The sequence below is a fragment of the Martinezella paranaensis genome, assembly GCF_014200235.1.
Classification (GTDB): domain Bacteria; phylum Pseudomonadota; class Alphaproteobacteria; order Rhizobiales; family Rhizobiaceae; genus Rhizobium; species Rhizobium paranaense.
On record NZ_JACHBI010000006.1, the window covers coordinates 112,630 to 227,972 of the forward strand.

99 protein-coding genes (1 of these 99 running past the window's edge) are annotated in these 115,343 nt (G+C 59.3%); 59 read left to right on the forward strand and 40 right to left on the reverse strand.

Features of this window, described 5'->3' with window-relative positions; genetic code table 11:
* Positions 1-127 precede the first annotated feature (127 nt).
* Positions 128-478 carry a hypothetical protein gene (locus GGD50_RS16400; RefSeq protein ID WP_183938412.1) on the forward strand — a complete coding sequence of 117 codons (351 nt, stop codon included), beginning with the start codon at positions 128-130 and terminating at the stop codon, positions 476-478.
* 55 nt (positions 479-533) lie between these two features.
* On the opposite strand, the gene GGD50_RS16405 is transcribed toward GGD50_RS16400, so the two are convergent.
* Positions 534-1,040, reverse strand: coding sequence for a hypothetical protein (locus GGD50_RS16405; RefSeq protein ID WP_183938413.1), 507 nt, complete (start codon positions 1,038-1,040; stop codon positions 534-536).
* 360 nt (positions 1,041-1,400) lie between these two features.
* On the opposite strand from GGD50_RS16405, the gene GGD50_RS16410 reads away from it, so the two are divergent.
* Complete coding sequence (locus tag GGD50_RS16410) at positions 1,401-2,960, forward strand: B12-binding domain-containing radical SAM protein (RefSeq protein WP_183938414.1); 1,560 nt, start codon at positions 1,401-1,403, stop codon at positions 2,958-2,960.
* 61 nt (positions 2,961-3,021) lie between these two features.
* Here the strand turns inward: GGD50_RS16410 and GGD50_RS16415 are convergent, their stop codons facing one another.
* On the reverse strand, positions 3,022-4,062 hold the full coding sequence (locus tag GGD50_RS16415; RefSeq protein WP_183938415.1) for a LacI family DNA-binding transcriptional regulator: 1,041 nt from the start codon (positions 4,060-4,062) through the stop codon (positions 3,022-3,024).
* A 151-nt stretch (positions 4,063-4,213) separates the two neighbouring features.
* On the opposite strand from GGD50_RS16415, the gene GGD50_RS16420 reads away from it, so the two are divergent.
* The 11 genes from GGD50_RS16420 to GGD50_RS16470 all read left to right on the forward strand — a co-directional run bounded on the left by GGD50_RS16420 (position 4,214) and on the right by GGD50_RS16470 (position 15,789).
* Positions 4,214-5,188 carry a sugar ABC transporter substrate-binding protein gene (locus GGD50_RS16420; RefSeq protein WP_183938416.1) on the forward strand — a complete coding sequence of 325 codons (975 nt, stop codon included), beginning with the start codon at positions 4,214-4,216 and terminating at the stop codon, positions 5,186-5,188.
* A 118-nt stretch (positions 5,189-5,306) separates the two neighbouring features.
* A complete protein-coding gene (locus GGD50_RS16425; protein ID WP_183938417.1) occupies positions 5,307-6,353 on the forward strand; it encodes an ABC transporter permease in 1,047 nt (348 codons plus the stop codon).
* Positions 6,354-6,363: 10 nt separating this feature from the next.
* Positions 6,364-7,368, forward strand: a complete 1,005-nt coding sequence (locus GGD50_RS16430; protein ID WP_183938418.1) for an ABC transporter permease — start codon at positions 6,364-6,366, stop codon at positions 7,366-7,368.
* 3 nt (positions 7,369-7,371) lie between these two features.
* A complete protein-coding gene (locus GGD50_RS16435; RefSeq protein WP_183938419.1) occupies positions 7,372-8,178 on the forward strand; it encodes an ATP-binding cassette domain-containing protein in 807 nt (268 codons plus the stop codon).
* A gap of 96 nt (positions 8,179-8,274) precedes the next feature.
* Positions 8,275-9,180 (forward strand): sugar phosphate isomerase/epimerase family protein, encoded by a 906-nt coding sequence (locus GGD50_RS16440; RefSeq protein ID WP_183938420.1) that lies wholly within the window; start codon positions 8,275-8,277, stop codon positions 9,178-9,180.
* Entirely contained in the window at positions 9,177-10,202 is a 1,026-nt protein-coding gene (locus GGD50_RS16445) for a Gfo/Idh/MocA family oxidoreductase (RefSeq protein ID WP_183938421.1), read from the forward strand. Before GGD50_RS16440 ends, GGD50_RS16445 begins: the two co-directional genes overlap by 4 nt.
* 30 nt (positions 10,203-10,232) lie before the next feature.
* Positions 10,233-11,405 carry a Gfo/Idh/MocA family protein gene (locus GGD50_RS16450; protein ID WP_183938422.1) on the forward strand — a complete coding sequence of 391 codons (1,173 nt, stop codon included), beginning with the start codon at positions 10,233-10,235 and terminating at the stop codon, positions 11,403-11,405.
* Between the two features lie 81 nt (positions 11,406-11,486).
* Positions 11,487-12,428 (forward strand): sugar phosphate isomerase/epimerase family protein, encoded by a 942-nt coding sequence (locus GGD50_RS16455; RefSeq protein ID WP_183938423.1) that lies wholly within the window; start codon positions 11,487-11,489, stop codon positions 12,426-12,428.
* Positions 12,425-12,718 (forward strand): putative quinol monooxygenase, encoded by a 294-nt coding sequence (locus tag GGD50_RS16460; protein ID WP_183938424.1) that lies wholly within the window; start codon positions 12,425-12,427, stop codon positions 12,716-12,718. The genes GGD50_RS16455 and GGD50_RS16460 overlap by 4 nt, the downstream gene beginning before the upstream one ends.
* Complete coding sequence (locus GGD50_RS16465) at positions 12,719-13,648, forward strand: TIM barrel protein (protein WP_183938425.1); 930 nt, start codon at positions 12,719-12,721, stop codon at positions 13,646-13,648.
* Positions 13,649-13,827: 179 nt separating this feature from the next.
* Positions 13,828-15,789, forward strand: a complete 1,962-nt coding sequence (locus tag GGD50_RS16470; protein ID WP_183938426.1) for an elongation factor G — start codon at positions 13,828-13,830, stop codon at positions 15,787-15,789.
* 537 nt (positions 15,790-16,326) lie between these two features.
* Here GGD50_RS16470 and GGD50_RS16475 read toward each other — a convergent pair.
* Positions 16,327-17,220 (reverse strand): LysR family transcriptional regulator, encoded by an 894-nt coding sequence (locus tag GGD50_RS16475; RefSeq protein ID WP_183938427.1) that lies wholly within the window; start codon positions 17,218-17,220, stop codon positions 16,327-16,329.
* 105 nt (positions 17,221-17,325) lie between these two features.
* Here GGD50_RS16475 and hglS point away from each other — a divergent pair, with 105 nt between their 5' ends.
* Genes hglS through GGD50_RS16500 form a run of 5 tightly spaced genes read left to right on the forward strand, consistent with a single transcriptional unit; the run spans position 17,326 to position 24,273 of the window.
* Complete coding sequence (gene hglS, locus GGD50_RS16480; RefSeq protein WP_183938428.1) at positions 17,326-18,726, forward strand: 2-oxoadipate dioxygenase/decarboxylase HglS; 1,401 nt, start codon at positions 17,326-17,328, stop codon at positions 18,724-18,726.
* Between the two features lie 10 nt (positions 18,727-18,736).
* Positions 18,737-20,155, forward strand: coding sequence for an FAD-binding oxidoreductase (locus GGD50_RS16485; RefSeq protein ID WP_183938429.1), 1,419 nt, complete (start codon positions 18,737-18,739; stop codon positions 20,153-20,155).
* A gap of 49 nt (positions 20,156-20,204) precedes the next feature.
* Entirely contained in the window at positions 20,205-21,725 is a 1,521-nt protein-coding gene (gene amaB / locus GGD50_RS16490) for an L-piperidine-6-carboxylate dehydrogenase (RefSeq protein WP_183938430.1), read from the forward strand.
* A gap of 17 nt (positions 21,726-21,742) precedes the next feature.
* On the forward strand, positions 21,743-22,981 hold the full coding sequence (locus GGD50_RS16495; RefSeq protein ID WP_183938431.1) for a pyridoxal phosphate-dependent aminotransferase: 1,239 nt from the start codon (positions 21,743-21,745) through the stop codon (positions 22,979-22,981).
* 17 nt (positions 22,982-22,998) lie between these two features.
* Positions 22,999-24,273 carry an NAD(P)/FAD-dependent oxidoreductase gene (locus GGD50_RS16500; RefSeq protein ID WP_183938432.1) on the forward strand — a complete coding sequence of 425 codons (1,275 nt, stop codon included), beginning with the start codon at positions 22,999-23,001 and terminating at the stop codon, positions 24,271-24,273.
* 29 nt (positions 24,274-24,302) lie between these two features.
* On the opposite strand, the gene GGD50_RS16505 is transcribed toward GGD50_RS16500, so the two are convergent.
* The gene (locus GGD50_RS16505; RefSeq protein WP_183938433.1) at positions 24,303-24,548 is read right to left on the reverse strand and encodes a hypothetical protein; all 246 of its coding nucleotides are present in this window, start codon (positions 24,546-24,548) and stop codon (positions 24,303-24,305) included.
* Between the two features lie 464 nt (positions 24,549-25,012).
* The gene (locus tag GGD50_RS16510) at positions 25,013-25,294 is read right to left on the reverse strand and encodes a hypothetical protein (protein WP_183938434.1); all 282 of its coding nucleotides are present in this window, start codon (positions 25,292-25,294) and stop codon (positions 25,013-25,015) included.
* A 177-nt stretch (positions 25,295-25,471) separates the two neighbouring features.
* Between GGD50_RS16510 and GGD50_RS16515 the strand changes: the two genes are divergently transcribed.
* Positions 25,472-25,942: a MarR family winged helix-turn-helix transcriptional regulator gene (locus GGD50_RS16515; RefSeq protein ID WP_183938435.1), complete on the forward strand. Its 471-nt coding sequence runs from the start codon at positions 25,472-25,474 to the stop codon at positions 25,940-25,942.
* On the opposite strand, the gene GGD50_RS16520 is transcribed toward GGD50_RS16515, so the two are convergent.
* From GGD50_RS16520 to GGD50_RS33355, 4 genes are read right to left on the reverse strand one after another with little or no spacing between them, the layout of a single operon-like run.
* On the reverse strand, positions 25,908-26,390 hold the full coding sequence (locus GGD50_RS16520; RefSeq protein ID WP_183938436.1) for a response regulator: 483 nt from the start codon (positions 26,388-26,390) through the stop codon (positions 25,908-25,910). The two genes, GGD50_RS16515 and GGD50_RS16520, sit on opposite strands and share 35 nt — an antisense overlap.
* Positions 26,381-28,726 carry an ATP-binding protein gene (locus GGD50_RS16525; RefSeq protein ID WP_183938437.1) on the reverse strand — a complete coding sequence of 782 codons (2,346 nt, stop codon included), beginning with the start codon at positions 28,724-28,726 and terminating at the stop codon, positions 26,381-26,383. The genes GGD50_RS16520 and GGD50_RS16525 overlap by 10 nt, the downstream gene beginning before the upstream one ends.
* Positions 28,723-29,376: a response regulator gene (locus GGD50_RS16530; protein WP_183938438.1), complete on the reverse strand. Its 654-nt coding sequence runs from the start codon at positions 29,374-29,376 to the stop codon at positions 28,723-28,725. Before GGD50_RS16530 ends, GGD50_RS16525 begins: the two co-directional genes overlap by 4 nt.
* Positions 29,373-30,506 (reverse strand): ATP-binding protein, encoded by a 1,134-nt coding sequence (locus tag GGD50_RS33355; protein WP_183938439.1) that lies wholly within the window; start codon positions 30,504-30,506, stop codon positions 29,373-29,375. Before GGD50_RS33355 ends, GGD50_RS16530 begins: the two co-directional genes overlap by 4 nt.
* Before the next feature lie 224 nt (positions 30,507-30,730).
* On the opposite strand from GGD50_RS33355, the gene GGD50_RS16540 reads away from it, so the two are divergent.
* A complete protein-coding gene (locus GGD50_RS16540) occupies positions 30,731-31,144 on the forward strand; it encodes an SgcJ/EcaC family oxidoreductase (RefSeq protein ID WP_425503984.1) in 414 nt (137 codons plus the stop codon).
* A 51-nt stretch (positions 31,145-31,195) separates the two neighbouring features.
* On the opposite strand, the gene greA is transcribed toward GGD50_RS16540, so the two are convergent.
* A complete protein-coding gene (greA, locus tag GGD50_RS16545; protein WP_183938441.1) occupies positions 31,196-31,678 on the reverse strand; it encodes a transcription elongation factor GreA in 483 nt (160 codons plus the stop codon).
* A 369-nt stretch (positions 31,679-32,047) separates the two neighbouring features.
* On the opposite strand from greA, the gene GGD50_RS16550 reads away from it, so the two are divergent.
* The 4 genes from GGD50_RS16550 to GGD50_RS16565 are packed head-to-tail and all read left to right on the forward strand — an operon-like array spanning position 32,048 to position 36,102.
* Entirely contained in the window at positions 32,048-33,394 is a 1,347-nt protein-coding gene (locus tag GGD50_RS16550; RefSeq protein ID WP_183938442.1) for an LLM class flavin-dependent oxidoreductase, read from the forward strand.
* Between the two features lie 25 nt (positions 33,395-33,419).
* Positions 33,420-34,265, forward strand: a complete 846-nt coding sequence (locus GGD50_RS16555; protein ID WP_183938443.1) for an ABC transporter permease — start codon at positions 33,420-33,422, stop codon at positions 34,263-34,265.
* Between the two features lie 50 nt (positions 34,266-34,315).
* Entirely contained in the window at positions 34,316-35,320 is a 1,005-nt protein-coding gene (locus tag GGD50_RS16560; protein WP_183938444.1) for an ABC transporter substrate-binding protein, read from the forward strand.
* An 11-nt stretch (positions 35,321-35,331) separates the two neighbouring features.
* Positions 35,332-36,102 (forward strand): ABC transporter ATP-binding protein, encoded by a 771-nt coding sequence (locus GGD50_RS16565; RefSeq protein ID WP_183938445.1) that lies wholly within the window; start codon positions 35,332-35,334, stop codon positions 36,100-36,102.
* A gap of 93 nt (positions 36,103-36,195) precedes the next feature.
* On the opposite strand, the gene GGD50_RS16570 is transcribed toward GGD50_RS16565, so the two are convergent.
* The 6 genes from GGD50_RS16570 to GGD50_RS16595 all read right to left on the reverse strand — a co-directional run bounded on the left by GGD50_RS16570 (position 36,196) and on the right by GGD50_RS16595 (position 42,301).
* Complete coding sequence (locus tag GGD50_RS16570) at positions 36,196-36,474, reverse strand: type II toxin-antitoxin system ParD family antitoxin (RefSeq protein ID WP_183938446.1); 279 nt, start codon at positions 36,472-36,474, stop codon at positions 36,196-36,198.
* 621 nt (positions 36,475-37,095) lie between these two features.
* Entirely contained in the window at positions 37,096-37,491 is a 396-nt protein-coding gene (locus tag GGD50_RS16575; protein WP_183938447.1) for a DUF805 domain-containing protein, read from the reverse strand.
* 819 nt (positions 37,492-38,310) lie between these two features.
* Entirely contained in the window at positions 38,311-39,942 is a 1,632-nt protein-coding gene (locus GGD50_RS16580) for an MFS transporter (protein WP_183938448.1), read from the reverse strand.
* A 145-nt stretch (positions 39,943-40,087) separates the two neighbouring features.
* Complete coding sequence (locus GGD50_RS16585; RefSeq protein ID WP_183938449.1) at positions 40,088-40,294, reverse strand: hypothetical protein; 207 nt, start codon at positions 40,292-40,294, stop codon at positions 40,088-40,090.
* A gap of 346 nt (positions 40,295-40,640) precedes the next feature.
* Positions 40,641-41,354, reverse strand: coding sequence for an acyl-homoserine-lactone synthase (locus GGD50_RS16590; protein WP_246451245.1), 714 nt, complete (start codon positions 41,352-41,354; stop codon positions 40,641-40,643).
* A 203-nt stretch (positions 41,355-41,557) separates the two neighbouring features.
* Positions 41,558-42,301 carry an autoinducer binding domain-containing protein gene (locus GGD50_RS16595; protein WP_183938450.1) on the reverse strand — a complete coding sequence of 248 codons (744 nt, stop codon included), beginning with the start codon at positions 42,299-42,301 and terminating at the stop codon, positions 41,558-41,560.
* A 749-nt stretch (positions 42,302-43,050) separates the two neighbouring features.
* Here GGD50_RS16595 and GGD50_RS16600 point away from each other — a divergent pair.
* From GGD50_RS16600 to GGD50_RS16650, 11 genes are all read left to right on the forward strand, one after another.
* On the forward strand, positions 43,051-43,488 hold the full coding sequence (locus GGD50_RS16600; RefSeq protein ID WP_183938451.1) for a lipocalin-like domain-containing protein: 438 nt from the start codon (positions 43,051-43,053) through the stop codon (positions 43,486-43,488).
* Positions 43,489-43,538: 50 nt separating this feature from the next.
* Entirely contained in the window at positions 43,539-44,990 is a 1,452-nt protein-coding gene (locus tag GGD50_RS16605; protein WP_183938452.1) for a glycoside hydrolase family 15 protein, read from the forward strand.
* On the forward strand, positions 44,987-45,454 hold the full coding sequence (locus GGD50_RS16610) for a hypothetical protein (protein WP_183938453.1): 468 nt from the start codon (positions 44,987-44,989) through the stop codon (positions 45,452-45,454). The genes GGD50_RS16605 and GGD50_RS16610 overlap by 4 nt, the downstream gene beginning before the upstream one ends.
* On the forward strand, positions 45,432-47,189 hold the full coding sequence (locus GGD50_RS16615) for a GMC family oxidoreductase (protein WP_183938454.1): 1,758 nt from the start codon (positions 45,432-45,434) through the stop codon (positions 47,187-47,189). The genes GGD50_RS16610 and GGD50_RS16615 overlap by 23 nt, the downstream gene beginning before the upstream one ends.
* A gap of 180 nt (positions 47,190-47,369) precedes the next feature.
* On the forward strand, positions 47,370-49,226 hold the full coding sequence (locus GGD50_RS16620; RefSeq protein WP_183938455.1) for a GMC oxidoreductase: 1,857 nt from the start codon (positions 47,370-47,372) through the stop codon (positions 49,224-49,226).
* A 43-nt stretch (positions 49,227-49,269) separates the two neighbouring features.
* Entirely contained in the window at positions 49,270-50,376 is a 1,107-nt protein-coding gene (locus GGD50_RS16625; protein ID WP_183938456.1) for a ferritin-like domain-containing protein, read from the forward strand.
* A complete protein-coding gene (locus GGD50_RS16630; RefSeq protein ID WP_183938457.1) occupies positions 50,373-50,915 on the forward strand; it encodes a hypothetical protein in 543 nt (180 codons plus the stop codon). Before GGD50_RS16625 ends, GGD50_RS16630 begins: the two co-directional genes overlap by 4 nt.
* A complete protein-coding gene (iolE, locus tag GGD50_RS16635; protein ID WP_183938458.1) occupies positions 50,912-51,850 on the forward strand; it encodes a myo-inosose-2 dehydratase in 939 nt (312 codons plus the stop codon). The genes GGD50_RS16630 and iolE overlap by 4 nt, the downstream gene beginning before the upstream one ends.
* A gap of 5 nt (positions 51,851-51,855) precedes the next feature.
* A complete protein-coding gene (locus tag GGD50_RS16640) occupies positions 51,856-52,872 on the forward strand; it encodes a sugar phosphate isomerase/epimerase family protein (protein ID WP_183938637.1) in 1,017 nt (338 codons plus the stop codon).
* A 16-nt stretch (positions 52,873-52,888) separates the two neighbouring features.
* Positions 52,889-53,818, forward strand: a complete 930-nt coding sequence (locus GGD50_RS16645; RefSeq protein WP_183938459.1) for a heme-binding protein — start codon at positions 52,889-52,891, stop codon at positions 53,816-53,818.
* Between the two features lie 112 nt (positions 53,819-53,930).
* Complete coding sequence (locus GGD50_RS16650) at positions 53,931-55,037, forward strand: helix-turn-helix domain-containing protein (protein WP_246451247.1); 1,107 nt, start codon at positions 53,931-53,933, stop codon at positions 55,035-55,037.
* Between the two features lie 48 nt (positions 55,038-55,085).
* On the opposite strand, the gene GGD50_RS16655 is transcribed toward GGD50_RS16650, so the two are convergent.
* The 3 genes from GGD50_RS16655 to GGD50_RS16665 are packed head-to-tail and all read right to left on the reverse strand — an operon-like array spanning position 55,086 to position 57,903.
* Positions 55,086-55,847, reverse strand: a complete 762-nt coding sequence (locus GGD50_RS16655; protein WP_183938460.1) for an ABC transporter ATP-binding protein — start codon at positions 55,845-55,847, stop codon at positions 55,086-55,088.
* Positions 55,844-56,884, reverse strand: a complete 1,041-nt coding sequence (locus GGD50_RS16660) for an iron chelate uptake ABC transporter family permease subunit (RefSeq protein ID WP_183938461.1) — start codon at positions 56,882-56,884, stop codon at positions 55,844-55,846. Before GGD50_RS16660 ends, GGD50_RS16655 begins: the two co-directional genes overlap by 4 nt.
* Positions 56,881-57,903: an ABC transporter substrate-binding protein gene (locus GGD50_RS16665; RefSeq protein WP_183938462.1), complete on the reverse strand. Its 1,023-nt coding sequence runs from the start codon at positions 57,901-57,903 to the stop codon at positions 56,881-56,883. Before GGD50_RS16665 ends, GGD50_RS16660 begins: the two co-directional genes overlap by 4 nt.
* A 248-nt stretch (positions 57,904-58,151) precedes the next feature.
* Between GGD50_RS16665 and GGD50_RS16670 the strand changes: the two genes are divergently transcribed.
* The 7 genes from GGD50_RS16670 to GGD50_RS16700 all read left to right on the forward strand — a co-directional run bounded on the left by GGD50_RS16670 (position 58,152) and on the right by GGD50_RS16700 (position 70,379).
* Positions 58,152-60,713: a patatin-like phospholipase family protein gene (locus tag GGD50_RS16670; RefSeq protein ID WP_210318875.1), complete on the forward strand. Its 2,562-nt coding sequence runs from the start codon at positions 58,152-58,154 to the stop codon at positions 60,711-60,713.
* 383 nt (positions 60,714-61,096) lie between these two features.
* Positions 61,097-62,815 (forward strand): thiamine pyrophosphate-binding protein, encoded by a 1,719-nt coding sequence (locus GGD50_RS16675; RefSeq protein WP_183938464.1) that lies wholly within the window; start codon positions 61,097-61,099, stop codon positions 62,813-62,815.
* 166 nt (positions 62,816-62,981) lie between these two features.
* Positions 62,982-65,828: a peroxidase family protein gene (locus tag GGD50_RS16680; protein ID WP_246451250.1), complete on the forward strand. Its 2,847-nt coding sequence runs from the start codon at positions 62,982-62,984 to the stop codon at positions 65,826-65,828.
* Positions 65,825-67,246: a hypothetical protein gene (locus tag GGD50_RS16685; protein WP_246451252.1), complete on the forward strand. Its 1,422-nt coding sequence runs from the start codon at positions 65,825-65,827 to the stop codon at positions 67,244-67,246. The genes GGD50_RS16680 and GGD50_RS16685 overlap by 4 nt, the downstream gene beginning before the upstream one ends.
* A 128-nt stretch (positions 67,247-67,374) precedes the next feature.
* Positions 67,375-67,797 carry a hypothetical protein gene (locus GGD50_RS16690; protein ID WP_183938466.1) on the forward strand — a complete coding sequence of 141 codons (423 nt, stop codon included), beginning with the start codon at positions 67,375-67,377 and terminating at the stop codon, positions 67,795-67,797.
* A 129-nt stretch (positions 67,798-67,926) separates the two neighbouring features.
* The gene (locus GGD50_RS16695) at positions 67,927-69,942 is read left to right on the forward strand and encodes an SUMF1/EgtB/PvdO family nonheme iron enzyme (RefSeq protein ID WP_183938640.1); all 2,016 of its coding nucleotides are present in this window, start codon (positions 67,927-67,929) and stop codon (positions 69,940-69,942) included.
* A gap of 62 nt (positions 69,943-70,004) precedes the next feature.
* Positions 70,005-70,379, forward strand: coding sequence for a Pepco domain-containing protein (locus GGD50_RS16700; protein ID WP_210318876.1), 375 nt, complete (start codon positions 70,005-70,007; stop codon positions 70,377-70,379).
* A 57-nt stretch (positions 70,380-70,436) separates the two neighbouring features.
* Here the strand turns inward: GGD50_RS16700 and GGD50_RS16705 are convergent, their stop codons facing one another.
* On the reverse strand, positions 70,437-72,020 hold the full coding sequence (locus tag GGD50_RS16705; protein WP_183938467.1) for a Na+/H+ antiporter: 1,584 nt from the start codon (positions 72,018-72,020) through the stop codon (positions 70,437-70,439).
* Positions 72,021-72,268: 248 nt separating this feature from the next.
* Here GGD50_RS16705 and GGD50_RS16710 point away from each other — a divergent pair, with 248 nt between their 5' ends.
* From GGD50_RS16710 to GGD50_RS16755, 10 genes are all read left to right on the forward strand, one after another.
* Complete coding sequence (locus tag GGD50_RS16710) at positions 72,269-72,514, forward strand: hypothetical protein (protein ID WP_183938468.1); 246 nt, start codon at positions 72,269-72,271, stop codon at positions 72,512-72,514.
* Between the two features lie 147 nt (positions 72,515-72,661).
* Positions 72,662-73,417, forward strand: a complete 756-nt coding sequence (locus tag GGD50_RS16715) for a transporter substrate-binding domain-containing protein (RefSeq protein WP_183938469.1) — start codon at positions 72,662-72,664, stop codon at positions 73,415-73,417.
* Between the two features lie 27 nt (positions 73,418-73,444).
* Positions 73,445-74,791 carry a GGDEF domain-containing protein gene (locus GGD50_RS16720; RefSeq protein WP_183938470.1) on the forward strand — a complete coding sequence of 449 codons (1,347 nt, stop codon included), beginning with the start codon at positions 73,445-73,447 and terminating at the stop codon, positions 74,789-74,791.
* Between the two features lie 117 nt (positions 74,792-74,908).
* On the forward strand, positions 74,909-75,394 hold the full coding sequence (locus GGD50_RS16725; RefSeq protein WP_183938471.1) for a hypothetical protein: 486 nt from the start codon (positions 74,909-74,911) through the stop codon (positions 75,392-75,394).
* Positions 75,395-75,487: 93 nt separating this feature from the next.
* Positions 75,488-76,312, forward strand: a complete 825-nt coding sequence (locus tag GGD50_RS16730) for a class I fructose-bisphosphate aldolase (protein WP_183938472.1) — start codon at positions 75,488-75,490, stop codon at positions 76,310-76,312.
* 22 nt (positions 76,313-76,334) lie between these two features.
* A complete protein-coding gene (locus GGD50_RS16735; RefSeq protein WP_183938473.1) occupies positions 76,335-77,489 on the forward strand; it encodes a Gfo/Idh/MocA family protein in 1,155 nt (384 codons plus the stop codon).
* Positions 77,489-78,160, forward strand: a complete 672-nt coding sequence (locus tag GGD50_RS16740) for a D-lyxose/D-mannose family sugar isomerase (RefSeq protein WP_183938474.1) — start codon at positions 77,489-77,491, stop codon at positions 78,158-78,160. Before GGD50_RS16735 ends, GGD50_RS16740 begins: the two co-directional genes overlap by 1 nt.
* A complete protein-coding gene (locus tag GGD50_RS16745; RefSeq protein WP_183938475.1) occupies positions 78,160-79,209 on the forward strand; it encodes a carbohydrate kinase family protein in 1,050 nt (349 codons plus the stop codon). Before GGD50_RS16740 ends, GGD50_RS16745 begins: the two co-directional genes overlap by 1 nt.
* Positions 79,206-79,994 (forward strand): L-iditol 2-dehydrogenase, encoded by a 789-nt coding sequence (locus GGD50_RS16750; protein ID WP_183938476.1) that lies wholly within the window; start codon positions 79,206-79,208, stop codon positions 79,992-79,994. The genes GGD50_RS16745 and GGD50_RS16750 overlap by 4 nt, the downstream gene beginning before the upstream one ends.
* A gap of 59 nt (positions 79,995-80,053) precedes the next feature.
* Positions 80,054-81,064 carry a zinc-dependent alcohol dehydrogenase family protein gene (locus tag GGD50_RS16755; protein WP_183938477.1) on the forward strand — a complete coding sequence of 337 codons (1,011 nt, stop codon included), beginning with the start codon at positions 80,054-80,056 and terminating at the stop codon, positions 81,062-81,064.
* A 30-nt stretch (positions 81,065-81,094) separates the two neighbouring features.
* Here GGD50_RS16755 and GGD50_RS16760 read toward each other — a convergent pair whose 3' ends face one another.
* Positions 81,095-82,114 carry a substrate-binding domain-containing protein gene (locus tag GGD50_RS16760; protein ID WP_183938478.1) on the reverse strand — a complete coding sequence of 340 codons (1,020 nt, stop codon included), beginning with the start codon at positions 82,112-82,114 and terminating at the stop codon, positions 81,095-81,097.
* 157 nt (positions 82,115-82,271) lie between these two features.
* The gene (locus tag GGD50_RS16765) at positions 82,272-83,159 is read right to left on the reverse strand and encodes an MBL fold metallo-hydrolase (protein WP_183938479.1); all 888 of its coding nucleotides are present in this window, start codon (positions 83,157-83,159) and stop codon (positions 82,272-82,274) included.
* Between the two features lie 256 nt (positions 83,160-83,415).
* Here GGD50_RS16765 and GGD50_RS16770 point away from each other — a divergent pair, with 256 nt between their 5' ends.
* The gene (locus GGD50_RS16770; protein WP_183938480.1) at positions 83,416-84,699 is read left to right on the forward strand and encodes a cystathionine gamma-synthase family protein; all 1,284 of its coding nucleotides are present in this window, start codon (positions 83,416-83,418) and stop codon (positions 84,697-84,699) included.
* Positions 84,700-84,837: 138 nt separating this feature from the next.
* Here GGD50_RS16770 and GGD50_RS16775 read toward each other — a convergent pair whose 3' ends face one another.
* From GGD50_RS16775 to GGD50_RS16815, 9 genes are all read right to left on the reverse strand, one after another.
* Positions 84,838-85,107, reverse strand: a complete 270-nt coding sequence (locus GGD50_RS16775; RefSeq protein WP_183938481.1) for a GCG_CRPN prefix-to-repeats domain-containing protein — start codon at positions 85,105-85,107, stop codon at positions 84,838-84,840.
* Between the two features lie 154 nt (positions 85,108-85,261).
* Positions 85,262-85,750, reverse strand: coding sequence for a VOC family protein (locus tag GGD50_RS16780; RefSeq protein WP_183938482.1), 489 nt, complete (start codon positions 85,748-85,750; stop codon positions 85,262-85,264).
* 171 nt (positions 85,751-85,921) lie between these two features.
* Positions 85,922-87,775 carry an ABC transporter ATP-binding protein gene (locus GGD50_RS16785; RefSeq protein WP_183938483.1) on the reverse strand — a complete coding sequence of 618 codons (1,854 nt, stop codon included), beginning with the start codon at positions 87,773-87,775 and terminating at the stop codon, positions 85,922-85,924.
* A gap of 265 nt (positions 87,776-88,040) precedes the next feature.
* Positions 88,041-89,693, reverse strand: a complete 1,653-nt coding sequence (locus GGD50_RS16790; protein ID WP_183938484.1) for a GMC oxidoreductase — start codon at positions 89,691-89,693, stop codon at positions 88,041-88,043.
* Between the two features lie 30 nt (positions 89,694-89,723).
* Positions 89,724-90,806, reverse strand: coding sequence for an ABC transporter ATP-binding protein (locus GGD50_RS16795; protein WP_183938485.1), 1,083 nt, complete (start codon positions 90,804-90,806; stop codon positions 89,724-89,726).
* 4 nt (positions 90,807-90,810) lie between these two features.
* Complete coding sequence (locus GGD50_RS16800) at positions 90,811-91,698, reverse strand: carbohydrate ABC transporter permease (RefSeq protein ID WP_183938486.1); 888 nt, start codon at positions 91,696-91,698, stop codon at positions 90,811-90,813.
* A complete protein-coding gene (locus GGD50_RS16805; RefSeq protein ID WP_183938487.1) occupies positions 91,698-92,585 on the reverse strand; it encodes a carbohydrate ABC transporter permease in 888 nt (295 codons plus the stop codon). The genes GGD50_RS16800 and GGD50_RS16805 overlap by 1 nt, the downstream gene beginning before the upstream one ends.
* Before the next feature lie 72 nt (positions 92,586-92,657).
* Positions 92,658-93,893: an ABC transporter substrate-binding protein gene (locus GGD50_RS16810; RefSeq protein WP_183938488.1), complete on the reverse strand. Its 1,236-nt coding sequence runs from the start codon at positions 93,891-93,893 to the stop codon at positions 92,658-92,660.
* Between the two features lie 58 nt (positions 93,894-93,951).
* Positions 93,952-94,905 carry a sugar phosphate isomerase/epimerase family protein gene (locus GGD50_RS16815; protein ID WP_183938489.1) on the reverse strand — a complete coding sequence of 318 codons (954 nt, stop codon included), beginning with the start codon at positions 94,903-94,905 and terminating at the stop codon, positions 93,952-93,954.
* Positions 94,906-95,126: 221 nt separating this feature from the next.
* Between GGD50_RS16815 and GGD50_RS16820 the strand changes: the two genes are divergently transcribed.
* Together GGD50_RS16820 and GGD50_RS16825 are read left to right on the forward strand one after the other, a co-directional pair.
* The gene (locus GGD50_RS16820) at positions 95,127-96,191 is read left to right on the forward strand and encodes a LacI family DNA-binding transcriptional regulator (protein WP_183938490.1); all 1,065 of its coding nucleotides are present in this window, start codon (positions 95,127-95,129) and stop codon (positions 96,189-96,191) included.
* 99 nt (positions 96,192-96,290) lie between these two features.
* Positions 96,291-97,268, forward strand: coding sequence for a L,D-transpeptidase family protein (locus GGD50_RS16825; RefSeq protein WP_183938642.1), 978 nt, complete (start codon positions 96,291-96,293; stop codon positions 97,266-97,268).
* Positions 97,269-97,303: 35 nt separating this feature from the next.
* On the opposite strand, the gene GGD50_RS16830 is transcribed toward GGD50_RS16825, so the two are convergent.
* The 4 genes from GGD50_RS16830 to GGD50_RS16845 form a co-directional block, all read right to left on the reverse strand.
* Positions 97,304-98,308: an adenylate/guanylate cyclase domain-containing protein gene (locus tag GGD50_RS16830; protein WP_246451255.1), complete on the reverse strand. Its 1,005-nt coding sequence runs from the start codon at positions 98,306-98,308 to the stop codon at positions 97,304-97,306.
* Between the two features lie 222 nt (positions 98,309-98,530).
* Positions 98,531-101,590, reverse strand: coding sequence for an efflux RND transporter permease subunit (locus GGD50_RS16835; RefSeq protein ID WP_183938491.1), 3,060 nt, complete (start codon positions 101,588-101,590; stop codon positions 98,531-98,533).
* Positions 101,587-102,672 carry an efflux RND transporter periplasmic adaptor subunit gene (locus GGD50_RS16840; RefSeq protein ID WP_183938492.1) on the reverse strand — a complete coding sequence of 362 codons (1,086 nt, stop codon included), beginning with the start codon at positions 102,670-102,672 and terminating at the stop codon, positions 101,587-101,589. The genes GGD50_RS16835 and GGD50_RS16840 overlap by 4 nt, the downstream gene beginning before the upstream one ends.
* Positions 102,669-103,745 (reverse strand): efflux RND transporter periplasmic adaptor subunit, encoded by a 1,077-nt coding sequence (locus GGD50_RS16845; RefSeq protein WP_183938493.1) that lies wholly within the window; start codon positions 103,743-103,745, stop codon positions 102,669-102,671. Before GGD50_RS16845 ends, GGD50_RS16840 begins: the two co-directional genes overlap by 4 nt.
* 131 nt (positions 103,746-103,876) lie before the next feature.
* On the opposite strand from GGD50_RS16845, the gene GGD50_RS16850 reads away from it, so the two are divergent.
* Positions 103,877-104,506: a TetR/AcrR family transcriptional regulator gene (locus GGD50_RS16850; protein ID WP_183938494.1), complete on the forward strand. Its 630-nt coding sequence runs from the start codon at positions 103,877-103,879 to the stop codon at positions 104,504-104,506.
* 38 nt (positions 104,507-104,544) lie between these two features.
* Here the strand turns inward: GGD50_RS16850 and GGD50_RS16855 are convergent, their stop codons facing one another.
* Positions 104,545-104,964, reverse strand: a complete 420-nt coding sequence (locus tag GGD50_RS16855) for an RrF2 family transcriptional regulator (RefSeq protein ID WP_183938495.1) — start codon at positions 104,962-104,964, stop codon at positions 104,545-104,547.
* A 278-nt stretch (positions 104,965-105,242) separates the two neighbouring features.
* On the opposite strand from GGD50_RS16855, the gene hmpA reads away from it, so the two are divergent.
* On the forward strand, positions 105,243-106,454 hold the full coding sequence (hmpA, locus tag GGD50_RS16860; RefSeq protein WP_183938496.1) for an NO-inducible flavohemoprotein: 1,212 nt from the start codon (positions 105,243-105,245) through the stop codon (positions 106,452-106,454).
* A gap of 64 nt (positions 106,455-106,518) precedes the next feature.
* Here the strand turns inward: hmpA and GGD50_RS16865 are convergent, their stop codons facing one another.
* The 4 genes from GGD50_RS16865 to GGD50_RS16880 all read right to left on the reverse strand — a co-directional run bounded on the left by GGD50_RS16865 (position 106,519) and on the right by GGD50_RS16880 (position 113,312).
* Positions 106,519-108,513, reverse strand: a complete 1,995-nt coding sequence (locus tag GGD50_RS16865) for a glycosyltransferase (RefSeq protein ID WP_183938497.1) — start codon at positions 108,511-108,513, stop codon at positions 106,519-106,521.
* On the reverse strand, positions 108,495-109,727 hold the full coding sequence (locus GGD50_RS16870; protein WP_183938498.1) for an HlyD family secretion protein: 1,233 nt from the start codon (positions 109,725-109,727) through the stop codon (positions 108,495-108,497). Before GGD50_RS16870 ends, GGD50_RS16865 begins: the two co-directional genes overlap by 19 nt.
* A 456-nt stretch (positions 109,728-110,183) precedes the next feature.
* A complete protein-coding gene (locus tag GGD50_RS16875; protein ID WP_183938499.1) occupies positions 110,184-112,115 on the reverse strand; it encodes a methyl-accepting chemotaxis protein in 1,932 nt (643 codons plus the stop codon).
* 411 nt (positions 112,116-112,526) lie between these two features.
* Positions 112,527-113,312 carry an IclR family transcriptional regulator gene (locus GGD50_RS16880; protein WP_183938500.1) on the reverse strand — a complete coding sequence of 262 codons (786 nt, stop codon included), beginning with the start codon at positions 113,310-113,312 and terminating at the stop codon, positions 112,527-112,529.
* A gap of 224 nt (positions 113,313-113,536) precedes the next feature.
* Between GGD50_RS16880 and GGD50_RS16885 the strand changes: the two genes are divergently transcribed.
* Both GGD50_RS16885 and GGD50_RS16890 read left to right on the forward strand, forming a co-directional pair.
* On the forward strand, positions 113,537-114,607 hold the full coding sequence (locus GGD50_RS16885; protein WP_183938501.1) for an ABC transporter substrate-binding protein: 1,071 nt from the start codon (positions 113,537-113,539) through the stop codon (positions 114,605-114,607).
* A gap of 21 nt (positions 114,608-114,628) precedes the next feature.
* On the forward strand, positions 114,629-115,343 hold the 5' end (the start) of the coding sequence (locus GGD50_RS16890) for a sugar ABC transporter ATP-binding protein (protein WP_183938502.1). Its footprint extends 794 nt past the window's final position; the window shows 715 of its 1,509 coding nt (coding positions 1-715); its start codon is at positions 114,629-114,631; its stop codon lies off the right edge, out of view.

Genomic DNA, 115,343 nt, shown 5'->3' on the forward strand with positions numbered 1-115,343 from the left:
GCGAGGGTGCTTGGCTGAGCATATTTCGACGAGCTAGAGCAATTCCACGATAAGTGCGTGAGCCGCTTTCCGTCTGGGGTTGCGTAAAAACAATAAGATAGAGCATTTGACGGGATAACGAAACGACATGGCGCCGGAAACGGACGATCAAGAGAAAATCGATTCGACCTTTCGCAACGGATCGTTGACGGCCGTCGGAATCCTTGTCGGTTTCTCGCTGAGCTTCATCAATCGCTGGGTTTCCGGTCCGAACGACTGGAGTCGCATCGACATCCTGCCGATGACGGTCATGGTGATCGGCATTGCCGTGCAGGTGAAAGTCTTCGCCGATTTGCTGGCAAGGGATTCGCTGCTGGTGGTCAAATATGACCGCGCGCGCCGTCTCTTTATGATCGGGGTGATCATCGTGGCGGTCGGCATCGCAATCGCTCTCGTCAACGATGTTCTTGGCATCAGCAGTCAGAAAATGCTTGGCTAGACTGCTTGCTGGCGGGCTGAAAACATGTCTTTTCACGCCAGATCCGGCTGCCGCGCTACAGCCGGCGAAGCGCGATCTCGCTTGTTATGATCGATTTGCCGGTGCCCGGATCGCGGTCGATCGTTCGCAGATTGAGGCTATTGCCGCCGACTTCCTGTATCGTCATATTCGCCGTGCGGTCGCCATTGACCTCTTTTGCCCAGCGGACGGCAAGATCAATGGTATTGCCCTGGCGTTTTCCGGACAATCCAGAACGTCCCCCTGACGGGCCGACATAGACGCCGCTATAGCGCGCGCCATTCACCTTGAGATCGGCAGAGATCGCGCGGCTCACGACGAGCATGCCCCGGCAATTGCCGCGCATGGAGAGGGAAGGCCCGGTCGCCGTCAAAGCAAAGGTACATGCAACGTTGATCGGTGACGTTCCGATCCGACGGATGACGGTTCCTTTGCCAGTCCATTTTCCCTGCAGGGATTGCAGGAAATTGCTCTCGTCTGCGGCGGCCAAAGTTGGCAAAAGGCCGATTGACGTAATCAGGAGGACACGAGCGAAGCACGACATGAGAGAACCCCCGAAAGACGAATTTCCCCGAACGCCTATATGTCCGTATAGTTCCTTGCATTTTGGACGCAGATACCGGTCGTTATCGACAATGGCCCGGAAAGACGCAGCGGGCAAGTTGTACTACTCTTTCGGTTCCCAGCCGTGGTAAATTGAAATTGCCTCGGCAATGCGGTCACTACTTTTTACAGCTTCCTCTAATTTAATTTTGAGCTCATTTACGGCTGCTAATACTGCGCTCCGCGGTGCGGAGCGTGGTGCCGTTCCGTTTGGGGTAGGGCGACCAAGTACCAAGGCAAACGAAAAAAGCCTTAGCAGAATACCGAACTAGGTCTTCCAAGTCATGGAGCGGTGGGTTCAATGGCTCATATCATCATCATCAATCCGCGTTTCGAAACCTCCTATTGGGGCATGGAACACGCGCTTCCGTTGTTTGACGTAAAAGCGAACCTTCCGGTCGCCTGCCTGCCTCTGCTGGCGGCGCTCACGCCTGCCGAACACACCGTTACGCTTGTGGATGAGAATGTCGAGCCGATCGACTACGATCTCTGCGCGCAGGCCGATATCGTCGCGCTCACGGGCATGATCGTCCAACGGTTTCGGATGAAGGAAATCTTGACCGAACTTAAGCGGCGCAATTGTTTTGTGGTCGTCGGCGGACCGTGGGTTACCGTCAAGGAGGACTATTTCGACGGGCTTGTCGACGTCACGTTCATCGGTGAGGCCGAGGAGACCTGGCCGAAATTCCTGCTCGAATGGGCAGAGGGCCGTCATGTCAGGCGCTACGAGCAATCCGACAAGACGGACATGAGCAAGGTGCCGATCCCACGTTTTGATCTGTTGAAAATGGATGAATACGCGCTCGGCAGTCTCCAGTTCTCGCGGGGCTGCCCGTTCACATGCGACTTCTGCGATATCATCGTCGTGTTCGGGCGAAAGCCACGGATCAAGACCAGCGCACAGATCGTCGCCGAGATGGAGGCATTGCTGTCAGCCGGAATGGATACGGCATTTATCGTCGACGACAATCTCATCGGCAACAAGAAGGCGATCAAGGAAGTGCTGCGCGACGTCGTGGCCTGGCAGGAGCGTAATCATTACCCGATGACCTTCCTCACCGAAGCCTCGATCGATCTGGCCGACGATGACGAGCTGATGCAGCTCATGGTCGACGCTAATATCCGTATTGTCTTCATCGGCATCGAGACGCCGAACGAAGCAGCGTTGCGCGAAACCAAGAAGCTCCAGAATCTCAGAAAAGGCGGGACGATGCTGGAGAAGATCCACACCATCCAGCAGACCGGGATGGAAGTGTGGTGCGGCATGATCTTGGGTTTCGACAGCGACGACACGACGATCTTCGACGCCCAACGCGTCTTCATCAAGGATGCGCGGATCGTCAACGCCATGATCGGCATGCTGGCCGCCATTCCGAAGACACCGCTTTATACGCGCCTTGAGAAGGAAGGACGGCTGGACCACGACGATCCTCCGGCCTTCGGCACCAACGTCATTCCCCTTAATCTCAGCCGGGAAACCCTGCGCGACGGCTATCTTTCCGTGCTGAGCGATCTTCATCAGCCCGCCGCCTATTTCGACAGGCTCGACGCGCTCTATCTCGATGCCCGTATTCAGCCGGAGCGGACGCGCCTGCGCCATCTGCGCCGCCATCCTCTCCGCCTGATTGCCTTAAATCTGACGTGGGCGTTCGAGGCCGCGGGTATTTTCACAAGACTGATGCGTCGGGTTCAGGATCCGGAGTTGCGAAATATCTATCGCCAGCGCTTCTGGAAACTGCTGTTGCGCCGTCGTTCTCCGGTGATCCTGCAGATCTATGCCATCAAATGTGCCATGCATTATCACGCGCACAAAATGGTCCAGCAGATGCGATCCGGCGGCGACATCGTCAATTCCTTCTGATTGGTACCCGACGGGGTAGGGGAGGGCAGCCGATAGCGGGTTTGCGCCCGCTGGCGTGTCATTACGTCCAAACACTTTCGGGTGTCAGGATATCGAACGGGACGATGCGTTGTTCGATGGATGCCGTGTCCTTGTATTCCACACGGCGCAGCATCACTTCGATCAATTCCTGCGGCATCTTATCGAGCGGATGGCATATCGACGCGGTTATCAATCCCTCGTTCAGCCCCTTTCGCGTCTCAGGTCCGATGTCGCGGGAGATGACGTGAATATTCTGCCGCCGCTCCGGAGGCAATTCACGCAGCGCGCGCAGAACCCCGGAAATGCCGCCTCCGTTCACAAAGAGGCCCCTCAACTCGCTTTCCTCCTCGACGAGTTTGTGAACGATCTCATAGGCGTTCTGCGGCTCCTCATAGGTCAGAAGAGAGTCGCTGATGATGAGTTCCGGCGCATGTTCGCGCATGTAAGCGCGGAAGCTCGCATCCGAAATGTCCTGGCACTGGTAGCGGTTGGTGCCGATCAACGGAAATACCTTTCCGGGCTGGCGAGCGGTCTTATTGATGAACCAGGCGGCGGTTCGTCCAACTTTCCAATTGTCGGTTCCGACAAATCCCGCCCGGCTGGCGGCCGATAGGTCCGTCACGAATGCGATCACAGGCACCCCTTTGCTCCGCAACTCATCGATCGCTTGGCTGACTAACGGGTGATCCGCAGTCACCACCGCAATGGCGTCGGCTGTTTCACCCATCTTCAACAAATTGGCAGATACCGCCTCGGGGGAAAGATCGTCCTCAAAGACCACTTTGGGCTCGATCATCACATCGCTTCGCCGCAAAGCGGATGACGTCAAAGCCTCAGCCCACATTTGATAGAGGGGCCGATGCGATTGCTGCATCAGAAATCCAAGCTCCCGATGCGGCAGGTTATCACGCTTGCGTTCACGCAGCGCCCCGAGGCCATAAAAGCCAATTGCGTCGGCAGCCTCCAAGATACGATCGGCAGTATCTCCCCTGACGGTGCCAGTTCCGTGAAGCAGCCTGTTGATCGTGGAAAGGCTTACATTCGAAGCCCGAGCGAGATCAGCAATGGTTGGTCTATTCATACGGCGACCCCGGAATGCGTCATTCATGAATGACATGTTTTGGAACGAAATGCGTGATGGTGAAGTATTACAGTTTCGCTTTGGCATCTCAAGTATTAAACGTCATGACGCATTAAGTGGCCCTCTTTGGGAAGGGTTCTGGGAGGAAGACATGAAACGCATGAAGTTAATCGGCGCGGCTATCCTTACGACCGTCGCTTTGAGCCTTGGCGCGTCCACGGCGTTTGCCGCCAAGATTTTTGTCGTGGGTGGCAAGCCGGATGATCCGTTTTGGTCGATCGTCAAGCGCGGTGCCGAAGATGCGGGTCTCGTGGTAAAGCAGCAGGGCGGCTCCGTTACCTGGCTCGGTCCGCAGAACTACGACAACCTTGGCGTCGACGCAGCCGAGCTTATTCGCCAGGCCATTTCGCAGGGAGCCGATGCCATCGTCGGGCCGGACTGGGTTCCGGAAGCCATGGATCCCGCCTTCAAAGCCGTCGTCGACGCAAAAATACCCTTGATCATCTACAATGCCGGTGGCGTTGCTGCGGCTGATCGCCTGGGCGCCATGAACTACGTCGGAAGCGACGACTACAAGGCGGGCGTTGCGGCCGGCGAGTATTTCGCAAAGCACGACATTAAGAATCTGGTCTGCATCAATACACTGCCGGGTGCTGCGAACATCGAAGCTCATTGCCGCGGCATGACCGATGGAGTCAAGGCGAAGGGCGGAAAGGGCGACACGCTCCCGTTGCCGGCGACCTCCTTCGGCAATTCCACTGCCGTGGCGCAGGCAGTGAAAGCCTATTTGCTTCAACATCCCGATGTTGGTGGTGTCTATACGATCGGCAATGTGGATGCGAACTCGGCCATCAACGGCATCATGCAGGCCGGCAAAGTTGGCAAGATCAAAGTCGGTGGTGTGAACATGGATGAAACCATCTTGAACAACATCAAGTCTGGCACGCAGATGTTCACCATCGACCAGCAGGGCTACCTGCAAGGCTATCTCGCCGTTTCGATCCTCAACGGCAAGGTCAACAATGGTTTGACCGTTCCGACGCGTGAGATCTTGACCGGCCCCGGTATCGTCGATGCGTCCAACGTCGACGCCACGATGGCGGGTGTCAAAAACGGCGCTCGCTGAGCGACGAAGTCACGTGGCTGCCCGGCCCAATATGCCGGGCAGCAAACCGAGCGCCAAACACGAATGATCGCTTGATTAGCGCTATCCGGACACATGCCAATTTGGGAGGGAGGAACCAATGGTCTCTGCCGTACAATCCAAGCCGACCGCAGTTCCCGCCAGTTCAGGTCTGCTGCGATCCATGGGACAACTCGTAAGGCGGCCAGAAGCCGGCTCCTTCATCGGAATGATTGCGGGTTTCGTTTTCTTTGTCGTGTTTGGCGGGGAGACATTTGTTTCCGCCGCCGGCTTTGCCAGTTGGCTGAACATCGCCGCAGAAATCGGAATCGTCGCCCTACCGATCGGACTTCTGATGATTGCCGGCGAGCTCGATTTGTCGGTAGGTGCGGTGATCCCGGCGTCTTCGCTGACGGTCGCAGTGATATCCGGCCACTATGGTGCGCCTGAATTCGTGGGCATCCTGGCAGCGCTTGGAATGGGGCTGTTTGTCGGCTTCATGAACGGTTTTATCGTCCTTCGCACGCGCGTTCCTTCTCTCATTGTCACGATCGGGGTCATGTTCGCGGTCATGGGGCTCACCCTGGGCGTTTCGGTCCTGCTGACCGGATCAACGAGCACGGCGATCGTGCCGAGCGCGACTTCGAAGGCCCTGCTCGGCCAGTTCGTTGGCGGCATGTTCGAGGTGACGATTTTCTGGTGGCTCGGGATCGTCGTGGTTCTAGCCTACCTGTTGCATGTTTCGCGTTTCGGCAACTGGATCTATGCCCTCGGAGGCGACCGGATCAGCGCACGCAACGCCGGAATTCCCACCGAACGCCTGACCATTTCGCTTTTCATGATCAGCAGTTTTTGCGCAGCCTTCGTCGGGGTATCGCAGGCGATGGTCTATCAGAGCGCGCAGGTCGCGGGCGGACAGTCCTTCATCTTCAATTCGATCATGTGTGTCGTCATCGGCGGCGTGCTGCTGACCGGAGGCTTCGGATCGATCGTCGGCATCGTCTTCGGCACCATCACTTTTTCGATGGTCAACCAAGGCATCTATTTCACCGGGTTCGATCCGAATTTCGGCAGCGTCATCATCGGAGCACTCCTGTTGATCGCCGTGCTCATGAACGACACGTTCCGGCACATGGCACTCTCCTACTCAACCAAGAAAAAGAACTGAGGGCGGTGCGATGAACACTTTTTCGCTCGGAAATCTTCTTCGCCGGCCCGAAGCCGGTTCGGTGATAAGCCTCGTCGCGGTCATCCTGTTCTATGTCATCTTCGGCGGCGTCGCGCTCGGCAGTCTTTTTGGTGCTGCCAGTTGGGTGAACTTCGCCGCCAATCTCGGGATTGTGGCCATTCCCGTCGGAATGCTCATGATCGCCGGCGAGCTGGATATTTCGATCGGTGCAATGATCCCCGCGGGCTCGATGAGCGTCGCCATCGTGTCTGGCTACTATGAAATGCCGATCGTCGTCGGGATCTTGGCCGCTCTCGGCGTCGGTGTCCTGGTCGGGTTGGTCAACGGTATCCTTGCGGTGCGGACGTCCGTGCCCTCCCTGATCATCACCCTCGGCACCCTGGTCGCAATGCAGGGCCTCATCCTCAGTGCCTCGGTGCTGCTGACGGGCAATGCAAGCGTCGCGCTTACCGCGCCCGAATGGAGCAAAATGGTCTTCGGTCAGCTTCTGGCTGGCAGCTACCAAGTGATCATCCTGTGGTGGCTGGCGCTGACGGTCGTCTATGTTTTCGTCATTCACTTCACTCGCTACGGCAACTGGATTTTCGCCATGGGCGGAGACAAGGTGAGCGCCCGCAATGCCGGCATCCCTACGCGCAAGCTGACCATCTGGCTTTTCGTGATCTCTTCGACCAGCGCTTCCTTTGTCGGCATGTGCGGAGCGATCCTGTTCAATTCGGCCCAAGTGTCCGGCGGCATGAACTACATTTTTAACGCCGTTGTATCGGTCGTCGTTGGCGGCGTGCTCTTGACCGGTGGTTTTGGATCGGTCGTCGGGATCTTTATCGGCACTCTGACCTTCGCAGTCGTCAGCCAGGGCATCTATTTCACCGCGATCGATCGAAACTGGTCCAGCTTGATCATCGGCATCATGCTGCTCGTGGCCGTCTTGATGAACAATACCTTCCGCAACATGGCGTTGACTTATGCGCGCCCTAAGAAAAGCAAGGACTGAGCCATGACGAAACCGGTTCTGGAACTCAAAAACGTCAATAAGTCCTTCGGGCCGATCGATGTCCTGCACGACATTTCGCTGAAGGTCCATTCCGGAGAGGTCCTGTGTCTCCTCGGGGATAATGGCGCGGGAAAATCGACCCTGATCAAAACGCTCGCCGGCGTGCACAAGCCTACCTCCGGACAGATCCTCATGGACGGCCAGGAAGTGCTCTTCGACCGTCCCAAAGATGCGGCCGATCGCGGTATCTCGACCGTCCACCAGTTTGGCGGAACCTTTCCGCTGATGAGCATCGGTCGCTCCTTTTTCGTCGGCGTCGAGCCCACCAAGAAATTCGGTCCGTTCACCATTTTCGACCGCAAGACGGCAAACGAAGTGGCGGTCAAGGCCGTGCAGGAATTCGGTATTACCCGCATCGACGATGGCGACCGGCTGATCGGCGGGCTGTCGGGCGGTGAGCGCCAGTCGCTCGCCATCGCGCGTGCGGTGCATTTCGGCGCCCGGGTACTGATCCTGGACGAACCGACTGCGGCGCTGGGCGTGAAGGAAGCCGCGCACGTCCTTCGGATCGTGCTGGAGGCACGCAAGCGTGGTCTCGCGGTGATCTTCATCACCCATCAGGTCATGCACGCGATGACGGTCGGGGATCACTTCGCCGTCCTCATACGCGGAGCGTTGGCTGCGGATTTCCGCAAGGGCGAGAAGAGCCGCGAAGAAATTACCGATCTGATGGCTGGCGGGGAGGCGATGGCCGAACTGGAAGCTGAGATCGAAGCTCACACGAACCGTGAGCATCCCGCTGTGGCCTGACCCGCTACCGAAGCGAGCCACCACCAGAAGATCAACACCGGCTTACCCGCTCTTGCGGGTGAGATCGCCAAGCGCAACCTTTTTTGGGTGACCATCATGAAAATCGCTCTCGACCCCTTTATGCACCGCCATCTAAGCCTTGAAGACCTGCCCGCGAAGGTCAAAGAACTTGGCTATGATTGGATCGAACTATCCCCGCGCGGCGACTTCCTTGAATGGTTCAAAGCGCCGCGCGTGTTCCCCGACCGGATCAAATCGTTCAAGCGCGCGCTGAAAGATGCCGATGTCGGCATCGCATCCCTGCTGCCGATGTATCGTTGGGCATCCAATGACGAGGCAGAGCGCCAGGCGGCGGTCAAGCACTGGAAGCGTGCCATAGAGATCGCCGTCGAGCTGGAAGTGGATGTGATGAATTCCGAGTTCGGGCGCGGGCCGCATCCGGACAAGGGATCGTGCTACTGCTGCCATACCGGATCGATGATCGAAGCCTGCGAGGACGCGTGGTGGCGCTCGATGGAAGAGCTGGTGCCGATCTTCGAAAAGGAAAACATTTCGCTTCACGTCGAGCCGCACCCGGAAGACTGGTGCGAAACGCTGCAGCCAGCGCTCGACATTATCCGCACGGTGAACTCGAAGAACGTCAAGTTCCTCTATTGCGCCCCGCATACCTTCTATTTCGGTGACGACACCAAGGCGATGCTGCGCGAGGCCAAGGATGTGCTTGCGCACGTCCATGTCGGCGACACGTTCAACCATAAGGCCTCATCCGGCCTTCGCTACATTCTCAATCCGCCCGGCACGCAGGCTCGCGTCCATCAACACCTGAACATCGGCCAGGGCGAGGTTCCCTGGGATGAATTCTTCGGCACGCTGGCCGACATCGGTTTCGACGGCGTCATGACCGCCTGCGTCTTCGCTTGGGAGGACAAGGCCGACCACTCCGGCAAATTCATGCGCTCGGAAATGCAGCGCTTCATCGACAAATATTGGGGGGCGAAATGACCCTTAAAGTCGGTGTCATCGGAACCGGGATGATCGGGCAGGATCACATTCGCCGCCTGACCAAGGTCCTGTCGGGTGTCGATGTGGTCGCTGTGAACGACATTGATGTCAAGCGAGCAGCATCCGTCGCGCCGGGGGGAGCCGTTGTGTTCGAAACGGCGGGGGATCTGATCCGTTCGGAAACCGTAGAGGCGGTGGTCATTTGCTCTTGGGGGCCAGCCCATGAGGCGCAGCTTCTCGACTGCATTGCCGCCGGCAAGCCGGTCTTCTGCGAGAAACCGCTCGTCACCACCGCGGCGGCGGCCCGCCGGGTGATTGAGGCGGAAGTGGCTTTCGGGCGCCGCCTCATTCAGGTGGGTTTCATGCGGCGCTTCGATGGCGACTACAGGCGCCTCAAGGCGGTCATTGACAGCGGGAGCCTTGGCACCCCGCTGACGTACCGCTCCGTCCATCGCAATGCCTCCGTGCCTGCCGGCCTCTACACATCGGACATGCCGCTCAATGACACGCTCGTTCACGACGCGGATATTTCGCGATGGCTGTTGTCGGATGAAGTGAAGGGCGTCGAAGTACGGCTTCCACGACGCTCTTCTCGAGGCGGCGATCTGCGTGATCCGACCCTGGTGCTCCTGCACCTGGCGTCCGGGGCGCTGGTCGATGTCGAAATTTCGGTCAACATTGCCTATGGCTATGATATTCGCGGCGAAGTGAGCTGCGAAAACGGGGTGGCAAGCCTCCCCGAGCGCCCTTCCGCAGTCATCCGAGACCAGCACGGTGTTCGTCAGCGCGTACCGGAAGATTGGCGCGAACGCTTCATCGATGCCTATGACCAGGAGTTCCGCGAATGGATTGCCGCTGCGGGACAAGGGACGACGACCGGACCAAGCACCTGGGACGGCTATGCCGCGACGCTGGTTGCGGACGCCGCGCTGCGCGCCGCGGAAACTGGCGCATTCCAACCCATCACAATGGTTGCAAAGCCTGGACTCTACGACACCGCGATCGCCCAGGCGGCCGAATGAACTGAATTCCCGTTTAAGAAAGATGATCTCATGATCAATGGAGAAAGAACCATAAGACGCCCTCTGCGTTGGGGCATGATCGGCGGCGGGCGCACCGGCCAGGTCGGTTACAAGCACCGTACCGGCGCGCTTCGCGATGGTACCTACAGGCTTGTCTGCGGGGCCTTCGACCTTGACGCTGCGCGCGGTCGCGATTTCGGTGTGAACCTCGGCGTCGACGCGGACCGCTGCTATGCCGACTACAAGGAACTTATCGCCAGCGAGAAAGCGCGCGAGGACGGTGTCGAGGTCGTCTCGATCGCCACGCCAAACTTCACGCATTACGAAATCACCAAGGCGTGCCTGGAGGCAGGGCTCCATGTGATCTGCGAAAAGCCGCTGTTCTTCACCGTTGCCGAATGTGAGGAAATCGAAAGGCTTGCGGAGAAAAAGGGCCTGATCGTCGGCGTGACCTACGGCTTTACCGGCCACCCCCTGGTTCACCAGATGGCCGCGATGGTCAAGAAGGGCATGCTGGGCGAAATCCGCATCGTCGACATGCAGTACACCCACGGCTTCAACTCTGGTGACGATGTCGGTGCGGGTGAAGCGGTGAAATGGCGGACCAATCCGAAGACGGCAGGCGCGACCTTTGTTCTCGGCGATATCGGCACGCATCTCTACTACCTGTCCGAAGTCGTGCTGCCGGATCTGAAGATCGAAAAGCTGCTCTGCGACCGCAAGGCCTTCATCCCGACCCGCGCGCCGCTTGAAGACCACGCCACGGTGCTCATGCATTATGACAATGGCGCTCGCGGCCGTCTCTGGGTGTCTTCGGTGAACGCCGGCAATATGGGGTCGCAACGCTATCGTTTCGTCGGCTCGAAAGCCTCGATCGAGTGGTCGGACTCGCATCCAGATCAATTGATTTATGAAGTTCAGGGCGAGCCGAACCGGACCCTTCATCACGGAATGCCATACCTCGAGGAAGAAAGCCTCGCGATCGATCGAATGGGTGCATTGCACACAGAAGGTCTCGGCGATAGCTGGTCGAATATCTACCTGTGGATCGCACAGGCGATTGACGCGAAGAACCGCGGTGACGAAGCCTTCCTGAAAACCCATCAATACCCGGGCATCAAGGCCGGCACGGAGGGTGTTCGCTGGCTGGAGAATTGCGTCCGCTCGGCCGATGCGGGCTCTGCCTGGGTCGATTTCAAATAGCAGGAACCGGGGGCGCGTTGGATATCCTCCCATCCTCCTCCCGAACGCGTCCCCAACACTCTCAGCAAGAAAGACAAAGCCATGAAACTATCCATTTGCACCGACGTGATGGGCGACCTTTCCTTCACGGATATGCTCGACAAATGCGTAAAGCTCGGCGTCGAAGGCATCGAAATGACCGGCGGCGGCTGGTCGCGCGCACCGCATTTTCGGGCCGACGAACTTTTGGCCGACAAAGGGCTTCTCAGGACCAAGCTCAAGGAAATCGAAGCCCGCGGTCTGGAGATCGCGGCACTCAATTGCTCGGCGAACCCGCTCGATCCGGGCCACATGGGCCAACGCCATCGCAAGGAGGTGGAGCAAACCATCCGTCTTGCCGGCGAGATCGGTATCAAGACGATCGTAACGATGTCCGGCCTTCCGGAAGCCGCTCCTGGCGACATGGTGCCCAACTGGCTCGTCTATACGAAAAGCTGGCCCGAGGAGGTGCCCGAGCGTGATCGCTACCAATGGGAAGACCGCGCCTTCCCGCTCTGGCATGATCTGGTGAGGCTCGCCAAGGAGGTTGGTGTCGAAAAATACGCGCTTGAGAACTTCTCGGCGATGCTCGTATGGAACCCGGAGACCCTCTTCCGCCTACGCAACGAAGTTGGTCCGATGGTCGGTATGAACCTCGATCCCAGCCATCTGTTCTGGAAAGGTGCTGATCCCATTGCCGGCGCGCGCGCCTTAGGCGCTGCAATCCATCATTGCCACGGCAAGGACACTCGTATCGAACGAGGACTTGCGGATGTGAACGGTCTCCTGGAACTCAAGGAGGTGACCGACGTCGCCAACCGCTCATGGAACTATGTTGCCGTCGGTGCAGGGCATGACCTGCAATGGTGGAAGGAGTTCTTCTCGGTTGTCCGTATGGCTGGGTACAACGGCTGGGTCAGCCTTGAGATGGAAGATTTCACCATGTCCACCGAGGCCGGCATCCAATCTTCCATCGATGCCCTTCAGGCGACGATCAGCCGATGACGGCGCCTTACAAGTTCATCATCACGATCGAACTTCTTCCAGGGACGCGGGACGACATCCTCGCCCGCGCGCCCGAGGTGCAAGCTGCGACGAGAGCGGAAGCTGGTTGTCTCGCCTATGACTTCTTTACCTGCACTGACGATCCGGACCGCCTGATCTTCGTGGAGGCATGGAAAGACGAGGCTGCCCATGCCGAGCACCTCTTCCAGGAGCATACGCAACGCTTCATCGCGTTCCACGAACAATTCCATCGTTCTTCGACCTTCGAGACGATCAACGCCGAGACTTGAATGTCCAACCCGATCACCATTACCACCGCTCCCTGCTGCTGGGGCGTCGATGACGTGAATAACCCGCACCTGCCTCCTTGGGAAAAGGTGCTGGACGAGGCGCAAGCCGCCGGTTTCGGCGGGCTTGAGCTTGGGCCTTACGGCTACCTGCCGCTCGACCTCGGTCTTGTGTCGGAAGCGTTGAACAAGCGCGGACTGCGGATCGTGGCGGGCACGATCTTCGACGCTCTCGTTTCGCCCGCAAACCGCGCCAATCTCCTTCGTCAGACCGATGAGATCTGCTCTCTCATAACGCAGTTGCCGAAACCGGAAAAGCATTCCCGGCAGCGCTTCCAGGCACCCTACCTAACGGTCATGGATTGGGGGCATGATGAAAGGGACTACGCTGCCGGACATCCCGACCGTGCCCCGCGACTCGACGATGGTGCGTGGAATGGCATGGTGGAAAATATCCACGCCGTCGCCGCACTTGCTCGCGACAAATACGGCGTGCGGGCAACGATCCATCCGCATGCCGGCGGCTATATCGAGTTTGCCGATGAGCTGGAGCGTATCGCCGCGGACATCCCCGCCGATCTGGCTGGCCTCTGCCTCGATACCGGGCACATGGCCTATTCGGGCATGGACCCCGTTGCCACCCTGCGCCACTACTGGAATCGCGTCGACTATATTCATTTCAAAGATATCGACGCCAAGGTCTACCAGGAGGTCATGGGCGAGCGCATCCGATTCTTCGAGGCTTGCGCCAAGGGCGTCATGTGCCCGATCGGCCGCGGCTCGATCGATTATCCGGCAATTCGCGCGCTTCTGACCGAACTCGGCTACGGCGGCTACATCACCATCGAACAGGAACGCGATCCGCTTAATACCGGCAGCATATTGGAGGATCTGGCCGCCAGCCGGACGTTCCTGGCGCGTGTCGGTTTCTGAAAGCTAGGAGATTTAGAGAGGCGCTTCCGATATGTCCTCCAACTTGCGTAGATCTTTACCCAATCTCGCTGATATGGACGGTATCTCAATAAGAAAATTGAGCCTCTGGCGCGTTGCCGCGGTTCGGGGCATCCTGTGGTGGCCGAAAATTGTACTTTATGGCAGTTGGAGGAATACCGATGCGCTGCTTTACCGTACTTGGACCCTCGCAGACCGGAAAATCGACGGTCGTTGAAAAGCTCAGCTCCCTGGAGGGACCGCCGCGAAAATCCAGCTCCCCTTACGGGCTGAACCTCACGGAATTTACCTTTGCAAACGAAACCTGGTGTGCGCTGGACGCGCCGGGACCTAATGAAGCGCTGGCGCATGTGCAGCACGCGCTTCTTGCCAGCGACGCCTGCATCCTATGCATTTCACCGGCGCCCGAAGAGGCTGTGCTCGCCGCGCCCTATCTGCGCGTGATCGAGGCGTCGGGAACGCCCTGCATCCTCTTCGTCAACCGGATTGATGAACCGCGAGGGCGGCTGAGGGATGTGATCGCAGCGCTTCAGGATTATGCCAATCACGCGCTTCTGCTTCGCCAGATTCCGATCCGCGAGGGGGACAGGATCGTCGGTAGCTGCGATCTGATCTCGGAGCGGGCGTGGCGCTACCGGGAAGGTCAGACCTCGGCGCTGATCGCAATCCCCGAAAGTACCGCCGAGCGCGAGCAGGAAGCGCGCACCGAGCTGCTGGAACATCTCTCCGAGTTCGACGATTGGCTCCTCGAGGAACTGATCGAGGATCGAGAGCCGGCCAGCGACGCGCTTTATGCCATCTCATCGCGGGTTCTCAAGGAAAATAGGGTGATCCCGGTCCTGATCGGTGCCGCAAGTCACGGCAACGGCATGATGCGGCTGATGAAGGCTCTGCGCCACGAAGCGCCGCCGGTCGCGGCCCTTCGTCAGCGTCTTGCCCGTGCCGGCGCTGTCGACGAAGGAAAGCTGACAGCCGTAAGCTTTCATGCCTATCATCGTCAGAACATCGGCAAGACGGTGCTGGTGCGTGCGCTTGGTGAGGGACTGCGGCAAGGCGCATCGCTCGGCGGTTCGAGCCTCGGCCCCGTGCAGGATCCGGCAAACGGACGATCCAATGCGGCGGTCGCACCTGCACCGGGGGATGTCTTCGCGGCGGTCAAGTCCGATCACCTGCCCGTCCCTTCGCTTTTGACGTCAGACGCCACGGTCGCGCCGCCCGAGTGGACGGAGCCACCCACGCCGATGCTGGAAAGGATCCTGATTCCGGGCAGCGAACGTGATGAAAACAAGCTCTCCGAAACGCTGGCAAAACTTTCCGAGACGGATCGCGGCTTGATCGTCTTGCAGGAGGAGGGCACTGGCGCCCAGCTCGTGCGCGCCCAGGGGCCGGTGCATCTGCGCGATCTCTGCCGAACCCTGGCGGATGTCTTTCATATCGACGTGACCGATCGGACGCCCAGCCCGATCTACCGCGAGACCATCGCGAAATCATCGGATGTTCATTACCGCCATCGCAAACAGACCGGCGGCGCCGGGCAATTCGCCGATGTGAAGCTGAATATTCATCCCAACGCGCGTGGCCAGGGTTTCACCTTCAACGAAACGGTCAAGGGCGGTGTCGTTCCGCGCAACTACATTCCTGCCGTCGAAGCGGGCGCGCGCGAAGCGATGGAGAAAGGGCCGCTCGGTTTTCAGGTCATCGATGTCGGGGTAACCCTGTCGGATGGCCAGCACCACGCCGTCGACAGTTCGGAACACGCCTTCCGGACCGCGTCGAAAATGGGTGTGCGGCAGGCGCTTTCCGAAGGATCGACTGTCTTGATGCAGCCGATCTTCCGCAGCGAAATCCACATACCATCGGTCTATTCGGGTAATCTCGTCCAGATCGTCTCCGCGCTCAAGGGCCAGGTTCTCGGCTTTGACCGGGATGAAGCGTCCAAGGGATGGGACATCTTCCGCGCACTCGTTCCGGGCAGCGCACTCGACGATCTGGCGCGGGCGCTGCGCTCGGCGACGCAGGGCATCGGCTATTTTTCCAAGGCCTTCGATCATTTCGAAGAGCTATACGGCAAGGAGGCTGACGCCGTCATCAGGGCGCACGAGACCGCGCGGGTCGAACACTGAAGCTATGTAGCGGCCGTGGATGGTTTGGCTGGCCCTCGCTTATTGAGCGAAGCGCCAGCCTATCCGCGGCTTCGAAATGGACGAGCCGACATCGGTCGCATTTCCCTTAATTTATATCATTGTATGATGTATGATGAACTCCGGAAACAGGTCCGACTGCTCGGGCCGTCGTCAGGCGAATGGTTCTGGGTGCAATCAGGTGGCTGAGATGCTGCTGTTCAAAACGACTAGGCTGGGTTTGAGACAAGGCGATGGGCGGCCCAGTAACGGTAAACCGGTGGGCACGCTGAAGAAATCGTACGCTCCCCTGTCGGCGCTGATTTTCACAAAGGATCTACGAAATATATCGCCTGTCGGGGGGACACTGGGAGTAATCCTCATTCCCTTTCTTATAGTGCTGTTCTCGGTTGTCGCTGGTTTTGCCGTCGCAATGCATATGAGCGGCCAACCGGGTTATTCGGCGAGAGTGAACATGTCGCCGCCGACAATGTCGGAATAGTCGATCGTGGCGCCAGAAATCTGGTTGGCATCGAGCTTTCAGGAGACCTGGTTGAGCAGCCACTCCTGAAATCTTTTTGTCGTCAACGACTGCTGTTTCATTTCGGGCGTCACGATGTAGTAGTTGTTGGTGGTGGCCATCGGCCTATCCCACGCAATTTGAAGGCGCCCCGAAGCGATCTCCTCTTCGATCAGATATTTCGGAAGCAGGGCAAAACCCAGCCCGAGTATCGCCGCCTCGATGACCATGCTGAACTGATCGAACCGGCTTCCGTGATAGGGACTGACCCCCTCGCAGCCGTTCAACTGGAACCACTCGGCCCATAGTCTTGGCCGCGTCGCCAAATGCAGGAGCGGCCCTCGTTCCAAATCCTCTGCCTGGGTGACGGAGAACGAATTCAACAGGGACGAGCTGGCAACGGGCACAATGATCTCACTGCAAAGGTAGGTACAGGTTGCATGCGCCCAAACCGGTTGTCCATAGTGGATAGCAAGATCGAAATCCTCCAACGTCAGATCGAACGGCTCCGAGCGCGAGGCGATGTTCAAAACCGTGTTTGGATTGTCTTTCAGGAAATCGGGAAGACGCCGAAGAAGCCAACGGTTTCCGAATGTCGGAAGCGTGGCGATGGATAAGACATTCTTGCCATCCGAAGAAGCCATCGCCCGCAACACCATTTCTTCGGTGCGTGCCAAAATCCGTCTTACTTCCGGCAGCATCGCCTTGCCGGCCGAAGACAGAACCACGCGTTTTCTGATCCTCTCGAACAGATTGACGTGCAATTGGTCCTCAAGCGTCCGGATCTGACGGCTGACGGCGCTTTGAGTAAGGTTCAGCTCCAGCGCCGCTTGCGTAAAGCTTCCATGGCGTGCTGCGCACTCGAATGCCTGGAGAACAGCTAGGTCGGGGATCACGGAACGGCTTAGGTTCATTCCTTACTCGCATCAACTAGGTCAGATTCGTCGCAAGATCGCTATCGGCTTTCGGAATATCATGAAAATCAAGAATGAATAATCCTTTTGCTGAGGTGCGACGCGATGACAAATGCGAGCTTCGTCAAGGCCGATACGATCCGTTCGGATTTTTCTGCTGCCATGTCCGCCATGTATCGCGAGGAGGTGCCGGCCTATGGCACCCTGATGTCGCTCGTGGCGAGGGTGAACGATGAGGCCCTTGCCGCCGATCCGCTGTTGAAGACGCGCCTGGAAGCAACGGATTCTCTCGGCCGCATTTCCGAGGAGCGCCACGGCGCCATCCGTCTCGGCACTGCGCATGAGCTCGCGATGATGCGCCGTGTCTTCGCGGTCATGGGCATGCATCCAGTCGGCTATTACGATTTGTCGACAGCCGGCGTTCCGGTCCATTCAACCGCCTTCCGCCCGGTCGGCGACGAAAGCCTGCGGCGTAATCCTTTCCGTGTCTTCACGTCATTGCTCCGCCTCGATCTGATCGCCGACGAGGTGCTGCGCAAGGAAGCCGCCGAAGTCCTCTCGGCCCGCGAGATCTTCACGGACGAGGCGGTGCGGCTCGTCGAAAAGGCGGAACGGGACGGTGGCCTCGATGTTTCCGATGCAACACGGTTTGTCCAGGAAGTCTTGGAAACCTTCCGCTGGCACGATCGCGCCATCGTCAGCGCCGGCATGTACAAGCGCCTGCATGATGCCCATCGGCTGATCGCCGACGTCGTCTCCTTCAGGGGACCGCATATCAACCATCTGACCCCGCGCACGCTCGATATCGATAAGGTTCAGGCGTTGATGCCGGAAGAGGGAATTGCGCCGAAAGCGATCGTCGAGGGACCGCCGACCCGCAAGTGCCCGATCCTGCTGCGCCAGACCTCTTTTAAGGCGCTGGAAGAAGCCGTTTCATTCGCCGGTGAACACGGCACCTGGCAAGCTGGCTCGCACACTGCCCGTTTCGGCGAGATCGAGCAGCGCGGCGTAGCGCTGACGCCGAAGGGGCGCGCGCTCTACGACAAGCTCCTGAACGACACACGTGCCCGTGTCCGCCCGGCCGCCGACGGTTCCAACGCTGGCGAATATGAAGCGGCACTTACTGACGTCTTCCAGGCATTTCCGGATGATTGGAATGGCATCCGCAAGGCCGGTCTCGGCTATTTCAGTTACTCGTTGACGGAGAAGGGCAAGGCGGCCGCCTCGCATCGAAATGCCGACCTTGAAACGGCAATCGAAGACGGCCTCGTTCAGTTCGATCCGATCGTTTACGAGGATTTCCTGCCGGTCAGCGCCGCTGGCATCTTCCAGTCGAACCTCGGCGATGACGCAGCGCAGGAATTTGTCGCAAGCCCCAATCAGGTGATGTTCGAGCGCGACCTGGGCGCCTCGGTTCTCGATGAGTTCGCGCATTATGCAGCCATCGAAAGGGCGTCTCTGACAATGTGCATGACTGTCGTCAACATGGCTGCCGCAGCGGAGTGACGGGCGACCGATGATCGAGGCACGGCACATCGAAGCACTCAAAAGCCTGCTCGGCGAAAAAGGTCTGCTCACTGCGGCAGCCGACGTCGCGGCTTACGAGACCGGTGCACGCTACGATCGCGGAAGAGCGTCCTTCGTAGCGCGTCCCACCTCTACGAAAGAGGTTTCCACCGTTATTGCCTATTGCGTCAAAAACAACATCGCGCTCGTGCCGCAGTCGGGCAACACAGGACTCGTCTCGGGCTCGACGCCCGACGACAGCGGTTGCCAAGGCGTCCTCAGCCTCGATCGCCTGACCGGCATCTACGAACTCGACCGGGTAAATCGTACCGTGAAAGTCGGCGCTGGTCTTCGCCTCTCTGACCTCAATGGGAAACTAGGGGAAAGTGGCCTCTTCTTTCCGATCGACCTCGGAGCGGACCCGCTCATCGGCGGCATGATCGCGACGAATACCGGCGGCTCGCGATTCCTGCGCTATGGCGACGTGCGCCGCAACACGCTCGGCCTGACGGTCGTGCTTGCAGACGACAGCGGCACCGTCCTCGATCTTTCGTCGAGCCTGCGCAAAAACAATACGGGCGTCGATTGGAAGCACCTTTTCATCGGCACGTCCGGCGCCTTCGGCGTGATCACCGAATGCGTGCTGAACCTCGAATCGGCACCGCGTCAGACCGCGACGGCTTTGCTCATGCCCTCCTCGGGCGAGCAGGTTCCAGCCCTTCTCGTCGCAATGGAGGAAGCGCTCGGCAGCTACCTTTCCGCCTTCGAAGGCATGTCCGGCAATGCGATCCGCGCAGCACTCGATCATGTGCCGTCGCTGCGCAATCCGTTTCAGGGCAGCATCGTGCCGGAATTCGTGATCCTTGCGGAGATTTCCCGCTCCAACCTGCCACGCGACGGTGAGCAGCCGCTCGACGGCGTGCTGGAAGAGGTGCTTGCTGCCCTATGGGAACGTGAGGATGCTCCGCTTGCCGATGCTCTCGTCGGCCCGCCACACGAGATCTGGGCTTTGCGTCACGCACTATCGGAAGGCGTGAAACATAGCGGACGGCTGATAGCCTTCGATCTATCCTTCCGCCGCGGCGACATCATGCGCTTTCTCGCCCAAATGCGGGCAGAAATGCCCAAGCACTTCCCCGGGATAACGATCTGCGACTTCGGCCATATCGGCGACGGTGGCGTGCACTTCAATCTCGTCGTGGCCAAAAACGACCCGAGGCTTGCCGAGCCTGGTTTTGATGTGGCGTTGCGCGAATGGGTTTTTGCCGTTGCGGTCGAAGAGTTCGGCGGCAGCTTCAGTGCTGAACACGCGATCGGTCGCAAGAACCAGGCCTTTTACGACAAGTACACCCCGGCCGAGATCCGCCTGTTGGCATCCGGGCTGAAAGCAATCACCTCACCTGGCCCGATGGGCGCAATGACCTTCTGAAATTTGCCCTATCCGCGGCATTCCAAGACAGCAAGAATGGAGACAGATCATGACCATCGACGTGAAAACGGAAACCGCCCGCCTTCTCGACAAGCTGGGTGTTGATCGCGCCGCCTGGAGCACCGGCGACATGGCGTCCCACAGCCCAGTCACGGGCGAAGAGATTGCCAGGGTGAAGACCGTCTCCGCGGCTGAAGCCGGCAAGGCGATCACCGCCGCATACGAGGCTTTCAAGGCATGGCGTCTCGTGCCTGCGCCGAAGCGCGGCGAACTGGTTCGCCTTCTCGGCGAAGAATTGCGTGCCGCCAAGGCCGATCTCGGCCGCCTCGTCTCGATCGAAGCCGGCAAGATCATTTCGGAAGGTCTCGGCGAGGTGCAGGAAATGATTGACATCTGCGATTTCGCGGTCGGTCTGTCCCGCCAACTCTACGGCCTGACGATCGCGACCGAGCGCCCTGGCCATCGGATGATGGAAACCTGGCATCCGCTGGGTGTCGTCGGCATCATCTCGGCCTTCAATTTTCCGGTCGCCGTCTGGTCGTGGAATGCGGCACTAGCGCTCGTTTGCGGTAACCCCGTCGTGTGGAAGCCTTCGGAAAAGACACCGCTGACGGCGCTTGCCTGTCAGGCAGTCCTCGAGCGCGCCCTTGCCCGTTTCGGCGATGCGCCGAAGAGCCTGAGCCAGGTTCTGATCGGTGATCGCGCCATCGGCGAGGTCCTTGTCGATCACGAGAAGATCGCGCTGGTTTCGGCCACCGGCTCCACGCGTATGGGCAGGGAAGTCGGCCCGCGCCTCGCCAAGCGTTTCGCCCGCTCGATCCTCGAGCTGGGCGGCAACAATGCCGGCGTCGTCTGCCCCTCTGCCGATCTCGACATGGCGTTGCGCGCCATCGCCTTCGGCGCCATGGGAACGGCTGGGCAGCGCTGCACCACGCTGCGCCGCCTCTTCGTGCATGAGAATATCTACGATCAGCTCGTTCCGCGCCTGAAGAAGGCCTATGCGAGCGTTTCGGTGGGTAATCCCCTGGAAACCAGCGCCCTCATCGGTCCGTTGATCGACAAGGCGGCCTTCGACAACATGCAGAAGGCGCTGTCGGCAGCCAGGGCTGAGGGCGGCTCCGTCACCGGCGGTGAGCGCGTTGCCGCTGCGAGCCAGGACACGGCCTACTACGTCCAGCCAGCGATCGTCGAAATGCCGAAGCAGGCAGGCCCGGTGCTCGAAGAGACCTTCGCGCCGATCCTCTACGTGATGGAATATTCCGACTTCGACCAGGTGCTCGAAGAGCACAATGCCGTCGCGGCCGGTCTGTCGTCGTCCATCTTCACGCTGAACATGCAGGAAGCCGAGCGTTTCCTGTCGGCCGATGGGTCGGATTGCGGCATCGCCAATGTCAATATCGGCACTTCGGGCGCTGAAATCGGCGGCGCATTCGGCGGCGAGAAGGAGACCGGCGGTGGCCGCGAATCCGGCTCGGACGCATGGCGCGCCTACATGCGCCGCGCCACCAATACCGTGAACTATTCGAAGGCCCTGCCGCTTGCCCAGGGCGTCTCCTTCGACATTGAATAACCAGCGGTATCGAGCTCATGGCTATCAACACACGGTCCCAAATCGACGCGATGAGCTTCAGGCCGGCCTCGCGTATCGCGTCGATCGGCGTCTCGAAGATCCTGCAGATCGGCGCGCGTGCCAATGCGATGAAGCGTGAAGGTTTTCCGGTCATCATCCTGGGTGCCGGCGAACCCGATTTCGACACGCCCGATAACGTGAAAGAAGCCGCCAAGGCGGCGATCGACCGCGGTGAGACCAAATACACCGCGCTCGATGGCACGCCGGAACTGAAGAAGGCGATCGCCGCGAAATTCCAGCGGGAAAACGGCGTCGACTACACGCTCGACGAAATCACCGTCGCGACCGGCGCAAAGCAGATCCTGTTCAATGCCTTCATGGCAAGCATCGATCCGGGCGATGAGGTCATCATTCCCACGCCCTATTGGACGTCCTACTCGGACATCGTGGAGATTTGCGGCGGCGTGCCGGTGCTGATCCCCTGCGATGCTGAAGTCGGTTTCCGCCTCAGGGCCGATCAGCTCGAAAAGGCGATCACGCCCAGGACGCGCTGGGTGCTACTCAACTCGCCATCCAATCCATCAGGTGCCGCCTATAGCGAAGCCGACTACCGGCCGCTTATCGAGGTGCTGCTTCACCATCGCCATGTCTGGCTGATGGTCGACGACATGTACGAGCACATCGTCTATGACGGCTTCAAGTTCGTGACCCCGGTCGCTATCGAACCGCGGCTGAAGGAGCGCACGCTGACGATCAACGGCGTCTCAAAGGCCTACGCGATGACCGGCTGGCGCATCGGCTATGCCGGCGGCCCGAAAGCGCTGATCAAGGCGATGGCGGTCATCCAGAGCCAGGCGACGTCCTGCCCCTGTTCCGTCAGCCAGGCGGCCTCTGTCGAGGCGCTGAACGGCCCACAAGACTTCCTCAAGGGACGTCAGGCGAGCTTCAAGCACCGCCGCGACCTGGTGGTCTCCACCCTCAACGCAATTCCGGGCATCACCTGCCGCGCCCCTGAAGGCGCTTTCTACACCTTCGCCGGCTGCGGCGGCGTGATCGGCAAGACGACTCCCAAGGGCAAGCGCATCGAGGCGGATAGTGATTTCACCGATTATCTGCTGGAAGACGCCCATGTTGCCGTCGTCCCCGGCTCCGCCTTCGGACTGTCACCCTATTTCCGGATTTCCTATGCCACCTCGGAGACGGAGTTGGCCGAAGCCTTGCGCCGGATCTCGGAGGCTTGCTCGAAACTGCAATGAAAGAGGCGGAAGGCAAGATGACCGCAGAATCCATTCTTTGGCGTGCAAGCGCACGTGAACATGGTGACACCCTACCGCTGGATCGCGATCAGACGGTTGATCTCGTCATCGTGGGGGGCGGCTTCACGGGATTGGCGGCGGCGCTCGAGGTCGCTTCGCGCGGGGCTTCGGTCTGTGTTCTCGAGGCCGAGACGGTCGGGCACGGCGGTTCTGGCCGCAATGTCGGATTGGTCAATGCCGGATTGTGGTTGCCGCCCGATACCGTCGTTGCTCAGATGGGAGAAGCACCTGGTCGTCGCCTGATCGATGTTCTGGCGGATGCGCCGCGCAGGGTCTTCGGCCTGATCGAACGGGAACAGATCGATTGTGAAGCGACGCATCATGGAACCTTGCACCTGGCGCATTCCCAATCGGGACTGCGGGATCTCGAGGAACGCCATCGCCAGGGCAATCGCTACGGCGCGCCGCTGAAGCTGCTCGATGCCACGGAGACAGCCCGGCGCACGGGATCAACCGCCTATCATGGCTCTTTGCTCGACCCGCGCGCAGGCACGATCCAACCTCTGTCCTACTGCCGTGGACTTGCGCGGGCCGCTCAAAAAAAGGGAGCGACAATCCACAGCAAGTCGCCCGTCTCCCAGATAAACCGGCGGAACGATCTCTGGGTCGTAGAGGCGAATGGTCATACGGTAAGGGCAAAAGCGTTGCTCTTGGCGACGAATGCCTATCAGCTTGGCATTAAGGCGCCTTTCAACCCGCAATACACGCCCGTGAGCTACTGCCAGTTCGCCACGGAGCCCATGCCGGAACCAGCACGCAGCCAGATATTGCCGCATGGTGAAGGCTGCTGGGACACGGCGCCCGTCATGTCCTCATTTCGAGTCGACCGTTCCGGGCGGATGATCGTCGGTGGCATCGGCAACACCGAGGGGCCGGGCGCTGCTGTCCACCGCGCGTGGGCCAGACGCAAACTTCGAAAGCTGTTCCCGGCGATTGCCAAGCTCAAGTTCGAACATGTTTGGCGCGGCAGGATCGCGATGACGGACGACCACGTGCCGAAAATCATCGCATTCGGGCCCAATGCCTACGCATGTTTCGGCTATTCCGGCCGGGGCATCGGGCCAGGCACCGTATTTGGCACGCAGGCTGCGATTGCGCTTCTCGATGGTCATCCCGACGCACTTCCGATCGCTCCAATCGAGCACTACGCGGAACGCTTCAGCAGTATCAAGGCCACCTACTACGAGTTCGGTGCGACATTGATGCACCTGGTCTCTCCGGCTCCTCAATAGTTGGCTAAGGGATTGTGCAGTTCGAAGCATCATTCAGCGTCCGCGGACGCTTGACTGCGATCGATATGTAAGACGATCTTCTCGGGACGTTCGCCATCCTTTTGCAAGAGAATGATCACGGTGCATTTCTCGGCGCCTTGGCGAAACGACAGTAGCCGGCCTCCCGTCTTCGACCGGATATGTTCCACCACCTCGGTGCAGTCCGCCAAGTGATCCATTGAAGGCGTTGGCCGCAGCGTCTGTGCCTGCGCCGACGTCGTCAGGATCGAAACCATCGCCAAGGCGTTCCAAAACGAGTTCATATCATCCCGGCACCTTAAAACGGGCTGGACATGCCGCTCGTGACCTCGACAGCATAATTCCTGCCTCTGCTCTGCTCAACATCTTGGCAAGGCGTCAACGCCAGTCCGGTTGAGTGTCAGCGTCCACTGGTCCGAACCGCCCTCGTCGTGAACATAAACCGATCGGCCATCGCTTTCAGCGACTTTGAGCAGCATCACCACCCAATCCGACGGCGCTTCTCCTGGAAGCTTTTGCCGTTCGAGCCACCGAATGAGAGATCCTAAGTCGCCATGGCCCCTTTTGGGTTCAAAGCCTGGCCGATAGAGCGCCCAGAGATAAACGGTCACATGGTCCTCTTTATCGTGTGCCGTTGCTGGCGTGTGATTGCTAAATATTCGATGCCAAAGCCCCTGGCACCCCGATTACGAGAGAGATTCAAGACGGCTGAATACGCGAATTAGGCTTGCCTTCGGATGGGCCTGGCGGGATCCAGATCCTGGATTTCCCCAGCCGATCCGCTCAATAGCACATCTCCCCCCTTATTGATCAGGTTGCCTTGGATCGTTCCGCAAACTATCGCGGCCGCGCCCTTCTCGACAATGAGATCGTGGCCAATGCTTCCGTGGAGTTCGAACCGTCGGCCGGCGGGAACTGTTAACGAGCCCGCGATGGAGCCAAAGAACCGCACGTCGCGATCCAATACGATTGATCCATCGATATTGACGTTGAGATCGTCCAAGCGATGCCCCTTTTCGTCTCGGAGTTTTGGGATAAGGTTCGCGGGCGCTGCAAGTGGTGGCACCCTGGCGCAGGTGGACCTAGCCTAAGCGCTCAGCGTCGCGCGCCCGCGAACGTCCTCCCAATACGGACGCCATGAAAATATATCATGTTGTGATATAAATAAAGGAAAATGTGCATGCCCTCAGGAAAGCGGTCCAGTCGATCAGACGAAAACCAAATCGAGACCAGCCGTCCCCTGGATCCGGGCATCTACAAAGGTCTTGCAGGTGTAAGGCTCGCCATGCGATCATTTCTTGCGTTCAGCGAAGCTGCGGTTTCTGAGGCAGGGGTAACTTCCCAGCAATATCAGGCGCTGTTGGTGATCAAGGTCGCGCCGGGAGGCCAGATCATGGTGCGCGAACTCGCCGATCAAATGCTTCTGCAGCATCATGGCGCAGTGCAACTTGTGGACAGGCTCGCGACAGCAGGATTTGCCGTCCGCATTCCCTCGGCGGAAGACAAGCGAAGCGTGCTCATCGGCCTCACTCCCAAGGGAGAGGAGTTGGTCGAACGCCTGGCAAGAACCCATCTGAAAGGAATGCTGGCCAATGAACCGCTGCTCGTCGAATCCCTCAAGAGACTCCGGCGCCTTTCGAGGTTGGGCTAATTGCAGTGTCCCCGGTCAGTCTCTGCAGCTCGAGAAAGAGAAAACGGGTCTCCAGCAGGTTGACGATGCGCAGGACCGTTTCGACGGCGTCCAGCGGCTTGACGAGAAAGTCCTTGGCGCCCAGCGACAAGGCCCTGCGGCGTGTGGTAACGGACACGTCCGCCGTCAGCACAAGGATCGGAACAAAGCTGCGCGGGCCGATAAGGCGCGAAAAGGCCTCCAGCAACTGAAAGCCGTCGATGTGCGGCATCATGAGGTCGAGGAGCACAATATCCGGCTGCAGGTCGCGGAACATGTCGACTGCATCACGCGGATCAACCGTCGCAGTGATCCGTCCGAAGCCCTCGCGCTGCAGGAGGCGCGTCAAGAGTGCGATATTAGCCGGCTCATCGTCGACGACGAGGACCTTTGCGTCGGCTGGAATGTCAATAGTCGTGTTCAGTTGCATGCGATATCTTCCACGGTCTTCATGAAGAGGCGCAAATCGAGCGGCTTGGTGAGATAAGTCGTCGCCTCGGCCGCCAGCGCCTTCTGGCGGCTTGCCTCCGTGGCATCGGCGCTGATGACGATGACGGGGATGGCGCGCGTCCTGGCGTCGCTGCGCAATCTCTGAAGAACGTCGAGGCCGCTCATATCCGGCAAGTCGAGATCGAGGAGAATGAGATCCGGCCGATGCTGCATCGCCAAGGCGAGGCCCAATTCGCCTAGCATCGCCGGCATGACATCGCAGCCAAAATGGCGCGTCATCACATTCTCGATTAGACTGAGACTTTGCGGATTGTCCTCGATGCACAGCACGTTGGCGAGCTTATTGTCGCTTGCTCCCAGTGCCGTTACCTGCATCGGCGTCACGTCTTCCAACGCCCCGTTGTCGATGCCGATGGGCAGGCGCACCGAAAATCTGGTGCCCTGCGGCGATGTTTCCACAAGTTCAAGGCCGCCGCCCATCGCTTCCATGAGATGTCTGGACAAGGCAAGACCCAGCCCGGTGCCCTCTGTCGCGTTGCGATCCTTGCCAAGCCGCTCGAACGGTTGGAACAGGCGCCCCACGCCATCGGAGGAAATACCTGAGCCGGTATCGCAGATATCGATCGTCAACATCTGCGGTCCATCGATGCGGCCAACAATTCTGACCTCGCCACCGGGGCGGTTGAATTTGATGGCGTTCGACAAGAGGTTCAGCAGAACCTGCAACAACCGCCGGCGGTCGGCAGCAGTGAATATCTGCCCGAGTTGCCTGTCGTCGAGATGCAAGTCGATATTCCGCGCCTCTGCCAAGGGACGGGCGAGTGCCATGGCCTCCGCCAATAGGCCGCCGACGTCGATTGTATCGAGCGACAGCTCCATCCGCTCGGCTTCGATCCTCGCTATGTCAAGGACTTCGTCGATGAGGCTCAACAGATGCCGGCCGGCTGTCAGGATTTGCTTGACGGATAGCTGCGCATCGGGATCCTCTGTGTCCATTTCGAGGATCTGGCCAAAGCCGAGGATCGAATTGAGCGGCGTACGCAGTTCATGGCTCATGCGTGACAGGAACTCGCTCTTGGCCTGACTGGCGCGCTCGGCCTCCCGGCGTGCGGCCTGTAGGGCTTCTTCGGCCTTCTTGCGGTCGGTCATGTCCCGGGTGATCTTGGAGAAGCCGCGTGAGTTGCCATGCTCGTCCTTCAAGGCGGTAACGACCACGTTGGCCCAGAATGGATCGCCATCCTTGCGAATGCGCCAACCTTCATCCTCGACCCGTCCGAAGGCCACCGCTTGCGCCAGCTCCTGAGCGGGATGCGTCTGGCGCGTGTTCTCCGGGTAGAATTTGGAAAAATGCGTGCCGATCGCCTCCTGCGCCCCATAGCCGGTGATACGTTCGGCACCAACATTCCAGCTCACGACATGGCCTGCTTCGTCCAGCCCGAATATGCCGTAATCATGCACACCGTCGACCAGCAGGCGAAAACGTTCCTCACTTTCGCGCAAGGCGTCCTCGCGTGCCTTCAGCAGGTGGCTTGCCTCCTGCAAGGCTTTCGCAAGCTCGCCCACTTCGTCGCGAGCAGCCGGGATTGATCCGAGTTCCTGTCCGCTGGCCAGCTTGTAGGCGGCTTTTTGCAACGACGCCACGCGTCGGACAATGCCGTTCGACATCAGCATGATGGCGCTGACGCCGCCGAGCAGGCCGAACAAGGCACCGAACAACGTGATCCATTGCGATCGATCGCGAATGGCGTCCGCCTCACCGGTGCGCACGGCCAGCAGAAAATCCTCCCGCGCGCGCATCTCGTCGATCTTGGTTCGAAGCGTGTCCAGCAGCGCCTTGTTTTCCACGAGGGTCTTGCGGATGTCGTCGCGGGCAGCTTGTCCGAACTGACCGCCGGCGTCGCGCAAGGCGCTGAGGCCCTTGAGCTTCTGATTTACCAGCGGCTCCATTGCGTCGAGCCGGGCGAGCTGCTCGCTATCCCTGATCCGCGGCCGCATGCCGGCAAGCACGCCGGGCAGTTCCGCACTCGCCTTGTTGAAGGGCGCCAGAAAAGCCTCGTTGCCGGTCAGCAGAAATCCGCGCACGCCGGACGCCGCTTCGGCAAGCAGCGCGTGCAGCTCGAGGATGTCGGACTGAATGGCAAGGGTCACCCGCACGTAGTTTTCCGCCTGACGGCTTTCCCGGTCGGCGAGGAACACCGATGCCAGCGCGATTAGAAAGCAGATCAACGGCACGGCGATGGCGATCAGACCCTTATGGGCGAGCGGCTGGTCCAAAAACCGCTTGGAGATGGGAGCGAAAATGCGTTGAGCGATCATAGGCTTTGCCGATCCACCAGGCCGGCCCTGACGGCCACGACGGCGGCCTGCGTCCGATCGGCGACACGCAGTTTGTTGAGAATGCGCTCGACATGCACCTTGACCGTGCCGGGCGAAATCGCAAGCGCCTTGGCGATCTCCTTATTCGTCTCGCCGGTTGTCAGCCGGACGAGGATCTCGCGCTCACGCACGGTCAGGCGTTCGATCGCGCCGTCGGCGGATGCTTCGGGAGCGACGCGACGCAGCAGGCGGCGCATCAGATCGACATTGAAAAAGGACTGGCCAGCGGCGACATTGGCGATCATCCGCAGCAGCTCTTCGCGCCGGATATCCTTCAGGGCATAGCCGCTGGCTCCGGCCTTGATGGCGGCTTCCAGATAGTCGACGCTATCATGCATCGTCAGCATGATGATGCGGGTTTCAGGCGATTTGACGCGTATCTGCGCTGCCGCCTCCAACCCGTCCACGCCGCCCATTCGTATATCGAGAAGAGCGATATCCGGTTGGAGATTTTCGGCCAGGGCAACAGCGGACAGGCCGTCTGCCGCTTCCGCCACGATTTCCAGATCGTCAGCGCTCGCAAGCACGGCAATAAGACCCGACCGGGCAAGTTCGTGGTCGTCTGCAATCAATATTCTGTAGCGCTTCAAGGGGATACCTTTATGGAGGCTGGAATAGGCGCGCGTGCGACGACGGCGGTTCCTTCGCCGGAAACGGAGCGGATGGATATCGAACCGCCGATCAGCGTCATTCGTTCGCGCATGGCGGACAAGCCGACACCTCGTCCTTCTTTCTTGTTGACAGGTGCTTCCGCGCCGCCGCGACCATTGTCGGCGATGGAGAGGGTGACAAATTGCGGATCGTCCAAGGAAAGTCGCAGCTCAATTTGGCTGCAGCCGGAGTGCCTAACCGCATTTGCCAGGGCTTCCTGCGCCACTCGGTAAAGGGTCACCTCCAGCACGTCGGACAGGCGGCGACCGTTCAGATCGGAGTGAAAGCGAAGCTCGATAGCCGCCATGCCGTCAAGACGTGCGCGAAGTGCTGCCTCGAGACCGAGGTCATCCAGCTCCGCCGGCCGAAGGGCGGCGATCGCGTCTCGAACCTCTCGGATCGACTTTTGAACGATCCCGATCCCATTTTCGATCGCTTGCCTGGTCAATTGTGTGTCGCCGATGGCAACGCCCGTCGCCTCCAGGTGAAACAGCAGGCTTACCAAGGACTGGGCGACGCCGTCGTGCAGGTCATAGGCGACCCTGCGCCGTTCCTGCTCCTGCGCGCCGATCATCACCTCGACCAACCTGGCGAGGTCCTGCTCCCGGGCCTGAAGATCGAGCGTCAACCGTTCGCGATGAGCGCGCTGTCGTTCCGCCGCGAGAAAAACGGCGAGTTGGTCCGCCACGATCTGGATTGCTTCGCGATCGTCTGCGCCGATGGGGAAAGCGAGACGTGACAGTTGCAGCGCCAGCGGCTCACCGCCCATCCAGGCCCTGCCGACGATTAGCTGGGCCGACGGATCAGCAGGGGCGCCGTAAGCTGCGTGCGCGGCCGGAAACCGCCAGGCATCGCCGCTATCGGTACGGATCGTGGCCATGTGCGCCCCGGAAAAGCCGGCAATGGCGGACAATGCCTCGCACATTGCGACGTCCAAAGAGTTGCGGTCCAGCAGCGTGCGCACGTCCACGATCAGCCGCAGACGGGCGGCCTTGGCTTCCGCATCGCGATAGAGACGCCGCAATTCGCGAATGGGAGGTGATATGCTATCGTGGCCTGCGTCTTCCACGGATTCCTTGCCCTTTAGAAGTTCGACTTGTTCCTAGATAGCAAGCCATCCGCCAAAATGCATAGGCCATTCGGCATATGCGATTTTGGCCATTCGGCAGACGCGACATTGCAGGCAACAAACCATCTCTGGGTAGTCGGCATGAAAATCGCCGGAAAAGACAAAATCGATTGATGGAGATTAAAATGAAAAAATATCTGCTTGCTGCTTCCGTGATTGCTCTTATGGCGACGCCGGCTCTGGCTGAAGAATGCGCGCCGATCACCAAACCTCAGGTGGAGCAGTTGTTTGATCGCTGGAACGCCTCCCTGGCGACGCTCAATCCTGAAAAGGTCGTCGAAAACTACGCCCCTGACGCCGTCCTGCTGCCGACCCTGTCGAACAAGCCGCGGCTGACGCAGGAGGAGCGCAGGGAATATTTCGTGGACTTCCTGAAAAAGCACCCGCAGGGTAAGATCAACAGCCGCACGATCAAACTGGGCTGTAACGAAGCGCTCGATACCGGCATCTACACCTTCACCTTGAAGGGCGGCGCCAAGGTGCCGGCACGCTACACCTTCACCTACGAATTTAAGGACGGCAAGTGGCTGATCTCCTCGCACCACTCCTCGGCCATGCCGGAGAAGCACGCGGGTTAAGCGGCCTGAGGCGGGGACACCGGCTATTCCGGTGCTCCCGCAGGGGCACATCTAAGCGATCGATACGATCTCCAGCTCATGCTCGCCGACCATGACGGCATCGCCGACGAATTTCCCCATGAGAGACTGGGCGACCGGTGAAACGTAAGAGATCGTCCCCTGTTTGGGCTCGGCTTCGTCTTCTCCGACGATGCGATAGGTCTGCACTCGCCCGTCATCGCGGCTGAAGGTGACCGTGCTGCCGAAGACGACGGTCTCGTTGGATGCCGGGGCTGCTATCAGCTCGGCAGTGCGAACCCTCTCGGCGAAATAACGCACGTCGCGAAGCGGTACTGCCGTCTGCCGCCGCCGCTCATTCACATCCTCGACTGCGCTTGCAGCTTCGTACTGTTCGCGAGCTTCCTGAAGCGCGGCATTGAGTGCCTTCCATCCCCCTTCGGTGACGAAGTTGGGATGGGGCGAGATAGCACGGTCGGGAAGCTGCGTTTCAGCAGCCGTTTCCGCACTTTCCTCTTTTGTAAACGCGACAGCCAAAGCAAGCTCCGAAAAGTAAGCGATCCTCTACAAGATCATATAGTCGGGCTATTGCGAAAACCAAGACGACAGCGACAGACCCCTGGGGAAAAGGCGACGTCAGCTTGATAACAGACGTTCTCGTTGAAACGGCATCTGGCACTTACCGATGGCGGATCCTTCGAGACCTGACGCACTCATTCTTGGCGAGCGAACAGTTCGCCGCTTCGGTGGGCAACGAATCCCCCATTCCTGCAGCTTCTGGAAAAACTTTCTCCATCAGACCGAAGGCTGCAAAATATATAGCCTATTAAATACATCGATTATATCGCAATACTTAAGCATGACGGGTTCGTGCCCAGCCAAAAACCTGCAATGTGGAGAGGAACGATGAAGAGACAGATCAAGCTCGGTGCATTTCTCCCCGGCGGCGGACAGCATATCGCGTCCTGGCGCCATCCCGACCAGCCGGTCGACGGGGCGGTCAATCTCCAGTTCCACATAGAGCTCGCGCAGGCAGCCGAACGGGGCCTTTTTGATGCCTATTTCCTGGCGGACGGGCTTGCTATCGCCTTCGGCGGCGGCATCGAGGGCGGCAATGCCAGAGTGGTGGGCTTCGAGCCGGTCACGCTGTTTTCGGCATTGGCACCATTTACCAAGCACATCGGCTTTATCGCGACGTCATCGACGACCTATGAGGAGCCTTACTCCGTTGCGCGCAAGTTCGCCTCGCTCGACCTGATCTCCGGCGGGCGTGCCGGCTGGAACGTTGTCACCACCGCCACCGAAGCCGCCGCGCGGAATTTCAATCTCGAGCGGCAGCAGCCTCATGCAGCCCGCTACAAGCGAGCGGCCGAACATGTCGAGGTCGTAAAAAAGCTCTGGGAAAGCTTTGACGATAACGCGTTCATTCGAGATCGCGCAAGCGGCGTCTATTTCGACGTAAACAAGGTGCACCGCACCGATCATCGCGGCGAACATTTCAAGGTCGAAGGGCCATTGAATGTCCCGCGTTCGCCGCAGGGTCATCCCGTCATCGTGCAGGCTGGCCAGTCGGACGATGGGCGGGGACTTGCAGCCGCCAGCGCGGAAGTGATCTTCACGGCACACCAGAAGCTCGAAACCGCTCAAGAATTCTATCGTGACATCAAGGCGCGGGCGCGGGGCCTCGGTCGCGATCCCTCGCATGTGCTTATCATGCCGGGCGTTTCGCCCTTTGTCGGCCGCACGGAGGCGGAAGCACGCGAGAAATACGAGCAGCTCACGAGCCTGATCATCGAAGAGGATGGGCTCGCGCTGATCAGCGCGCTCACCGGCGGCGAACTGGATCTTAGGGGCGCCGATCTCGACGGTCCGCTGCCGCCGGCGCCGCCGACCGAGGGCATGAAGAGCCGCCAGGAGCTGATCCGGCGCATTGCGGACGAGAACAATTTCTCCATCCGGCAGCTTTACCAGTGGATCGCTTCGGCACGTGGTCATTTCACTATCGTCGGCTCCGCGGTCCAGGTCGCGGATACCCTGCAGGAGTGGTTCGAAAACGAAGGCGCGGATGGTTTCAACATCCTGCCGCCATGGCTGCCCACCGGCCTCAACGATTTCGTGGAACTCGTCATTCCCGAGCTGCAGCGTCGGGGCCTGTTCCGCACCGCGTATGAAGGCAAGACCCTCCGCGAAAATCTGGGCCTGCCTTTCCCGCAAAATCGATGGGCTGCCGCCTATACCGAAGCCGCCGAATAACTGAGACATCACAGGGGAAAAGCTCATGGCGCTTGAAACGGAACAGCAGGCTCTCCTGGGGAGCTATCGCGAAACGTATATCTGGCCGGGCAGGCTGGCACGGGAAGCAGGGGCTCTGTTGCGCGGTTTCGTATCGCGCTACGGCCTGATCATTGTTTTTGTCGCGCTCTGGCAGATTTCACCGTCTCTCGGCTGGAGCAACCCCGCGGTTCTTCCGCCCCCCGATGCGATCCTGCGGGCGCTCTGGAACGGGATCAGCGGCGGCCCGCTGCTCGGCGACATCGCCATCAGTCTCCAGCGCGCCGGTATTGCATTTGGTGCAGCGGTTGGCGTCGGCATTCCGCTCGGGCTGTTCATGGGGCAGATCCGAATTGTCGAGCGCAGCCTCGATCCGATCCTGCAACTGTTTCGGCAGACATCCGCACTCGCGCTCTATCCGGTCTTCATATTGTTGCTCGGCCTTGGCGAGGCCTCGAAAATCTTCGTGATCTTCTGGGCAACGCTGTTTCCGACACTTCTTGCCACCATCGGAGGTGTCAAACAGGTGGACCCGAAGCTGGTGGAAATGGCGCGTGTCTACGGTGCCAAGCCGCTTACCGTGTTTCGCCGCGTCGTCCTGCCGGCTGCCCTGCCGCAGATCTTCGTTGGGTTGCGGCTGAGTGCCACCACCGCACTTCTGCTTCTCATCGCTGCGGAAATGATCGGCGCCAATTCCGGTGTCGGATTTCAGGTGATGAATGCGCAGTACAATTTCCAGATCCCGCTGATGTTCGCGGCGATTCTGCTGCTCGCCCTCCTGGGACTGTCGGCCAACTTCATCCTCGAGGCATTACAGGCCCGGCTCTGCCGCTGGGCCAACCCCAAGGACTGAAGGCCGAAACGCGCCACCATTTTCCATCCCATCCGATCTATGGAGTTCACATGCAGATTTCGCGCCGTTCTTTCGGCATCGCCGCAGTCGCAGCCGGTATCCTTCTGGCAGTCCCGGCAGGCGTTGCCATCGCTGCCGAGACCGATCAGGTCACCATCCGCTACCTCGCAAGCCAGGGCGGTCTTTCTGCCCATGAATTTGCCGATGCGCTCGGCTATTTCAAGGACACCGGCCTGACGCTCAAGGATGTCGGCTATGCCCCGGGTGGTCCGGCCTCTCTCTTCGCGCTGGCGTCGGGCAATGTCGAAGTCGGAGGTGCCGCGACTGCGGCAGTGCTGAACTCGATCGCCGGCGGCAACGATTTCGTCGCCGCCTATCCCTCGAACGGCATCGACAAGGTAACCGAGAGCATCTTTTATTCGCTTGATGGCAGCCCGATCAAATCGATCAAGGATCTGGCCGGCAAGACGATTGCCGTCAACACGCTTGGCGCTCATCTCGACTACACGGTGCGCGAGGCGCTCCATTCCGTCGGCCTGCCGGAAAATGCTGCCAAGCTCGTCGTCGTTCCCGGTCCGCAGCTCGAACAGGTTCTGCGTTCCAAGCAGGTCGATGTCTCCGCCTTCGGCTACTGGCAGAAGACCTATGAGGGCGTTGCGCTGAAAAACGGTGGTCTTCAGAAGATCTTCGGCGACACGGATGTGCTCGGCGAAATCGCCGGCGGCTTTACGGTGCTGCGCCGCGATTGGATCAAACAACACCCGCAAGCGGCCAAGATCTTCGTTGAAAAGTCGCAGGCCGCGCTCGAATACGCGCGTCTTCATCCTCAGGAAACGAAGGCGGTGATCGCCAAGGTTCTCGCCTCGCGCGGCGAGAATGCGGATATTGCGCAATATTTCACCGGTTTTGGCGTGCGTGAAGGTGGCAAGGCAGTGCCCCGCGACCTGCAATTCTGGATCGACATCCTCGCTCGCGGCGGCGTTCTGAAACCGGGACAGCTCAAGGCGGAAGACATTCTCTACGACCCGGCGAATTTCGCCGTCGCAGGCAACTGAGGAGCGGGTCGATGGCTGTCGCTGAACTAAGCTTGCGCGGAGAGGTGGCGATCAAGAACCTCTCCAAATCCTACTCGATCAACGGCCGCCATCTCAATGTGCTACAGGGGGTCAGCAACCACATTCGCGCCGGCGAAAGCCTGGCGATCGTGGGTGCTTCGGGTTCCGGCAAGACGACCCTGCTCAGGGTTCTCGCCGGGCTCGAGAATGCGGACAGGGGCGATGTTTTGATCGACGGTCAGCCCGTCTACGGCGTCGGCGCGGATCGCGCGGTGATCTTCCAGGAGCCGAGGCTTCTGCCCTGGCTCACGGTGCTCGACAACGTCGCCTTCCCGCTCGAAAATCACGGTCTGAAGAAGGCCGAGGCGAGGGCGCGCGCACGCCATTATGTCCAACTCGTGGGCCTCGGCGATTTTAATGACGCCCTTCCGTCGCAGCTTTCGGGCGGCATGGCCCAGCGTGTCGGCATCGCCAGGGCGCTTGCGGTGAAACCGGAAATCCTGCTGCTCGACGAGCCGTTCGGCGCGCTCGACGCCATGACCAAGATCACCATGCAGGAAGAACTCGCTCGCATCTGGCGGGAGGAGAAGGTGACGATGATCCTCGTCACCCATGATCTCGAGGAGGCGGTCTATCTGGCTGACCGGGTCCTCATCCTCTCCAAGGAGAAGGGCGGGCGCACCCGCGAGATCGACATCGACCTTCCGCGGCCGCGCAATCGCAGCGAGGCGCGCTTCGTCAAATTTCGCGAACAATTGTTGAACGCGTTCGGGCTGCACTGAAGTCTGGCCAGGCGTGGCGGCCGAACAGGTGCCCGTTCCGGCTCCATGTGCCATTAAAGGGGTTTGAGTAGATAGCCCGATGCGCCATACCCTTTACCGGGCTTGCATCTGGCGCTCGGTCCCGGCCTTCAGAGACGCCAACACTTGTTCGGGCGTCCGCCCCTTCGACGGGTCTGCCGTCAACTCGGTGGCAGCCGCCACGACTTCCGTGCGCAACCAAGTCTCAAGAGCCTTGTCGCGCGCCTGCAAGGCGCGCAGGCCGTCGCGGATAACCTCGCTCTCGCTGGCATATTCGCCTGACGAAACCTTGCTCTTGACCATCTGCGCCATTTCGGTCGGCAATGTGACGCTGAACTGTTGCGTACTCCGCATGGAGGAATCCCTTCATCAATCGCGCTCAATAGGATTTAACACTATCGCATATAGGTCCGATCCGGAAACCGTTCACCCTCTCCTTCGATAAGTGCGCTTATGGCCCGCTCGATCGTCTCCGCAAGGTTGATCTCGTGCCGATCAGCATAGGCCTAAATCGCTTCGATCGTATCGGCCCGCGGCCTGGTCGCGAACTGCTCCGTACGGCCGTGTTGTACGGATCATCCGTGTCCTGATATTCATCGTTGTTTTTCAATCCCCGGATCCGGATTTCGACGATGCCGCTGACCGGCGTCAAAAGAGGCCTGGCAAAGATCCACCGACTACAACCAACGCAGCAGGGTGGAGACGCAGATGGGCCGATGGAAGGCTGTCATAGGGTCGCAACTCAAGGCGAGGAGCTTCGACAATCAGAAGATTGAAGCCAAGATCGGCGTCCGCGTTCTCAACCGGATGATGGAACTCGGCCGCCCTGAATCCAAGCACGTTGCAGAAACATGCCGTGGGTAGGGTGTGGCCTCGGACTGCAACTGAAGGCAAAAGCGGTGCCGGGCACCGCCCGGCACCGCTTCTGGCGTGAGTTTCACTTCGTTCGAATGCTCTAATTGTGCTCTGGGCGTATCAGGCGCCGATCGCGTCCTCGCCAAAACGGTTCGAACCCGTGGTGCCCTTTAAAAGCAGGACCTCCACCAAATACCAGACGCTACCAATCAGGGGGACGAACTGGATTAAGAAGAACCAGCCAGACTTGTTACGGTCATGTAGTCGCTTGACGGCGACGGCAAGACCCGACCAAACGCTGAAGATGACATAGGCAAGGCCAAGCGCGATATAGGGAATGGCTGCGGCCCCTTCAGCGTGGTAAGTGCCATCCTCGCTGATGGAGCCGGGAATCACAGACCAAAGAAGCGCGAAAACAAGGCCAACAACGGCGGCGACGATAATGTGAATAAGTACCGCGAGCCACATCTTCTTGCGGTTGATGCGGCCCTGGAATGAAAAAAGAAGTCTTTTCATGATGTCACTCGATTGCAATGGTTTCAAACTACTGACAGTTGCTCGGCAATTGTCAACAAACTGATAACATCGCTTCTCGAAGCAGAAAACACTTCTGTTTTGAGTTTAGACAAACAAGATTTGTCAAATTTCTTTTAGATAAGCGCAGAATAGAAGACGCCGGCGCTGCTCAAATTTACATCATTTATACCATTATTTAGAATATTATATTGTTCATAAAACACAAAATACTGATAAATCTGCGGGAGGTCGGCCGGGCTGTCGAGTTTCACGACGCTCTAACCCGGATTTTCATTTGAGAGTGATCCGTTCAGTCACAGGGAACCAATTGATGAACCTGCTGTATCGATATCGAAGCAGAGTAACGACGAAATGCAAAGTTGGGGTGAAATCTCAACGCAAATGGACACTGCTGCTTCTCTACGCATTTCCGGCGGCTCTGTTGATGGCATGGATGCCCCCCCGCCGGCATCGCAATGTGCCAAATGTGGGGCGCTGAAGACATCACAGAAAGAGAGAGCATCCATGTCGGAAGTTTCCATCATTGGAATTGACTTGGCAACGCGCGCCTTCCTAGAAACCACCTTTCATGCAGCAATCACCTCACCGTCCGGTGCTCCCCCGATTACCCTATGTTTTCTGCTCATTGCTACTCAAAACCCTTACACTATTTAAATGACATGCGTCGGTCCGGCGCGGTAAACTCTAGCTCCGGGCAATGCCGGACGAGCACTATGACCTGACTTCCCTCCGCCGGTCCCGGTGGAGGGATTTTTGTCGTTGTGGCGCAAAGCCGGTCGGTCGATGACCACGTCGCTCTCAATGGTGCAGGTCGATCGGCGCCTTGTGGAACAGGTCGTCCGAGGGCGGAATAGCTTGGCGCTCGATCATGCGGTGCACATATGGCGGGTCGTTGCCGCCATGGAGCGCCCGCAGGCGATCGGTATTTTCCGCATCCGCCTGGGTGCGCCGCTGGTTGTGGCGGATATATTCCACCCAGGTCGGCGTGTGGTAGGTTTCCGTCCAGATGCCGGGATTTTCCAGATCGCGCAGCAGCGCCCAATTTCTGGCGCCATCGCGGATACGGATTCGCCGCCGCTCGGCCATCAGCGTCAGGAATTCCGGCAGATGCTGGTCGCTGATCTGATAATCGACAAGGATGACGATAGGACCGCTGCGTGGCGTGATGTCCAGGCCGAGGGCAGGTTCGATGAAGCGGTTCAAGGGATCAAGGTTTAACGAGGCAAAGGCCGGCATCGAGAAACGCAGGCCGACAACAATGCCGACGAGCATGACCACAGCCGAGCCGTAGAGCGCATTCGAGACACCGAAGCGATCCGCCGCAACACCCCAGAGCCAACTGCCGCCGGCAATGCCGCCAAAGGTCACGGTCTGATAAAGCGACAAAGCGCGGCCCACGACCCAGCGCGGTGTCGAGAGCTGGACGATCGTATTGAAGAGCGAGAGTGCGAGCACCCAGCAGGCCCCGGAAACGAACAGGCCGGCGCAGGTGAGGGCCATAGAGGGACTCAAGGCGGTCAACACCATGCTGCCCGCAAACCCGGCGAAGGAATAGCGGATGATCGTCTCGCTGCTCAGCGCTTCTCGAAGCATAGCGTTCAGCGCACCACCCGCGATCGCTCCGATGCCGAAGGACCCCAGCATGAAACCGTAGGTCAGCGGTCCCCCGGAAACGAGACTAATCGCGACGATCGGCAGAAGGGCCAGCACCGAGCTGGCTCCGATGCCGAAGATGAAGCCGCGGATGAGCACTTTTTCGAGGTTGGGCGACATTGAGACATAACGAAGCCCGGCAAAAATCGCGCTGCCCAGTTTTTCGCGCGGCAGCGTCGATGTCGAAGGAGCGGGTTTCCAGCGCATCAGCGCATAGATGAGTGCAAAGTAGCTGACGGCATTGACCGTAAAGGCGGCCGCAGCGCCGGCGGCCGCGACGATAATGCCGCCGATCGCCGGGCCGACGCTTCGGGTCATGTTGAAGCCCATGCTATTCAGTGTCACGGCGTCCGGCAGATCCTCTCGGGGCACCATATCTCCGACCGATGCCTGCCAAGAGGGATTGTTGAGCGCCGTTCCGCAACCGATCAGGAAGGTAAAGAGCAGAAGCAGCCAGGGGGTGATCCAGCCAAGCAAAGCACACAAGGTCAGGATTGCCGATACGATCAGCATCAGAAACTGTGCCGTCAGCATCACCCGGCGGCGGTCGAAATTGTCGGCAAGTGCCCCGGAAACCACGGAAAACAGCATGATCGGCAGGGCAGTCGAGGTTTGGACCAGCGCCACCATGTCTTCTGACGACGTGATGGTCGTCATCATCCAGGCGGCACCGACGGCTTGGACCAGCCCGCCGAAATTCGACGCAAGGCTCGCGAGCCAGATCCGGCGATAGGTCTCGTGCTTAAGCGGTGTGAACGTCGACGGTTTTGATGACAAGGTCCCTCCAACATCTCTCTGCTTCCCCTCCGCTCCAGTATAGGACGAAGCTTTGCGGTGGCTAGGAAGGATTGATGGGTGGGTGCGATCACAGCGAGCAATTCTGATTGTCGACCGAACGGCGGCTGGATCAAATAAAGATCCGCTAGTGGACCTTTCTTTCGACTTCGGTTGCCACGCTGAGCATTTGCAGCAGATATCGTATGAGTGCGACGTCCTCGGTGGACACTTGATTTTCAAAGACCTGCGTGATGATTGCGTTCAAATTATTGGCCTGATCGTGCACCAGTTCTTTAATATAGATTTCGGGTTCGGCAAAAGTTACGGTTTGATTTTGTTTATCGCTTGTCATTTCACACCAGCTTGTCCTGACGCGTCTTTCCGACTTTCACGGCATTCCGCAGCTTTCAATTCTTGATCGAATTGCTCGATCATACGTTGCACCCACGGCTCATAATAAACGTCACCGCCGTCCCGACGGCGATCGCGCTCTTCCGTGGATCTCATCTGCTCGACCAATGCTCGCAGCGTTCGCATTACCCCCTCATTTCCGCTCGTTGCCGGAGCTGGGCCACCTCGCAAATCTCTTTTGAAATCCTTCGGTCGCATCTCAGCAATCGGCGTTTGCAGCCCCTCCCGATCACATAGTGTTGCCTGCTTCAAGCCGGCTCGCGCCCGTGGATCTGGCCATTGTTTTTTCACTTAGCCAAATAGGCGCTTTCATTATTCTTGTGGTTTGAACGAACTCCTGCATGAGCCAGGTAGGGCAAGTGGCTCAAAGTCATCTCCGGCTTCAGCGGGTTATGAAGCTCCGGTTCCAGCAAGAGGGTTGTTCCTTCGATGGAATAGAGTTGATGATGCCGCAATAAGCCGGCCACGGAAGGTTTCGCTTGGATCGGCACGACTATGCCATCCTCAAGCAGCGAAGGTGATCCGAGTTTGGTCACCTGCCAACCTGTCGAAATCAACAAATCCACCAACTTTGGGTGCGTTTCGACGATCAGCGAAGTGATACCCGCAACAAGGCAAAACTCCATTACGCCGGTCATCAGGACATGGGAGGCCGGCACGTCATCGATGAGAATTTCACCTTTCGCGACAACGCATCGGGTCCATTCGAAAATGTCTGGCGAACGTGGCCACGTTTCGCCGTTCATGATCTGAGGATATACGTCCGACAGCAAATGCGGCTCTGTCGTAGGGAGCAGTCGCGAATATCCGACGACCGCATCTTCGTGAAATAGGGCGAGATGCAGGGCGCGCTCGTGATCGAACTGGTCTATTTCCAATCCGTCGCTCCGGCGAATGGCCTCCCAACCGAGCCTTTCGACAAATTGCTCGTGCCGAAAGCGCCAAATTTTCTCCATTGCTTGCGCGTTCGACGCCGAACGACCCACGTAGAGTCTTATCATCCTTGCCCCTGGTTTTAGGGCAAGAATGCATGATAGTCCCTGCAATTTAAATGAGTAAAAATACCCAGCTTTTAGACCTCGACCGAGGCCGTCCCACGAGCTTAGCGTGAGCTTGGTCGGGGGAGCGCCAAGGCGATGCGCGTAATGGGCAAGTTGGCGCAAGAGCATGCTGGCTTACCAGCAGCTCCGCCTCGCAAGACATTTCAGCGAAGTATTCCGAAACGAAAGCTTTCCGCTATCATCTGTGCCGCATTCACGACGTTAAGCTTGCGCTGAACGTTCAGGATCTCGTTCTGAATGGTTCGGTGCGAACGTCCCAGAATTTCGGCGATCTCGATGGCCGTCTTGCCGGCTGCGCACCACTGAATGATTTCCCGCTCGCGCGCCGTGATCCGCAACGGGCTTCGGTCCCGCGCCCTTGCTTCCTTCGCCATAAGACTGCGCAGTGCATTGTGGGCGTAGATCGACAGAATATGTAGCGCCCCTCTGGCGGCGTTGGAGAGGTCCACCTTTTCCGCACCAAACGTAACGATCGCCTGGAAGCCGCTCGCTGAGTGCAATGGCACGCTGTAGCCATCTTTCATTTTGAATTCTTTGGCTTCGTTCATGACGCGGCGTGCGTGACGGCCAAGCTCTTGATCCCGCAGCGCCTCCGACCAAACGAAAGCACCGTCCTGCATTTTAGAGAGCTGGATGACCGGATCGGCGTGGACGTAGTTGTGCGATACATAGTGGTCGAACCACTCCGACGGCCACGCATTCAACATGAAGTAGGAATCGATGCGCTCAGTGGGCAAAGGTATGCCGGAAATTGCAAAACAGCTAAAGCCGAAGTGGCGTGCTGACCTGTCCAGTGATCCGAGTATGTCGTCCTTGCTTTTTGCGGCCGCGGTTTCCGACAAAAGGTCGAACATTACGTTTGCAGTTGCCACGGCTTCACTGTCCACTCGCCCCTCCCCAGGATTTCAGCCAATTTAACGCATATTAGCTCAACGAAGTATTATTTTCATGACCATTTCGGGTGAATGCCGGCATTATATGATGTTTTTATAATAAAACTGGAGCGCGGGCGAGAAGGCAGCTGGCAGAATGGCGATCCCGCATGATCGGGCGGACATGCTGCAGCTCATTTGTCCGACCGAGAATGGACCGAAAGGTAGGCAAAATTGCTTATTTACCGTTGCGTAAGGTAGCTGCTAAATCGCATACCAGGGAAGAAAAATTGCAGCTACAGGGTGCGGGCATACCGGAGGCCTTTGAGCGTCTGGCAAGAAATTCCAAATAGCGACCAGGCAGGATCAACCTGCCGCCTACATGTCTCATGTCGACGAAAGCAGGGACTTTCGTCGACGCCAACAAGAAAATGCCAGCCTTCGGAATCGACCTCGGCATCAGCAGGTCGATGAGTGGTGAAGCTATGGCTTGGCCGCTGCCTGGAGAAACAAGCAACAGGCACACAACATGTGCGACCTGTTTCGGACAGTTTTGATGCGTGACTGATGGAAGCGGCACGTCCTGCCTCATCGATCAGTCTTTAGGCCTGAATGATGCGACGTTGCGCCGAGGCATTCGCACTCTCGTGCCGCAACGCCATGCTTGAATTCCGAAAGTCGAACCCAGGCAAAGCCTTGCGTCACGGCCAGAGACGACCGTGCGAGGCGCAGCGATCACGTTTCCGGCAAGCACAGAGGGGGCCATGAACAACCTTAAGGGATCCTGGAGACTGTTGGCCTGGCGCAGGACGACGAGCAAAGGAGATGTTTCCTATCCGCTTGGCGAGGACGCATCGGGTTTGCTTGTCTATACGTCGACCGGCAGGATGATGGTGCAAATGACGGCCGCACGCCGTCCGGCGTTGGAGACGACCGATCCTCTCGGCGGCAGTGCCGAGGAGCGGGCGGCGGCCTACTCAACTTCTCTGGGTTATTTCGGCAGCTACAGGGTTGCCGAAGGCAAGGTCACCCACAGGATCGAAGGCAGCTCTTTCCCCAATTGGTCGGAAACCGAGCAGGTCCGCCCCTACGAGCTTAAGGGCGATGAGCTGATCTTGCGTACGCCCCCCTCTGAGAGCGGTGGAGTAACCACCGTGAACGAAATGTCCTGGATCCGCGACAAGGGACCAGCCGACGCCTGATTCACTTGGGCGCTGTTGCGCCTCTTTCATGCATTCGAGCGGAGGAACAGATGAACATCACCAGCACCATCCATCATGCGGCCCGTGCCCGGGCAGGGGTGCCGCTTGCTCTGGGAAGGCAGCACCCGAAAGCAGCCTATCAACAAACCGATCTGGCGGCTCTCGCCAACTATCTCATCCTGTTGATGCTGCGCAACGTCACGAGCGACGGCTATGTCATCGAGGACCCCGCCAATCCCGGGCAATATTCAGCCCCCGGATGCGTTATCGCCGCGCCCTCCTTTCCCGCCAACACGCCCGGCGTCGATCAAGACTATGTCTACAACTGGGTGCGCGATGCGGCGATCACCGCCATCGAGATCGCCGCTGCCGGATTGCCTGTGACCCCAGGCAGTGGCATGCCCAGCCTGATCGACTACGTCAGCTTTGCCAGACTCTGCCAGACGAATGCCCATCCGACGCTGGGGCATGCATGCTTCACCGTCGCCGGGCAACCGCGTCCGTGGACCGAGCAGAATGACGGACCTGCCATTCAGAGCCTCGCTCTGCTGCACGCCTATCCTCAGTTGGACGCAGCGACACAAGCGACTGCCAAGCAGGTCATCGAAACAAATGTCTCCTATCTCCTCGGTGTCTACCAGCAGCCCACCACCAATCTGTGGGAGGAGCACGAAGGTCTGTCCTTCTTTGCGCGCTCGGTTCAGCTACGCTGTCTCCGGGAGATTGCGGCCAATAGCTACGGCATTGGCGTTGCCGGCGATATAACGACGGCGATTGCCTGGCTCGAGAACGCCGTTCGGGATCATTGGAATGGTTCATACTATGTCACCATGCTGAAGCCGGGTGCCGGTCCCGGCGTCTCGGTTGTTCCCGAAGAGCTTGGCTACGATCCGAACATCGACATCGTTTCGGCCTGTGTTTACGGGGCGGTGCCGGCAAGCGACACAAAATTGCTTGCGACCGCAGCCCGCCTGCGCAGCCAGTGGGCAGATCCCAATTCCCGAGCATTCTATCCGATCAATGCCGCCGATGAGGCGCGTGGGATTGGTCCGCTCTTGGGCCGCTATCCCGGCGACACCTATGACGGCGACGTCGCCCATCCCGTGACCGGGGGGCATCCCTGGGCGCTGTGCACATGCAACTTCGCGGAACTTTACTATCGTCTCGCCAACGACATCGATCATGCCGGGACGGTTCCCTTGGATAGTCTGTCCGAGGATTTCTTCGGACAGGTCGGGGTGACGAGAACGACCTCCGCCCTCGATGCCGCGACCGCCCTCAGAAGCGCGGGCGACGCCATGCTGCGCGCGGTCATCTATCACAGTGATCGGTATGAATTGAGCGAACAGTTCGACGGCACGTCCGGTTATGAAAAGAGCGTGCACAATCTGACATGGAGCTATGCATCGTTTCTGTCTGCCGTGCGCGCCAGAACCAGCGGAAGCAAGCTGCCCGGCAAGGCGGCCGGTAAGTCCACGCGGGCGGCCGGGAGCAAAAAATGAGCGAGCGATTGGCAAGCTTCATGGCTCTCTCAAGCGCGCTGACCGGCTTCAACGCGATGCGGCTGCACGCGACCGATCTGGCTGAGACCTACCTCAGTCTGCTGGATCAGATCGTTCCCATCGATATCGTGAACGATCTGCTCGACAGCTTACGAGAATTGCCGGCGAACCGGGACGGTGAGCCACTACCGGCCATTCTCAGGGATCCGCAGCTCGGGCCGATCGCGCGCAACGTGATCATGCTTTGGTACTGCGGCACCTGGCAGCAATTGCCTGCGGGATGGCGCACCGCCTTTGGGGCATCCCCACTCGATAAAACCCATCTGGTCTCCGGCGCGGCCTATCAGGCTGGCCTGCAATGGCTGGCGGCGGGAGCCCATCCGCCGGGAGCCAAGCAGCAAGGTTTCGGTGCATGGGCGCTCGCGCCCGCGGGGGGAAGAGATGGCGAACGAGACATCCTTTGACGTGGTGATCGTTGGCGCGGGTGTTGCCGGTGCCATGATCGCAAAGCGTCTGACCAGGGCGGACATGCGGGTTCTGCTGCTTGAGGCGGGGCCGGGCACGACGCGCAGCTTCGATGAATACACGCAGCATCTGGAGCACTTTTACGCTGCAAACAGCAAAGGCCCGGAATCGCCGTGGCCGCCGGCGGTCGCCGCACCGCAGCCCGACACCGCCGATTTACAGTCGAACAATGGCTACTTCGTCCAACGTGGTCCCAATCTCTATGGCAGCAGCTATACGCGGCTATTGGGCGGTTCGACCCTGCATTGGCTTGGCGTATCGCTGCGCATGTTGCCGGAAGATTTCCGCATGCGATCGCTGCACGGGGTCGGGCGGGACTGGCCCATCGGTTACGACACGATCGCACCCTATTACGAGCAGGCCGAACACGAAATCGGCGTTTCCGCCGATGTCTCCGAACAGCACTATCTTGGGCTCAGCTTTTCCGATGGCTACGACTATCCGATGCAGCGCGTTCCGCCCAGCTTTTCGGATATGGCGCTCGGGGCAGCCGTTGACGGCATGGAGGTGCAGCTTCAGGAGGAGTCGTTTCGGCTCAGGGTTCGAAGCTATCCGGCGGCCCGCAATTCGCTGCCGCGCAAGTCCTACCGGCCCGTCGGCACCGGCTATCTCGGAGAGCGCTGCGAGGGCAATACGTCCTGTACGCCGATCTGTCCGGTGCAGGCGAAATACAATGCCGGCAAAACCCTCGCTCAGGCGGATTTGAACCGGTTGACCGTCCTGACGCAGGCGGTCGCCTCGAAGATCCGTATCGATGCGACAAGCGGCGAAGTGCAGGGGATCGAGTATCAACGCTACGACGATCCGACCTCGACGAATGCAACGACCTTTGTCGCAAAGGCCCGTATCTATGTTTTGGCGGCGCATGCCGTGGAAAATGCCAAGCTCATGTTGGCTTCGGGCATCGACGGTCCGCGCGGCCAGGTCGGCAAGACCCTCATGGATCATCCCACACTCTATGCCTGGGGGCTCGCGCCCCTTTCGATCGGCGCCTACAGAGGCCCGCAGTCGACGGCCGGCATCGAGGACTTGAGGGGCGGCGCATTTCGTTCGAAGCATGCGGCATTCCGCTTCGACATCGGCAATGACGGCTGGCGGGCGAGCACGGGAGCTCCCGACACGGCGGTCTATCAGGCGGTGATGAACGGCGGGCTCTATGGCTCGGCACTGCGTGGGCAACTCGAGGCGACGCTGCCACGCCAGATGCGCTTCTCGCTTGCGGTCGAACAGCTTCCCGACGCTGCCAACAGCGTCAGCATCGATCCCCGCTATCGCGATCCCCTCGGCAATCCGCGTCCCGTGGTCGACTACCGGATCGACGACTATACGCTGGCCGGAATGGCGGCCGCCTCCCGCATTGCCGGAGCCGTGTTTCGTCGAGCCGGCATAAAGGATTGCACGGACCCCGAAAAGGGAAGCTGGTTTCCGACTGCCTACTATGAGGGTCGCGCCTTTCGCTACCACGGGATGGGGCATTTTGCCGGCACGCATGCCATGGGCGCGGACCCCAGCGGCTCCGTCATCGATGCGGACCAGCGCGCCTGGGAACACAAGAACCTTTTCGTCGTCGGTTCCGGCAGCTTTCCAACGCTTGGCACATCCAATCCCACGCTGACCCTATCGGCTTTGGCATTGCGGACGGCGGATCGGTTGATCGCGAGTTTCGCACACTGATCGCATTTGCACATGCCGGCAAAAGCCGGCGGACGAGTTCATCTATCCGGAGCGGTCCTTCGATCGCGCCACGCAAAAAGGGAGCAAGCAGAATGCATCGATCATGTCGGCTGCGCGCCAACCGGAAAGAAGGCCGGGAAAGTAGCCCCCGTTTTTCACCGCATGGGACGGAGGTGCGCCATGCTCTTTGCCATTGACTCTGCGCGAAGGACCGACATTGGAGCCGTCGCGGCGGACGGAAATTATGATGCAGTCATCGTCGGTACCGGCATCTCCGGAGCCATTATCGCCAATGAACTCAGCAAGGCGGGCAAGCGTGTCCTCGTCCTGGAAGCGGCGTCGGGAACGAACCGGAGCCTGGACGGATACAATGCACTGGTGACGAACTTTTATAAGGCCGCCAGCAAGGACAACCAGTCGCCCTATCCGGTCAATCCCAATGTTCCGATGCCGCGTAGCCCCGAGCTGCGCAAGCTTCAACCGGGCGAAACCAACGCTTCGACCTACATGGTGCAGTCCGGTCCCTACGTAACCGACACGACCTATACGCGGATTTTTGGCGGCACGACCATGCACTGGGAAGCCAAAACGCCGCGGCTGCTGCAGGAGGACTTCAAGTCCAACGCTCTCTACGGTCAGGGTCTCGATTGGCCGCTGGACTACCGCGACATCGAGGCAGACTACCAAACCGCGGAGCGCGAGATCGGCGTGTCGGCCGATGTCGAAGATCAGAGCTATCTCGATATCACCTTTCCCCAGGGTTACGTCTATCCCATGCGGGGGCTGCCGCTTTCCTATCTCGACCAGATGGTGGCCAAAGGCATCGACGGAACCTCGGTCGAACTCTACGGACAAAACTATCCCGTCAAGGTGCGGCCCTATCCGCAGGGACGCAACGGCATCCCCAATCCCGCCTATGACGACGGCAAGGGCTATGTGCCGGTCGGCGCGGTCAATACGCATGAGGTCGAGGAGGGGGGACGCTGTCAGGGCAACACGAACTGTGTGCCGATCTGTCCCGTGCAGGCGCGTTACCATTCCGGAAAAACGCTGGCGAAAGCATTCCAAACCGGCCGGGTCGATCTCCTCGCGCAGGCCGTCGCCTCTCGCGTTCTGATCGATTCAGATACGGGTCGGGCCAAGGCGCTTGAGGTCAAAGTCTACAAGGACGCGGCTTCGCCGGAATATGAAACGATCACCGTCAGAGGCAAGATTTTCGTGCTGGCCGCAGGCGCCATCGAAACGCCGCGGCTGATGCTGGCATCCGGCCTGCAGAGCTCAAGCGGCCTGATCGGCCGCAACCTGATGGATCACGCCTATTTGCTGAGCTGGGCGCTAATGCCGGAGGTGTGCGGCACGATGCGCGGCACGAGCTGTACCGGCGGCATCGTGGATTTGCGCGGTGGCGCCTTCAGGCGGCATCAGGCGGCCTTCAGCGTCGATATTCACAATGATGGCTGGGGCTGGGCTGTCGGCTCGCCTTATTCTGACGTCACCGAACTTGTCGACCAGCACAACCGCTTCGGTGGCGATCTGAGGCAGGGCCTGATCGACCGCATTTCACGCCAATTGCTGCTCGCCTTCATGATCGAGGTGATGCCGGTCGAGAGCAATCGCGTCTCGGTCGATCCGCAATATACCGATCGCATCGGCAATATGCGGCCGGTCGTCTCGTTCACGGTTCCCGAGTACACGATGCGCGGTGCCGCCTATGCGCGGGAGTTCGCAAAGACCATGTTTGCTCGGCTCGGTGCCGCCGACCACACCCGCTATGACACCAGTGACTATGGCTACGTGAACTACGAAGGGGAAGGCTACGCCATCCGCGGCGGCAACCACCTGGCCGGAACCCACATCATGGGATCCGACAAGCAGAGGTCGGCTGTCAACACCGATCAGCGCTCTTGGGAACATGACAACCTTTATCTGGTCGGCGGTGGCAGCATGCCCACCATCGGCACGGCCAACGTCACCTTGACCCTCGCAGCACTGTGCTACCGCAGCGCCCGAGCAATGCTGAAACAGTTGCAACGATAAGGCTCGGACCGCTTCCGCGCGCAGAACAATCGGAGAAGCCAGGATGTCTGATACGATTACGACGCTCGATGCTCTCAAGGAGCATCTGTACCTAGCAATGCAATTGGAACACGCAACGATCCCACCCTATTTGACCGCACTTTATTCGATCAAGCCGGGCACCAATGTGGATGCCGTCCAGGTCATTCGGGTGGTCGCGGTCGAGGAAATGCTACATCTGACGATCGCGGCAAACCTTTTGAATGCCATCGGCGGAACGCCTGATCTTACGAGGCCGGGATTCGTGCCTTCCTATCCCGCTCATCTTCCCGATGGTGAAACCGATTTCAAAGTGCATCTGGCGCCGTTCAGCAAGGAAACGCTTGCGATCTTCAAGAAGATCGAGCGTCCTCGCCTCGCCCCCGGATCCCAAAAGCTCGTCAAGCGCCTCTACCGCGGAAGCGTAACGGTGCTTGGGAGGTATCCGGGCGCCGACGACATGCAATATTACAGCATCGGCGATTTCTATGCCGCCATCGAAGACGGAATCGATCGTCTTGAAAGGGAAGCCAAGGCTGCCGGCAGGACCATCTTCATCGGGGATAGCAAACGCCAAGTCACATCGGAATATTACTATTCCGGCGGCGGCGAGCTCTTTCCCGTCATCGATATCGAAAGCGCAAGGGCGGCAATACGCCTGGTGATGGAACAGGGCGAGGGTGCCGGCGGCGGCATCTATGACCATGAGAGAGAACTCGCGCATTACTACCGCTTCGACGAGCTGGACAGAGAGCGCTATTACCAGCCGGAGGACGCGCCCGGCCATCCGACCGGCCCCACCTTCAGCGTCGATTGGAATGCGGTTTATCCGGTCAAGACCGATCTGAAACTCGGGGACATCGACAGCAAGAAAAGTCCGGAACTCTACGAGGCCGCGCTTTCGTTCAACCAGACCTATGCGCAGTTCCTGGAGCAATTGACGCAAGCCTTCAACGGCCAGCCGCAGTTGCTGCTGCAGGCTGTGCCCAGAATGTTCGAATTCAGGAATCTGATGGGAGACCTGATCCGCAATCCCTTGCCCGACAGCGGCGGCCACTATGCGATGGCGACGTTCGAGATCGGCGACAACCAGGTGCTCCGCACCGCAGCGATCGAGGAGGCCGAGGCATGACTATCGAAGATCCGCACCGCTTTCTTGCCTTCTCGACGGAGGTAACGGCCTTTGGCACCTTCGAATTATGGGCCACGGGCCAGGTCGAAGCCTACCTCGCGACCGTCAATGGCGCGATTGGCGACGCGATCCTGAATGAACTGCTTTCCGACTACGAAAAGATCTGTCTGCAGACCGAAGGCCAAGCTGCGTCCGAGCGAAAGGCGCGTCTGCGCCGAGAGATCTTTGGTAGCGAGAAGCTTGGCCCGGTCGCCCGCAATATCATCAAGCTCTGGTACGTCGGCACTTGGTACGGACTGCCGGGCGCTTGGTGCGAGGCGTTCGGTGCGAGGCCGAAGGACGTGACCTTCGTCGTATCGCCCGCCGCCTATACCGAAGGCCTGATGTGGAAGGCAATCGGCGCCCATCCCGCGGGCGCGAAGGCGCCAGGCTACGGTTCATGGGCCTCCCCGCCACGGATTCCGGCATTCGCGGGCGAGGCTGCAATTGCGCAAGTCAAGGAAGTTCAAGTCAACCACAACGAAGGATTGGCAAGATGAGCACCCAAACTCCCCCTCTCTCCCCCGAAAAAGTCTGGCTCGGCATCACGCCGACGCTCTGGTGGAACGACGACTTCATCAACATCGATATCGGCATTCCCTTCGAACAATGCATCAGTGAGATGGCGCTCGCCGGCTATGTCGGCTGCAGCATTGGCCATAAATACCCGACCGATCCCAAGGTCCTGAAGGCGGCACTTGAGTTGCGTGGTTTGCGTGTTTCGGAGCCATGGGTCAGCACCTATTTCACGATTGAAGCCATGAAAGAGCAGACGATCGCGAACGTCCGCCAGCAACTCGCCTTCCTGGAGCAGATGGAACGCGGCAGCACGGACCCCAGGAGAGCCGATCTCGTGGTGGCCGAGTTCGGCCATGCGGTCAATCCGCTGCCATTCGCGCTATTCCCGAACTGCCCGACGCTGACAGACGGACAGTGGGGTCGGTTGGTGGACGGTCTTCATGAGATCGGCAGGATTGCCAGGGAGGAAGGTCGGCGTCTTTGCTATCATCCACATCTCGGGACCGGCGTGATGATCACTTCGGCCGTCGATCGCCTGATGGAAAGGACCGATCCGGATATCATCCATCTGTTGTTGGACACTGCCCATCTTGCCGCCGCCGGCGTCGATCCATTGGCTGTCACCAAGAAATATGCCTCTCGGATCAAGCACATTCATCTGAAGGATATCCGCGCCGACGTCGTGAACCGCGTTCATTCCGAAGGGCTCTCCTTCCAGTCGGCCATCAAGGCCGGCATATTCACCGTTCCCGGCGACGGCTCGATAAAGACCTTCCCGCAAATCCTGACGACGCTCGCCGAAGCGGATTTTGCAGGCTGGCTGGTGATCGAAGCCGAGCAGGATCCGGCGAAGGCCAATCCGCTCCGCTACGCCAAGATGGCGCGTGCCTATCTGCACGAGACGCTTGGGTGGTAGCGACGATGGACAAGGGCGCAAAAAAAGAGATCCTGCTGAGCCTGTTCATGTTTACGGCGGACCTGCGGCCGAATGATCGGGCCTATACCCAAACCCTGATCGATCACATCAAGGCCCTGCTCGCCATGGGCTACGACGGCTTCGACCTGCCGATCGCCGCGCAGCAGATGGACGATCATCAGGCCGAGATCGACAGTTATGCTCGTTTCAGGCAGGCCTTGGACGCGGCCGGCCTGGAAACGGTACGCTTCACGACCAATGTCGGGACGACGCGGACCTTCGATCCCACATCGCCTTTCCGGGAGCAGAGGGAAGGCGCATTGGCCTATTTGAAGTCCCGCGTCGACATCACGTCGATCCTGGGCGGCAAGACCGTCATGGCCGGACCGATCGTCTTTCCATATGGCGTTTTTCCGACGCTCGATTCCGGCACGCCGCTGTGGAGCGATGCGCTGCAGGATTGGCTTGAACCTCGCTACAAGCTGGCGCGGCCGATTATCGAGGAGCTTGCCAGCTATGCGGAGAAGAGGGCCGTCAAGCTCGCGATCGAGCCGGTGGACCATTGGGAAACACCGGCGCCGAACATGGTCTCGGATGTCTTGGGTTTCCTGGAAGGGGTAGCCAGTTCCCAGGCGGGCCTGACCATCGATAGCGCGCATGTGGTGCTTGGAAGCAGCGGGCCTGCGGCTTACCAGGCCGACTTGCGCACCACCGTGGCGCAACGCCGTCTGAATTACATACATATTTCCGCGCCTGACCGGGGTGCGTTGAGGGATAGCTGGATCCCCTGGGAAAGCTTCCTTGCTCCGATCCTGCCGGTCTATGACGGCCCGTTCCTGATCGAGGTCTTCAACGCAATACCAGCTTTCCTCGGCGGCCTGCATCTCACCCGCCGCAAATTCTGGATTCCGGGCGAGGACCAGCCCGTGGCCGGCCGACCCAGCGCCTATGACGTTGCCCGCGACGGTCTGGAAACCGTCCGGGAGGAATTCGCCAAGCTTAAATATCTTTCGGCGCTTTGAAGGACAGGTGACGACGATGAACGACATAGAGCCTTCCGCACTTCACATGAGAGGGGCGACCACGTTGCGGCGCGTCGCGACCTCGCAAAGGGTCACCGCCGATCGGCTTGGCGACCTGGCGGATCTTCCGGGGTTCTGGGAAGGGACGGGTTTCAGCCTAATTGCGCGTCCTGATCATTCCGGTCGCAGCGAAAACGGCATCTTCCTGCAACTCAATCTGTTGCATGAAACGATCGAATTCACCTCAATCGGATCCCCGGTCTTCAATCGCGGCAGCGAGCAAGGCGATATCGCCATTTATGGCGTCACCTATCTGCACCGCGTCACGGACGGCACCAATGGCGGCGCGTTGCATATCGAACCCGGCATGTGGCTGACGATCCCGGCGACCACGGCGCCAAAGGCCGATGCGACCATTGCGAGGTTGGGTACGATTCCCCACGGCAATGCCTTCTGCACAGTCGGTTTCGTACAGCATGCCACGTTCGACAAGGTGCCGGAGATTCCGCCGGCCAATACCATACCCTTCGCTATTGGCGGTGAGCCGCCGGCGTCCGACAGCAAGAATCCATATCCCGAATATGATCTTGCTGTTCCAAGCCAATTCCGCACAAATCCCGTCCCTCCAGGCATCACTCAGGCACTGATCGACGATCCCAATCAGGTGCTGCGGGATACCTTGAACCATCAGGTCTTCGAGCAGGGTCAGACCATCAAACAGATTACACGGTTGATAACCTCCACGGCCGGCGGCATCGCCAACATCCCGTTCATCACCACCAATGCCAATACGCTCGATCTCGATTCCGTCTTTGCCATCGAAACCATCGTCGACAATCTGGGGAACGAGTTCCTGCAATTGCAATACTCGCAGACCGGCTTGCTGAATTTCAAAGGCAAGAGCTTTCCGCATGTGACGGTCGGAACATTGATCAAAGCATTTTAGGCGGGTTTGGTGGGTTGGTGTGGTCCGGTTGGCACCTGTTCCGCGCCACCATTCGTCCCCAGCCAATCCACAATCGGCGCGATAAGCGTCAACATAGTGACACATTTTACGGTTGTTCTTCGTATTCTATCAACGGCCGCGTAGCCACGAAGCATATAGTCCTACGATGCAGACATCTTCGATATCGATTTTTAATTTTTCCACGCTTGCATTTCCGGAAAAGGATCGGTTCCACGCATGGGTGCGGGACAATCATTGCGATTGCAGGTTACGGAACGATAGTCCAGTTGCCTTTAACGCAGAGGCAACCGGGGCCACTCTGGGTCCTCTCATCATATCGGGCAGGAAGTGGCTCAATCAGGGTCGGGCGCCCGCATACGAAATCCGCAGAACCGAAAGACTTGCCCGTACCGACGGCCACGACTTCTTCCGGTTCAGTCTGATGTTGAGAGGTCGATTGATTTGCTGGTCGACAGATCAAAGTCCCACCAAATCCGCTGGCGATCTGTTCGTCGTCGATGCTGCGCAAATCAATGAATGCTTGGTCGAGGCGGATGACACAATTTCCCTTTTGGTGCCGCGGCATCTCCTGCCAGGAAGAACGGAGCTTCTGCACGGGCATACGCTGTCGGGCGGCATGGCAAGTCTTCTGGGAGACCACATGATTTCGCTGTACCGAAATCTTTCCAATCTGAAACAGCAAGACATTCCCTATATCGTTCAATCGACCATGCAGCTTGTGACCGCTGCTGTGTCTTCGGCCCCGGATGTGGCGCCCGAGGCGGGCAATGCCGCGCGCGATCTGCTGCTCGGCCGAATCCGGCGCTACATCGACGGGCATTTGCTGGAAGCGGATCTGACGCCCGATCGAATTTGCCGGGATGTCGGAGTGTCGCGGGCGAAACTCTATCAACTGTTCGAAAATGATGGCGGCGTCATGCGGCAGATACAGCGCCGGAGATTGTGGCGTGCTCACCATACGCTGGCAGACCCCAACCACGCTCGACGCCACATAGCCGAGATTGCCTGGAGCCACGGCTTCTCGAATGAGAAATATTTCTATCGACTGTTCAAGGCCGAATTCGGCCACACGCCGAAGGAAACGCTGGAGAATATGCTGGGTCGCAGCCTACGGCTTGAACAGGGAGTTCCCCATTCCCATCAGCAGGAAACCAACAGTCCGGCAGGTTGGACATTGCCGTTCGGCGTGCCCAGCTAGGTGCGTTTCAGCCTGACGTCGATATCGGGTGGCGTTCGGAAGCGGCCCTCACCGAAGAAAGTGGATATACGGTCGTGAGTGATGAGGCGACGTCTCTACCTGGGCTTCGACGGAAAAAACGTTTCTCAGAAGCTCTTCCGTCAACACGACGTCCGGCGCACCGAACGCGACGATCTTGCCTTGCTGCATGATGATCAGTTGGTCGCAGAACATGGCGGCGTGGTTCAGGTCATGCAAAGCGATGATGCTGGTAACCGGAAGGTCGCTGACAAGCCGCATCAGGCTGATTTGAAACTGGATATCGAGATGATTGGTCGGTTCGTCGAGGATCAGTTCCTGCGGGGATTGCGCCAGGGCTCTCGCCAGGTGCGTGCGCTGTTTTTCGCCACCCGATAGGCTCTGCCAGCGATCATTGCGTTTCTCCGTCATCCCGGCGCGTTCGAGCGCACCTTCGACAGCCTTTTCGTCGGCTGCGGTCCAGCCCGAAAACATGGACAGGTGCGCAAACCGGCCGAGCTTTACGACATCGATGACCCGCAGATTGGTATTGGTCGTGGCGTGCTGTTCGACAAAGGCGACGCGCCGGGCGATCGTGCGCCGGCCGATCGTGGTGATATCCTTCTGGTCGAGGGTGATGCGGCCGGAATGTGGTCGCTTCAGACCAGCGAGAAGACGGAGAAGCGAGGTCTTGCCGGAGCCATTCGGCCCGAGCAGGCCAAGCATCTTGCCTGGCTGCGCCTCGAATGAGACGCCGTCAAGAATGGTCTTCTTACCAATTCTCCAGACGAGATTATCTGCCTTGATGGTCATGACGCACGCTGGAACCGGTAAAGAATGATCGAGAAGATGGGCACGCCCACGAGCGCTGTGACGACGCCGATCGGCAGGACCTGATGCGGAACGAGGACACGCGACGCTATGTCCGCGAGCGCCATGAGGATCGCGCCCGCTACGGCGCAGGTCGGAAGCAGACGAATATGCAGCGGCCCGACGAGAAAGCGCGCCGCATGCGGCACTACGAGGCCGAAGAAACCGATCGAGCCCACGATGCTGACGATCGTCGCCGTTATCATTGCCGTCAGAACGAAAAGCGCGATCCGCGCCCTCGCGACATTGACACCGAGCGAGGATGCCGCCTCGTCGCCGAAGGCAAAGGCATCCAACACGCGGGCATAAAGCAGGCAGGCGACGAGCCCGAAGCCGACGACGATCGACACCAGGATGAATTCCGGCCACCGCACGCCGCCGAAACTGCCGAGCAGCCAGAACATCACATCGCGGGCTTGCTGCGCATTGCCCGATGTCGTCACGATATAGGAGGTCGCAGCATTGAAAAGCTGCGATGCGGCGACACCGGCAAGGATGGTGCGGTCGGCGCCGCCACGTGTGCCGTTCGACAGCAAGGCCACCAGGAGGAAGGCCGCGAAGGCGCCGGCAAAAGCCCCGGCAGATAGGGATACCGCCCCGGCGCCGACGCCGAGGATGACAATCGCAACGGCGCCGGTAGATGCGCCCGCCGAGATGCCGAGAACATAGGGTTCGGCAAGCGGATTGCGCAGCAGCGCCTGCATGATCGCTCCCGAGAGTGCAAGCCCTGCGCCGCAGAAGACAGCCACCAGCGCCCGACTGAGACGATAGTCCCAGATTACCGCCTCATGGATATTGTTGAGTTCTACCGCCGTCCATCCCATTCGATTGGTAACGGCGGAGAAGGTGGTGACGAGCGGGATCGGCAGATCGCCGATCCCGACGCTAATCCCGACGACGAGACCGATGGCAGCGAACGAAGCCAACAGCAGCAAGCCGAAGGCGAAAAACCGCTGAAGAGGGCGACGCGTATCGGTCACTTCAGAAAACCAAGCGCCTTCAGCTGGTCCGCCACCTGTTCGGCACCGTAGACCGTTCGAACCGTCGGGTTCATGGCTTGGCCGTCGATGACCACGATCGCCTTGTTCTTGACAGCCGAGATTTGGCTGACCGCCGGATCGGTGGTCAAGAACTTAATCTTGGCGTCGGACTTGTCGAGTTCCCAACGGTTGCGGTCGAGATTGGCAACGACGATGACGTCCGGATTGGCGGCAATGATGCTTTCCCATCCGAGCGTCGGCCATTCCGCTTCCGCAGTCACCGCGTTATACCCGCCGAGCAGGTCGGCGATGAAGCCGGAAGCGGCATTCTTGCCGCCGAGATAGGCGTCGGCCGACGGGCTGGGGCTCGAGAACCAGAAGACGTAGGAGAGGTTCTTGCCGTCTTTCGAAACGCTGGCGCGAAGTGCTGCCTCGCGCGCCTTGAAATCGGCAATCAGCGCCTGGCCGCGATCGGCGACGTCGAAGATCTGCGACAGCTCGTCGATTTCCTTGTAGAGAAGGTCCGTGTTCCATAGCTGAGCGCGGCTGCCATATTGGTCCTTGACCTCTTTGGTGCTGAGGCAGGTGCTGGGCGAAAGGTAGGTCGGGATGCCGACCTTGTCGTAGTCCTCGCGCTTGGCAACTTTGCTGCTCGGCCCCATCAAGCTCGGCAAAGCCGCTGCCACGAAATCGGGATTCTCCGCGAGGATGGATTCGAAGGTCGGGAATTCGACCGTTAGCAGCTTCACCTTGGCATTGGCTTCGGCAAGCTGCGGCAATACCTTGCTCGGCCAGAAGGCTGTGCCGACCATCTTATCCTGAAGGCCCAATAGCAGCAGGATCTCCGCGCTGTTCTGGCCAAGGCCGATCGCCCGGTCGGGCGCCTTCTGGAAGGTCACCTGCACGCCGCAATTTTCAATGGTCAGCGGATACTTCGAAGCGGCGAATGCCGAGGCACCGCTGAAGCTGAGCGCGGCGCAGAGGCCGGAAATGGCGAGAAATGATTTCAATAGGGTCACAAGAAAGGTCCTGATTGTTCTGTAGCCGGAAGGGCCGGGCGTAAATGCCGGCGGTATAGCCCCTGAGCGGCGTCAAAAACAAGAGCTTTTCAGTCATATTTTTTAAGGCTGTCGAAAACTGCCGTCAGCGCGGGTGCGACGGCGAGCGCAATCGCCATGGAAAAATGCTTCCTTCGCCACGAAACATTTCTGATACAATTGCAGCGCGTATTTGAATGGCAACCATTCTTGGCAATGGGGTGGGACGCATGACCCTGGATTTCGAAGCGATCTTCAAACGGGAGCTGGATGTCGTCAACTTCCGGCGCCAGTCACTTCAGAATGGCGGCGTGGAAGCTGTGCGGGCCGAGCGCCATTCCACAACGGAAGGCGCGGGGAATGCGAGGTTCCACATCCCCCGCCATGCGGCGAAACTTTCGCAGGACCATACCGGCGCGGGCAAACGTGGCACCGTCCGAATTGAGACCGGCAGCAACCTGACCGGGCTTGCGTTTTCCGGCGGCGGCATCCGCTCTGCCGCCTTTTGCCTCGGCGTCTCGCAAGCGCTGGATGCGCTGACGCATGATGGCGAGCCGCGTGTCTTCGACGCCTTCGATTATCTCTCTACGGTGTCCGGTGGCGGCTACATCGGTACATCCATCGTCTCAGGCATGATGCAGGAGCCCTATACCTTCCCCTTTGCCAGCAAGCTCGATTCCCAGGAAACGCCGGAAATCCAGCATCTGCGAAACTATTCGAACTTCCTCGTCCCAAACGGAACGATCGACTATCTGACGAGCTTTGCGCTTTTGATGCGCGGATTATTCGTGAACGCGCTGATCGTCCTGCCCGCCCTGCTTCTGCTTGCCGTGTTTACCGTCGCCTGCAATCCCCGTTCCATTGATCTCGGGCAGCCTGATATTATCGGCTTTCCACTCAGCCGCGGTTGGCTTCCCTTCATCACCGTCAAGGGCTTGGAAGCATTCACATTGACGATCAATGTTACCGTTGTCGTCCTGGCCTTGATGTTCGTCAGCGCGATCGCAACCTCCGTGACGTTTCAGACCAGCCGGCTGATGACGCGCGAGCGGCTTGCATGGATCCTCGGCTGGCTCGTCGCGGCCATTGCCGGCGCCTTTCTCATCGAGCTGCAGCCGCTCATCCTCAGCGGCATGTTTGCTGGGGCAACGACCACTACGGCCGAAATCGCCGGCCTCGAAAACGGCGGCATGAAGAGCGTTCTTCTGGCGATCGCGCATATCGTTCCATCGCTTGCCAGCGTTCTGCTTCCAGCAGCTCTTGTGTTGATAGGTGCGGCGCAGAAGCTCGCGAACATCGCAAGAGCGACCCTCGGAGAGGCAACCTGGACGGCAACGCTAAAAAAATACGCGAGCCGTATCGCCCTCTATCTTTCGGCCTTTGTCGTGCCGCTGCTGCTGTGGGTTTCCTATCTCTATCTCAGTTTTTGGGCGATTACGCCCGTAGCCGAGCTGGCTTCCGCTCCTCCGCCTGATCCCGTTGCTCCGTCTTGGCTTTCTGCTGTGTCTGCCCTTGTCACAAACCATATTCCTGCCATCGGGAGGCTCGGCGAGATCGGCTCGCTCTATCTCTGGGTCGCCTTGCTGCTCGCCTTCATCTGCCTCTTCATCGGGCCCAATTCCAACTCGCTGAACCAGCTCTACCGGGACCGTCTCAGCCGGGCTTTCCTGTTTGAGCGCGTGCGTCTAGGAAGCGGCAAGCCGTCTGTCGATGTCGACCGTTGGAAATTCTCGTCGTTGAAGCAGTTCAATGCCAAGGGAGGCATCTGGAACAAGGGAGCGGCCTATGCGCCTTATCTGCTCGTCAACACGACAATCAATTTGATCGCGTCGAAGGCCCTCAACAAGCGCGGCCGCAACGCCGATAATTTCATCTTTAGCCCGTTGTATATCGGTAGCCAAGCAACGCGCTACGTGGCGACGAAGGAGATGGAGGACGCCGTTCCGTCGCTCAGCCTTGCGACGGCGATGGCCACATCCGGTGCGGCGGCGTCGGCGAATATGGGAAACCATACCGTCCGGATATTGACCTTCAGCCTATCCTTGCTGAACGTCCGCCTCGGCTATTGGCTTGCCAATCCGGCAAAGCTCGGCGCGTTGCGCCATTGGCCGAACCGATGGTGGTCGAATTTCGGGACTTGGTACTTTGCCAATGAAACCGCCGGTCGCTTGGACGAGAGGAGGCTGAACGTCTATCTGACCGACGGCGGCCATATAGAAAATCTCGGCATATACGAATTGCTACGCCGCCGCTGCAAAGTTATTCTCGCCATCGATGCCGAAGCCGATCCAAGCATGACATTTGAATCCTTCGTGAAACTCCAGGTCATGGCACGTATCGACCTCGGCATACGCATCGAACTCCCCTGGCGGGACATCCAGAAGAGAGGCCTGGACGTGACCAAGGAGATGGCAGCGAAGATAGGTGCGCCGGCGAGATTCAAAGGACCCCACGCCGCCGTCGGCATCATAGAATACGGCGAGGACGAAAAGGGCATATTGCTCTACATCAAGTCATCGCTGACCGGCGACGAGAACGATTACATCATAGACTATAAGAGGCGGAACCCGACCTTTCCGCACGAGACGACACTCGACCAATTTTTCAGCGAGGAGCAGTTCGAGGTCTATCGCGCGCTCGGCTTTCACGCCGCTCAGCACTTTCTGAGTGGGACCGATGAATTCGCGCAGCCATCGACTTTACCAGCCGGCTGGAGTGATGAGCTTGTCGCGGCACTCGCGTTGCTGAATGTTCCGCCGCAGCTGCGCGCCGCCTTCAGCGCGCGGCTTTAGGTAGTGGATATACGATCACAAATTGTTTTAGGAATCTCGTTACCCGTTGTTATGACCGAGAAAAAGCAGAAGCCGTTCAGTACTGTTTCCTTGCGGTAATCTGAGGTTGAAGTTTATTTCAAAATGCGCAAAGATGGCCCGGACGATGAGAGGTGGCGCGATTACCCCACCAAATGGCAGTTTCGTTCGACAGCATATTTCAGCTTCGGTTGCTTGGATTTCACGCGCGAAATGCGGCGGGTCTCACCAAGCAGGTTTGGCCATTATATAGATATTTTCTAATATTTTCGGGACTTGAATGCAGGAGCAGTGTCTTTCCGCATTGACAATGTAGTTGAGAATTAGACGCGTCGGTTAGTCTGTGCGTTTGGAGGGCATTCTCGATGAGAGTCTACGAGGCGATCGTGAAGGCGCTTGAGGGAGTAGGGGTCGGCGCCGCTTTCGGCGGAGCAGGCGAAAATGCCGCCGGTCTGATGCTTGCCCTCAAACATTCCTCGATAAAACCCGTCATCACTCGCCACGAACAGGCGGCTTCCTTCATGGCATGCGGATATGCCATGCATTCGGATCGCTTGGGCTTTTGCTTTGCGACCGCGGGGCCGGGCGCCTTCAATCTGTTTTCCGGATTGGCCGTTGCCATGTCGGACTCCTATCCCGTACTGGCCGTTTCCGGATACGCCTCCCTCGATTGGAAGGGGAAGGGCGCCTTGAATGAAACCTCCGGCGTCAGTCGGACTCCGGATTCCCAGGCGATGTTTGCGGCCACCACGAAGAAGTCGTTTCTACTGACGGATGCCGCCAAGACCTGTGACGTTGTCGAAGAGGCCGTCAACCTGGCCTTCGACGGCCGCCCCGGCCCGGTGCACATCCATGTTCCGGAAAACCTAACGCATCATGGCGTCTCCGTTGACAACTACCGCGACATCAATCTTGAGCGACGGTCGGTGATGCCAGACGCGAAAAGGGTGAGTGAGGTTGCCGAGCTTCTGGCGGGTGCCGTTGCTAAGGGTAAAAAGATCTTGGCGTTGATCGGCTTCGGTGCCGTTCGCAGCAGTGCCGGACCGGAGTTGACGGAACTGCTGGAGCGCTACCAGATCCCGTTTGCGACGACGCTCGATGGAAAAGGCATCATCTCGGAGCGTCATCCTCTCTCAGTCGGCGTGTTCTGCGACAGCGGCCACAGCGCCGCCTGGAAGGCTTTCCTTGAGGCCGATGTGATCCTTGCGGTGGGGAACTCTTTCGCGCAGCATGCCACTTTCAATTTTCGCGATGATCTTCTGAGCGGCAAGACGCTGATCCATATCAACATCGACATCGGCGAAATAGACAAGGTCTACAAATCCGATGCCGCAATCATCGGCGATGCGAAACGCGCGGTCGCGGCGCTCAACAAGGAAATATGGCCGAGGGTCGAGGCCGTGCCGTCGAGACCCGCCGAGGGGCGCGACTATGACGCGGAGCGGATCGTCCATCTCCTGGCCGACATTCATCCTGGCCAACTCGCCCAGGCCGTCTCCAAGCGTCTGCCGCCGAATGCCATTATGCTTGCAGACGCCGGCGCACATCTTGCCTGGCTCGGCTATTATCTGGAGCTTTCACCGGGGCAGTTCTTTCGCAAGCCTGGCGGGTTCGGGCCGATGGCGGGGCATGTCAATGGTGCGCTTGGCGCCAAATGCGCCAATCCTGACCGTCCCGTGATCGTCGGCTGCGGCGACGGATGCTATCTGCTCTCGGGCTTCGAGCTTCTGATCGCCGTTCAATACGACATCCCGGTCATCTGGATCATTTTCAACGACGGCGAATTCAAGCTCATCAAGCTTTATCAACTCGAAGCCTATGCGGAATCGGGTTTGGTCGAATTCGGTAATCCGGATTATGTCGCCTATGCCAGGGCCTGCGGGGCGCAGGGATATAGGGTGGAGACGATCGAGGAGTTCGAAAGCGCCTTCGAAGAGGCGCTCGCACTTCGTAAGCCGGTGATCATCGACGCCCACATCACACGACTTGCGCTACCGCATTACAGCCCGTCTCCGAAAGGGCTTCTGTCCGGTATCGCGGAAATGGTCGAGAATCGGATTCTCCCGGGTCGGGGCACGCAATAGCCACTTTGTTCGTCGGCGCAATGCACCGAAATCGAAAGCGTTTCCCTGTCGCATCGCGGACGGCGCAGGGAAAACGGGGATCGTCCGCCGCATTTCAATCCTATGCATTCCCATCGATGCGATGGGGCCGAAAGCCATCGTATCGATGCGTTCACGGAGGGCGACAATGGAGTGGAGTGAATCCTACCAAGGTGGCGTGGAGGCTGAGCGCTTGATGTTCGAGCGGCTCGCGCAAGACATGATGCGGGTCCAATACAAGACGCGCAGCTATGCCAAAGCGGCCGATATCCAGCGCGCGTTTCACAGCAAGGCGGTCTTTGCGGCTATCGATGCCGAGTTGACGTTCGTCGATGACCTGCCCGAAGATCTGAGGGTTGGTTTCGCTGCGCCGGGCAAGAGCTATTCCGCCATCCTGCGCCTGTCCAATGCCAGCGGTTACGGTCAACCGGACTATATGCCCGATCTGCGTGGCTTGGCTGTGCGGATCAATGTTTCGGATCAGGAGCAACACGATCTCCTGGCGACCAATTTTCCGGTTTCCCATGCCCGCGATGCTAGGCAGTTCGTTGCCTTTGCCAAGGCGACGGCGGGCGGCGGCTTGAGCCGGCTCTTCGGTGTGATCGGCCTCGCCTTCACTTTCGGACCCTCCGAAACCCTGCGCATGATCCGCAATGTCACGACCGGCCGTAACCGGAAAATCCGCAGCCTGGCGCTTGAGACGTTCTGGAGCCGCGGTGCGATGTGTTGGGGCGACAGGCTGGCGGTGCGCTACCTATTCCGGCCCGCACCAAATGCGCCATATGCTCCCGATCCGTCCAAAACCGATCCCGGCTATCTCTCCGCCGAACTCGCCCGGCGGCTGGAGGTCGGGGATATCCGCTACGAACTCTGTCTCCAGCTTTTCGTCGATCGGAAGCAGACGCCGATCGAGGACACATCCGTCGAATGGACGGAGTCCGCCTCGCCTCCGATCAAGGTAGCAGACCTCAAAGTCAGCAAGCCGAAAACCGGCGACGCCGAAACCATCGCCAATGCGCGCCTTGTCGACGAGCTGGCGTTCAATCCCTGGAACACGACCGACGCCTTCAGGCCACTCGGCAATCTGAACCGGGCGCGCAAAGCGGTTTATGACGCCAGCGCCGCTTATCGCCACAGTTTCCGTTGGACGACACCGGTGCCGCTTCGCAACCGGGTGGCTGGGAGCATTGCGCGCTCTGCTTTTCTGGTCATAAACCGGTTCATCGCCTGGCACCGGCTGCCGCTGCGGCTGAGCCTGCTCAATCTCGATGCTTTCCGTTACGTCTTGCGCGAAAAGAACTTGATCGGGACCGATCCTGTCGAAGCGCCGCCAGTCGCTCGTCCGACACCGCCGCCGGCGATTGCCGAAGGCGAGCGGCAAATGCGGACCTATGACGGTACGTTCAACGATCTATCGGCACCGAAGATGGGCGCCGTGGGCTCGACCTTCGGCCGCAACATCACGCCGGTTTTTGCGCCTGAACTGTTCGACACGCCCAATCCGGTGGTGGTTGCGCAGCAATTGCTGCATCGTGATACGTTCATTCCGGCGCGTTCGCTCAACATCCTCGCCGCCGCCTGGATTCAGTTTCAGGTCCACGATTGGGTCAACCATGCCCGCCATCCCCTGGGACAAAAAGACGTCGTCGTCGGCCTTCCCGCCGGGATGAAATGGACGAGCGAGGTCGGCGGCAAGCCGGAAGACGTGATGCGGATTGCCGGAAATATGGAGATCAGCGGCTATGACGGTAAGCAGCCGATTTATTTCGGCAATGCCGCCTCGCATTGGTGGGACGGATCGGAGGTTTACGGTCCCGACAGCAAGAAGGCCAAGGACCTGCGCGAGGGTCCGAAGATACGCCTGGTCGACGGGCACCTTCCGGTCGATGTCCACGGTTTCGAAGTGACCGGCTTCAACGAGAGCTGGTGGCTTGGCTTGAGCGCCATGCACACGCTGTTTGCGCGCGAACATAATCTGCTCTGCGACGAGCTCCGGCGCCAATACGGCAATTGGGACGACGAACGCATCTACCAGACCGCCAGGTTGATCGTCTCAGCGCTGATTGCCAAGATCCATACGGTCGAATGGACGCCGGCGATCCTTGCCACCAAGGCGATCGAAGTTGGCCTTTCCAGCAACTGGAACGGCCCGCCCACCAATGACTGGCTGACGAAGGCAGGCCTCTGGCTAATCGACGCGCATGCATCCACCGGCATCCCGAAGACGATGCCGGATCATCATGGCACGCCTTATTCGCTGACCGAGGATTTCGTCACCGTCTACCGCATGCATCCGCTGCTGCCCGACGATTACTGCTTCTATAATCACAAGACGGGGGCCAAGATCGCCGAAAAGAGCTTCATGGATATACAAGGCCCGGGCGCCGATGAGATCATGCGGCAATATGGTCTTCGCAACACGCTCTATTCCTTCGGCACGGCCCATCCCGGCGCCATCACCCTGCACAACTTCCCCCGTGCACTTCAGGCGTTCACGCGCGATAAGGAGATCATCGACCTTTCCGTCGTCGATCTCGTCCGTACGCGCCGCCGCGGCGTGCCGCGCTACAATGATTTCAGGGCCGGCCTGCACCGGCCGCGGATCAAGCATTGGGAGGAATTGTCGACCAACCCGGAGGACGTGCGGCTGCTGAAGGAGATCTACGGCGACATCGACCGCATCGACACCGTGGTCGGCCTCTTCGCCGAACCCCCGCCGGAAGGCTTCGGCTTCAGCGACACCGCTTTCCGTATTTTCATTCTCATGGCATCGCGCCGGCTGCAGAGCGATCGCTTCCTGACGGTGGATTTCCGTCCGGAGGTCTATTCGCCCTTCGGCATCGACTGGATCGCCAATAACGGCATGACGAGCCTGATCCTGCGGCATTGCCCGGATCTTGCATCCATGCTGCCGCGCAATGCCAGCGCCTTTGTGCCCTGGCGGCCGGTTCTTCTCGGCGGCGAAAAGCAGGATCTGGAAAAGAGGGCATCATGACCGACCTACCTGGAACAGATGATCGTTCGCCGGCAGGTGCGGCTGCGACTGGAACCTCGACAGGCAATCGCGGCCTTGACGCGCTGTTCCGAAGACCGCTGATCGAGACAATATGGCGCCGACGCACCCATCGCGTCAGCCAAGGGAGCTCGGTGCTGGCCGGCACGATGAGCTACCAGTCGGAGCACCCGCGGGAACCTCTTTCGGAGCTTGAAGAGGCGATGCTGATTGCCATCACGGGTTCGACGGGTCTCACCATGCCCGACCGGCCTTTCGAGGACCCGGCCACGCATCAACCGATCATGGCCAAGCCGAACCTTGTCATGGAGGGCCGCACCGCCGGCAGTCCCGACAATGCCCAGGGCACGCATTTTTTCATGATCAACGACAGCGGCACCTATTTCATCCGCAAATTGCCGCCGCCACCGGATGGCGAGAAAGCGCTGACGGCGGAAAGGCTGATCGCCCGGGCGGCAGAGGCGAAGGTGCGTATTCTCGATCACCGTCTTGATGTTCCGGACGGCAAGCGCGCCTTTCCGGCCTATCTCGATTCCAATCGGTTCCTGTCGAACCTGCCGGGCACGACCATCTTCCTGCCGGTGGTCGACCTCTCGCGGCAATATATCAACGGCATGATGTACCTGCTGACCCAGCCGGACGGCGCCCGGCCGGCAATCGTGGACGACCGCAATTTCTACCGGCTCGCAGGTGTCAAGCGCTGGGTGGACAAGGGCTTTCTGAACAAGGATATCAAGATCCCCCTCGGCGTCATCGGTTCGCTGCGCACTCAGATCGAGGCCGATCTCCTTTTGCAGAATATATTCCTGACCGCCGACGCCATGGGGCTTGGCGCCTGGATCCATGGCTCCATCAGCCCACCGGTCCTCGTTGGCGACTCGAAATTCCTGAAGACGTACGGCCCCATGCTGGGCTTCGACGTCGTCACGCCGCGCTGGCGCCTGATGGACATTCTGCGCTGGCAGGTCCCTTTGCCGCGTTACGCCAACCTGCGCAGCAACCCGATCGGACTGCGCTTCAAAGGCGAGCATCTGATCAAGGGTATGTCGCCACCCTATTACGACAGCATGGCGGACGCCGTTAAGGCCGTCGTCGAGGACAAGTTCGGCAAGAACGGCCTCTTCAACGATCAGGCCCTCTTTGCCGAGATATACAAGGATGACTACGGCAAACGCTATCTGGCGGAGGCTGCCGTCTACAACGACGACGTCATCGGCTGCGCGCGGGACATCTGCACCTATATCTACGAGACGCATGGCCGTTTCCCGGCGCATTGCGACGCGATCCATGTGCCGGGCGTCTGGCTGCAGGCCCATCACGTCGAGATCGACTATTATGATCGGTTCTTCAGAAACGGGCTCACGGACGTTCACCGCTCCCATAATCAGGACTGGCACTGACAAGAGCCTGAGCGCGTTTCCCAACCGTAGCCAATTCGCGCGAGTACCTTTGAGCGTGGTTTGTGTTTCGTCGTGCAAGGGGAGGTTTTGTATATTATAATTTTCTCACGCAGATTGGGGATGTCGCGATGAACGACTTATGCGTGATCTTGGCAATGACGGCGATTGTCGGCTCCGGTTTGGGCGCAGGGGAGGCGGGTGCCTACGAATTTCCCTCCGGACGTGTCATCTTCGCCGATCCCATCAGGGCTCCGGAGTCTGCCGCCGATCGGGCAACGGGCCCCATCATTCTCTACAGCCAATATGTCCGCAAACCGTTCATGTGGCCCTGGGCGTCGTCGCCGGCTCAAAATAGCCCGACGGGGGAAACACAGCGGAGCGGCCATGGAAATCGAGGTGGCGGTAACGGCGGCGGATCAGGCAGCTCCGGTGCGAGCGGCAGCACGAGTGGCGGCGGCAACATGGGCGGCGGCTCGGGCACGGGGAGCACGAGCGGCGGCAATATGGGTGGTAGCAGTTCGGGCGGTAGTGGCAGCGGCAATATGAAGTGAGTCAGATGGCCGGGAGACGCCGATACGAAAAAACCGGTGGCGGCGCTGCCGGGTGGCTGTCTCGATGGGGAATATGAGGAACTGCTGTTTGCATCGGTCGACATTGGCTATGGGGCGGGCAATGCGGGCATGAGTGAGAATTGGGCGATCTGCATAGGGATAAATCGCTACGATAATTTGAGGCCGCTCGAGTACGCTCAACAAGATGCTCAAGCGATGAGCGACTTTTTCAGCACGACCGCCCATTTCAACCGAGTCTATTTTCTCGCGGAGGACGCGCCGCCGCTGCCTTCGGATTTCGGAAGCCCGCTGCAGTCTCGTCCGACCTTCGGCAATCTGATGCGCTTCTTGAGGGTGCGTTTCGAACAGCGCTTCCTTCGGCCAAGCGACAATCTCTGGTTCTTCTTTGCCGGTCACGGGCGGCGGGATCGGGATCAGGACTACTTGCTGCCGATCGATGCCGATCCCGGCAATGTCGAGGAAACGGCAATTTCGGTGCATCACGTCGCTGAGCGGTTGAAACGCAGCGGCGCAGACAATGTCATCCTGCTTCTCGATGCCTGTCGTAACGAAGGTGCGCGCGACGGTGAAGGCCTCGGTCTCGACAGGCAGCAGGGCGCCGTCACCATCTGCTCCTGCAGCCCCTCGGAATTCTCCTATGAAATCTCCGAACTTCGCCATGGCGCTTTCACCTACGGACTGCTCGAAGGCCTCGGAATGGAAGGCCAGCAGAATTGCGCGACGGTCGAGCGGCTGGACAATTATCTGAAATTCGCTGTCCCGGACCTATGCCGCAAATATGGAAAGCCTCGCCAAACGCCCTCGACCTTTGTCGAGCCGCTGTCCAAGCGCAATTTCATTTTGCTTCCGGCACTCGCGTTGCCCGAGGACTTGGAGCCGCTGAAGCTCGAAGCGCTGGAGGCCGAGGCAAACGGAAATTTTGCCGAGGCCGAGCAATTATGGTGGCGCATCAACGCCGTCGCGCCGGCAGATGCACAGACCAGAGAGGGTATCAGGCGCGTTACCTTAAAGCGCGACTCCGATGGCGGCGATAATCCCGGCGTCGCCGAACCGCGTCCGGAGACCGCAAGCAGAGGAAATGCCGTCGCTCTTCCGAGGATACCGCGACGGGCGCTTCTCTATGGGGCCGGTGCCACGGGAGTTCTTGCCGCGGTCGGGACGGGAGCTTGGCTGCTTCGCAGCCGAGGAACGTTGCGCCCGTCGCCCATACGCGCCGAGACGGTGCCAGTGACGACCGTCGATGACAAGGGCGAGCTGCTCGATACGCGTTGGGAGAGTGTCGAAACCTTCAGCCAGCCCATCGACGTCGACAACGCCGTCGAATTCAGCATCCTGCCGTCCGCTACTTTCAAAATGGGTTCGCCAAATGATGAACTCCTCCGCGTCGGCAAATTTGAGCAGCAGATCGACGTAACCATCGGCCGCATCGCCGTCAGCCGCACGACGATCACCCAAAGGATATGGCGTGCCGTGCTCGCGGCTCATCCCGGGCAGATCGGCATTTCGCTATCGGCAGCGCCGTTCTCCTTTCCTGGCGACGACCGCCCGGTGGAAACTGTCACATGGCAACAGGCGGCCGAATTCTGCGCCAGGCTCTCCGATCTGACGGAACGCGTCATTCGGCTGCCGAGCGAAGCCGAATGGGAGCGTGCCTGCCGGGCGGATACGACGACGGCCTTCCATTTCGGACCGACCTTGACGCCGGCGCTCGCCAATTATTGCGGCACCGGCGGCGCGGTGTGCGGCATGAGTTTTGGTGAGAACGTATCGAGCGCCGGCTATGCCGATGTCGCCTATCCCGATGGCGCCTATGCCACGGGGCCGCAAGGCAGCTTTTATGGGTCGACGAAGCCTGTCCGATCGTATCCGCCGAACCGCTTTGGCCTCTTTGAAATGCACGGGAATGTCTGGGAGCATTGTCTCGACAATTGGAATCCCGATCTTGGATCGATACCGCGCGACGGCAGGCCCTTTGTCGATCCCAAATCCTCCGTCCGCGTGCTTCGAGGCGGTTCCTTCTCGCACAACCCGGCGATTTGCCGTTCGGCCTATCGGGACTGGATGAAGGAAACCCTGACGGGATGGGAGGGGCGGGTCGGTTTCAGAGTGGTCTGCGAAGTTTGAGCGGCATGCCGATGAATTTTCCGGTGCACATCCGTTGACGGGACACGACAGGAGCACGCGACATGAACAGGGAAATCACGATCATTACCGATGCAGCGTCCTCGGCTGGTTTCACGACCGGGCCGATCATAGGCGACCAGGGTGCACGCAGCGGCGACGATATTGGTGGCGGTTTCGGTTCCATCCTGGGCTCGCCGCTCAAGGCGGTCAGCATCGGTGCTGATGCGCTGAAGGACCAGATGACCAACCTGCTCGAGGTCGTGCAACATGTCTTCGATCAGCCGCTAAGCAGGCTGGCATTGACGCTCGACGAGGTCGAGCTCTCGGTGGAGATCAGCTCGGAAGGCGAGGTCCGCGTCTTTGGCAGCGGCGGCAAGCTGGGCGGCAACGGTGCGATCAAATTGGTCTTCAAGAGACGAGAGCCGCCTGCCGCATAGCCGCGGCATGTCGTCCAGCGTTTGGGCCGTAGACTGAAACGAAGTTTGCGCCTGCCGCTAGGACTTGGCGGAGATGGCGCTTAACTCCTCGAGATCTAGGTCTCGCTCCAGTTCGCGCAACGTCTCGTCATCAATATCGCCGGCGCGGTGGAGCCGGATGAGTTCGCGACGCCCCGTGGCAACCGCTTCGAGAACCACATCGAAATGGGCCTGGAGCATAGGCGAGTATTGTTCCGTGCGCGCCGCATAATCGACGATCGCCACCGACCTGCGCTGATATCGTTCCAGCAATTGCGGATGAATGAGCTTCCCGTCACTGTCATAGGCGAGGCCCTTGACGGTCGCAAATTGCGCTTGGGCCATGGCAGCTTCGGCTTGGCTCATGGTGAGGCGCGCCTTTTCCGACTCCGGCTCGCTGAGCCTTGCCCAGGCGATCACATGCCCAAGCGTCGTCCCCTGAATAAGCACGGTTCCGACAATGACGGCGAATGAGGTCACCAGGATGAAATCCCTGCCAGGGAAGCCTTCGGGCACGCTCAGCGCCAGGGCCAGCGTGACGACGCCACGAACGCCGGCCCAGCTTATGACAGTGACGCCGCGGGCACCGAGCGGCGTGTATCGATCGAGCCCCAAGACATTGCAAAGTTTGATCACGAGGTCGGATCCGAACACCCAGCCGAAGCGCGCGAGGGTGAGTGCAATCAAGATCACCAGGATCGGCATTCCCATCGTTGCGGTCACTACGCCAAAGCCGCCACCGCGATCGACAACGCCCCGCAGCGACAATCCGATCAAGATGAAAACCGCGGCTTCCATAAGGAAGATGATCACGGTCCAGAACGACGTGCCGCGCATGCGTATCGAGGCCGAAAGCACTGTATGCTGATGCCAGCTCGCGATCAGTCCCGTGGTTACTGTTGCGATGACGCCCGAAACGTGGATTTGCTCGCCGAGCAGATAAGAGGTCCAAGCTAGCACCGTTGTCGCGGCGATCATCAGATATTCGTCGCGCAGCAGCCTCACAAACAGGACCCAGGTTGTTCCAACGACGATGCCGACGAGGGCACCGCCCGCCGCCAACAGCAAAAAGCTCCCCGCCGCATCGACTGTGCTGAAAGCACCGGTAACACCGGCCGCGACGGCGAGGCGGAAGAGCACCAGGCCGCTGGCATCATTGAGCAGGCTTTCGCCTTCGAGCAGGATTTGCAGGCGCCGGGGCAACTTTACTCGTTGCAGGACTGCGCGGGCGGAAATGGCGTCAGGCGGCGAAACGATCGCACCGAGTGCGACGCATGCCGCCCAAGGCAACGATGGAAACAGGAGATGGGTCACCACAGCCAAGACGGCGCATGTGAAGAACACCGCACCAATGGCGAGCGAGGCAATGCCGATCAGGTGACGGCGCAGTGGACGCAGAGGAATGAACCAGGCTCCGTCCATGAGCAGTGGCGGAAGAAAGATGACGAGCACCAGGCCGGGGTCGACGGCAATCGTGGGCAGACCCGGGAGGAAGGCGAGCAACCCGCCACCGGCAAGCAAGGCCACGGACGGCGGTAGCCCGAACCTGTGGGCGGCGTAATGCAGCGCGATGATCGCCACGAACATCCCGATAACGAGTTCGAACAAATGTGTGGGGTCCATGCGCCTGTGCCCTGATACAACTTTTGCTATGATGGCTCTATTACAAAGCGCGTTTCGTCGAAACGCAATCGCCCAAACGCCATGGCGCGTGAGTCTTTCTCGCAACACCCGCCGGGCAATTCGCAGCGCGAAGGGTTTCGGCTGGATTCCGGCGATTCAGTCGAGGTATTCCTCAGATCAAGAGGCGATTCGCAAAGGCAGGACAACGGCTGAAGGCGTCCGCCCGATCTCCTTAAAACAGGATAGTTATGAACGCGGACATGATAGCCGCATGGGCGGCGCAGAATGGATTCCATTCGCTCAATGCATCGAATTTTCGTCGGCAAGACGATGCACGCACGATTACGATCGAGATAAAGAAGATGTCCGTCGTGCTGATCGACGAGAGGCCAGGATCGCGCCCGCGCCTCGTCTCGCGACTGTTCAAGGATATGCGCTCTGCAATCGAGAGTGGCCGGTTCGAGGGACTCCTACCGGCCGGCTATCTGCCATAAGCCTCCGGAACGGAGTTTGAAGGAGGCAACACGGCGATCTGATGCCGTTGCTGCGCTTGCCCCGAAGCGTCGAAATTGACCGGGCGTTATCATTCTTTGTTATCGGTTTCCTCCTAAAATGGTCGCAATACGATCGTGGGGGAACAGATGATCGCTCGGCTTGTGTTTATTGCCATATTCTTTGCAGGTTCGTTTGGCCTGGCAACCGCGGGCGATCAGCTTCGCATCGCCACGGAAGGCGCATATCCGCCCTTCAACTTCAAGGACACGTCGGGGCATCTCGCCGGCTTCGATGTCGATATCGCCAAGGCTCTCTGCGAGCAGATGAAGACCGAATGTTCGCTCGTTGCCGTGCCGTGGACGGAGATCATTCAGGGTTTGGCGGATGACAAATACGACCTCATCGTTGCCAGCATGGCCTTTACCGAAGAGCGAGCTCAGAAAATGGAGTTTTCTGCGCCCTATTATCGCTCTCACTCGGTGTTGATAGGCGACGCGGAAAAATTCCAGGATAGTGCGCCGGCAGCACTCGCTGGCGTTCGCATTGCGGCAGCAACGGGAACCATTCAGGCGGAATATTTGCAGAAGGCCTATGGGGCCAGCAAGACGGTGCTGACGAAAGACCAGCCTGCCGCGCAACGCTTGCTTCTGGATAATCAGGCTGACCTTTTGATCGGCGATGCCATCGAGCTTCTGAGCTTCCTGCAGACGCCGGAAGGTGCGCGCTTTGGTTATGTTGGCGACCCGATATCCACCGACTTTCTTCAAAGCTCGGCGCACATCACTGCGAAAAAGGGCAATGGAGCGCTCATTCAGAAGGTGAACGACGCGCTGAAGCAGATCAAGCTCAATGGCGTCTATGATCGCATCAATGATGCCTATTTCCCCTTCAGTATCTATTGAGCCATCGGTATGGAGGAGATTAAGGGGTTGAGAAGGCGCCAGCTCTCGCTCAGCTTCGTCGGCCGATTTGTTCTGCTTGGTGTTGTCATCTATTCGTTGGTCGCCGGCGGGATTTCGCTCGTCCTGCTGAATAGAATCGAGACACAGGCCAACTTTACCCGTGATACGCAAATTCCGCTCATCATGACGCAGACGCGGAACGCGGTAAAAATCGAACGTCTATCCTCGCTCCTGCGCTCCATCTATCTCGCGAAAGACCGCAGATTGGAGCGGCAGATCCAACTGCAGATTCAGGCCCTGACGCAGGGCTTCTCGTTCGATCAAAATGCCCGGCTCATCGAAGGGTCACGGCAAGTCGCCGACGAAACCAAGACAATTGCAAAACTCCGTCAGGAGGCCCGCGATTTACGCGAGGGCCAGCCGTCGTCATCCGGCACGGAAGCGACGATGGATCCTGATGATGTCGATAAGCTGACGACGCAGGCCTACGATCGAGCCATGCACACCGTCGATACGATGGCTTCACAGCTAAGCGGCGATGCCGCTGTCGTCGCCGACGATCTCGCGCGCGAAATCCAGCGCAGCGCAGGTCATATGCAGATCGGATGGATTTTGATCCTGCTCGTTCCAAGCCTGTTTTCTGCTGCCTTGCTGGTCGCTGCGAGACATCATCTTACTGCGCCTATTGTCGCTGCGATCCATAATCTGGAGCGAATTGGAAAGCACGAGCAGGTCGTTTCTTTGAAGCGCGCTCCGCTCATCGCCGAACTGGCAATGATCGATGAGGCAATCGTTGCCTACGGACAGGTCTCAGATGACTTGCATCGCACCAACGCCATTCTGCATGGCCTGGCGGAACAGGATCCGTTGACGGGACTGGCAAACCGCCGGACCTTCGAGAACTATCTTACCTCGGCCTTGAGCCGGCGAGCCGGCACTCCCGATCTCGCGATTGTCATGATCGACGTCGACCACTTCAAATCCGTCAATGACACGTTCGGCCATCTGGTCGGTGACAAAGCTCTCGCAGCCGTCGCCAATGTGCTGACCAACTTGCCTTGGCACGCAGACAGCCTCGTCGCACGATATGGCGGTGAGGAGTTCGTTGTTGTCCTGGAAGACTGCTCGCAGCAGCAGGCGGTCGAACGTGCGGAAAGCCTGAGGCGTTCCATTCAGGAACTTTCGATCGAGACTCATGCCGGGACATCTCTACGGCTGACTGCCAGCTTCGGCCTCGCCGTGGCAAACCACGCTCGCAATGCGCCGGCGGAAATTGTCGCGGCGGCCGACGGTGCCCTCTACAGCGCAAAGAGAAACGGCCGCAACAACGTACAGGTCGCGTCGCGGCCCGGCGACATGTCAAAGGCTAGTTAAGTTTTGCGGCCTCCATGGCGGGGATCTTCGATCCCGTCGCGGATATCCCAAACACCAGGGCATACGCTATTGCCCCGCCAAAATGGCGCAATCCCCATTTCGAAAGCGTATGAGACAGTGGAATTAGTCACTGCCTGCTTCGACTATGGGCAGCTCGACGAAGTTGATGGGTTGGCCGCCTCGTCCTGCTTCAACGTTGTCGTGTTCTTTGATGTCGACATTCCGTTGCAGTCATTCGCCTTTCCGTTGTTGCTGGCGCCGCTGCCAATTGTGCCTTTAGTATTGTTGCCATTGGTGGTGTTGGCGCTCGAGCCATTGGTGCTGTTTGTGCCGTTGTCAGATCCGGAGCCTGAGGTTGTCGATGCCCCGGAACCGGTTCCGGAACCTGACGCGCTACCGGTATTGCCGGATTGCTGGGCCAATGCTGATGTTGCGAGGCCGACGGAAAGAGCTGACACTGCCAGGATTTTCAAGAACATGATCTTTCTCCTTGGATGTTCTCTGTTTCCGACCTCGAACAAATGCCGGTCCGGCATGTTCCAAAATTTTCCGGTCAGCGATCCCATGAAACAAGGCATCCTCCATCAGCGCATCGGAGGTTAGGCGGCATATGGAAACGTTACCACATTTCTTGACTCGCCATCTCGACCCGCATATGCTTCATATGGAAACGTTACCATACGGGGGAGGAACCGAATGAAATCCGCGCGGCTAAATCGCCTTTTTGGCGTGTCCGGAAATTGCTTTGACGTCGCCATTGATCACGGCATGTTCAATGAGCGAACGTTTCTCGCCGGCATCGAGGATATGAAGACGGCCATCAAAGTGATCGCGGCTGCCGCACCCGATGCCATTCAGCTTCCGCCGGGTACGGCGCCTCTGTTGCAGGCAATTCCCGGTAAGCAGCGGCCCGCATTGGTCCTGCGCACCGATATTGCCAATATCTATGGCAACCCGCTGCCTTCGGCGCTCTTTTCCGAAATGATCGACCGGGGCGTCGAACAGGCGATAGCTCTGGATGCCGCCTGCGTCGTCGTCAATCTCCTGATGCTGCCGGACCAGCCGGAAGTCTATCGCGCCTGCGTGCGCAACGTGAACAGCCTGAAACGCGAATGCGAGATCTACGGCATGCCGCTGATGGTCGAACCGCTGGTCATGCAGGACAATTCCAAGGGCGCCTACATGGTCGATGGCGCGATCGACAAGATCCTGCCGCTGGTGCGTCAGGCAGCCGACCTCGGCGCCGACATCATCAAGGCCGATCCATGCGACAATGTCGATGAATATCACCGAGTGGTTGAAATCGCCCAGGGGCTTCCCGTGCTGGTGCGCGGCGGTGGTCGCGTTTCTGATCAGGAAATCCTGACCCGCACAAAGCAGTTGATGGAGCAGGGAGCACGCGGCATCGTCTATGGCCGCAACGTCATCCAGCACAACAATCCCGGCGGTATGACGCGTGCCTTGATGGCGATCGTGCATGAGCAGGCTTCCGTCGAAGACGCCTCGCGGCATCTCGCCTGACGTATCCTTGGGAGGAGGAGACATGACCAAGATATTCCGCTTCGGCGTCATCGGCTGCGGTCTGATGGGGCGTGAGTTTGCGAGCGCCGCGGCGCGCTGGTTGCATTTGGCCGACATGAAGGCGCGGCCGGAAATCATCGCTGTCTGCGACACCAACACGGTGCTGCTCGACTGGTTCCGGGACAACGTGCCGACTGTCCGGCAATTCACTGCCGACTATCAAGAGCTTCTGGCCAACCCCGAGGTCGATGCGATCTATTGCGCTGTCCCGCATGTGCTGCACCGGCAGTTCCATATCGACGTCCTGAAAGCCGGAAAGCATCTTCTCGGCGAAAAACCGTTCGGCATGGATGCCGCACAGAACCGGGCAATCATGGCTGCGCTCGCCGAGCATCCCGATCTCCTCGTCCGCTGCTCGTCGGAAATGCCTTTCTTCCCTGGTGCACAGAAGGTCATCGCCCTCGCCAAAAGCGGCGAGATGGGGGATATCCTCGAAGTCGAAGCGGGCTTCCTGCATTCCTCGGATATCGACCGGCAGAAGCCGATCAACTGGAAGCGCATGGCGGATATCAACGGCCAATATGGCTGCATGGGCGATCTCGGCATGCATGTGCTACATGTGCCGCTGCGCCTTGGCTGGCGCCCGCAAACGCTGCATGCGCAACTGGTCAAAAAGGTCACCGAACGTCCTGACGGCAAGGGCGGCATGCTGCCCTGCACCACCTGGGACAATGCCACGATCAGCGCTCGCGTGCGCACCGGGGATCAGGATTTCCCGATGGTCCTGAAAACCTGGCGCATTGCGCCCGGCGAATCCAATACCTGGTACATTCGCATTCTCGGCATGAAGAAGAGCGCATTCTTCAGCACGAAGTCGCCGCGCCAATGGCAGTGGATGGACTATGATGGCGGCGCGCAGGCCTGGAGCACCGAGGATCTCGGATATGGTTCGCTGTTTCCGGCGATCACCGGCAAGATCTTCGAATTCGGCTTTGCCGATGCCATACAGCAGATGTGGGCGGCCTTCGTCGATGAGCTTGCCGGAGGAAATGCCAACGGTTTTGCCTGCGCCACGCCGGCGGAGGCGCAGGCGCATCACGCGGTGCTGACGGCCGCTCTGAAATCCGGCCGCGAGGATGCAGTCGTTTCGGTCGAATATGACGGAGCGACAGTCTGATGAAGCGCTCCGAAATCAACGCCGCGCTGCGGCGCGCAAGCGAGACCCTCGAACGCTGGCCTTGGTCCCTGCCGGAGTGGGGATATTGGACGGCGGCGGAGTTTGCCGCTCGTCCGCAGGCCGCAAGCTATCTGCGCGCCCATCAGCTCGGTTGGGATGTCACCGATTTCGGCTCCAACCGCTTCGCCGAATGCGGTCTCGTGCTGTTCTGCCTGCGCAACGGCATCGTCGGTGTCGAGGGCGAGCGCACCTATGCCGAAAAGCTGCTCTTCGTCGAGGAGGGTCAGGTGACGCCGACGCACCGTCATGCCGCGAAGATGGAAGACATCATCAACCGCGCCGGCGGCGATCTCGTGATCGAATTCGCCGCCGCCGATACCGACGGCCATGCGCTGAACGATGATGTGACGGTTCCGGTCGATGGATTGCCACACCGGCTTGCCGCATGGGAGCCGTTGGTTCTCGGGCCTGGCCAGAGCGTGACGATCCGCACCGGGCTTTATCATCGCTTTTACGGCAGGAAAGGGGGCGGGCCTGTCCTTGTCGGCGAAGTCAGCCAGGTCAACGACGACAATAGCGACAACTTCTTTCTGGAACCGATCGGCCGCTTTGCCGCGATCGAGGAGGACGAGCCACCGCTCAGACCCCTATGGAACGAGGGAGGCGGCTGATGCGAACCGGGGAGGAGGTTCACAGCCGCGACAGCCAAAAGCCGGGCGGTATCGTCTGCGCGGGAAACTTCATCGTCGATCGCGTCCACACCCTGTCCTATTGGCCGGAGCAGGGTAACCTCGCTTATATCCTGCACCAGGATTTGGGGGTTGGCGGCGGGGCGGCCAATGTCGTCACCGACCTCGCCTCACTCGGCTTTCCCGGAAAGCTGGCGGCGGCGGGATGCATCGGCGCCGATCCGGACGGAGAGATCGTCAAGGCACGCCTTTTGTCCGCAGGCATCAATATCGGCGGCTTGACGGCTCTTACCGATCGGGTGACGGCTCACACGCATGTCATGAACGTACCTGGCCAGAACCGCACTTTCTTCTACCATGGCGGTGCCAATGATGCGGTCACGGATGCGCTCGTCTCGCCCCAGACCTTCGCCAGAGCCGGTTACCGGCTCTTCTATCTTGGCTATCTGATGCTGTTGCCCGGGCTCGACCAGATCGGCCCGGATGGTCGGTCGGGGGCATCGCGCCTACTGGAAGCCGCGCAGCGCGCGGGGCTCGCGACCTGCGTGGATTTCGTTTCGAGCGAAGACCCGGAATTCGCCGCCAAGGTGGGTGTCGCTCTGCCCTTTTGCGATTTCCTGATCATCAACGAGATAGAGGCGGGCAGGGCAACGAGCGTTACCGTTCGCGACGCGGAGGGGAATCTGATCGAGGCCGGGCTTCTGGACGCGGGCGAACGCCTGCTTGCGGCGGGCGTCACCAAAGGCGCAATCATCCATGCGCCGGAAATCTGTTTCTGGTTTGCGCCCGCCGCTTCACCGATCGTCACGCGTTCGCGGCCTGTCGAGCCGCCTGATATCGTCAGCACCGTCGGCGCCGGAGATGCCTTCTGCGCTGCCGTGCTCTACGGCTTGCATGAGGATTGGCCTGTTGAGGATATCTGCGCCGCCGCCCATGGCGCGGCTGCACATTGCCTTGCGGGCGCGACCGCCACAGATGGCATTCCCAACATGACGGTCCTGTTGGAGGACATGGAGGAGTTGACGCGATGAACTCTGAGCAGACATCTCGGCTTTCCGGAAAGGTGGCATTGGTTACGGGAGGCGCGAGTGGTATCGGCAAGGCTGTGTGTGAACGCTTCGCGGCGGAAGGCGCGAAGGTCATCGTCGCGGATCTCGACGGCGAACGATGTGCAGGCGTCGCGCAGGCGATCGGGCCTGATGCCTGGGGCGTGGCGCTCGACGTGACCAGCCAGGAGAGCATCGACGCTGCCGTCCGCTTCTCGATAGAGACCGCCGGGCAGATCGACATCCTGGTGAACGCCGCAGGCATTTACGACGTCCAATCCATTCTGGAGATATCGCGCGAGCGCACGGCCAGGGTCTTCCAGGTCAATATCGAAGGCGTAATTTTCATGACGCAGGCGGTTGCCCGGCACATGGTGGAAAGAGGTGAGGGCGGACGCATCATCAATTTCTCGTCCCAGGCCGGCCGCCGCGGCGAGGGGCCGGCCGTCGCTTATTGCGCCTCCAAAGCCGCCGTCATCAGCATCACCCAAAGCTGTGCTCTGGAATTGATCCGTTATGGCATCAACGTGAACGCCATCGCTCCCGGCGTGGTCGATACGCCAATGTGGGACGTCGTCGATGCGAAACTTGGGAGCCGCGAAGGTTTGCAGCCTGGCGAGGTGAAACGTCGCGTGGCCGCCGCCGTTCCGGCCGGGCGATTTGGTAGGCCCGAGGAGCAGGCTGCCATGGCTGCCTTTCTGGCCGGGCCGGATGCGGCATACATCGTGGCACAGTGCTACAATGTCGATGGCGGCAACGTCATGGGCTAATCGTTTAGGCGGAACCTTCCCAGGCCTGCGATATGAAAGCATCAGCGAGGAGGAGAGGAATGAAAGCTGTCCGCTTGGAGTCGATCGCGTCCATGACCATGCGCAGTGTCGAGAAGCCGGCTGCGCGGCCGGGCGAATTGCTTGTCCGTGTCCTTGCCGCCGGCATCTGCGGCTCCGATCGCCACATGTATAAAGGCGAGTATCCGACGGCGATTCCGGTCACGATGGGCCATGAATTCTGCGGCATCGTGGAAGTGGTCGGCGAGCAGGTCACAGGCTTTACCGGCGGCGAGCTGGTGACCGTAGACCCCAATATCGCCTGTGGTCGCTGCCATGCTTGTGCGCGCGGGCGGGTGAATTTGTGCGAGGGTTTGACCGCGATCGGCGTGACCCGGGATGGCGGTTTTGCCGAATATGTGGCGTTGCCGTACCGCCAGGCATTCACGCTGCCTGCCGATCTCGATCCCGTGCATGGCGCTTTCTGCGAGCCGCTTGCCTGCTGTCTTCATGCCATCGACAAGGCGGAGATCCGTCCGGGCGAGAGCGTCGCAATCCTCGGAGGGGGGGTGATCGGTCTGCTCATGGTGCAATTGGCCCGCCTTGCTGGTGCAAGCCAGGTGATTTTGATCACGCGGCAGCTCTCGAGACGCCAAACTGCGCTGCGCCTGGGTGCGACGCATGCCTTCGACCCGACGGCTTCGGACGCGGTCGCGGCTGTTCGAGACGTCACCCATGGTGGCGCGGATGTCGTCATCGAGTGCGCAGGCGTTCCCGAGACCTTGCAGACCGGCCTGCAAATGACACGGCGCGGCGGCAACTTCGTGCTTTTCGGAGTAACGCCCAGAGGTGTCGAGGTGCCTGTCCTGCCGTTCGATCTACTCGTCAACGAAGTCGACATAAGACCGGCCTATCTCAATCCGTTCACCCATTCGCGGGCTGCGGCATTGGTTGCGCGTGGGGCATTGGAGCTGGATATGTTGGTGACCAAGACCATAGGTCTCGAAGAGGTCGCGGAGGTCGTGGGGAGCGCGCCATTGCCAGGCGAGATCAAGGTCATCGTCCGCCCCTAGCGAATGGTCACGCCACGGGCTCAGTACGCCTCAGCCGCGGACGGATCCGGTCGAATCCCGCTGGATCAGGGTAACCGGTACTTTCACGACGGCGCCCGGTCGCAGTTCGTGCCCCGCTTGGTGTTCCGCGATCAGCGTTTCCAGCCGCTGTGCCGCCCGCTGCCCGACATCGCGGATCGGCTGCGCGACCGTCGTTAGCCGGGGAAAGACATAGGCGGCCTCGGGCAGGTCATCGAAACCGATCACCGAATAATCGCCCGGAACGGAAAAACCGCGATCCTGAACCGCATGGATTGCCGCAATCGCCGAAATATCGGTCGTGCCGATGATCGCCGTGATCTCCGGGAGCGCCGCCAACAGATCCCGTGCCAACGGGTAGGTTGCCGCGAAGCTGTGCTCCTCGGCCATTGTCACGACGGCCGGCGTGATCCCGTGTTTCGCCATTTCCGCCGAAATACCCCGGAGGCGAAGCTGAACGGGCTGGCTATGGGCCGGCGCGCCGACGATGGCAATCGACCGGTGGCCGAGGCCGATCAGGTGACGCGCCATCAGGTGTCCACCTTCCTCGTGATCGGCCATGACCGCGTCGTCGGCAATGCCGCTCAGTTCACGGTCGATCGCGACGATCGGGATATGGGCATCCCGCAGGACCTCGAAGTGCTCGATGCTGCCAAAGGCACTGGCCACGATGACGCCATCGGCGCGCTGGGCAAGCAACATAGACATGTAGCGCGCCTCGTGGTCCATGTTCTCCGCCGTGCTGCAGATCAACGTCTGATAGCCGCGCTGGAACAACTCCTGTTCAATCGTATGGGCCAGAATCCCGAAGAACGGCACGTCGATCGATGGCAGCATCAGCCCGATCATCCGGCTTGGCGCACCGCGCAGCATGCGCGCCCCTTTGCTCGGCGTATAGTTCAGCGCGCGAATGGCCGCTTCCACACGGTCCCTGAGTTCGGGCGAGGCATAACCACTATTGTTAAGCACGCGTGATACCGACGAGACCGATGTTCCGGCGAGTTTGGCGATATGTCTGATGCTGGTCGTCACGTGCTCGTATTTCTTTCCCGGGTCTTCGAACAGTCATGAGACGAGTTGCCGAAATTCACCCACGTCGTCATTGACTTAATCACAGCAGGAGACTGCATCAAGCGCAAGACGAGCCAATCAAAGACCTTTCTGCCGCCGACCCGGTTATATTCTCGAGCTATTCGGACTTGTCATCCGGAGTCCATTTGAAGTGGTCGCCTTCTGCCGCGACATATCCCACGCCAGGGAACGGAAAGTGGGGCGCGAAAATCCTCTCATGGCTCTTTGCGAGCGTGTTCAGCGTTTTCACACGGTTCTGCTCGGCTTCCGGCTTATCGCCGTCGAACGATAGCGCCCAATCCGGCTTGGCAAGCGAAATGATGGAGCTGTGAACAGTGTCGCCGACATCGAACAGCGTCTCTTTTCCCGAGGTGATCTGGTAGCCGACATGGCCGGGAGTGTGACCGCTCATGGCAACCGATGTGATCCCGGGAACAACCTGACCGCCAGGCGTGAATGTCTTGACACGGTCCTTGATGACCTTGACGACATCAGCCAGCTTTTCATTTGCCTTGGCATAGGACCACTCCGTTTCCGACATGCGGATCGTGGCATTTGGAAAAGCGAGCTTTCCATTCGAAACCAGTCCGCCAACGTGATCCGGATGAGAATGGGTGATCAGGATTTCATCGACCGCATCCGCGTGGTAGCCGGCTTTTGCCAGGCTGTCCTGCAGCGCGCCGCCGACACCGGTGTCGATCAGGACGAGGTGCCGGTCCGATTTGACCAGCAGGGCGTCGACGCTAAGGGTGACCGTATCGGTCGGCGCGCCCGCCGCCTTCAGCAAATCCGCGACCTCGGCTGGGCTATGGTCAAGACCAAATATCTTGCCGTCATTAGGCTGGACAAACTGCGCGTCGTGCAGGGCGGCAATGTCGAGCTTGCCCAGTTTGAAGGCCTTCGCATCCGGCTGTTGCGGCGGCATCTGTGCGAAAGCAAGTCCTTGGTTCGCGAGCGTCAAAATTGCTACCGCAAGCAATTTTGCTGGAATCTTATGACCCGTCATGCCAGTTCCCTCTTGAGCGAGAATGCCAGCGCATCCTACGCGAATCTCCGCAGTTCGGACATGGCATAAATCAGTGTCCGGCAAGATCGGAAAGCGGGACCCAGCATTCGCCTCCTATCCCCGCGTAAGGTTATCCTCTTGACGTAGAGGCGCTGGTCTTTTCACTGCGCGTTGCCGCTCCAGATATCACTGATAGTTCGCTCGGATTGTCTTGGTCCGCGATGCGAGCCCGTACCCTTGATCAAGGAGACGTTCCATGACCGCGCCGCACCCGTCAAAAACCCGTGTCGGAAACCAGATCCTGCATCCGGAAACCCAGATGCTCAACTACGGCTATGATCCCGAACTTTCCGAGGGGGCCGTGAAGCCGCCTGTCTTCCTAACATCGACCTTTGTCTTCAAATCCGCCGAGGACGGCCGCGACTTCTTTGACTACGTCTCAGGTCGGAAGGTGCCACCGGAGGGAAGAGGCGCGGGCCTCGTCTACTCGCGTTTCAATCATCCGAATAGCGAGATCGTCGAGGATCGTCTCGCGGTTTATGAAGGCACGGAGAGCGGCGCAGTATTCTCTTCCGGCATGTCGGCCATCTCCACCGCCCTGCTTGCATTCGTCCGCCCCGGTGACGCCATTCTCCATTCGCAGCCGCTCTATGGCGGCACGGAAACTTTGCTCGCCAAGACATTCCTCAATCTCGGCGTCTCAGCGGTGGGCTTCGCTGACGGCGTCGAGGAAGCTTCCGTCCGGGCCGCGGCGGAGGAAGCAATGGCGAAGGGACGCGTCTCCGTCATTCTCATCGAGACGCCCGCCAACCCGACCAACACTCTCGTCGACATCGCGATGATCCGACGCATAACGGATGCGATCGGTGAGAAGCAGGGGCATCGGCCGATCTTCGTGTGCGACAACACGCTTCTTGGCCCGGTCTTCCAGCGGCCCATCGACCACGGTGCGGACATCTCGCTTTACTCGCTGACGAAATATATCGGCGGCCATTCCGACCTGATCGCGGGCGCCGTGCTCGGTAAAAAAGCGATCGTTGCTCAGGTAAAGGCGCTCAGAGGCTCGATCGGCACCCAGCTCGATCCTCATTCTTGCTGGATGCTGGGGCGGTCTCTGGAGACGCTGCAGATCCGCATGGAACGTGCAAACAGCAATGCAATGGCTGTGGCGGACTTCCTGCACAATCATGAGAAGGTCGAACAGATTCACTACTTGTCCTACGCCGATGCGAATTCAGCGACAGGCCGTACATTCGAAGCCCAGTGCACCGGTGCCGGCTCGACGTTCTCCTTCGATATCAAGGGCGGCCAACCTGCTTCGTTCAGGTTTTTGAACGCATTGCAGGTCTTCAAACTCGCCGTCAGCCTCGGCGGGACGGAATCGCTCGCCTCCCATCCCGCGACGATGACGCATTCGGGCGTGCCGGCCGAGGTGCGCCAGCGCATCGGAGTGCTGGAATCGACCATCCGTCTTTCGATCGGCATCGAGCATCCTGACGATCTCATCGCCGATCTGGGTCAGGCGCTCGACGAAGCGTAACGCGAAGATGCGCGCGTGGGTCGACACGGAAGCTTGACAAACAGGTCGTGATCAAGTCGGCTGATTTGAAGCAATCAAGCCGATGCCGTTTCCATTAAGGACTGGGCCGGTCGATGAACCGACCCAGCGAAGCTGCCCTTAATAGTAGCGCCAACCGCCGTGATACCGCTCACGATTCACCCAGTAACGGCGGCCATCCCAATAGCCTCGTCCATGATAATAAACGCCGACCCTTGGCCCCCCTGGCGGCACGACAACGACCGTGCCGCCGGTGGCGACGTTCGGACGGCAATGGCCGTAGGGACCGCGGTGATATCCGGCACCGCATCCTTGTGCTGCGTTGGCTGTGGAAGCGATTGCGATTAATGCCCCTACGGATGTGAGGGCTATGATAAGCAGCTTTTTCATCATGTCTTCCTCTGACCATCCGAATGCACCCTGCATCCGGAATACACACCCTAACGCTCAAACCGGCCATTTTTATCGCGCGCGCCAAAAATATTTTGGAATGCCGCTGCGGCCGGGTTGCTGCTGGCCAGGCGCTGACGCTCTGACAAAAATCTCATCCGCTGATGCCGCAGCCGCGTCGTGCCGCTTCGATCGCCGCGACATCGATCTTCTTCATGGTCATCATCGCATCGAAGGCACGCTTTGCTTGATCACCGCCGGCTGCGACGGCTTCCATCAATACGCGCGGTGTGATCTGCCACGACACGCCCCATTTGTCTTTGCACCAGCCACAGGCGCTTTCCTGGCCGCCGTTGCCGACAATGGCGTTCCAGTAGCGGTCGGTTTCTTCCTGATTGTCCGTTGAGATCTGAAATGAGAAGGCTTCGTTGTGTGTGATCCCGGAACCGCCATTCAGACCGATGCAAGGGATACCCGCAACGGTGAATTCAACAACCAGGACGTCCCCCTGCTGGCCCGCCGGATAGTTTCCGGGTGCACGAATGATGGCACCGACCGCGCTGTCGGGAAAAGTCTCGGCATAAAAGCGGGCGGCGGCTTCAGCGTCTTTGTCGTACCATACGCAGATCGTGTTCTTTGCCATTGCGTGGTCCTTTCGCTGTTCGTTTCCCATTCCCTGGTGAAGTAAGGGGCAAACCGTCTTTCTCCAGCCCTTACAGCCATTTTTCGCGTCTAAATGGTCGAGCTATCCGGCTCTGCCAAAGTAGCGGCGGCGTCAGCCCGTCAGTTGGGTCAGAAGCAATCCCGGCAAAGGCTAGCTGATTTCGTCCGGAATAAAGCCGCCGGTCTGGCGTTTCCATAGCCGGGTAAAGAGCCCACCCTGTTCGACCAGTTTATCCGGCCTGCCTTCTTCCACGATGCCCCCTTGATCGAGCACGACAATTCGGTCCATCCGGGCAATCGTCGACAGGCGGTGTGCGATGGCAATCACCGTCTTTCCGTCCATCACCAGGTTGAGCTTTTCCTGGATGGCGGCCTCGGATTCGCTGTCAAGGGCGGAGGTCGCCTCGTCTAGCACTAGGATAGGTGCGTCCTTCAACAGAACACGCGCGATGGCGACACGCTGGCGCTGGCCGCCGGAAAGCTTGATACCGCGGTCGCCGACGAAGGCATCGTAGCCCTCGCGGCCGTCGCCATCGGCAAGTTCGGCAATAAAGACATCGGCATTTGCCATCGTCGCTACCCGTTCGATCTCGTCCTGCGTCGCCTCCGGCCGGCCGTAACGGATATTGTCGCCGACCGAACGATGCAGCAGCGCGACGTCCTGCGCGATGACCCCGATATTGCGGCGAAGGCTTGCCTGCGTGACCGTGCGGATGTCCTGCCCGTCGATCAAGATCGCGCCGTCCCCTATGTCGTAGAAGCGCAATAGTAGGCTGACCAGGGTGGTCTTGCCGGCTCCTGAAAGGCCGACCAGGCCAACCTTTTCGCCGGGCCGAACCGTCAGCGACAGCTCGTTGATCACCTGCCTGCCGGACTTGTAGGCGAAGCGAACATCTTCGAAACGGATTTCTCCGCGGCTAACCTGCAGGTCGGTCGCGTCTGGCCGGTCGATTATGCTGGGCGGCGTCGTCATCACCGGCATGGCGTCCTTGATTGTGCCTATCGCCTGGAAGATCTGCTGGCCCATCTGCAAAAAGGTGAAGGTTTGCCCGGACAGCCGTTGGAGGATGTAGACCGCGGCGACAAACTGCCCGACTGTCAGAAAGCCATTGACGAGGCCCGAAAACCCGATCGAAATCATCCCCAGCCAGAGCGCCATATTGAGCACCACGACTGTTAGTTCGGCCGTTCGGTAGATGCGCTGTTCCTTGTGTTGCGTCCCGACGGCCTTTTGAATGATGCGGCGAATGGCGCCCGCTTCGCTGTCTTCGGCCGCGAACTGTTTGATCATCTGCATGTTGCTGTAGAGATCGGTAATGGCGCCGGAGACGAGGCTGCGCCGCTTGGCGGAGCGACGCGAGCGTTCCACGAAAGTCGGCACCAATCTGACGGAAAGCGCAACATTGAGCATGATCCATACGAGGACGGGCAATGCGAGTTGCCAGGACAGGGCACTCAGCAGGATCATCGAGCCGACCATCTGAAAAAGGGAGCGCGGCACCCATTGGAAGGCGGTAATGATCTGCTGCTGGACCGCGGAGGCCACCTGCGACAGGCGCGAGGCGACTTGTCCAGCAAAAAGATCATGAAAAAAGGCGAGATCCTGCCGCTCCACCGCCTTGTGACCCTGCCATTGGATTGCAGCAGGCATGGCGATTGTGAGCGTATGCGAGGTGAGCGTGTTCAAAAGGAACGAGGCAACGGGCATGCCTGGAAAGATGAGTAGACCGAGGACGACAAGCAGTGGCCATTCGCCATGCAGGAACGCGACGGCACCCTTTTGCGTTACGCCATCCACGATGACCGAAAGCCCCCAGACGATCGTCAGATTGATGGCCTCAACCGCGACGGAGGAAAGCGCCAATGCGATCAGAACGCCGCGGAACATCGAGATGAAGTGCAAAAGCACGGCCACAGGGCCGCTTGAAGGCAGTGGCTGGTAGGGGATATCGAGCGGCCGGATGAGCTTTTCGAAGGGACTGTAGATCGCATCTGAAATCGACATGGGCCGCTCGGTCAAAAATCGGGAGGAAGGCGAGGGCAGTCAGCTACGCGGGCCGCATAGGACCATCTTCAGTCTGCAATCTCAATTGGAAGTTTTGATGGGTGTAAGTAACGGGTGTCGCGAGTCTGGGTCTAAGGTCGGCGACAAGATCGAAAGGCAGGCAGCCAGACGAGGTCGCAACTAAAGCCTCGGTAATGCGCTTTCGTGCACTCTGATCCGCCCCGGCTCAGGTCCTGCATATACATTCTGGGACCGCGAACGGTCTCTACACGCGACCCGTTCGGTATCGGTCGACGAGATTTCGACATGCACGGATCGTTAGTGCCATGACGGTGAGCGTCGTGCCGGCGATGCCGCTGCCGGGGAAGGCGCTGGCGTCCGTGACGATGACATTGGGTGCGTCCCAGAGTTGGTTGTAGGGGTTGAGCACCGAATTCTGTCGGTCATTTCCCATGCGGGCGCCGCCCGTTTCGTGGATCGCCGCGCCCATGCACATCGTTTTGCGGAACCATTTTCGGAACATGAAGCGGCTGAATGGATCGGCATCGGGGAAGGCGCCGCGTCCCATTTCCCTAAGACCGGTGGGGGATCCGATGAACTCGAGATCGCCGTCGACGCTGTGCACCATGTCGATGAGCACCTCTTCCTGCTGGCCGAGAAGCGCATGCTCTTCTTCGCCCATGACACAGCGGATATGGGGAACGGGGATGTCCCAGGCATCCTTGCGCCGGGCATTGAGCGTGATGCGATTGTCGGCGTAGGGCAACATTCGGCCGAAACCGAAGAATGCTAACCGCGCTGAGCCGTCGTGCGGCGTCGGTGCGCGGCCGATGCTGCCCTGATAATCGAAATCGCCGCGGCCGGCATCGTCGGGTCCAAAACGCGGCACAAAGATGCCACCGGATGGATTGTAGAATGGGTCCGTTGGAGCCGAGTCGTCGGCCGCCCAGCCCTTTGCCTTCGAAAAGGAGCCAAAGGCCAGGCACGGCAGCTGGTCCATGAAATAACGCCCGAGCGCACCAGAGCTGTTGCCCAATCCTTCTGGATGCCTGGCGGATGCCGAATTCAAAAGCAGCCGCACGCTTTCGATCGGCGAGGCAGAGAGCACCAGGAGACCAGCATGCGCGGTCTCGACCTTGCCGGTGATGCGATCGACGAACTCGGCGCCGGTTGCCCGGGTACCTTGCTCATCCGTCGCAATGCGGCGGACGATGGCATCGTGGCGAATGGTCAGCCGTCCGGTCGCGAGCGCCTCGCGCAACGGCTTCGGCGTACGCTCTGCGTCCGGCGCGATATAGCGCCAAGACACAACGTGCCGGTGCGGCCAGCGACCTTCCACTTCGCTCTTGAAGATTTGTTCGGCCGGCGTGAGTTTTGCCGGACGCGCATAGACGCCGTCCGGCAGTGTCTCGACGCCGTCAGGATTGCCATAGAGCCCAAGGCTGGATTCAACCTCCTCGTAATAGGGCACGAGATCGTCATAGCTGACCGGCCAGTCCACACCTTTGCCTGTGCGCGACTGGATCTTGAAGTCGTCATCCGTCCAGCGCAGCAGCACGCGACCGAAGCTGTGCAGGCGACCACCGCCCTGCCGGCCACGAATCCACAGGAACGGCGCATCCCTCGGGGTTGTGTAGGGGTTTTTCCGGTCGTTGACGAAGAAATGGCTGAAACGCTCGGTGAAGAAGGCGGCGCGCGCCTGGATGGGCTGGCCCTTTATCGTGGCGCGTGCGCGCTCCCATATGTTGATGCTGCTGGCCGGCAGCTTCTTGCGAGCCGGATCGAAATCCTTCCGGCTCACTGCGGGACCAGCTTCGAGCAAAAGCACTGAGAGCCCCTGAGCGGTCAATTCCTTGGCGGCGAAGGAGCCGGCAGCGCCCGAACCGATCACCAACGCGTCGTAGACAGTCTGAGACATGGGTAGCTTCCGTATGGGGTGAAAGTGGCTTTAGAGGCGGGCGCCGTCAGCGTCGAAGAGGGAGGCTTTGGCGACATCGAGCCCTGGCTTGATCGCCGTGCCCGGCTGGAGTGCGGCGTCCCCCATGATGCGGTAGGAAAGACTTTGTCCCGCCCAGTCGAACCACAACACGGTGTCTGCTCCCATTGGCTCGACGACCGAGACGATGCCGGGAATGGAAGGCCAATCGCTCGCGGCGCCGTCCGGCGCGATGTGTTCCGGCCGGATGCCGAGCGTAGCAGGACCTGGCGCGACGGGTGCCAGAAAAGGATAGTCGGTCAGGTCGATGGTCAGGTCGTTGCTTTCAAAGACCGGGGCCTGCGCCTTGATTGCGATCTCGCCCTTGATGAAGTTCATCGCCGGCGCCCCGATGAAACCGGCGACGAAAAGGTTGGCGGGGCGATGGTAGATTTCGGAGGGGCTGGCAAGCTGCTGGATTACGCCGTCCTTCATGATGGCAATGCGGTCGGCAAGGGTCAGCGCTTCGACCTGATCGTGGGTCACGTAGATCATCGTGTTGCCGAGGCTCTGATGCAGCTTTTTGATCTCGACGCGCAATTCGTTGCGTAGCTTGGCATCGAGATTGGAAAGCGGCTCGTCGAACAGGAAGACGTTGACCTCGCGCACCAGCGCGCGGCCGATTGCGACACGCTGGCGCTGACCGCCAGACAATTCAGAAGGCCGGCGGTCGAGCAGTGTGTCGAGATGGAGAAGCGAAGCGGTTCGGGCAATGCGCGCCTCGATCTCGGCCTTTGGAAGCCCCGCAACGCGCAGGCCGAAGGATAGATTCTTGCGCACCGACATGCGTGGATAAAGCGCATAGGATTGGAAGACCATGCCGATGCCGCGATCCTTCGGCTCGGCCCAGGTGACGTTCTTGTCGGATATCCAGATCTCGCCGTCGCTGATATCCTGAAGACCCGCGATCGTATTGAGCAGGGTCGACTTTCCGCAGCCGGATGGTCCGAGCAGCACTAGGAATTCGCGTGGTGCGATATCGATCGACATCTTCTCGATGACGGTGTGATCGCCATAGGCAATCTTGAGGTCCTTTACGGATACGGCAGGCTGCATTGCGTTATCCTTTGACGGCGCCGGCGGCGACACCACGCAGGAACCAGCGGCCGGAGAAGAAATAGATAGTGAGTGGAACAATGGCGGTCAGGATGGTGGCGGCCATGTTCACATTGTAGGCGCGCTCGCCCATGGTGGTATTGACGATGTTGTTGAGTTGCACCGTCATTGGCAGATTGTCCCGTCCGGCAAAGACCAGGCCGATCAGGAAGTCGTTCCAAATGCCGGTGAACTGGAAGATGGAAGCGACGACGACCATCGGTACCGACATGGGCAGCATGATCTCGACGAAGATCCGCCAGAAGCCGGCGCCATCGACGCGGGCGGCCTTGCAGAGTTCTTCGGGTATGGCGACGAAATAATTGCGGAACAGCAGCGTCACCAGCGGCAGGCCGAAGATCACGTGAACGAGGACCACGCCGGCCACCGAATTATAGAGGCTCATATTAGCGAGCAGCCGCACCAGCGGATAAAGGAAGATCTGATAGGGGATGAGGCCGCCGGCCATCAGCAGTCCGAAGAGCAGGCCCGAGCCTCTCGGCCGCCAGAAGGAGAGGGCATAACCGTTGATCGCGCCGATGAAGACGGAAATCGCCACAGCCGGCACGGTTATCTTGACCGAATTCCAGAACCCGATGCGCACGCCAAGGCATTGTGTTCCCATGCAGGCTCCCGACCATGCGGTCTTCCATGCATCGAAATCGATGGCTGCCGGCAGGGCGAAGATGTGGCCCTCCCGGATCTCTGCCATCGACTTCAGTGAGGTGACGAGCATCGTATAGAGCGGCAACAGGAAAAACAGCGCCGACAGGATCAGGAAGGCGTAGAGACCGATCTGGCCGACGCTGAGCCTGGACGGCTTGGGGCCGCGAGGATGGGGGCGGGTTGTCATCAATGCGCTCCCCTTCTTCTGGCGCGCATGGCGAGCGCATAGCGGAACGGGGCGACGGCCATGACGACGGAAAGCACCAACACGGTGGCGCCGGCGCTGGCAAGCCCGAGGTTCTGGCGTTCGAACAGGTTGTCCATGATGAATTTTGCCGGCACTTCGGTCGAATAGCCTGGCCCGCCGCCTGTCTGCGCGACGATGAGGTCGTAGGTCTTGATCACGCCCATGGAAAGCAGCATGCCCGATGCGGCAAGCGCCGGCCCGAGCTGCGGCAGGATGATCGAAAGATAGATGCGCCAGATCGGAATGCCGTCGATCTGCGCGGCTTTCCATTGCTCCTCGCCGATGCCGCGCATGCCGGAAAGCGCGATGACCATGACAAGTCCGGCCCCCTGCCAGACGCCGGCGAAGACGACGGTATAAATCGCCATGTCACGATTGACGATCCAGTCGAACGCGAAGCCTTGCCAGCCGAGCGCTCTGACGGAGGCCTGAATGCCGAGGGTAGGGTTCAGCATCCATTGCCAGATAAGGCCCGTGACCACGAAGGACATGGCATAGGGATAGAGGAATATGGTACGGAATACGCTTTCGAAACGGACCTTGCGGTCAAGGGCGGCCGCCAGCACGAAGCCGAGGACGAGGCAGCCTGCGACATAGAGAACGCCGAAGATCAGCACATTTTCCAATGATGCGAGCCAGCGTGAATTCTTAAACAGCCTGGCGTATTGGGCAAAGCCGACATAGTTGGACGACGGGAAGATCGTCGAATCCGTGAAAGACAGCCGGACCGACCAGACCATGGTGCCGATATAGACGAAGATTGCGGCGATCCATGTCGGCAGGAGTGCAAAGGTCGCAGCAAGGGAACGTCTGCGCTTGGCTTGCATCGGCAAACTCTCTCAAAAGGAATGGGCTGAGCCGACCGGCGGGATCCCCGGCGGTCGGCGCATGACGAGGCCCTATTCGAAGATCGCGAAAAACTTCGCGGCGCCAGAGGCGCTGTCTTCGGAAGGGTTGGTCCAGAACTCGTCGACGAAGTCGTTGAGTGCGCCGGCCTGCTGCGGAGAGAGGATCAGCGCCTGATCCGGGACGATCTTACCGGCGCTCATCAGCTCCAGTCCCTTCTGGGCACAAACATCGAGCTTCGACTTGTCGACGTCGCTGCGCATCGGCACGGAGCCCTTCTTAAGCGAGAATTCGACCTGCACGGCCGGATCCATGGCGACTTGGGCCAGTAGCGTCTGTCCTTGCTGTGAAGCCGCATCGGCGATCTTCGGGAAGGAGAAGGAATCGGCGACATAAACCATACCCGGCGATTGCGGAGCGAGCATGCAGCCATAGTCCTTGCCGAGCACCTTGCCAGCGGCAACGAATTCGCCCTTGGCCCAATCGCCCATGAATTGCACGCCGGCCTTTCCGGTGATGACCATGGCGGTGGCGTCATTCCAGTTCCGGCCTGCTGCACCTTCATCGACGTAGCTACGCAGCTTGCCGAGAATATCGAGCGTCTTCTTCACGCCTTCCGTCGATGCGTCGCCCTTGTCCTTGTCGACGTAGATCTTCAGGAAACCGTCAATGCCGACCTGTGTCAGCAGGATCATGTTGAAGACCTTGGATTCCTGCCAGGATTGACCGCCCCAGGCAACTGGAAGCACACCGGCGGCCTTAAGCTTGTCGAGAGCCGCGAAGAATTCGTCCCAGCTCTTGGGCTCTTCGTTCACGCCGGCCTTGGCGAAGGTCTCTTTGGAATAGAACACCCAGCTTTCGCCATGGGCGCCGGTGGGGGCAAGATAGACCTGACCATTGTATGAGATGAGGTCGGCGATCGATTTCGGCAGGACATCAGCCCATTTTCCGGCTTTCGCGATGCCATCGATCGGGGTCAAAAGGCCCTGATTGACGAAGTCCGCATTGGCGAGGCCAAGCACGGTTTGCTTGGCGGCCGGCGGATCGCCCGCGACCAAGCGATTCTGAAAAGCTGCGTCGGCGGCGCCGAAACCAGCGATGGACGAATCCTTCCAGACCCCGCCGCGCTTTTCAAATTCCTGCTTGATGACGTCCAGAGCCGCCGCTTCTCCGCCGGAGGTCCAGGAGGTCATCACCTCGGCTTTTGGATTGTCTTCGGCACGGGCCGAGGAAATGGCTGCTGAGAGCACGGTGGCTCCCACCAGTAAGAGCTTCATTGTGTTTTTCATCGTTCCACCTCTTCAAGAAAGCCCTCTTGCCGGGGCTTTTGGTTTTCGGGTCATGAAATCAGCGATAGGTCGGCAAAAGCGCCTGCCGCACGAGCTTGAGCCCGTTTGCGATGTCGGCGACCGGATCCGGTGCGGCATCGAGTTCGAGAATGGCCCAGCCCTCATAGCCGCGGTCGCGCAACAACCTGATCCAGCCTGGCCAATCGACGCGGCCGAGTCCGAAGCCGCAGAAATAGGGGTGATGGCGATCATGGATGTGTTCATCGATCGGGGTATTGGCCGGCATAGGTCCGAGTGCATCCTTCCAGTGGGCGATGATCATGCGCTCGTGATGACGCTCGACAACCTGCAGCGGGTCGGAGCCGGCAACGATGATATGGGCCGTGTCCGGGCACATATGCACGTAGGCCGGGTCTGTCAGCAGCATCAGCAAATCGACATCGCGGGAGGCAGCGAAGATCGAGTGCGCCTCGGTGTGGAGGGCCAGCCGCACACCCCTGGTATAAAGAGTAGCACCGAGACGATTGAGGAAATCGGCAATCTTGCGCGCCTGCTCGAAATCGAAGAACCGTACCGGTTGAGCGCCGAGCGTCTGACGCAGCGGCGCGCCGATGACCATGATGTCGCTGCCGCAGGCTTTGAGGAATTCAGCGTATTTCTCAGCCTTTTCGATGATGGCGGCCTGTGCGTTGGCCTCCGTAAAATCGCCGGCCGCTTCCAGCTCTGCGAAAAAGCCGCTCGCCAGTGTCAGTCCGCGGCTGGAAAGCTCGGCAGCGAAGGCCTCGCGTGAGCCATAGGTTTTCGTCGCGTCCTGCCAGTTGAACGGCGAGAAGGTCAACTCCACGCCGCTAACGCCGGAAGTCTGCGCAGCATCAAGGATCTTGTCCCAAAAGGCGCGAGGTTCGCGTCGGGAGAGTGCAATGATGCCGTCGTAATCCTTCACGCCCCAAAAGCCTGGGTGAAAAAAGGTGACGAGATCGACGCCAAAGCGAAGCCGTTCGGTTGAGATCATGACGCTATCCGTTCTCCGGGCACAGAGGATCGGTTGCGGAATCGAGGTTCCGCAACAAGTAATCCATAATGATTCCAAGGCACTGTTATTGGCAATCGTTTGCCATGCTCAGATAGTAGACAAGTCGTTTTTTTATGCAAGCGATTTTTGGCAATCGTTTGCTATATGGCTACGATTGCCGTAGCATCCGGCGCAGCAGGCATCGGGAAGGATGGAAAAAATTGAAAAAAAACAAAGGCGTGCCGGTGGAGCAATCAGGGCCTTTGATGGCGGATGTCGCGCAGCTGGCTGGAGTGGCAATTTCCACGGTCAGCCGCGCACTTGCCAATCCTGGGCGCGTCAATGAGAAGACGCGCGCCAAGATCGATGCGGCGGCCAAGCAATTGGGCTACACGCCGAATGCGATGGCCCGCGGCCTCAGGGTCGGCAAGTCGAACACCATTATGATCATTCTGCCGGGTTCTCTCTATTACGGCGCTTCCCAGGTCATCCCGCAGGTGCTGCAGAGCATCAATAAGTCTCTTATCAAGGAAGGCTACAATTTGATGATCGCCAATCTCGGCCGCGATGAAGCTTCCGAAAGACATATTCTGGATCTTGCTTTTGGCGGAACTGTTCGCGGCGCGATCATTCTGTCATCCAAACTGCCAGAAATAGATGGACGTTCTCTCGCCAGCGCTGGCCTGCCGATCGTCTCTATGCTGTTGGACATGAGCGATGCAGGCCTGCCCAGCGTGGTGACGAACGACCGCGAGGCTATGCAGGACGTGACTGCCGATCTTATCCGTCTCGGCCATCGCCGTTTTCTCTATCTTGCTGGCCCAGAGGGCAATTATCACGATGTCGAGCGTTATGGAGGCGTCCTTGAGGCGTTAGAGAAGGCGGGATTGTCCGAATCTGCGGTGGTCCGGTCAGGCGGCAATCTGGATTATCAGCAGGGTTTCGACATCGGGGTGCAGGCGGCCGATGATTTTGCTGGTCTTGCGGATAAACCGACCGCCGTCATCGCGACCAGCGACGATATGGCAATTTCTTTCATGAGCCGGATGCAATGTATGGGGCTGAGGATTCCGGACGACCTCTCAGTCGTCTCTTTCGACGGTTCGCCCGTTTGCGCATTCTGCTCGCCACCGCTTTCGACCATCGAGCAGCCCGTCGAGGAAATGGGCCAGGCGGCAGTCGCCCTCCTGCTGGCAGCCATCGATCGGCCGGAGCAAAAGCTGGAGATGCGAAACGTCATTCGCAGCCGATTTATTCAGCGTGAGAGCATGGCTGCCCCCGCATAACGGGGTGTGAAAGTCGACATGGCCTGGCCATGGATCGTCCTGCAATGGGAGTTCTCACGGACCTCGGAACAAGATGCGCTTCTGGCCATTGGACGTTTCATGAAGACCCACGCTGCGATCGCGATTCTCATGCTCCCGCTGTCGTTCGGCGGTGCAGCCGCGCAAGCGCTCGGCCCTGAGACGATCAACACGGCGTCGCTCGCCTCCGTCGCGCCGGAGCGTCCTCCCAAGGCATCCAAGGAGCCGGACCCTTCGATCATCCGTCTCCAGGTGCTGCTCGATCGAGCCGGCGCATCTCCCGGCGTGATCGACGGCTTCTATGGAGACAATGTCAGCAAGGCTATAGCGGGCTTCGAGGCGCTCAATCGCCTTCCAGCCGATGGGAAGCTCGATCCGGATGTGGTCGCCCGCCTCGAGAGCGACGCGCCGATCACCCAGACTTACCGCGTCACGCCGGAGGATGCCGAGGGACTGGTTGACCACATTCCCGACGATTACGGTGAAAAAGCGAAGATGAAGAGCATGGGATATACCAGCGTGGCGGAGCGGCTATCGGAACGGTTTCATATGGCCACCGGCCTGCTGAATAAGCTCAATCCGGGCTCGGACTTTGCTCCTGGCAGGACGGTTTTGGTCGTCTCGCCCGGTTCGCCGAAGGAAGGACGTGTCAAGCGCATCGAGATCAACAAGGGAACCGGCCAGGTCATGGCCTATGATCGGAACGACGCATTATTGGTAGTCTATCCAGCAACGATCGGCAGTGAGGACAATCCTTCGCCGTCAGGAACCCACAAGGTGAAAGGCGTCGCAAGGATGCCGATCTATCGGTACGACCCGAAACTCAACTTCAAACAGGGCAAGAACAAGAAGGTTCTGATCATACCGAAAGGGCCAAATGGGCCGGTCGGCAGCGTATGGATCGATCTGGACAAGCCCACATACGGAATTCATGGAACCCCCGATCCGGAACTCATCGACAAGGGGCAGTCGCACGGGTGCGTCCGCCTGACAAACTGGGACGCCGAGGAATTGGCCGGTATGGTCAGGCCTGGAGTCGTCGTCCACTTCGCCAATTGAAGCCTCCATTGCCCTTCAGACGCCGGAGTGGGGCGTCAAGCCAGTTTGAACACGGCCGCAGGCTTTGAAACTCCGCGCAACTTGAAATCTCCCAGTCGCTCGCATGCGAGGCCGCTGGCCGCTGCAAAGCTTTCGGAAAGCAGGAGATGTTGCTGAAGTTCGTCGCAGAGTTTTTCGAGCCTGGATGTCTCGTTGACCGCCGGGCCGATTACCGTGAAATCCAGTCGGCCGCGCGCGCCGACATTGCCGTAAAAAACTTCTCCGAGATGCAGTACGATATCGATGTCGACGGGCGGACCAGATCGGCGGAGGCCGTCATCGTTCAGAGCCCTGTTTGCCGCAAGAATGTGCTGAGCGGACGCAACGGCATTCCGGCACGCCTCATTCGGGGAATCGATATCGGCGGGGAAGATTGCAAGAACGCTATCTCCCATGAACTTCAGTATCTCGCCATTGTGTTCCTCGACATTCTGCCCGACCAGTTCGAAGCGCTGGTTGAGCATGGCGACGATCTCGTCGCGCGAATGCGATTCCGTCAGGGCGGTGAAGTTGCTGAGATCGGCCAACAGGATTGCCGCGTGAAGCGCGCCACCTGCGCCTCTTTGCGTCTCGCCGCCCAGGATGTGCACGCTGGTTCTTGCGCCGGTATAGACTGCCAACATATCAGTTGCCGTCTTGGTCGCGGCCATGCGGTAACAGGTCAGCCCGAGACTCGGCAGCAGCGCCTTTAGCGTTTCGAGATGCGCATCGGAGAAGCCGATGAGACGATCGGTGGTCACCGAGAAGGCCATGCCGCGCAGAGCAACTTCCGTGGGAAAGGCTACGAGATTGATGACGTGGTCAGTGCCGCCCTTTTGCAGGAGCTCGGCCAGATCAGGATATAGCTCGACACCTTCGCCCCGCGAGATTTTCCACCTGCCGAAAAGCAGGTCGTTTTCCAACAGATAAAAGACCGGTGCGCGGGCAAAGCTTTCCTCGCTGGCGCTCCCATATTCGTCATTCTCGGTGACGGTCTCCGCACCCCTCGTAAAGCTTGCCATGACTCCACGGTAAACGGGGTGAATTGACGGCATTGCGATGCTCGCCTGCCATAAAGGCAAGCCGTCCGCGATCAGCCGCCGACAGAGTCCGGCGATGAGGTCGCCAATATCGTTGCAGGCCATACCCTGTTGGATCAGCCAATCGACGTGGTCTTGAATGGTCGTGCCCCCCAAATGGACCTGCGCCGTTCGAATATTCCAGCGCAGGTCCGTTGCTTGACGTTATGCCGACGCTTTTTCTGCCGTTTCTCTCGGTATCCGGAACCAGGTCACGTAGAGAGCGGGTAGGAACAGCAGCGTCAGGACTGTACCGACCACGATGCCGCCCATCATGGCGTAGGCCATCGGTCCCCAGAACACCTCGCGCGAAATGGGGATCAGGGCCAGGGTGGCGGCGGCCGCCGTCAGCATGATGGGCCGCATGCGGTGTTCGGTTGCCTCGATCACGGCATGCCAGGCACTGACCCCCGATCTTCTGAGATCCTCGATCTGCACGACGAGAATGACCGAGTTTCGGATCAGGATGCCGATCAGCGCCAGCACACCCAATATCGCCACGAAGCCGAGCGGCGCATTGCTCATCAGCAGGGCGGCAACGACGCCGATGAGAGCCGTGGGGGCGACCGCAAAGACAAGGAACAGCCGGCTGAAGCTCTGCAACTGGATCATGAGGATAGTCGCCATCACGAAAATCATCATGGGAGCGACAGCGGCGATCGGTCCCTGTGCCTTGGCACTTTCCTCGACGGCACCGCCGACGATGACCGAGTAGCCGACGGGCAGCGTCTTCCTGAATTGCTCGACCTTCTCGTCGAGCTGCTGGACGACGGTTGCCGGCTGGACGTCGCCAGTCACGCCCGCCTTGATCGTGATCGTCGGGATGCGTGCGCGGCGCCAGATGGTCGGCTGCTCCAGCTCGTAGCGGAAAGTTGCTACGGCCGACAGAGGAACCGCCTTTCCGTTCGAGGCTGGCAGTTGCAGGTTCTGCAGCGTTTCGATAGAGCCGCGCTCTTCCGTCTGAGCCCGTCCGATCACATCGATAAGGTAGATGTCATCGCGGATTTGGGTGCTGCTCGATCCTTCGACGATGCTGTTGAGTGTGGTGGCGATGTCTTCGGACGAGACGCCGAGCTGGCGCGCCTTGTCCTGCAGCACGTCGACCTTGATGACGCGGGCGGGTTCGTTCCAGTCGAAGTTGATGCCGTTGAGCAATGGGTTGTCACCCATGATGCCCGCAAAGTCCTGCGCTATGCTGCGGACCTTTTGGATGTCCGGGCCGCTGATCCTGTATTGAACAGGCTTGCCGACCGGCGGACCGATATCCAGCAGCTTTACGAAAGCGTCCGTTCCGGGGAAAGTCTTCTTGAGGTAATCCTGAAGCTCGGCCCGCACTTTGTCGCGTACGTCCAGCCCCTTCGTCACGATGACCGTCTGGCCGAAGGTAACGTCAGGCGTCTGCACGTCGAAGGAGAGGATGAAGCGCGGCGCACCCTGGCCGATATAGCTGGACCAGTGATCGATGCTCGGATTGTTGGCAAGCATTTCCCGTTCGAACTGGGCCATCTGCCGGTTCGTTTCGGTGATCGAGCTGTTATGCGGCAGGTTCCAGTCGACGATCAGTTCCGGCCGATCCGATGACGGGAAGAACTGTTGTTGCACATAGCCCATGCCGAAGATGGAAAATCCAAAGGCAACGATGGTGAGCGCGATGGTCGCCCACCGGAAGCGCATCGCGGTTGCGAGAGTCCCCGAGAATAGCGAAGCGAACCAGCCCTTCTTCTCGTGATGCTTCTTCATGGTTTTGGGCAGGATCGTCACCCCTAGCAGTGGGGTGAAGAGAACCGCGACGATCCAGGAGACCAGCAGCGATACTGCGATCACGACGAAGAGCGTGAAGGTGAACTCGCCGGCGGCACTGTCGTTGAGGCCGATCGGAATGAAGCCCGCGACGGTGACGAGCGTGCCGGTCAACATGGGGAAGGCCGTCGAGGTGTAAACGTAGGTCGCCGCCTTGCGCAGGTCGTCGCCGACCTCCAGACGTGCCACCATCATCTCGACGGCAATCATGGCGTCGTCGACCAAGAGGCCGAGTGCGATGATCAGGGCGCCGAGCGAGATGCGCTGCAGCGAAATGCCCGCATAGGTCATCACGAGGAATGTAATGGCAAGGACGAGCGGAATGGAGATCGCAACGACCAGGCCCGCTCTCAGCCCGAGGCTGATGAAGCTGATCGCAAGCACGATGGCGATTGCTTCGAAGAGCGCGCGGGTAAAGCCTGAAACAGCCTCATCGACGACGGCCGGCTGATCGGAAACCTGATGAACATCGACGCCCACCGGCAAAATGCTGACGATCTCATCGACCTTCTTTTCCAGAGCCTTGCCGAATTCAAGCAGATTGGCGCCCTGCTTCATGCCGATCGCAACGCCGATGGCCGGCTGGCCATTGAAGCGGAAAAGCGCAGACGGCGGATCGACATAGCCGCGCTTGATCGTCGCGACATCGGTCAGAGGAAAGAAGCGGTCGTTGACCCGGAGGTTGATCGCGCGCAGGCTATCCTCCGAAGCAAACTGGCCGCCCACGCGAAGCGCGATGCGCTCGGGCCCCGCCTCGACGAAACCGGATTGGGTGACGGCGTTTTGCGCCTGCAGCGTCGAGATGATGGACTGGCGATCGATGCCGAGCGCGGCGATCTTGCGGGTGGAGAATTCAAGATAGACCGCTTCGTTCTGCGCCCCGATGATATCGACCTTGCCGACGTTCGGAACAGTGAGAATACGGGCGCGCGCATCTTCGACGAGGTCGCGAAGCTGCCGCTGGGAGAGGCCGTCGCTGGTGAAGGCGAAGATATTGCCGTAGACGTCGCCGAAGCGGTCGTTGAAGAACGGTCCAACCACGCCGGACGGAAAATCGCCCTGTATGTCCGCGACCATGTTGCGGACGCGCACCCAGGTGCTTTCCACATTCTTGGCTTTTGTCGTTGGAAGCAGTTCGACGAAAATGGTCGTCTGCCCCGCGGTGGTGACACTGCGGGTGTGGTCCAGCGATTCGAGTTCTTCCAGCTTCTTCTCGATGCGATCGGTCACCTGCTTGGTGACTTCCTCGGCGGAAGCGCCTGGCCATTGCGCCTGGATGACCATGGTCTTGATGGTGAAGGAGGGGTCTTCTTCGCGGCCGAGCCCCATATAGGAAAACACGCCGGCGAGAAGGAAGACGATCATGAAGTACCAGATCATCGAACGGTGTTCGAGCGCCCAGTCGGAGAGGTTGAAGGACTTCAAAGTTGGTTCTCCTGCGTGAGTTTGACCTTCTGGCCTTCGGTCAGGTGATGGACGCCGGCAATCGCTACTTGATCGCCGATCTGGAGGCCGCCGAGGACCCGTACCCGGTCCGGATCGCTAAAGGAGCCATCGAGGGTTACTGCCTTGCGGAATACCGTCGCTTTCTGAGGGTCGATCACCCAGACGCCGGGCTGGCCGTCTTTGTCTAGGATGGCGGTCGATGGGAGAGAGATGGTCGGCGCGCTGTCGACGACAGCGCTTGCCGTAATGATCGAACCCAGACGGAATGCGTCCGGCGGATTGGCAAGCGTTATCTTTGTGCGCCTCGTCCGCGTGGTCGCCTCCGCTTCAGGCGCAATTTCGCGTACGATGCCTGTGACCCTTATGGCCGGATCAAGCTGCAGAGCGATCTCGAACGGCGAACCCGGCTTCAGGCCGTCAAGGCTTGCCTCTGGGATATCGATGACCGCCTCGCGCACGTCCGGACGCGCAACAGTCAGGACGGTTTGTCCAGCCGAGACGACCTGGCCGATCTCCGCCGATGTCGCTGTGACCACGCCATCGAACTCCGCTTCCAACTGGGCATAGCCAAGCTGTTCTTCCGCTTTCGCCAGATTGGCTTGCGCTTTGGCGACGGAAGCGGCCGCTGACTTTTTCGCCTGCTCGGCGCTTTCGAGAGCGGCTTCGCTGCCCGATCGGGATTCGGCAAGCGCGCGCTGGCGTTCTTCCGATGTCGAGGCATTGGTCAATTGCGCCTGGCTGTTTGAAAGGTCGGCGCGGGCGCTGCGGACAGCAAGCTCGAGTGAAAGGGGATCGATGGCGGCGACCACCTGTCCCTTGGTGACGAGATCGCCGACATTGACGTCACGCGCGACGACCCGGCCTAGCACGCGAAAGCCAAGTTCCGTCTCGATTCTCGGTTCGATCGTGCCAGGCAGTTTCAGGCTGATGACGGGCTCTGGTTTGATGATCGTCGACAGAACCGGCCGTATTTTCTGTTCGGACTCGGCGGGCTTCGCGTCGCAGGAGGTCAGCATCGACGTTGCCAGCAGCAACGATGCTGCAATCAGGAAGTTTCTCATTTCGCGGCCTCTTGGGAATGGTCGACGTGCTGGCCGGGGCGCAGGAATTTGCCGCCTTCAGCAACCACGATCTCATGTGGCTTAAGTCCGGCACTGACCGCGAACTGTCCGGTGTCATATTCCGCGACTTGAACTTTGCGTAAGGAGACCTCGCTCGTGGCGGGGTCGACGACCCAGACCGCCGGCTGGCCGCCCGCCGATGCCATGGCGCCCCACGGCAGGACGATTGCTTCTGCCGACGGCATGCTGAACGTCCCCGTGACCGCCGCTCCGAGCGGCATGCTGGCACCATTTTCCAGCCCGACCTTGACCCTGATCGTGCCCGTAGTGCCATCGATCGTCGGCGATATCTCACGCACCGTCGCCGATACCCGCCTGGCGGCATTGGAAATCAGGGCGACCTCAACCTGCTTGTCGGGGCGCTCCTTGAGAAACAGCGACTCGAAGACATTGAAGACCGCATCGCGCGGACCGTCATGGGCGAGCGTGAATACGGACTGAGCCGCCTGCGCCACCTGGCCGACCTCGGCGTTGCGTTCCGTGATGATCCCGTCCGCGTCGGCGCGAAGTTCGGTATAGGAAAGGGCATCCTTGGCGGTTTCAAGCTGAGCCTTGGCTGCCTCCTCAGTCCCTTGAGCGGTCAGAAGCGTCTCCCGGGCGGCATCGTAGGCAGCTCGGGTGGTGACTTGGTTTTTGAAGAGGCTTTCCTGGCGTGCGTCCGCCAATCGTGCCTGCGTCAACTGTGCTTCGGCTGCCTGAAGGCTTGCGGTTGCCACATCGACGTCTGCCTGCTGTTCTTGCGGATCTATCTTGGCCAGCAGGTCGCCGGCCTTGACCTTCGCTCCGACATCGACGTTTCGCTCGACAATCCGACCGCTGACGCGGAACGAAAGCTCCGATTCAATCCGGGCCTTCACTTCGCCGGTCACGGTCGTCTTTGCCGTGGGTTTGCTGAGCGCTGCCTCAACGGTTCTGACGCTCTGCGGCACTTGCTTGGCCTGCTTGTCATTCTGATCGCATGAGGAAAGCGCGAGCGTCAGCGCGAACCCCATGATGATTGCCCATTTACCCATTTCATCCCCTCGATCGCGGATTTCATGTTCGTGTCCAGCCAAATATTATTGACTGACTGATTAGTCAATGAAATAGTTGGTGACTATGGAAGCGATTGTGGCGAAGTATCCCGAGCCAGGGAGGACGTGAGATGTCAGCAGGAAAACAAATGGGGTTGCGCGCGCAGCGGAAAGCGCAACGGCCCAATGAGATCCTCGATGCGGCCTTCGAAGAGTTCGTAGAGCGGGGCTATGTGGCGACACGCGTCGAGGACATCGCCAGTCGCGTTGGCGTGACGAAGGGGACGATCTACTTCTATTTCGACACCAAAGAGCGGCTGTTTGAGGAGATGCTTCGTCGCATCTCCGTGTCGTTTTCCGATGTCAGCGCCTACGCAAAGACACTGAGCGGCCCCTACTCGGAAAGGATCAGGGCCTTTCTCCGCATGGCCTACGATCGCATCGTGCTGGACCGGAACACGAGAGAACTCCTCCGCTTTGTGATCGCTGAGGGGGCACGCTTTCCTCAGGTCGTGGATCGCCATCATGAAGAATTCATCGTCCCGCTTATGGATGCGACACAAAAGCTTTTTGAAGACGGAGTTGCCGCCGGCGAACTGCGAGATGCGCCAGCAATCAAGATTCCCGATACGGTGATAGGAGCGGCCGTGACGCTATGTATATCGAAGATGATCTTCGCAGATCGCATACCACAGGACGTCGACGCATTTTTCGAAGCGCATATGGATGTTATTCTGCACGGACTGATGGCAAAGGACTGAGTTGGCGGAGCTTGGCCGCCAAGGCCTGCGACTTTGTTTTATGACGCTTTCAGCAGATGTTTGAAATCGCCCTTGCGTGCAAGGACATCGGCCAGGGAATAGCGATCGAGCGTTGTCAGAAAAGATTGCAGCGCTTCGTCCAACACGCTGGTAAGACCGCAGGCGGGCGCGATGATGCAGGAGCCGCAGCCGACCAGATCAAAGTCGTCCTCCGTGTGACGGACCAGTGCGCCGATATTGATTTCGGCGGGTGGCTTAGCAAGACGTATGCCGCCGTGACGCCCACGCACGCTCTCAAGATAGCCGGCGTTCACCAGATCGTTGACGATCTTCATCAGATGGTTCTGCGAGACGGCATAGCCGCGTGCGATATCGCCGATCGAGCATAACTTGTCCGGCTCCCTGCCAAGATAGAGCATCACGCGCATGGCATAGTCGGTGTAGCGCGTCATTCGCATCTGCATGTCTCCTAATGATGTATTCTTGTTGCATGTTTTCCGACGAAGATATAGATGCATTCTGGATGCATGATTTGGAGTTCGGCAATGGCGGGGTTTACGCTTGGTGGCAAGGGGCTAGGTCACCTCATCGATGTGTTTTATGCTCATGCCCCGGCCGATACGAAGATCGGTCCGATCTTCAATGAAATGATCGCCGATCCACATTCAACCGCTAATGGCGGCCGATCGCACGTTTTCAGCCTCCCCCGAAATCACTCAAATCACAGGAGATATCGATGAAGCAGCCCCTCAGCACGCAGACCATCGCGCTGGTCAAGGCCACCGTTCCCGCGCTCGAAGCCCACGGTCTCGAGATCGTAAAGGAGATGTATGCGCGGATGTTCCAAAATGCGGAAATTCGGGATCTGTTCAATCAGTCGCATCACGGTGATGCTGGTTCGCAGCCGCGGGCTCTAACCGGAGCGATCCTTGCTTACGCCAGCAACATCGACAATCTGGGCGCGCTTGCGCCTGCTGTGGAGAGGATTGCGCAGAAGCATGTCGGGCTTCAGATCCTTCCCGAGCACTATCCCCATGTCGCGGACGCTCTGCTCGGCGCGATCAAGGTCGTGCTGGGCGATGCCGCGACCGATGACATCCTCGCCGCATGGGGAGAGGCCTATTGGTTCCTTGCCGATATCCTGATTGCGCGCGAAGCGCGCGTCTACACGGAACAGAAGGAAGTTGCCGGCGGCTGGAACGGCTGGCGGGATTTCCGTGTCGAGAAGGTCATCCGTGAAAGCACCGTCATCCAATCGTTCATCCTGCGGCCGGCTGAGGGGGGAAGCGTCATGAACCACAAGCCGGGGCAATATCTCACCTTCTGGCTCGATATCCCCGGCCATCCGCCGATCAAGCGCAACTATTCGATTTCGTCGGCGCCGAACGGCGAAACCTACCGTATTTCGGTGAAGCGCGAGCCGCACGGCCTTGCCTCGGGATGGCTCCATGACAAGGCCGTGGCGGGAACGATCCTCAAGGTCGCAGCACCCGCAGGCGAATTCTTCCTCGCCGATCGTCCCGAGCGTCCTGTGGTGTTGCTCTCTGGCGGCGTGGGCCTGACCCCGATGGTGGCAATGCTGGAGGCGCTGGTCGCCGAGGGCCGTGACGTGCCGGTCCACTATGTCCACGGCACGCATGATCGCGAGACGCATGCGATGCGCGATCATGTCCGCGCGCTTGCGGCAGGGGCCAAGGCGGTACGCGTCACCGACTTTCACCAAACGCCGCTGGCCGACGAAACCGCAGACCGGGATTACGACGTAGCAGGCATTATCACCGACGACTGGCTGGTCTCCAATACTCCGGTCGGCGAGGCGGATTATTATATCTGCGGACCGCGTCTTTTCCTGCGTTCCGCGGTTTCGGCGCTGTCGCTTGTGGGTGTGCCGTCGAACCGCATTCACTACGAGTTCTTCGGTCCAGCCGACGATCTGCTCGCGGCTTGAGGGGGCGAGTAAAGGTCACGTTTGCGGCGGGAGCCTATCGGTTTCCGCCGCAAAGGGATTCCGATTACAGGGTGCGCGTTCGCCCGAACGAACGCAGCAGAAGATTGACCGAGACGGCGACTTTGTCGATGTCGTGGATGTCCTGCGAATATTCACCGGTGTAGAGCTTCACAATCATTCTGTCGCGATCGGATTTGCTGAGATCGAAATACAGATGAAGATAGTAAGCTTGCTTGTCGCCACCGCGAGCGATGCTCCTTCGCCGCTGGGTGACCTGCTTGAGCTCTGCGGCGAATGGCGCGAAGCCGTCAAACTTTAGCGAGACTGATCGAGACTGAAACTGGGTTTCAACGGGCACTGCGACGACTGCTTTGTCCAGCGCCAGGCTGACGACCTCTCCAGGGATACCGTCAACCGTGGCAGCCTCTTCCAGTTTGAACGCGTGAAACAATCGCCGGGGCTTTTCAAAGCAGATAAGAGAGGCGATGATCAAAACAATGATATTGATACCTGCCCACAAGGCCGCGATCGGCGAAAACTGTCCTTGAACATTGGTGGTTTCCGGCACGATGTTGATCAGCAGACCGGCGGCGGTGATCGCGATCAGGCTCGCGATACAGGTAAACGTGTATCTGTCGAACTGGTTCGCCTCGTTGCCGCTACCCTTCGGCGTCACCCTGAATGGTTTGCCGAACGGCCGGATCAAGCTGGACACGACAGTCGGCAGCATTCGGAAGGTCGAAAATGTCCCGACGGCACTTGAAATGATCGGCAGGTAACGCGTCGGTGTTATCCACAGCATCAGCAGGAAATAGGCCGTCAGCAGCGGTATCTGGTAGGAAACATAGTCGGCGATATCGGTAAAATAGAGCGGCAGCAGCCCGAACCAAAGATAGACGATCGGCACGATCAATATCATGAAACGGACCAGATATTGCACCAGCCACGATGCCGGCAGGAACATGATCCGTTGAAACAGCGACAATCCCGGGCCGCGCAGCGGGCCATTATGCAGGTAGAGCGTCTGAATGCCGCCCTGACACCACCGCTCGCGCTGCACGAAATAGCCGGTTAGGTTTTCGGCTGCCAGTCCCATCGACAGACGCTCGTTCAAGTAGCGCGTCTTGTAGCCCATGTTGAGCATGGACAACGTCGTCAGCAGATCCTCCGTGATGGACTCCGTTGGAAAGCCGCCGATCGCGTCGATTGCTTTGCGCCGGGCGATCGAACACGAGCCGCAGCAAAAACTGACGTCCCACACATCTCTGCTGGGAGCGATCTCGTCGAAAAACAAGCGCTGCTCATCCGGCCAGATATTCTCCAGCCCGAGGTTCGATTGCACCGGATCGACATTGAAAAAATGTTGCGGCGTCTGGACGATGCCGACGCTTTCATCGGAAAAGAAAGGCAGCGTCCGACGCAGAAAATTCCGGTATGGCACAAAATCCGCATCGAAGACGGCGACGAAGTCGCCCGAGCTGACCTTCAGCCCGTTGTTCATGTTGCCAGCCTTGGCGTGCGAATTATCGCCGCGCGTGACGTGAATTGCGTTCTTTTCCTCGCAAAATCTCTTGAGCCAGTCTCGGCGCTGGTCGTCGAGCACGTATACTGTGAGTTTGTCGGCTGGATAGTCGAGCGACAACGCTCCAACGATGGTTCTTTCGAGCACGTCGAGCGGTTCGTTGTAGGTGGGAATGAAGACATCCACCGTCGGCAGCTCCCGCTCGTTGCGCGCAAAGAAGACCCGCGCCAGCTTGTCGGCTTCGGCGCTTCGATCGACGTAACGGCTCATCAGCACAAGGAAAAGCACGACCTCCGTAAAGGCCAGCATCTCGACGATGAAGACAAACCACACCCAATAGAAATTGAGGCCGTCATAGGGATAGGGAAGAACGGTTTGCGTCAGGCGCCAAAGTATATAGCGTAACGCGATCGCTCCGACGAAGGCGCAGGTGATTGCCCTTGTCCAGGTATGGTGGCGCGACCAATTGAACGGCCCCAGCAGAAAAAGGGCCAAAACGACAAAGGTCGGAGCCAGCGCTAGAAGATACTGAACCACAGGTTTTTAACCCAATTCGTCAAGCCGATACCGTGTTTGGGAAACCGCACCTGAACCGTCCGCCCGACCTGGCAGAAATTCGCAAAGTCGTCGTTCATGAAAGACGGATCGAGATGAACCCGAATGCGGGCATTGCGCTGCGACGACACCGGCAGGCTGGCTGCAAAGGAATCACTGTCGACAGCCGCTGAACTGCCTTTTACGGAAACCACCGTGCCGTTGAAGACATCGCTGCGCCCGAACAACCGCACCTGCGCAGCAAGCCCAGGATAAATCTCGTCATAATCGACCTCGGGAACAAGGATATCGACAAACATCTCCCGGCAGTCGAGGAGACGCATCAGCTCACTGTTGAGCACGACATTGGAGCCGTTGACGATACTCCTGCTCCAAACCACACCATCGAACGGGGCTATTGCGGTTGCGGACTCAAGGCTGCCGACGCGGTTTCGTTCTTCGATCAACTGCTTGTCGACTTCGGCGGCGCGTGTCTCATTTTCCGCTATGCGGGAGTTCAAGTCACCGATCCGGACGATAACTTCGTCCTGGCGTTGTCGCGAATAAGGCACATCATTCTGCCCGTCGCCGAACGCAAATATACCCTGGCGAAGCGCAGTGAGCCTTTGCTCCAACTGATCGACGGTCAGATTGCTGATTTCGACCTCGCCGCCGGTTGCAGCTCCGGCGGCGCGCGCGGCGTCGACCATCCTCTGCGTGAGAATGCCTTTTGATTCAAGATCCATTCGGCGGCTCAGGTCGACCTGTGCGGCAAGATCCTGGGCTTGGGAGACCTGGACTTTCTTTCTCAGGATCTCCACTTCGCGTTCCAGATTGGAAATCGTCGCTTCCCTGAAAATGTCCAGGCGTTTGGATAGCTGCTCGCGAAGGGCGGTAAGCGCGTCTCGCTCCGCCTTCAGCGCCACGACGCGGTCGCGCGCCGTATTGCGATCCGCCTCGAGCGACGCAAGGATTGCCCTGTTGACGCGTGGGTTGTTGATTTCCGCAAGCGTCTGGCCCTCGTTGACAGGTGTGCCAACCTTGGCGGGCTCTCCTGAAATCATGCCGTCGATGGGGGCGTTGACGATGGCGAAACGGGCATTGACGGTGCCGTCACGGCTCGTAAAGCCGGTAATTGCCGGTAATGAGACGATGATGGCGATCGTCAGCAGCAACAGTCCGACAGCGATACGCGTGATGCGATGATTCCAGATCATGGTGATAGACGAAGAACCCGCGTTGACAACCCTGAGCGCCGCCGAATGGCGACGATAGATACAACTAACTCTTGCGTAATTTAGCGTAATGAAAATTAGCTAGCAAGTGAGGGTCGCAAAATATGGATAACAAAAAAACGGGTCCGTGGCGCGCAAGTAGGGAAACGTTAACGCGCGCTTTTGTGCAACGAATCTAGTCGCTTGGAAGGCCATGCCTTGCTCATGATGGTGCTCTGACAGGTCCCGGAATGAAACCTCGGCGTCGACGGTCTGCCATCGGGCATTGCGATATTCTAATGTCGGGTCACAGGACAGTTGTCGCGTGTACTGCGGACTGCCGTGCTCTCAGCCATCGGGTAAGCGGCGCCCGCCGTTCAGGCGAAGGCCGCTTGCCCGATGGAAACGCTCATCCGCGCGAGGTGGTAATCACCTCGCCATAGATATTTGTTTCGCGCCTTAGAATTCTTTCCAGGAGGTGGCGGCCTCTGCCACGGCTGTCCCTCCGAGAGCGCCTGCCAACTTCGCTGTCAGTCGACGTGCCGGCGACTCCACAGGCCTATGTCGCTTATGTGCTTCTGCAACAGAGGCTGCGGCCGGCTGATTGGCCGCGCCGATCCGGAAGCGGCCGAGCAGATTAAAGAGAGCTTCTGCTTCGTTCGCAAGGCTATGGCTGGCGGCGTTGGATTCCACGACCATGGACGTATTCTGTTGCGTGCCCTGATCTATGGTGTTGACCGCCTGGTTGATTTCCTTGAGGCCGATTGCCTGTTCTCGCGAGGCTTCGACGATCGCCGCCACGTTGGCATTGATGGCCGCCACTTGCTGGCCGATCTCGTCGAGCGCCTGGCCGGTATCCCCGACGAGCGCCACGCCATTCTTCACCTGGTCGCCGGAGGTGTTGATCAACGTCTTGATCTGCTTGGCAGCCGCCGCCGAGCGTTGTGCAAGCTCGCGGACTTCCTGCGCGACGACGGCAAAGCCCTTTCCGGCTTCGCCAGCGCGCGCCGCTTCGACACCTGCATTCAGGGCAAGAAGGTTCGTCTGGAAAGCGATATCGTCGATGACGCCGATGATGTTGGAAATCTCGTTCGAGGATGCCTCGATCTCACCCATCGCAGCGATCGCGCGGCGAACGATATCACCGGATTTTTCCGCATTTTCGCGCGCCGTTACGACCAATCTACCAGCCTCGTCGGCGCGACGGCTGGAATCCGTGACCGTGGTGGTGATCTGTTCGAGGGCTGCGGCGGTCTCCTCGACAGAAGCAGCCTGCTGTTCCGTCCGTTTGGATAGGTCGTCGGTTGCCGACCTGACCCGATTGGAATCGGTCGCAATCGACTGTGCATTTTGGCCGACCTTGCGAAGAGCGTCCTCAAGCCGTTCTACCGCAGCGTTGAAGTCTCGGCGCACGACGTCGAGCGGCGGCGCGAAGGCGACGTCTATCCGATGTGTGAGATTGCCACTGGCGAGCTGGCCGAGACCGCCGGCGAGCGCATCGACCGCGAACTTGATATCTGCCGCCTCCCGCGCGCGGACTTGCTCCTGCGCCGCGCGTTCCTGTTCGGAAAGCGTGCGATTGGCTTCCGCTTCCGTCTCGAGCCGCTGGTGCTCCCGAGCCTTCGCTTTGAACACCGCAACCGACTTCGCCATCGCGCCGATTTCATCGGAGCGTTCGGAATGTGGCACTTCCCCGGTGTAATCGCCACCAGCAAGCACGCCCATATAGGCTCTCATCCTTTCCAGGGGCACGATCGCCCTGCGTCGCAAAAGGAGTGTCCCGCCAACCAGCAGAAGTATCGACCCGCCTGCAGCGGAGAGCGAGAATATGGTCCAGCGGTCAATCTCTGCGCGGGCGCCCGACTCCTGACCCGAGAGGAAATCGTTCGAGCTGGTCACCAGTTCTTCAACGGCATCCTGGTGCAGGTGAAACGTGCCCTTGAGATGAACGAGCAGATCCTTGACTTTTGCCATATCCTTGGCCGCCAGCGCCGGGAGAACCTCGCCGTCCATTTCCTTCCAGAAGACATCGGATTTGGTCAGCACGGCATTTGCCAGTTGATCCTTCAAACTCTGTGGCAGACTGGAGGTTTGCCAGTAAGCGCGGCGCTCATTGTAGTCGAGTTGGAGTTTGGCGATCTTGGCCGCATTCGCGGTGGCGAGCTCCGGAAAATCACTGGCTTCCAAAGCCAGCATGTAGGATTCCACCACGAAAAGCGGCGGCGGCAGGATATCGGCAACGAGATCCTTTCCGTTGACGACCTGCTCATAGATCGGCCCATTCACTTTGAGCCGGTTCAAGGCCATTTGTTGCAACCCTACCGAGCCAGAAAGCCCTATGGTCATCACGACACCGAAAGCAATAAGGCTCTTTGCAATACTGATGTTCATAAAAGTTGCCCTAATAAAAATGGATTTCAACTAGAGCTATTTGCTTAAATTGTATTTAATAATGAATTAATTTTTCAGAAATATTCGCAAAGCGGATAGGTCTGGCGCCTTCTGTTGTGGTTTTGATGAAGAATTGGACTATGGAGTGACAGGTTGATCGGCATGTTCTGTGCCGTTCGCTGGTTTCCTCGGACCTTCTCCGATATGCGCAACGCACAAGTCTATGCTCACTTCGCTGTCGTAGCGCCGCGTACCTGGCAAGATCGTCGCGGCTGACCGGGGAGTTCTGCACTTCCTTACGCTCGGGCACTAGAGCGGTTCAGCGTCTCACGGAATCGCTTTCCCGCTCTATCCCTCTGTTTTTACGCAATTCCGGACGGAAAACCGCTTCGCACTTTTCCTGGAATTGCTCTAAGCCCGTTTTGGCCTCGATGGGGTCTGGTTCAGGTCGGCGGCCGCCTTTTTCAAGCAGGCGAGGTAACGGTCCCGGTTCGCAAGGCCGTCGTCGCGCGGCGTGACGAGGCAGAGCGTTCCGGCGACATGACCTTCCTGGTCGCGTATCGGTACGGCAAAACAATGTGTGAAGCTGTCGACGATGCTGTTGAAGGTGAAGAAGCCCTCGTACTCGGCTTTGCGCACCTCGGCGATGAAGGTCTCTGGGTCGAGCCATTCGCCGCTCGGCAGGCGGAAATCATCCGAAGGAATGAAGTTCAGGATTTCCTGATCGGACAGGTGTGCGACGAGCAGGCGGCCGGAGGCAGTCCACGGGATCGGAACCGATTGGCCGATATCCGTCGAGATGCGGAATGGCCGGGCGCCTTCCCGCATGCGGACGACCGTGTATTTGTTTCCATCCAGCATGCAGAACTGTGCCGTTTCCCGCGTTTCGTCGGCAAGCTTCTCGAGCGTCGCCTCACATTCGCGGGTGAAATCGAAGTGGTTCTCATAAGCCGCGCCCAGGAAATAGAGCTTGCGGCCGAGATAGACGCGCCCTTCGCCACCCGTAAATTCAAGAATGCCGTTGTGCAGCAATAGGTTGACGAGCTCGTAAACCGATGAGCGCGGCGCGCCGATCTGCGCAGCGATTTCGTTCGGCTTCAGGGCTTGCCGTTTGTGGCGCAGGAAATCGAGGATCTCGAAAGCGCGGTCGAGCCCTCGGGCGCGCTTGCCGCCTGCTTCGTCCTGAACTGCATCCATCGTCGTCGATTCCCGTTCCTAGTCCGGCACAAGCTTTTCAAGCCGTCCGCTGCATCTGTCAATCGATCCCGCCACTCGTCGCGAACGAAATTTTTGCACCCCTCTTGCGAGGGGAAAAAATCGGCATAAGATCGCCGACGTCCGGTATAAAGATCATATGTACAATATAGCGGACACAAACAGATGGCAAGCGCAAACGCTGCCGCACACAAAAGGGGAACGACATGAAGAATTTTGAGAACTGCACCTCAGCTTCGCTGCGCAACCGCCTTCTCGCGGGTGCTGCCGCCGCTGCGGTCCTTCTTGCCTTTTCGGCCGGCACGGCGTCGGCCGCAGCCAATTGCATCAAGGGTGATCGCAAGGCGCCCTATACGATTGGTTGGGCGAACATCTATTCCGTCCCGACCTGGATGAAGCAGACCGAGGGCACGATCACCGATGAAGTGGCTGCTCTGAAGAAAGACGGCCTCGTCAAGGACCTGAAGATCACCGATGCACAGGGCAACGCCCAGACGCAGATCCAGCAGATCCAATCGATGATCGACGCGAACCTCGATGCCATCATTGTCGAAGCCGGTTCGTCCACGGCTCTCGACCGCGTCATCTCCGACGCATGCTCGAAGGGCATTGCCGTCGTCAATTTCGACAGCCTCGTGGACACCAAAAATCTGACGGCGAAGATCAACACGGACTCCAGCGAGTGGGGCGCAAGGGCTGCGCAGTGGATGGTCGATCAGCTTCACGGCAAGGGGAAGATCATCATCATGAACGGTCCCGCCGGCGTTTCCGTCAGCGATGACCGCCGCAAGGGTGCGCAGCCGGTGCTCGATGCGAACAAGGGTATTCAGATCATCACGGAAACCAACACGGAATATAACGTCGCGCCGTCGCAGGAAGCCATGACAAGCCTGCTGTTTGCCAACCAGCAAATCGATGGCGTTCTGTCGCTTGGCGGCGCGCTTTCGGCCGGCTCCGTTCTTGCCTTCGAGCGTCAGGGTCGTGACCAGGTGCCGACGACAGGCGAAAACGCGCGGCAGTTCCTGGAACTCTGGAAGGAGAATGGTCTGAAGGGCTGGGCGACCATGCAGCCCAACTGGCTCGGCGCGCTCTCCGTCTATGCGGCCGTGCAGGCGCTGCAGGGCAAGAACGTTCCGGCCTTCGTCAAGGTGCCGCTGCCGGTTATCGATGACAGCTCGATCGGCGGCTATCTCGCAAAAGCCGACAAGTTCCCGGCCGACGGATATATCTACTCGGACTACGACAAGGCGCTCTTCGACAAGCTGCTTGCCCAGTAATTCGTCTTGAAGGAAGCCGTCATGAAGGAAGAAAATCCCCTGCTGGAAGCCCGGCAGGTGTTCAAGGGATTTTTCGGCAATCCCGTTTTGAAGGGCGTCGACATCGCCCTTCTTCCGGGCAGGGTTCATGCCCTGCTCGGAGAAAACGGCGCCGGCAAGTCTACGCTGATCAACCTGTTGTCCGGTGCTCTCCAGCCCGACAGTGGTTCCATCGTCGTTGACGGCAAGCCCGTCGGACGCTTCAGTCCGGCGGCTGCGCGTGCGGCGGGTATCGCCGTGGTCCAGCAGGAGCTGAGCCTCACGGCGAACCTCTCGATTGCCGAGAATATCGGGCTCGGCGCGTTTCCGCGCCGGTTCGGCCTCATCGATTATGAAGCGCTTCATCGCGGCGTGCTGGAAGTCTGCGACATGGTGGGGCTTACCGAACCCATCGACATGCCGGTTGCCGATCTCGCGCTCGGCCGCCGTCAGATGGTGGAGATTGCCAAGGCGCTGTTCCGCAAGCCGTGCGTGCTCATTCTGGACGAGCCGACCTCGTCGCTGTCAGCTCATGAAGCCGGCATCCTTGCCCAGGTCATCGAGACGCTGAGGAAGCGCGGCATCGCACTTCTTTATATTTCTCACCGCCTCAATGAGGTGCAGGCGCTTTGCTCGCATGTCACGGTGCTGAAGGACGGCGGCGTCACGGCAGATCAGTCGTTATCCGGCATCGATGGCGAAGGACTGGTGCGCCTTA

What these genes read in the sequence shown, in the direction of transcription:
- GGD50_RS16800 (WP_183938486.1), bottom strand. Translation starts at nt 91,698, where the DNA reads ATGACAACCCGCCCCCATCCTCGCGGCCCCAAGCCGTCCAGGCTCAGC.
- GGD50_RS16840 (WP_183938492.1), bottom strand. Translation starts at nt 102,672, where the DNA reads ATGAGAAACTTCCTGATTGCAGCATCGTTGCTGCTGGCAACGTCGATG.
- GGD50_RS16705 (WP_183938467.1), bottom strand. Translation starts at nt 72,020, where the DNA reads ATGGACCCCACACATTTGTTCGAACTCGTTATCGGGATGTTCGTGGCG.
- GGD50_RS16575 (WP_183938447.1), bottom strand. Translation starts at nt 37,491, where the DNA reads ATGAAAAGACTTCTTTTTTCATTCCAGGGCCGCATCAACCGCAAGAAG.
- hmpA (WP_183938496.1), top strand. Translation starts at nt 105,243, where the DNA reads ATGAAGCAGCCCCTCAGCACGCAGACCATCGCGCTGGTCAAGGCCACC.
- GGD50_RS16495 (WP_183938431.1), top strand. Translation starts at nt 21,743, where the DNA reads ATGGCTATCAACACACGGTCCCAAATCGACGCGATGAGCTTCAGGCCG.
- GGD50_RS16515 (WP_183938435.1), top strand. Translation starts at nt 25,472, where the DNA reads ATGCCCTCAGGAAAGCGGTCCAGTCGATCAGACGAAAACCAAATCGAG.
- GGD50_RS16755 (WP_183938477.1), top strand. Translation starts at nt 80,054, where the DNA reads ATGAAAGCTGTCCGCTTGGAGTCGATCGCGTCCATGACCATGCGCAGT.
- GGD50_RS16425 (WP_183938417.1), top strand. Translation starts at nt 5,307, where the DNA reads ATGGTCTCTGCCGTACAATCCAAGCCGACCGCAGTTCCCGCCAGTTCA.
- GGD50_RS16830 (WP_246451255.1), bottom strand. Translation starts at nt 98,308, where the DNA reads ATGGCAAGCTTTACGAGGGGTGCGGAGACCGTCACCGAGAATGACGAA.
- GGD50_RS16625 (WP_183938456.1), top strand. Translation starts at nt 49,270, where the DNA reads ATGTCTGATACGATTACGACGCTCGATGCTCTCAAGGAGCATCTGTAC.
- GGD50_RS16875 (WP_183938499.1), bottom strand. Translation starts at nt 112,115, where the DNA reads ATGAACATCAGTATTGCAAAGAGCCTTATTGCTTTCGGTGTCGTGATG.
- GGD50_RS16795 (WP_183938485.1), bottom strand. Translation starts at nt 90,806, where the DNA reads ATGCAGCCTGCCGTATCCGTAAAGGACCTCAAGATTGCCTATGGCGAT.
- GGD50_RS16555 (WP_183938443.1), top strand. Translation starts at nt 33,420, where the DNA reads ATGGCGCTTGAAACGGAACAGCAGGCTCTCCTGGGGAGCTATCGCGAA.
- GGD50_RS16735 (WP_183938473.1), top strand. Translation starts at nt 76,335, where the DNA reads ATGACCAAGATATTCCGCTTCGGCGTCATCGGCTGCGGTCTGATGGGG.
- GGD50_RS16470 (WP_183938426.1), top strand. Translation starts at nt 13,828, where the DNA reads ATGCGCTGCTTTACCGTACTTGGACCCTCGCAGACCGGAAAATCGACG.
- GGD50_RS16785 (WP_183938483.1), bottom strand. Translation starts at nt 87,775, where the DNA reads ATGTCGATTTCAGATGCGATCTACAGTCCCTTCGAAAAGCTCATCCGG.
- iolE (WP_183938458.1), top strand. Translation starts at nt 50,912, where the DNA reads ATGAGCACCCAAACTCCCCCTCTCTCCCCCGAAAAAGTCTGGCTCGGC.
- GGD50_RS16680 (WP_246451250.1), top strand. Translation starts at nt 62,982, where the DNA reads ATGGAGTGGAGTGAATCCTACCAAGGTGGCGTGGAGGCTGAGCGCTTG.
- GGD50_RS16400 (WP_183938412.1), top strand. Translation starts at nt 128, where the DNA reads ATGGCGCCGGAAACGGACGATCAAGAGAAAATCGATTCGACCTTTCGC.
- GGD50_RS16420 (WP_183938416.1), top strand. Translation starts at nt 4,214, where the DNA reads ATGAAACGCATGAAGTTAATCGGCGCGGCTATCCTTACGACCGTCGCT.
- GGD50_RS16610 (WP_183938453.1), top strand. Translation starts at nt 44,987, where the DNA reads ATGAGCGAGCGATTGGCAAGCTTCATGGCTCTCTCAAGCGCGCTGACC.
- GGD50_RS16740 (WP_183938474.1), top strand. Translation starts at nt 77,489, where the DNA reads ATGAAGCGCTCCGAAATCAACGCCGCGCTGCGGCGCGCAAGCGAGACC.
- GGD50_RS16415 (WP_183938415.1), bottom strand. Translation starts at nt 4,062, where the DNA reads ATGAATAGACCAACCATTGCTGATCTCGCTCGGGCTTCGAATGTAAGC.
- GGD50_RS16770 (WP_183938480.1), top strand. Translation starts at nt 83,416, where the DNA reads ATGACCGCGCCGCACCCGTCAAAAACCCGTGTCGGAAACCAGATCCTG.
- GGD50_RS16715 (WP_183938469.1), top strand. Translation starts at nt 72,662, where the DNA reads ATGATCGCTCGGCTTGTGTTTATTGCCATATTCTTTGCAGGTTCGTTT.
- GGD50_RS16645 (WP_183938459.1), top strand. Translation starts at nt 52,889, where the DNA reads ATGAACGACATAGAGCCTTCCGCACTTCACATGAGAGGGGCGACCACG.
- GGD50_RS16775 (WP_183938481.1), bottom strand. Translation starts at nt 85,107, where the DNA reads ATGAAAAAGCTGCTTATCATAGCCCTCACATCCGTAGGGGCATTAATC.
- GGD50_RS16855 (WP_183938495.1), bottom strand. Translation starts at nt 104,964, where the DNA reads ATGCGAATGACGCGCTACACCGACTATGCCATGCGCGTGATGCTCTAT.
- GGD50_RS16640 (WP_183938637.1), top strand. Translation starts at nt 51,856, where the DNA reads ATGGACAAGGGCGCAAAAAAAGAGATCCTGCTGAGCCTGTTCATGTTT.
- amaB (WP_183938430.1), top strand. Translation starts at nt 20,205, where the DNA reads ATGACCATCGACGTGAAAACGGAAACCGCCCGCCTTCTCGACAAGCTG.
- GGD50_RS16410 (WP_183938414.1), top strand. Translation starts at nt 1,401, where the DNA reads ATGGCTCATATCATCATCATCAATCCGCGTTTCGAAACCTCCTATTGG.
- GGD50_RS16585 (WP_183938449.1), bottom strand. Translation starts at nt 40,294, where the DNA reads ATGACAAGCGATAAACAAAATCAAACCGTAACTTTTGCCGAACCCGAA.
- GGD50_RS16790 (WP_183938484.1), bottom strand. Translation starts at nt 89,693, where the DNA reads ATGTCTCAGACTGTCTACGACGCGTTGGTGATCGGTTCGGGCGCTGCC.
- hglS (WP_183938428.1), top strand. Translation starts at nt 17,326, where the DNA reads ATGACAAATGCGAGCTTCGTCAAGGCCGATACGATCCGTTCGGATTTT.
- GGD50_RS16570 (WP_183938446.1), bottom strand. Translation starts at nt 36,474, where the DNA reads ATGCGGAGTACGCAACAGTTCAGCGTCACATTGCCGACCGAAATGGCG.
- GGD50_RS16435 (WP_183938419.1), top strand. Translation starts at nt 7,372, where the DNA reads ATGACGAAACCGGTTCTGGAACTCAAAAACGTCAATAAGTCCTTCGGG.
- GGD50_RS16810 (WP_183938488.1), bottom strand. Translation starts at nt 93,893, where the DNA reads ATGAAAAACACAATGAAGCTCTTACTGGTGGGAGCCACCGTGCTCTCA.
- GGD50_RS16590 (WP_246451245.1), bottom strand. Translation starts at nt 41,354, where the DNA reads ATGATAAGACTCTACGTGGGTCGTTCGGCGTCGAACGCGCAAGCAATG.
- GGD50_RS16750 (WP_183938476.1), top strand. Translation starts at nt 79,206, where the DNA reads ATGAACTCTGAGCAGACATCTCGGCTTTCCGGAAAGGTGGCATTGGTT.
- GGD50_RS16700 (WP_210318876.1), top strand. Translation starts at nt 70,005, where the DNA reads ATGAACAGGGAAATCACGATCATTACCGATGCAGCGTCCTCGGCTGGT.
- GGD50_RS16460 (WP_183938424.1), top strand. Translation starts at nt 12,425, where the DNA reads ATGACGGCGCCTTACAAGTTCATCATCACGATCGAACTTCTTCCAGGG.
- GGD50_RS16850 (WP_183938494.1), top strand. Translation starts at nt 103,877, where the DNA reads ATGTCAGCAGGAAAACAAATGGGGTTGCGCGCGCAGCGGAAAGCGCAA.
- GGD50_RS16565 (WP_183938445.1), top strand. Translation starts at nt 35,332, where the DNA reads ATGGCTGTCGCTGAACTAAGCTTGCGCGGAGAGGTGGCGATCAAGAAC.
- GGD50_RS16540 (WP_425503984.1), top strand. Translation starts at nt 30,731, where the DNA reads ATGGCGACGCCGGCTCTGGCTGAAGAATGCGCGCCGATCACCAAACCT.
- GGD50_RS16670 (WP_210318875.1), top strand. Translation starts at nt 58,152, where the DNA reads ATGACCCTGGATTTCGAAGCGATCTTCAAACGGGAGCTGGATGTCGTC.
- GGD50_RS16550 (WP_183938442.1), top strand. Translation starts at nt 32,048, where the DNA reads ATGAAGAGACAGATCAAGCTCGGTGCATTTCTCCCCGGCGGCGGACAG.
- GGD50_RS16880 (WP_183938500.1), bottom strand. Translation starts at nt 113,312, where the DNA reads ATGGATGCAGTTCAGGACGAAGCAGGCGGCAAGCGCGCCCGAGGGCTC.
- GGD50_RS16440 (WP_183938420.1), top strand. Translation starts at nt 8,275, where the DNA reads ATGAAAATCGCTCTCGACCCCTTTATGCACCGCCATCTAAGCCTTGAA.
- GGD50_RS16500 (WP_183938432.1), top strand. Translation starts at nt 22,999, where the DNA reads ATGACCGCAGAATCCATTCTTTGGCGTGCAAGCGCACGTGAACATGGT.
- GGD50_RS16605 (WP_183938452.1), top strand. Translation starts at nt 43,539, where the DNA reads ATGAACATCACCAGCACCATCCATCATGCGGCCCGTGCCCGGGCAGGG.
- GGD50_RS16445 (WP_183938421.1), top strand. Translation starts at nt 9,177, where the DNA reads ATGACCCTTAAAGTCGGTGTCATCGGAACCGGGATGATCGGGCAGGAT.
- GGD50_RS16730 (WP_183938472.1), top strand. Translation starts at nt 75,488, where the DNA reads ATGAAATCCGCGCGGCTAAATCGCCTTTTTGGCGTGTCCGGAAATTGC.
- GGD50_RS16805 (WP_183938487.1), bottom strand. Translation starts at nt 92,585, where the DNA reads ATGCAAGCCAAGCGCAGACGTTCCCTTGCTGCGACCTTTGCACTCCTG.
- GGD50_RS16560 (WP_183938444.1), top strand. Translation starts at nt 34,316, where the DNA reads ATGCAGATTTCGCGCCGTTCTTTCGGCATCGCCGCAGTCGCAGCCGGT.
- GGD50_RS16825 (WP_183938642.1), top strand. Translation starts at nt 96,291, where the DNA reads ATGAAGACCCACGCTGCGATCGCGATTCTCATGCTCCCGCTGTCGTTC.
- GGD50_RS16845 (WP_183938493.1), bottom strand. Translation starts at nt 103,745, where the DNA reads ATGGGTAAATGGGCAATCATCATGGGGTTCGCGCTGACGCTCGCGCTT.
- GGD50_RS16630 (WP_183938457.1), top strand. Translation starts at nt 50,373, where the DNA reads ATGACTATCGAAGATCCGCACCGCTTTCTTGCCTTCTCGACGGAGGTA.
- GGD50_RS16615 (WP_183938454.1), top strand. Translation starts at nt 45,432, where the DNA reads ATGGCGAACGAGACATCCTTTGACGTGGTGATCGTTGGCGCGGGTGTT.
- GGD50_RS16870 (WP_183938498.1), bottom strand. Translation starts at nt 109,727, where the DNA reads ATGATCTGGAATCATCGCATCACGCGTATCGCTGTCGGACTGTTGCTG.
- GGD50_RS16745 (WP_183938475.1), top strand. Translation starts at nt 78,160, where the DNA reads ATGCGAACCGGGGAGGAGGTTCACAGCCGCGACAGCCAAAAGCCGGGC.
- GGD50_RS16685 (WP_246451252.1), top strand. Translation starts at nt 65,825, where the DNA reads ATGACCGACCTACCTGGAACAGATGATCGTTCGCCGGCAGGTGCGGCT.
- GGD50_RS16450 (WP_183938422.1), top strand. Translation starts at nt 10,233, where the DNA reads ATGATCAATGGAGAAAGAACCATAAGACGCCCTCTGCGTTGGGGCATG.
- GGD50_RS16430 (WP_183938418.1), top strand. Translation starts at nt 6,364, where the DNA reads ATGAACACTTTTTCGCTCGGAAATCTTCTTCGCCGGCCCGAAGCCGGT.
- GGD50_RS16695 (WP_183938640.1), top strand. Translation starts at nt 67,927, where the DNA reads ATGAGTGAGAATTGGGCGATCTGCATAGGGATAAATCGCTACGATAAT.
- GGD50_RS16655 (WP_183938460.1), bottom strand. Translation starts at nt 55,847, where the DNA reads ATGACCATCAAGGCAGATAATCTCGTCTGGAGAATTGGTAAGAAGACC.
- GGD50_RS16455 (WP_183938423.1), top strand. Translation starts at nt 11,487, where the DNA reads ATGAAACTATCCATTTGCACCGACGTGATGGGCGACCTTTCCTTCACG.
- GGD50_RS16525 (WP_183938437.1), bottom strand. Translation starts at nt 28,726, where the DNA reads ATGATCGCTCAACGCATTTTCGCTCCCATCTCCAAGCGGTTTTTGGAC.
- GGD50_RS16520 (WP_183938436.1), bottom strand. Translation starts at nt 26,390, where the DNA reads ATGCAACTGAACACGACTATTGACATTCCAGCCGACGCAAAGGTCCTC.
- GGD50_RS16675 (WP_183938464.1), top strand. Translation starts at nt 61,097, where the DNA reads ATGAGAGTCTACGAGGCGATCGTGAAGGCGCTTGAGGGAGTAGGGGTC.
- GGD50_RS16485 (WP_183938429.1), top strand. Translation starts at nt 18,737, where the DNA reads ATGATCGAGGCACGGCACATCGAAGCACTCAAAAGCCTGCTCGGCGAA.
- GGD50_RS16765 (WP_183938479.1), bottom strand. Translation starts at nt 83,159, where the DNA reads ATGACGGGTCATAAGATTCCAGCAAAATTGCTTGCGGTAGCAATTTTG.
- GGD50_RS16690 (WP_183938466.1), top strand. Translation starts at nt 67,375, where the DNA reads ATGAACGACTTATGCGTGATCTTGGCAATGACGGCGATTGTCGGCTCC.
- GGD50_RS16710 (WP_183938468.1), top strand. Translation starts at nt 72,269, where the DNA reads ATGAACGCGGACATGATAGCCGCATGGGCGGCGCAGAATGGATTCCAT.
- GGD50_RS16505 (WP_183938433.1), bottom strand. Translation starts at nt 24,548, where the DNA reads ATGGTTTCGATCCTGACGACGTCGGCGCAGGCACAGACGCTGCGGCCA.
- GGD50_RS16600 (WP_183938451.1), top strand. Translation starts at nt 43,051, where the DNA reads ATGAACAACCTTAAGGGATCCTGGAGACTGTTGGCCTGGCGCAGGACG.
- GGD50_RS16475 (WP_183938427.1), bottom strand. Translation starts at nt 17,220, where the DNA reads ATGAACCTAAGCCGTTCCGTGATCCCCGACCTAGCTGTTCTCCAGGCA.
- GGD50_RS16780 (WP_183938482.1), bottom strand. Translation starts at nt 85,750, where the DNA reads ATGGCAAAGAACACGATCTGCGTATGGTACGACAAAGACGCTGAAGCC.
- GGD50_RS16405 (WP_183938413.1), bottom strand. Translation starts at nt 1,040, where the DNA reads ATGTCGTGCTTCGCTCGTGTCCTCCTGATTACGTCAATCGGCCTTTTG.
- GGD50_RS16815 (WP_183938489.1), bottom strand. Translation starts at nt 94,905, where the DNA reads ATGATCTCAACCGAACGGCTTCGCTTTGGCGTCGATCTCGTCACCTTT.
- GGD50_RS16465 (WP_183938425.1), top strand. Translation starts at nt 12,719, where the DNA reads ATGTCCAACCCGATCACCATTACCACCGCTCCCTGCTGCTGGGGCGTC.
- GGD50_RS16885 (WP_183938501.1), top strand. Translation starts at nt 113,537, where the DNA reads ATGAAGAATTTTGAGAACTGCACCTCAGCTTCGCTGCGCAACCGCCTT.
- GGD50_RS16620 (WP_183938455.1), top strand. Translation starts at nt 47,370, where the DNA reads ATGCTCTTTGCCATTGACTCTGCGCGAAGGACCGACATTGGAGCCGTC.